This window comes from Micromonospora sp. NPDC047521 (genome assembly GCF_055587305.1).
Map to the genome: position 1 here is coordinate 283,283 of NZ_JBVJGN010000005.1, position 114,868 is coordinate 398,150.

A 114,868-nucleotide genomic window follows, 5' to 3' on the forward strand; every position below is an offset into this window, starting at 1 on the left:
TGGGCCTGCGCCCGTCGGGCGAGCCGTGGACGATGGCCGACCTGGCGGTGTCGCTCGGCGCGCCAGCGGTGGTGGTCGCCCGCGCCGGCCTGGGCACGCTCAACCACACCGCGCTGACCCTGGAGGCGCTGGACCGGCGGGCGGTGCCGGCGGGCGTGGTGATCGGCGCCTGGCCGGCCACGCCGGAGCTGGTGCACTGGACGAACCTCACCGACCTGGTGCCGAACCTGCTCGGCGCGGTGCCCGACGGCGCCGGCGCCATGGACCCGGGCGTGTTCCGGCGGTCGGCGCCGGGCTGGCTCACCCCGGCCCTGCACGGGGTGCTCGACGACTGGCGGACCTGGGCCGAGGAGAGCAGCTGAACACCTGACTTTCGTCGGTGTCCGGGCAGGTCGGGCGTGGGTAGCCTGACCGCCGTGAGGATTCTGGACCGCCCGGCGCCCGGTGCGCCGCGGCGGGTGTCCCGGTGGCGGCGTCCACTGCTGGACGTGCTGCTCTGGGCGGTGGTCGCCGCCCCGATAGCCGGCGCCAGGTTGAGCCCGCCGTCCCCGCCGTGGGACGTCGCGATGCTTGTCGGTTCGCTGTCGGTGCTGGCGGTGGCCGTGGTGTCGGCGCGGCGCTGGCCGCTTGTCGGACTGCTGCTGGCGGTGCTCGGCTCGTTGGTGGACGGCAACTTCGTCTTCGCGATCCCGGTGTTCAGCTATCTGACCGGCCGCCGCAGCGCTGGCGCGACGCCGGCCGCGGTGGTCTTCGGTGTGATCGCGGTCGGCGGCACGGTGCTGAACCTGGGGCTGCTCGGCACCGGCGCGGCCACCTGGTTCCTGCTGGCCTCGGTGCTGCTGTTCGCAGGCGTGTTCCCCTGGCTGGTGGGCCGGTACCGTCGCCAGCAGCGGGAGCTGACCGACGCCGCCCGCCGCCACGTCGAGGCGTCGACCCGCGAGCGGCGGGGCGCCGCCGAGCGGATCCGGTTGCGGGAGCGGGCCCGCATCGCCGAGGAGATGCACGACTCGCTGGGCCACGACCTCAGCCTGATCGCGTTGCGGGCCGCCGCCCTGGAGCTGGCCGACGACCTGCCGCCGGCGCACCGGGCGGCGGTGGGTGAGCTGCGGGCCAGTGTGGCGGCGGCGACCGAGCGGCTGCACGACATCATCGGGGTGCTGCGCGAGGAGGGCCGCCCGGCCGGCGTCGCGCCGGTGGGGGAGACAGTCGTCGACCTGGTCGACGGGGCGCGGGAGGCCGGGATGGCGGTCCGGTTGGATGTCGAGGCCGGCGCCGCCGAGCCGCCCGGGATGACCGGGGCCGCCGCGCACCGGGTGGTCCGGGAGGCGCTCACCAACGCGGCCCGGTACGCCCCGGGCGCCCCGGTCACCGTCACCCTCGCCCCCGAAGGGGACGGGATCGAGGTGCGGGTACGCAACGGGCCGTCGCCCGCCGACCGGCCGCCCGTACCGGCGTCCTCGGGCAGCGGGCTGCTCGCCCTCGCCGAGCGGGTACGGCTGGCCGGCGGCGTGCTGGACACCGGCCCGTGCCCCGACGGTGGTTTCCAGGTGCGGGCCCGGCTGCCCCTGCCCGCCGACCCGTCCACAGGCGTGCCGGCCGGAGGGTGGTCCGCGGCTCCCCTCGACCCGGACGCGGGTGACGACGACGGTGGGGTCGAGCGGCGGCTCGGTGAGGCCCGCCGCCGGGTCCGGCGCAGCCTGGTGACCGCGCTCGCCGCCCCGGCCGGTCTGGCGCTGGTGCTGTCGCTCGTCTACTACCCGTTCGCCACGGCCGGCACGGTGCTGAGCGAGTCGGTGTACGACCGGATGCGGCCCGGGACCCCGCGCGCCGACCTGCCCGGATTGCCCCGCCGACAGCTCACCGGGCCGCTCGGGACGTCGGAGCCGGGCTGCGAGTACTACACCGACGGCAATTTCCCGCTCGCCGCGCCGACGTGGCGGCTCTGCTTCACCGACGGCCGGCTGGCCAGCAAGGAGCGGATCACGCAGTGATCACCGAAACGAGCGGACAGGTGCGGGTGGTCCTCGCCGACGACGAGGCGATGATCCGGGCGGGTGTCCGGGCCATCCTCGCCACCGATCCCGGCATCGAGGTGGTCGCCGAGGCCGGCGACGGGCACACGGCGGTGGAGCTGGTCCGTGCGCACCGGCCCCGGGTGGCGTTGCTGGACATCCGGATGCCGAGGATGGACGGGCTGGCCGCCGCCGCCGAGATCCGCCGGGTCGTGCCGGAGACCGCGACGATCATGCTGACCACGTTCGGCGAGGACGACCACGTGGCCCGGGCGCTCGGGCACGGCGCCAACGGGTTCCTGCTCAAGGCCGGCGACCCGCGTGAGCTGATCGCCGGCGTGCACGCGGTCGCCGACGGTGGGGCGTACCTGTCGCCGCGGGTGGCCCGGCGGGTGATCGAGCTGGGCGCGGGGCGGTTGGCCCGTCGACCGGCCGCGCGGGACCGGACCGCCGGGTTGACCGAGCGGGAACGGGAGGTGCTGGCGCTGGTCGGGGCGGGGCTGTCCAACGCGGAGATCGCCCGCCGGCTGCATCTGGTGGAGGGCACCGTGAAGAGCTACCTGACAAGCATCTTCACCCGGCTGGACGTGCGGAACCGGGTGCAGGCGGCGATCCTCGCGTACGAGGCGGGGCTGGTCGACGGCTGAGCGGGGGCTGGTCCGGCCCCCGCTCAGCGACTCAGGCGTCGCGCCGGCGCAGCGCGGCACGGCCCAGCAGCAGCGCCGCCGCGGCCCAGCCGGCGAGCAGGAGCAGCCCGACCGCGCCGGGGTACGGGTCGGTGTCGCCGGCCAGGAAGTGCCCGCCGGCCATCCCGGGGAACACGTCGGCGATCCGGTTGAGCACGGCGATGTCCGGCTCCTGCAGGGACAGCGGCACGATCATCAGCGTGGCGAGGAGCACGATGATCGTGAGCACCGCGCTGCGCAGCGCCGCACCGAGACCCAACGCGAGGACGCCGACAAGCGCCAGGTAGGTCGCCACCGCCACGATGTCGCCGATCGTGTCGGCGGCCGGCGCGGTGCCCCACTCGCCGAGGACCGGCCGGGCGACCACTGTGCCGACACCGCCCAGCAGCAGCCCGAGCACGAAGGTCACCGCACCGGCGACCACGGCCTTGGCCAGCAGTACGCGACCGCGCGACGGGGTGCACTGCAGGGTGGTCCGGATGGTGCCGCTGGTGAACTCGGCGGTGACCGCCAGCAGGCCCAGCGCCAGCACCGCGTACTGGGTCAGCTCGACCGCGTCGATCACCACACTGCCGACGGTGACGACACCCGCGTTGTCGGTGAGGTCGTCGTTGGTGTTGCCGTTGGCGACGTAGATGGCCAGCTGCCCGGCGCTCGCCGCCATCAGCAGCAGCCCGGCCAGGACGGTCCACCAGGTGCTCCGGACCGAGGAGAGCTTGGTCCACTCGGCGGCCACCGCGCCGCGCAGAGAGCCGTTCATCGGGTGCCACCTCCGGTCGGGCCGCCCGCGTACTCGACGCTGTCGGCGGTCAGCTCCATGAACGCCTGCTCCAGCGAGGCGCCGTGCGCGCTCAGCTCGTGCAGTCGTACCCCCAGCTCGTGTGCCAGGTCGCCGACGCGGTCGGCGGTGGTGCCGGTGACGGTCAGCTCGTCCGGGCCGGCCGGCTCGACGGTGGCCCCGGCGGCGGTGAGGTGCGCGGCCAGGGTGGCCAGGCCGTCCGGGTGCGGGCTGCGGACGCGGACCGCCACCCCGCTGCCCGCGATCACCTCGGCGACCGGGGCGTCGGCGAGCAGCCGGCCCCGGCCGATCACCACGAGCTGGTCGGCGGTGAGCTGCATCTCGCTCATCAAATGGCTGGAGACGAAGACGGTACGTCCCTCGTCGGCCAGCGAGCGGGTGAGCTGACGGACCCAGCGCACCCCGTCCGGGTCGAGGCCGTTGACCGGCTCGTCGAACATCAGCACCGGCGGGTCGCCGAGCAGCGCGCCGGCGATGCCGAGCCGTTGGCCCATGCCGAGCGACAGGGTCCGGCCGGGTTTCCCGGCGGCCGGTCCGTCCAGCCCGACGATGTCCAGCACCTCGTCGACCCGCCCGGCCGGGATCCCGTTGCTGCGGGCCATGGCCAGCAGGTGCGCCCGTCCGGACCGGGCCGGGTGGATGGCGCGGGCGTCGAGAAGCGCGCCCACCTCGCGCAGCGGCCGGCGCAGCTCCCGGTACGGCCGTCCGCCGACGAGGGCCTGCCCGGCGGTGGGCCGGTCCAGTCCGAGGATCATCCGCATGGTGGTGGACTTGCCGGCGCCGTTGGGGCCGAGGAACCCGGTGACCCGGCCGGGTGCGACGTCGACGGTCAGGGCGTCGACAGCGACTGTCGCACCGAACCGTTTCGTCAACCCACGTAATGTGATCATGCGGTGACGGTAGGCGTGCGGGAGGTCGTCCCACCGCGCCCGAACGGCACCACCCGACCCTTACTTTGGTCAGGTCAGCGGCAGGTAGTCCTCCAGCAGCGCCGGCGTGAGCCCGGCCCGGTGGATCGCCTTCAACGCTCCCAGCAGGTCATCCATGAGTGCCGGCCGGAAGTGCATGAGCAGCACGTCGCCGGGGCGTACGACCTTCTCCGGGGTCTGGTAGCGCACCTTCCCCTCGTGGACGGTCTCGGACCAGTGGAAGACCGCCCTCATGCCGCAGTCGTGCGCCGCCCGCAGGGTGCTGGCGTCGCGGTTGCCGAACGGCGGGCGGAACAGGGTGGGTCGCCTGCCGAACAGGGTCTCCAACCGGTCCGCCGCCCCGCAGATCTCCTGCCTCTGGAAGGCGTACGACCGGCCGGCCAGCGAGGTGTGCGTGATCGTGTGGTTCTCGACGACCCCACCGGCCGCCTCGATCTGCCGGAAGTAGTCGGTGTGCTCCTGCGCCGCAGGCGAGTTGAGGAACATCGTGACCGGGATGCGCGCCTCCCGGATGAAGTCGATCACGGCGGGTGGTCGGGCCAGCCCGCCGTCGTCGATGGTGATGAAGGCGACAGGCTGCTCGGTCGGCAGTCGGTGCCAGAACGGGGCCGGCCCGGTCGCCGGCAGCGGCACCGGCTGCGGTGGCGGCGCGGGCGGGAACGTCGGCACCTGGGACACGTACCAGGCCAGGCTCCCCGGTGTGGGCTTTGCCGTGGGCGACGGCGAGGCCGACGGCGTCGGGGCGGACGGGGTCGGCAGCGGGGTCGTGGCGATCCGGCGCGCGTGGAACGTCGGCCCGGCTGTGCAGGCACTCAGCGCCAACAGAGCCAGAAGCGTTGTTACGACACGGATCCGACGGGAAGGGGTGGCGGACACGCCCGGAAACATACCGAGTGGAGATCAGCCCGGGGGCCGCCGCACCACGAAGGCGTCAGGCATCCGGAAGGTGAGATTGTCCGGACACCAGGGCGGGCGGACGACCCGGATCCCGTCCAGCAGCGGCGCGGCCTCGGCCACCACGACTGCCGCCTCCATCCGGGCCAGCACGTCACCGACGCAGCGGTGCGCGCCCGCCCCGAACGCCAGGTGCCGGCGCGATCCGCGCTGGCCGGGGCGGAACTCGTCGGGCGACTCGACGACCGCCGGATCGCGCCCGGCGCGGCCCAGCCACAGCACGAGGCTGGTGCCCGCCGGCACGTCCGTCCCGCCAAGCGTGCCGTCCACCGCCGCCACCCGCCGCCACGTGACGATCGGCGGTTCCAGCCGCAGGCCCTCCTCCACCACGTCGGCGACCGCGACCTCGCCGGTCCGCAGCCCGTCCCGTACCGCCGGTTCGCCGGCGAGCCGGTGCAGCAGCAGGGTGAGGAACTGCGAGGTCGTCTCCTGCCCGGCGACCAGCAGGAAGAAGAGCGCACCTACCACCACGTCCGGTGGATGCCCGGCGGCGCGCAGGTCGCCGGCAAGCCCACCGCCGGTGGCCGCGAAGTCGCGCAGGACGCCGTGGAACCTGCCCACCTCGTCGGCGAGCGCCACCTGCCGGTCGGCGTCCAGCGGCGCCCAGAACAACTCCAGCGCGGCCCGGGCGAACTCCTTGACCGCACCGACCGGCGCGTCCGGCAGCTCCACCAGCCGGGCCAGCACCAGCAGCGGCAGGTCGGCGGCGAGATCGGCGTACAGGTCGACGGGCCGGCCGGCGTCGAGCGTGGCGCCGAGCCGGGCGACCCGGTCCCGCACCAGCGCGGTGAGCCACTGCCGCTGCGCGGCGACCCGCGCGGGATGCAGCGCGTCCGCCACGATCGCCCGGATCGCCGGATGGCTGGCGCCCGAGTTGTTCGCGAGGGTCGGCGGCAGCCGGAACCGGTGCCCGGCGAGCATCCGCAGCGCCGTCACAGGCATCGGCGTCACCGCGTCCAGCGCGTTGTCCGGCCGGTAGCTGAGCGGATCCGCGAGGACCTGCCGGACCAGCGCGTGCCTGGTGACGACCAGATGGCGTACGCCGACGTGGTCGGTCACCTCGACGACGTCCGGCCCGGGTGCCTCGACCGCGGACTCCCAGCTCCGGAACAGCACGCCGACACGCTAGCGGGCGGCTCCCGGCAGCCCGGCGCGCAACTGCCAGACGGTGGTGCGCTTCACCCGCACGCTCTCCAGCGCCTCCGGCACCGGCACGTCGTAGTGGGCCAACTCGTCGAAGCGGTCCCGGGGCAGGAACGCCCGACCGGGGTCACCGACAAGCGCCGGCGCACCGCCCCGGGCGGCGCGCAGCAGGAACCGCAGCACCCGACGGGCCATCGCGTCGCTGTAGAAGACGTCACCGGCGAGCACCACCTCGGCGTCCCCGGCGTCGCCGTCGAGGATGTCGCCGAACTCGGCGTCGACGCGTACCCCGTTGGCCTCGGCGTTGAGCGCGACGGCCGCGACGGCCAGCTCGTCCACCTCGACGGCCCGCACGGACGCGGCGCCGGCCCGGGCGGCGGCGATGGCCACCAGGCCGGAGCCGGAGGCCAGGTCGAGCACCCGGCGGCCGGCGACCACCTGCGGGTGGTCGGTCACGTAGCGGGCGAGGGCCTGCCCGCCGGCCCAGGCGAACGCCCAGAACGGGGGCGGACGGTCGGTGCTGAACTCGCCCTCGGTCAGCTCCCAGAGCCCGATCGGCTCGTCCGCCTGGTGCAGCCGCACCTCGGGAACGAACGGGACCGGGGCCAGCCGCGCGTGCAGCCGGACGAAGGTGCTGGAGAGCTCGGACACCTGCCCGATTGTTCCAGCGACCCGCCGCCCGGCGTGTCGCGGGGGAGTGGTGACCGGTTCACCACCGTCGGTGAAAACCCACCCCGTGCTTGCCGCCCGGTGCGAACACACCCGTCTGGTCGGGGCACCGGCCCGCTCCTAGCGTTGCCAGGTGGAGACGACCGAACGGAGGCGGCGGTGGTGACGGTGTGGCGGAACGCGCTGAGGGCCGGGGTGGTGCTGGCCGGCCTGACCGGGGCGTTGCTGACCCTGGCCGCACCGGCACAGGCGGCCTTCGCGACCGAGATGAGTGGCCTGCCGGCCCGGTTCACGGCCGGCGACCAGGTACGCACGATCTCCGCCGTGGTCTCGCAGACGGACCGGCGCGCCGGCTGCGCGAAGGTGCGCTGGTCGATGGTGCTCACCGTGCGGGGCATCCGACTCGACCAGGTGAAGATGGACCGGGTGGAGGAGAACGGCGACTTCCCGTTGGAGATCCGGACCGAGGGAGACGTGGCCCGGCTGACCGACCGGCAGCTCGACCCGGGCACCCTCTGCCCGGGCCGCACGGTCACGGCCCGCTACCGGGTGGCCTTCGACGAGGACGTCACCCAGGGGCGGATCACCCTCGCCGCCGAGGCGTACGACGCGAACCTGCGGCTGCTGGCCCGGCAGACCGCCACCCGTTCGGTGGTGGGGGTGGGCGCCACAGCCACCGCTTCGCCAAAGCCGAGCGCGACGCCGACGTCGAGCGAGCCGACTGGCGAGCCGGAGGAGGCGGCGAGCACGCCTGCCGACGAGCCCGTCGCGGACCAGCCGGTCGATGCCGCACCGCCCGCTGCCGGCCGTCCGGTCTCGCAGGCCGGCGGGTTCGGCCTGGTGCACGCCGCGTTCCTGCTCGGCGGCCTGCTGCTCTCGCTCGGGGTGGGGCTGCTGCTGCGACTGCGCCACCTGACCCGGGCCGCTGCCAGCGAGGCCGAGGAGCCGCCTGTGGACCGGCTCTGGGAACGGCCGGCACCCGCCGGCCGCTGGTGACCGCCCGCCGCTGACGATCGGGTACGCCGGCGGCGGGCCGCCAGCCGTGGGGGCCGGCGGATCGCCGCCGGCCCCCACGGTGTCACCTGGTGAACGCCTGGAACTCGGCGATCCGGACCTGGTTGCGCGCCGGGCTGGCGGTCGCGCAGTCGGTCGTCGTGGCCGGGTCGTCGTCCTGCTCACCCGCGTAGTTCGGGCCGCCTGTGCACTGGCTGGCCAGCACCTCCAGCCGCAGGTGGGTGGCGACGGTGCTGGGCACCGTGAACGTCCGCAGGTTGATGTCCCGGCTGTACGCCCGGTACGCCCCGCCGGGGAACGCGTCGGCAGCACTCGTGTAGATCCGCTGCCAGCGCGACGGGTCCGCGCAGTCGGTGGTCCGGGCGTTGCACGCGGACACCGCGAACGAGCGCAGCGCGCTCAGCGCGTTCTGACTGCCGGCGTCGACGTCCCCGGCCACCGCGGGACGCAGCATCGCGCTGACGTTCACCCGCTTGACGGTCTGCGGCACGCCGCCCGGCAGCGCCACGGTGACCTGCCGCCCGGCCACCCCGTCCACCGAGGCCCAGTTCGTGGCCTCGGTGTCGTCGGCGATCCGGTCCAGGTTGACCCCGTCGCCGCTGATCGTGGCCCCGGACGTGGTGGACGCGAGGTTGCGGCTCAGCGACAGGTCGACAATTCCGCTCCGCCCGGCGTCGGCGACCACGCTGAGTCGCTGGTGCCCGAAGCCGGGCGCCACCGCCAGCAGGTCGTACGTGCCGGCGACCATCTCCACCGTGTCCGGGATCGGGGTCGCCGGGTCGGTGTCCGCGATCGGCGTCGCCCGGGCCTCGTACGCCCCGACGTACACCCGGATCGGCGCGTCGGCGCTGTCGCCGCGCGGGCGCAGGGTGAGCGTCGCGTTGCCGCCGCGCGGTGACGCGAAGCTCGGCGTCGGGTCGGTGTCGGCGGCGCCGTTGGTGACGGCGTCGCGGCCCATCCCGGAGCGGGCGAACTCCGCCCAGATCAGGTCCTGGTTCGCCCCGCCGAAGCGCAGCAGGTCGGCGGTGAGCATGTTGTCCCGCATGTCGAGCATGCTGACCTGGCTGGCCGCCTGGAGCAGGAACGAGTCGAAGACCAGCTGCGACCAGCGCCGGTTGCCGGGGCACCTGTCGGCGGCGACCTTGCCCTGCGCGCACTCCGCCTGCCGCTGGGGCGTGCCGAGGCCGTACCGCTTGACGAGTGCGGAGCGGACCCGGAAGTTGGTGGCGCCCCAGATCTCCCCGTCGGCGTGCACCGCCGGGCCTCCGGTGTTGTAGCCGATGTCCGAGTAGTTCAGCGGACTGCGGCTCAGGTCGTAGTTGCGGATGCCGCTGACCAGGTTGCCTGTCACGTAGCCGCCGGTGACGAAGGGCGTCTCGCCGGGCGCGCGCAGGCCGTTCTGGTAGAGGTACTCGGCGGCGAGCAGATCGCCCCAGGACTCGCCCATCGCCCCGCCCTGGTGGCCGCCGATCCCGCTGTCCGGGCCGGCGATCATCCGGTTGGTGATCGCGTGGGTGTACTCGTGGCCGATCACCGTCATGTCGTAGTCGCCGTCGACGCACGGCGGGTACGGTCCGCCCGCCTGCGGCTGCCACAGGTACATGTTGGTGGTCGGCGGCAGCCCGTCGCGCGGGGTGCCCTGGTTGGCGTTGTTCCGGTTGCCGGTCAACGCGCCCTGCTGGGCGCGGCCCTGCTCGGCGTCACCGCCCAGACCGGCCGGGGTGAGGTTGACCGCCTGGAGGTTCCACGCCGACTCGGTGAAGCCGAGCTGGTACGCCCAGTCGTGCATCCGGTTGTGCATGGCGAAGAGGTTGGCGATCGACGCGTCCGCGTCGTTGCGCTGCGCGGAGGTGAACACCTCCGGGTTGCACTTCGCCTGGTGCCACTGGTCCGTGAACGGGTACTCGTAGCGGCGCTCCGGACTGGTGGGCGCCGGGACGACAGGGGTGTTGTTGCCCCAGGACAGCACCGTGTTGGCCGAGTTGCCGCGCGAGGTGAAGGTGGGCGTGCCGGTGGCCGCGTCGACGTCCCACGGCTGGCCGGTGGCCGGGTCACGGAAGGCGGCCTGGCAACCGGGTGCCGGGTCGCCGCACCAGCGCACCCGGGGGTCCTGCCCGGGGCCGAGGTCGCGGGGCGGGGTGGCCGGGAAGACCGCCCAACTCGGGTTGTCGGAGTCGAAGTCGACGAGGTCCTCGCGGACGAGCACCTTCCCGGTGATGCCGTCCACGTAGGTGGTGAACGCGGCCGGGTGGTCGCTGTCGGCGCCGATGAGTGTCACCTCGTACGCGGACCGGGGGCCGTCCACCGGGGTGGGTACCGCAACGGCCCGCACGGTGTGGCTGGCGACCGCGCCGGCGTCGAGTCCCGCGTCGGCGAGCGCGGCGGCGTACGCCTGCTCGGCGGTGCGGGTGGCCGGCGCCGGCGTGCCGGTGTCACGCGCCAGCGAGGAGCTGACCGAGAGCACCGACCCGCCGGCGACGGCGACTGTGACGAGCCCGTCCGGCCCGGCGGGCAGGTCGCCGAAGCGTTGCCGGAGGGTGACCACGGCGCCGCTGCCGATGGGGCGTACCAGCACCCGTTCCATGGCGGCGACGGTGGGGGCGTCCATGCCGTAAAGGTCGCGGTTGGCGGTCAGGTAGGCGCGGGCGGCGGCCTCCGGGTCGGTGGGCAGCCCGGTGGCGAGGGGGGTGCGGCCGGGGCCGAGCGCCTGCGGGGTGCCGAGGCGGTTCCACCGCACGTCGGGGTCCGCGGCGCGGGCCAGGCCGCGCTGGCGGGCGTCGGGTGCCGCCGTACCGGTGCGGTTGTCGACGTCGGCGGGTTGGTGGCCCTCGGCGAACGGGCCGGACCTGCTCTCGGCGGACGGTGGGTTCGCGCTGGGGGCCGCGGTGCTCACGCCGGTGGGGAGCAACGCGGCGGCCGTGGCCGTCGTCGCCAGGATGGCGATGAGCCGGCGTCGACGCCGGCTCATCGGGGGTGACCACTCCGGTTGTGGCACGGGACCTCCTCGTGGGAGCGGGATGGCCGGCGGCTGCCGACCGACGCTGCGCGGTGACGCATGCGCATCTGTGGATATCAGTCGGCCGGGGGCGGGGCAAGGTCCGGAGCCTGTGCAATGTCGTCGGCCCGCCATTCGGCCGGCGGCCGGTCGCCGGAGCGGGTCAGTCCAGCTCGGTCGGGTCGAGGCCCAGTTCCCGGGCGGTGACCAGCCGGACCCATTCGCCGAACTGCCGGCGGGAGATCACCCGGTCGTGCACGGCGAGCTGCACGGCCAGGCCGTCCATCACCGCGCTGATCCGCCAGGCCGCCCCGTCCGGGTCGGCGCACTGGAAGGTGCCGTCGGCCACGCCGGCGGCGATGACCGCGGCCAGGTCCTGTCGCCAGCGCAGGTCGAGCCGGCGGGAGACCTTCTCCAGCTCAGGGGTACGCAGCGACTCGGACCAGCCGTCGATCCACATCGACCAGGAGGTGGCCCGCCCGGCCGGTGTGTAGAGCTTGAGGATTCGGCGGAGCTTTGTCAGCGGTGGGGCCGAGGACCGGGTCACCACGTCCAGTCGGGCGAGATCCTGCTCGACCGCGTACGCGAAGGCTTGTGAGAGCAACCGCTCCTTGGTGGCGAAGTGGTAGAAAACCAGTGCCTGACTCACGCCGGCGGCCTGCGCCACATCCGCCGTTCGGGTATTGGCCAGCCCGCGCTCCACGATCACGTCACAGGCGGTGCGCAGCAGGGCATCCAGGCGGATCTCGGCCGCACGTCTCGTCACGACCGTTACCGTAGCCCATCCGAGTGAACACGAACAGTTACCACCGCACCCTGATCCGCGCTGCGACAGTCGGAAGCCGGACACTTGCTCAGGCCCTCTTCGGTCGTTCTCCAAGGAGTGTCCGTCGAGGTCCGCCGGCACGAGCTGATGCGCGCGTACACCCTTCTCGCGACCTGCGACACGATGATGACGATGATTGCCTGATGGTTTCGGAGGGTGACCGTCCGCAACGAATTGCGGCATCAGGCCAGCCCCCTAGGAAGCCCCGCGGGATGTCGCTGGTCCCACCCGCGCCGAGGGTGAGACGCGCCGAGGCGACCCCGAGTTGGCAGTCGTTCACCGGCTCGGCTAAAGTTTTCATCCGTCACCCGGGAACGTCCGGGGGCGTGCGGACGTAGCGCAGCTGGTAGCGCATCACCTTGCCAAGGTGAGGGTCGCGGGTTCGAATCCCGTCGTCCGCTCGGAGCTGCCGCCACGCATGACGGGGGCAACCTCGGTGGGGTGGCCGAGAGGCGAGGCAACGGCCTGCAAAGCCGTCTACGCGGGTTCAAATCCCGTCCCCACCTCGGCAACAAGCACGGGCGATTGGCGCAGTGGGAGCGCGCTTCCTTGACACGGAAGAGGTCACTGGTTCAAACCCAGTATCGCCCACCACAGAGAACGGCTCGTCACCGAAAGCCCGGTGACGAGCCGTTCTGCTTATCCCTGGGCTCATCCGACGCTGAGCCGGTAACCGATCCCGCGAACGGTGTGCACGTGCAGGGTGTCGTCGGCGGCGCGCAGTTTGCGGCGTAACCGCTTGACGGCCGAGTGCAGGATCGACGTGTCGCCGAGGTACGCGCAGCCCCGGACCGACTCGCAGAGCCTCTCGTACGTCCAGACTCCGAGCGGTGCGGTGGCGAGTTGGGTGAGCAGGCGACGCTCGAGTCGGGTCAGGGCCAGCGGTTGTCCACGCCACGTCACCAGATGGCCGAGCGGGTCGATCGTGAGGTCACCGAGACTGGTCCGGCCGGCGGTGACGGCGGGAGCGGCTGCGGCGGGAGTGGGAACGGCTGCGGAGGTGGAGAGCCGCGCCGGCCGGCTGCTGGCCAGCGGGCCGATCATCGCCTGCAACTCCGCTAGGTCGGTGCAGATCACCAGGGTGCCGAGGCCGTTCAGGCGCCGCACCATCCGCTCGCGCACCGACACGTCGGCGGTCACGCAGAATACGAGGGACACATCGTCGATCACTGTTGTACCTCCCCAGGGCCAGTGAAAGACAGCGCTGTCTGAACGCTTGATTCGCGGCGCGCCAAGAACCTTCCGGACTTATGACCCTCTCAACCCCTGAGTAGGCAGCGATCGAGTCCAGCTGATGCGGAGTCGGCGGTCGCGGCGCCCTGGCGGCCTGGGCTCTGGTGGGACCGAGCCGGTTCCCCCGGCCGATCAATCGTTGCGCTCGCCATCAGGTGGCTGGTCAGGTACCGCCAACTCACCTGATTGCAAGCGAACTTCCGGGCACGGACGGGGCGTATTGGATGGGCCGGAACCGACCTGACCGGGGCGACAGGTCTCGACAAGTATCAACCCAAGACTCGTCTGCGGAACAGAAGGTTAGGGTTCGAATCCCTTCGGGCGCGCATAGCACCAGGTGAGCCTGGTTGGACAACGCTCAATGCTCCGGACGCTGAACCGGCTCTCCTTCCGCCCGGGATCGTGCCTGCGGAGGCGTCAGGAACTCCCGGCCGTTCGTTCGCGTGACCGAGGGTCCCGGGCGTCGGTCGAGACCCGGGACCCTCGGATTGTTCGATACCGCTGAGGATTCGCTCCGCCCGGGGTCAGGGCTGCTGCGAGACAGTCGCGCAGTTGGAGACCTCGGGCATGCCGTTCAGGCGGTCGCTAAGCCAGGTGACCGCGGTGCCCTGGTCGACGAGCAGGGAGTCGACGTGGTTCAGCATCGGGCTGGGGCCATCGATGCCCGAGATCGGGGCGTAGACGACGTTGCCGCCGCGCAGGCACCAGTCGAGGGCCAGCTGGCGGGCCTGCGCGTGCTGGACGAGGTTGTCGTGCACGCCGGTGGCGACACGCACGATCCCGGCCGGCTTCTGCGTTCCGATCCGCTGCTGCTCGAAGGGCACCCGGAACTGGGGGTCGGCCGCGAATATCGCCGAGATGGACTGCCCGGTCTTCGTCCAGGCCGTGCTGCGCTGGTAGGAGTAGGTGAACATCGCGTCCCACAGGCACCTGGTGGAGAGGTCCTTGAGGACCGCCCTGCCGATGAAGCTGAGGTGCTTATCCAGCAGGGCCTGGAAGGACGGGTCGGACTGCACGAACCCGTTCAAGTTCCAGCCGATGGCACCGACCAGTTCGGTGCCATCGATACCCGCCCCGACCGCAGCGAGGTCGGCCGGTGCCGCGCCCACATAGCTCGCGCGCACGGGGACGTCCGGCGCGTAGGTCGGCTGGAGCTCGAGTGCCGCGCCGACCGCCCCGCCGCCCTGGCTGAACCCGTACAGACCGGTCGGTGAGTCGACGGTGACGGACGCACCGGGCAGGGATCGTGCAGCCCGCGCGGCGTCGAGCACCGCGTGACCCTCGTCGAGCCGGTTGACGTAGGTGTGCACCCGATCCGTGGTTCCCAGGCCGATGTAATCGGTGACGGCGACCGCGATGCCCTTGCTCAGCAGCCGGTACATCGACAGATTTTCGACCCCGATCGAGAGGGTGCTGTCACCAAAGGCGACCACGTTCTGCAGTCCCAGGGAGGCGGAACACTGATCGCCCTGACCCATCGTTCCCGGCGCGACGACGACCAACGGGCGCGGGCCGCTGCCCGACCACCTCGCCGATGGCTCGATGTACGCACCGGTCACGGCGGCGGGCTGGCCGTTCGAGTCGGTGGTCTTGTACATGATCCGGGTTGCCCGTCCCGGAAGGGGTCTGCCGTCCAGGCCCGGTAGCGACAGCGACAGCGGCAGCGGTTCGCTGCGTACCAGAGCCCCGTTCTCGGCGGGCAACTGGGCGGGCGGGGAGTAGAACGCGGGAATCGTGATGCCCCGGGACACGGTGTTGGCACTCGCTGCGGCTCCTGGGAGCGCTGCCAGACCGAGTCCGACCACGGCGGCGAGTGCCGCAGTGCGGGCGAGAGTGCGTGCGGACATGCGGTGGACCTCCATTGATGAGGGTGATTGACATGACCGCAGGGGTGCTTCGACGTCCGAGACGCTAAACCCTGCGGGTGAGACGGGAGGTGGCGGGCAGGCGCGCGCTTTCTCGGCGCGGGTCAACGCAACTGCACGCCAATGTTTCCGTCATGTGACCATTGGTCACATGACCAGTGGTCACATTAGCCCTCTCCGGTAGGGGCGACAAGACCCGTCGATCGCTCTCGTTCGATGCGTGTCAAGGATCTTGGACAGTGATTCGGGTTGCTGATCAGGCTGCTGGTCGCTGTTGCCGGTGGCTCGGTAAGGACTTCGGCGGGGGTGCGGTAGCCCAGCCGGGAGTGCAGGCGTTGCCGGTTGTAGAACACTTCGATGTACTCGGCCACGGCCAACGGTGGCTGTCTCCGCACGGGCGCGGGCCTGCCACGCGGAGAACGTCGAGCGGGGCACGGCCAGCAGCCGGCACATGAACACGATCGGGTAGGTGGCCTTCTCCGCCTCAATCACCGCGCAGCGCGCCGCTACGGGTGCGTCCGGGCTAAGAAGGCAGCGGCTTTTACGGGAACTCGTTCTCCATCCGCAGCCGGCGGACCTCGTCTTCCCACTCTTGCACGCGGGCGTGATCCGCAGGCGACAGTGCAGGCTCGGGTGCCGGGTTCGCCCGCCGCCACGCGTTGACCCAGCTGCCAAAGGTCCGTCGTGGATAGCAAGATCGCGGGCGACCTCCGCAACCGGACGGCCGGTTTCGATCACCAACTGCACCGCCTCAGCCTTGACCTGCGGACTGAGCCACGACGCTGCTCGGACATAGGCCTCTCAGAAGAGAACCCCTGTCCAAAATCCTTGATACACCTCAGTCGCGACCCGGAGATACGGGTGGGACGTCGCGTCGCGTCCGGATGGTGCACGCGGGATCGGTGCCGGGACGAGGGCCGCCGTCAGCGGTGCTCGGCCAAGGAAACGGCCGTTCGTAGGAGCGCGAGCTGGCCCGCCACGACGCCGGTGAAGTTAGGGTCGCGCGCACGTGAGCGAATCGCGGCGCGCCAGGCCTCGTGTGCCGGGCGATGCTCAGAAGTCGGCGGGGCTCCCCGGCGCTGTCTCTTCGATCGCTCCATGGTCGGCGACTACTGTGCAAGAGGCGTTCGACGAGCTGGCAGCGGCGGCGAGTCCAATGGTGTCGAGGACGTAGCCGTCACGTGTGCGCCCGTTCGGCTCAGCTCGATGGCCACCGCACGACCGATCCACGACCCGGCTCCGGGCAAGACGGCGACCGTGTCATCGAAGGTACTCACTGCCGGACGGGTACGCGGCTGTTGAGGAACGCGATCTGGTCGGCGACCACGCCCTCGAAGTGAGGGTCGACGTAAGGATCGAAATGGCCGCAGGGATAGGTCTTGAACTCCGAGTCCGGGATTCTCCCGGCGACCCAGCGTGACGCCTTCGTCGGGGTGAGTTCGTCTCGCTCCCCAGCCTGAATCAGTGTCGGGGCGGTGATGCGGTGCGCGCGCAGGCCGGGAGAGTAGCGCGGCATGTGCAGCAGGATGCGGGCTGCGACGCGGTTGCGAGGTAGGAAGCTGTCGACATCCAGGCCCTCGGCGAGTCGTCGCAGGATTCCCGTGCCGTCGTCCTCGAGCATGACGGCGAGGGTGCCGGTGTCTCCGATCGACGGTAGGTAGTAGGGCGAGCGACCGGTGAGCTGCCGTGTCAGGTCCTTGACGGCCGCGACTCCGAGGCGGGTGACGTGGCGGGCTCCCATCGCGATCGTGGCGTGCGGTCCGGAGACGTGGGGGACCTGGGCGATGACTGCGGCGAGGTCGTGGTCGCCGGCCGCGGTGTGCAGGACGTGCCCGCCACTGAGCGAGGAGCCCCAGGCGATGACCCGTCCGGTGTCGACCCCGGGCAGCGCGCGTGCGTAGGCGATGGCTGCCCGCCAGTCTTGCTGTTGGCGGGACAGGCTCAGCAGTTCGCGGGGCCGGCCAGTGCTGTCACCGAAGTGCCGGTAGTCGAAGACGAGGACGGCGTACCCGGCTTCGGCGAAGCGCTGCGCGTAGGCGTCAAGCCGCAGTGTCCGGATCGCGCCGAAGCCATGCGCCATCACGATGACCGGTGGCCGTTCAACGTTCTCGGGCCGGTAAAGCCAGGCGGCGCAAAGTTCTCGGCCTACCGAGAACGTGACATCCGATCGTCGAGCGTCGGCAGGTGTGGTGGGCTCCGGGTTCATCGGATCTCACCAACCAGCGGAAGCCGTTTCTCGGCGCCTCCGCGGGCTCGTTTTGAGCCCCGGGCTCGCTCGACCCGCAAGGTTCGCATGTAGTCGTCGAAGTCCACCTGGATGGTGTGTCGCTTGCTGCGGACGTAGCGTTTCGCGAGTGAGGCGCGGTAGTGGTTGATCTCGGTCTCCATTTCGGGGGTGCCCGGGAGGGCGTAGAGGCCTTGCAGGTGGTCGGCGAGGATCTCGGACTGGCGTTCGGCGATCGGCATGATCGCGCCGAGGGGCTGGATCAGTCCGACGAAGTACAGGTGTTGCGTGGTGGTGGAGAACATCCTCTTGTAGAGGCGGATGTCGTTGCTGTCGCCGGGGTCCAGGAACGCCGGATCGAAGAACGGGAAGCTCAGCTTGTACCCAGTGCAGTAGACGACGAGGTCCGCTTCGACCCGGCTGCCGTCGGTGAACAGGACAGCATCGCGTTCGAACCGCTCGATGGTGGGCTTCGGGGTGATCTCGCCGTGGGCCAGGCGGTCTAGGATCCGGCTCGACATCGTGGGGTGGGCCTGGGCGAACTTGTGGTCGGGTGCCGGCAGTCCGTACCGGTTCATGGGGCCGGTTGCCGCCTTGAAGAGAAGCCGCGCCAACGGCCAGCGAACGGCGCCGGGGATCCACTCCTTGCCGGCGATCTGGTCGTAAGGCCGGCCGAAGACGTATTTGGGGATGATGTGCACTCCACTGCGGGCTGCCAGGTAGGTTGCTCGTGCGTGGTAGCTGGCGTCGACGGCGATGTCCATGGCGCTGTTGCCCATCCCGAGGACGACGACCCGTTTGCCGGCGAGCTGGGTCTCGCTGGAGTAGCTGTGCGAGTGGATCTGTTCGATGCTCGTCGTGTCGGAGCCGGGAAAGGCGGGTTCGGGCCAGCGCGGGTCCCAATGGTGTCCGTTGGCTACGCAGACGGCGTCGTAGTAGCGACGCTCACCCGTGGTAAGGGTGACCTCGAAGCCGCCGCCGGCCAACGGCTCGACGTGGCTCACCCCGGTGCCGAACACGATCCGGTCACGGAAGCTGAAGTGGTCGACGTAGGCGTCGAAGTAGGCCGCGATCTGGTCGTGGCGGGCGAAGTCCGGCAGATGGTCGAGCATCGGGAAGTCGCTGAACTGCATGCGTTCCCTGGACGTGTTGATGTGCAACGAACGGTACGCGGCAGAGACACCGTTCTTGTTGCCCCACACCCAGTTCCCGCCGACACGGTCGGAGAGCTCGTAGCAGTCGAAGGCGATGCCGCGCTCGTGCAGCACCTTCGCGGTGGCGATCCCCGAGGAACCGGCGCCGATGATGCACGTACGGACCGGAACGGACGACATCGTCGAGCCTCCACACGATTGTGACCGGTGGTCATATGACTGGTGGTCACTGTAAGGTCCCGTCCTGTGGCGCGCAACGCTCCCCCAACACCGTCCTCTGGCCGGCGGCCTGCCCTGGAGGTGATCCGACGCGCCCCGGTCGACGCCGAGAACCGCCCGCCGTTGCTGTTCGTGCACGGCCTCGGCCACGGCGCCTGGTGCTGGGAACACTGGCTCGACGCCGCCGTGGATGCCGGTTACCCCGCCGCCGCCGTGTCATTGCGGGGCCACGCCGCAAGCGGCGGGTCGCTGCGATGGGCGACGCTTGGCTCCTACGTCGACGACGTGGTCCGGGTCGCGGCGACGTTCCCGCGCCGGGTCGTCCTGATCGGCCATTCGATGGGAGGGCTGGTGGTGCAGCGGGCGCTCGCCCGTTACGCGGCCCGGGCAGCCGTGCTGGTCGCGCCGGTCCCGGCTCGGCCAGCCGTCGGGTCCCTCGTCAGCATCGCCCGGCGCCATCCCGTTGACGCGCTGCGTCTGATGCTGGGGGCAAGCCTGCCCCTGCGCCCCGACTACCTCTTCACCGGCCTCTCCACCGCCGACGCGACACGCAACTCAGCGCGGTGCGGTCCGGAATCGTCTCTGGCCCAGTATCAACTGCTGTTCCATCGACCGTCGCCGCTCCCGCGCGGCAAGCCGCCCGTGCTGGTCCTCGCCACCCCGGACGACCGCCTCGTCCCCCTCGGCGGCATCCGGGCAACGGCCCGTCGCTACCACGCCGAAGTGCAGGAGTTCCCCGGCATGGGCCACGACCTGATGCTCGACGCGGGCTGGGAGCGGCCCGCGGAGGCGATGCTCACCTGGCTTCGGCGAGCGCCGGCCCCGTACTGATCGGGTGAGCCTGGTCGGAGGTCCCGTAGGCCGCCTCCAGCGGCGCAAGCAGCCGCTCGATGGAGGCCTGCCGTTCGGCGAGGTCTGACGAGGCGAGATCGAGTACGGGATCCAGCCCCGGGTGATGCGGGGCGAGGGCAAGGTGTGGCAGCAGCAGGAGCAGCCACGCCTGGATCGCGTCCAGGTCGGCGTCGGCCCGCAGTTCGCCGCGCTCATGGGCCAACTCCAGCAACGGCGTGAGGACCTCGACGTAGTGCCGGTTAGCGACTGCCCGGACCGCGACCCGGGCGGTGCCCTCCGGTTCGAGGTTGACCGCGGCGGTGAAGGCGAGGTCGAGAGGGTGGTCATCGAAGTAGGCGACCCAGACCCGGGCCCACTCACGGAAGGCCGCGAAGAAGCCTGTATCCCACGGCAGGTGGGGGATCTGCTCCTCCATCGCAGCCCGGATTCGCTGGCTTGCCAGCTCCGAGAGGTAGGCGTAGAGGTCGACCTTGTCGTGGAAGTACTGGAAAAGGCTGCCCTTCGATACGCCGGCGTTGCGGGCAACGACGTTCAGGCTGCCCGCCGAGAACCCGTGCTCGGCGAACTCCGCCTCGGCCGCCGCGAGCACTGCAGCGCGACGAGACTCGGGAAGCCGTTCCCACGTCGCCGTCGGCATAGTCGAGTCCTCTCTGCGCACCGGTCATGTCTTGAGGAGCATCCCATCCGAGCACCGGCCACCGGTGGGATCCATGCTGAGCGCGACGGACGAGAGCCCCGAACGTTGCCGCTACATCAAGACTATCTAGCGCCCCCCTAGGAAACACCACTGGAGGCACGCCTCATGGGTGCGGTTGTGTCGCCGTGCTTGCGCTGGAAGCCGACACGCAGATCGCTTGGATCACACGCAAGGGCCTCCCACTGCTGGACGAACTGGCGATGGAGTCTGACGACGGATTCGGCTCGTGTCGACCTTCACCTAGCGTGCCTGGTTGAACGCCACGGCGTTGTCGGTGTTGGTCGAGATCGGCCAACACCTCAGTTCGACGAGCGGTGAGCACCATGCAGGCCTGTGGCAAATCGAGGCCTTGGCCAGGAGAACGGAATGGGACCACGTAAGGCGTCGGCAAGGGCGGCATTGACTCTCTTGGCCTGACCGCCGCACTACTTTCGGCACGAGCGTGCGCCGGACCGACCCAGCCTGCATCACGCGACGTAACGGCCATCAGTCGGCCGCTGCACGCGCTCGGCGGCATGAGCGCGCACTCGATCTTGGCCATCGCTACGTAGTCGTCGAAGGCGCCGCAGCGCAGGCGCCCTTCCCCCCGCTGAAGTCCTCGATGAAGCTCAGTGCTGGGCATCCCGGCGGTCCCGAGCAGGCCCTCCTACAGTGGGTGCTTGTGCTTTACGGCAGATCTGCGGAGAATAGGGCGCTCGACGAGGTGATCGCGCGGGCCCGCGACGGCTCCGGCGGCGCGGTGGTGTTGCGGGGCGAGGCCGGCGTGGGCAAGACCGCCCTTCTCGATGCGGCGGCCGCGCGAGGCGGTGCGATGCGTGTGCTACGGACCACCGGCGTCGAGCCCGAGTCCGACCTCGCGTTCGCGGCGCTGCACCAGGTGCTGTGGCCGGTGACCGGCTCGCTCGACGCGCTGCCCGAACCGCAACGTGACGCTGTGAGCGCGGCCCTGGGGCTTGCCACGGGCAGTGTCGGGGACCGGTTCCTGCTGGGCGCAGGCGTGCTCTCGCTGCTGGCTGAGGCCGCCGCGCCGGACGGGCTGATCTGCGTGGTCGACGACTTCCAGTGGGTCGACCGGGCCTCGGCCGACGCGCTGCTGTTCGCCGCCAGGCGGCTGAGGACGGAACGGATCGCGATGTTGTTCGCCGTGCGCGGGGACGTTCCGGTCAAGGGCGTGCCGCTGACAGTGGACCTGCGCGGCCTGCCCGAGTCCGCAGCGGCCGAGCTGCTGGCGTCCCGCCACGGTGTGCTGCCACGGCAGACCCGCATCACCGGGCGGGAGTGTCGCGGGCTACGCGCCGAGCGGGGTCCCCGCGCCGTCCGGCACGCTCCCCAGCGGCGAACACCGCCACCGGCCACGATCGGGTGCACGCTCATCGGCATGAGAGTGGATTGGGCTCGTCGCTGGTCGGGCGGGTTGCTCGTTGGCATAGGTATGCCGGGAACGAAGCGTCGTACGCCGCTGGTGGTGGTGAAGGAGCCCAGGACGGCGCCTATGTCGGAGGAGAACCGGCAGCAGGCGGTCGTCGCGCTCGCCGTCATGATCGGCGAGTGGTGGTCGGGTGACCAGGGCCGGAGCGCCGTTGCCGATGGGTTGGACCAGGACGGCGGCGCTACGGCTGGTGGCGGTCGCTGAAACGGTCAGGATGTGCGGTGCCGGACGGCCCGTAGCGTGACGACTGGCCCCTGAGCTGTGGGTATGCGGTTCTTATTCCGCCAACTATGGTCCACCAACCTGGCCGCCGGGCACCGCTCGGCTCTGCCAGTAGCCGGTTACCCGCCAGCGCGGAGTACCTCGCTCAGCCGGTCGCGTCGCCGCAACGCCGACTCGACAGGTACGACAGTGGCGGCCGCCGCGAGCAACGCCACGCTCACCACGCCGAGCAGCCACCACGGCAGGACCGCCGCCGGGTCGACGGCCTGGCCGGTGAGCAGCCGCAGGTCGAGTGGGCCGAGCGTCAGCCGTGCGAGAAGGGCCCCGAGCAGCGGGCCGCACACCGCGGCTACCACGACCGGCGGCAGCAGCTCTCCGGCGGCGACCCAGCGGGCGTCGCGTGGCCGCAGGCCGAGGGTCCGCAGCCGGGTCAGGGTCTGCCACCGCTCCGACGCGCCCGCGGCGGCCGCGAGCGCGAGACCGAGCAACCCCAGCGCCAGCAGCACCGCGGCGGCCGTCCACGCCAGCCGGAGGAGCCCTGCGGTCAACGGAGCCACCCGCTGCGCCCGCAGGACGTCCGGGCGCAGGACGACGTCGGCCGCGACGCCGCTGTTCGACACGGCCCGCGCCGCGCCGGGACCGGTCACCCAGACGGTGTTCGGAACGGCGGGCAGCCCGGCGTCGGCGAGGGCCGCGGCGTCCACGATGACGACGTCACCGGCGCCCCCGACGGAGGGCGCGGCACCGACCGCGACGAGGCGGATCGCCGGACCGCCGTCGCGGGGAAGCTGCAACCGCGTGCCGGGCCGCACATCGCCGTCGCTCGACCGGACCAGCGCCGGGACGTCCCCGGGGCCGGGTGCCGTGAGCCGGACCAGCGCCGGCGCGTCGGGCAGCGGGGTGGTTGCCAGCAGGCGCCCGAACGCGGCGGCGTCCACGATGACCAGGCGTGGGGTGGACAGTGTCGAATCGGTGAAGACGCGCGCCGAGTCCGTCACCTGCGCGACGACGACCTGCTCCACCCCGGGCGCGGCGGCGATGCGCTCGGCGAGTGCGGGCGTGGCGGCCTCGGCGTCGGCGCCCACGTCGAGGCGGGCGTCGGCGCCGACGGCGCTCCACGCGCCGTCGGCCAGGCCCCGGGTGACCGTGGCGCCGAGGATGAGCGCGAACGACGCGAGCGCCGTGGTGCTCACCAGAACCAGCAGCGGCAGCGCCCGCCCGGCCGTGGTCGCCGCCCGAGCGGCACCGAACACGGCAAGCGGGCGGCGCGAGCGCAGAGCCTGCCGGAGCGCGAACCGCGTCCCGAGGGGCAGCAGCCGGAGCAGGACGAGCGCGCCGACGAGCACGCCCAGAGCGGGTGCGCTGATCGGCAGGGTCTGGTCGCCGGTCAGCTCACCGGTGTCACCGCCGGAGGCGGCGGGCAGGAGCCCGCGCTGGCGCAGTGTGACGAGGGCGGCGACCGCGGCGACGAGGACCGCGGCCTCCACGGCGGCGCGGCGCAGCTGGCCGGTCGCCCGGACCCAGCGCCGGGCGGCCGGGTTGGCGGGTTGCCGCCGGTCGCGGCTGGCGCGGGCGGCGGCGAGGGTGCCGATCGCCGGCCCGGCGACGACACCGGCCAGGATCACGGGAACGACCCAGGACCAGGAGACGCCCGGAGCAACCGCGCGGGCGAGCGCGAGCCCGACGGCGGCGGCCGACAGGGACACCACTGTGGACTCGGCGATCAGTTCGGCGCCGAGGTCGGGTAGCGCCGCCCCACGCTGCCGGGCGGCGCTCAGCGCCGGGGTGCGGCGGCGCACCAGCAGGTCGGCGGCGAGCAGCAGGACCAGCACCGTGGCGGTGAGGACCCCGGCGAGCAGGACAGCGGCCTGTGCGGACACGGCGCTGATCCGCGTACGGGCGGTGCGCAGGGTGGTGTCGAGCTGCGACTCCCACTTCAGGGACTCGTCGCGGGCGCCTGACGAGCCGGAGGCCGCCTTGAGTTTGACCACCTGACCGGCGAGCGTCGCGGTGGTGTCCCAGGTGAGCGCGTCGGCTTCGGGGGCGAAGTGGACCGTGCGTCGCAGTTGGTCCTCGTCCACGGCGAGCCGGGCGTCCGGTAACGACTCGCGCGACAGCAGGCCGGCGAACCGGGTGACGCCCACGCCGTCGGCGCCGGGCACGGGGCGCAGGAGCGCCGGAGCCAGGAGCCAGGCGGGATCGCCGCTGTCCGCGGGTCGGTAGATCCCGCTGATCCGGACGTCCCTGTCGCGACCCCGGCCGTCCCTGACCGGGATCCGATCGCCGGGGCCGAGGTGGAGCGCGGCCGCGTCCGCCTCGCAGAGGCCCACCTGCACCGGCCAGGGCGGTCCGTCGTAGGGGGTCTCCAGGTACTCGTCGGGGACGGCGGAGCCGGGCGCGCTGCCGGCCACCCAGGTCACGTCCGGGCCGCCGGCGTCACCGGCCAGGTAGGTGAACTGGAAGGTACGCGGCACGTCGCCGTCGGTGATGCTCAGGATCGGGCCGTTGACGACGGCGATGGGCGGAAGCAGTGCGGCGTCCAGGTCGGGCCCGAGCGCGTCTGTCGCCCGGGCGCGGAAGTCGTCGACGTCCTCGGCGAGGCGGGCTGTCCGTACCCGCCCGCCGGTCGGGCCGTCGTCCCGTTCCCAGTCGGCGTGTGCGAGGACGTTCGAGTCGTGGCCGGCGCGGCGGACCTCGTCCCGGACCGCGTCGTCGGCGGCGGCGCGCAGCAGCGCCGGCACGGCACCGGCGAGCAGCGCGACGGCCGCGATGACGGCGGCGGTGAGCAGCAGCGGTCCGGCGTCGGTCCGGCCCCGGCCGCGGATGCTGGGCCAGTGCGGCGTCGGCCACCGGCGGGCCAGCCACCGCTTCACGGCGCCACCCGCAGGTGCGCGGCGTCGGCCCGGCGGACCTGGACGGTGACCACGACGGCGACCGCCAGCAGGCATCCGGCCAGCAGGGCGGCGAGCAGTGCGGCCTCGGCCGGCCACGGCCACTGTGGCTGGGCGGCCGGAACGGGTGCGGCGCCGGTGTCGGAGCGTACGAGCAGGGGAGCGACGACGTGGGTGGCGAGCGCGCCGACGGCCGCGCCCGCCGCGAGCAGGGGCAGCAGGACGCCGGCGTGCTGGCCGAGCAGCACGGCCCGGATGTCGCGTCGGGACATTCCCAGGCCGCGCAGCCGCGCCACCTCGACGGCGCGGACCTGGAGATCGCAGGTGACGTGCAGGACGACGCCGGCGAGCAGGAGCAGGGCCGCGGCCGGGACGATGAGCCGGAGCGCGCCCGGCAGCCCGGCGCGCAGCGGGCCGCCGGTGAGGCGGGCGGTCTCCGCCTCGCGGGTCGTGACGGTGCCCAGGTGCAGGGCGGCGGCCCGTTCGGCGGCACCGGGACCGGCGGGGTGGCCGACCCACCAGGCGTCGACCGGGAACGACAGATCGCCGGTGACGACGCGTGCGCGGGACAGCGTGTCCAGGTCGGCCAGGATGGCGACGGCGCCGGGGGCGGACGGTACGGTCGGCACGACCTGGGTGACGACGATCGGGACGGGCGTGATGCCGATCGTGACACTGAGCTTGCTGCCGCTGTCGGCGCCGACCTCGTCGGCGAAGCGGGCGGAGACGGCGACGGGCACCGGTCCGGGGTCCGGGAAGGCGCTGGCGACGAGGGTTCGGGCGGCGTCGTCGGCGCCGCCGAGCTCGACTGTCGCGGCCATCCGCAGCGCGGTTCCCGTCGGCGTGGCGGACACCGTGACGGCCGGGTCGCTCACCCTGCTCGGGACCGGTGGCGCGGACGTGGCGGTCCAGTGCGATCCGTCAGTGGCCCTCTCCGCCGACCCGGCGGGCGGCACGGTGAGCGTGACGGCTACGGCCACCGGGCCGCCGACCGCGTCGGTGGTGACCGGCAGAGCGACGGCGACGAGGCGCAGCCCGTCGGCCGTCGCGCAGGTGGGCAGGTGGACCTCCCGGCCGTCGAGCGGTACGGGGGGACCGGTGCAGGACGTGCGGAGGCCGGCGGCGTCCTGCAACAGCAGCCGGGGCGTCACGGTCAGCGGGGTGTCGCCGGCCGCGGTTCCGCTCAGGACGAGTGGGGCGCCGGCCGGAACGGCGAGGCCGGTGACCCGGGTGCGTGGCGCCAGCGTGGCGGCGACGTCGGCCCATCCTCGGTCGCTGTCCACCCGCCCGCGCAGCAGCGCGTCGGCGCGGGTGGTGTCGACGGCGACCAGGCGCGGCGCGTCGCCTGCGGTGCCGAGCCACTGACCGACTGTGGTACCACGGTCGAGGGCCGGGCTCACCGCCCCGCCGGTGGCCGCGTCGACCAGCGCGCCGTCTCCGGCCACCGGCGCCGTGCCGAGGGTGAGTGCGAGGTCGGTGCCGACGGCGAGCGCGGCCTGGTCGCGCTGCGACTGGTGCCACGTGGTGTCGAAGGCGAGGCCGAAGGTCGCGGACGCGCAGGCCAGCCCGACCAGCAGCCCGGCGGCGACCGCCTGGGGTCGGCGGGCGGCCTCGGCGACCGCCAGCGGGAGCGCCAGCCCGCGGGCGCGGTACGCCAGCCGGTCGACGCCGCGCAGGGCGGGCAGTACCACCCGGAGCGCCAGGGCGGCGCCTGCGGTGAGCAGCAGCGCCGGCGCGAGCACCCGGACCGCGTCGGCGCGGGGGCTGGCGGCGGTGGGCTGCGCGTACAGCTGCCACCACCCGGCGGCGGCGAACACCGCTAGCAGCAGGTCGGCGCCGGAGCGGGCCAGCAGTTCGCGGCGGGTGCCCCGGTCGCCGGCTGCCGGGACGGGCCGGATCGCCAGGACTGTGAGAACGGCGGCGAGCACCAGCGCGCCACCGGCGACCGCGAGGACCTGGGCGCCGACGATGGCAGGCCGGACGGTCAGGCCGGCGTCGTCAAGTGGTGGCAGACGGGTCAGGCCGGCGTGCACTGCCGACGAGGCAGGTGTCGCGAGCGCGGCGGCGACGGCGGCGACGATTCCGGCCTCGAGTGTCGCGGTGGCGGCGAGTTGGCGACGGCTGGTGCCCACGGCGGACCGCAGGGCGGTCTCGTCGGCGCGTATGCCCGCTGTCAGCCGGCCGGCGAGGACGAGTGCCGTCGCGGTCAGGGCACCGCCGAGGACGGCGATGGCGAGCACGACGGCGGCGGTGACGTGTCGCTGGTCGTCGGCGGACCGCAGGGTCAGCGGCAGGTCGGAGGCGACACGGGCGAGCGTGACACGGTCGCCGAGGGTGCCGGCCAGCCGGCGGTCGGCGTCGCGGAAGCCTCCGGCCATCGCCTCCAGGTCACTGCGGTTGGCGTGGGACAGGTCCGGATGGGCGCTGATCTCCATCCGGTCGACTGTGGCTCCGGTGGTGACCAGGTCGGCGAGGTCCACGAGGAACGGGCCGTAGGCGTTCACCGGCTGCAGGAAGCGGCCGTCCCGGTAGCCGGTGGCGGAGCCGGCCGCGGCGAGCGGGTCGCGCTCCCAGCCGCGTCCCGGCAGCGGGCGTACGACACCGACGACTGTCACGTCGATGGCCGGGACGGGCGGGTGGGCCAACTCGGCGCCGAGGCGCACCCGCTGGCCGGGGGTGAGGCCGAGCAGGTGGGCGGTGGACTCCAGCAGCACCGCGTCGCCGGGGTGCTGCGGCCAGCGCCCGGTGAGCAGCTCGGCGCGGGCCGGCAGGTCGTCCATCCCGGACAGGTACGCCTGGGCCCCGACCGTGGTGCCCGGGGCGAGGGTGGGCGGCAGCGCCCGCAACACCGTCGAGGCCCGCGCGGTCGTCGTCACCGGGAACGGTGCGAACGCGGAGGCCACGACGGAACGGGTGTCGGCGGCGACGGACGGGACGTCCGGGCCCTCGACGGTTCCGGTGTAGACGGTCGCGTCGACGGCGGCGGGGGCGGCGCGGGCCATGGCGACCTCCAGTGCCCGCTCGGCGGTGCGGGTGACCAGCAGGGTGCAGGTCCCGAGCACTGTCGCGCCTATCGTGACGACACCGAGGAGGGCTGCCAGCAACGGCCACTGCGCGCGGGCACGCCGGCTGACCAGCCTCAGCATCGTCGGGTCACCTGGCGTCCGGTGCGGGCTCGCACGGCTGCCCGGCCGCCTGGTCGTCGAGGTGCCCGTCGTGCAGGCGGATCACCCGGTCGGCCAGGGCCATCATCACCGCGTCGTGCGTCGACACCAGGACGGTGACGCCTTCGGACTCCGCTATCCCGCGCAGCAGGGCCATCACCGACAGGCCTGTCTCGGCGTCCAGTTGCCCGGTGGGTTCGTCGGCGAGCAGGAGCCGGGGCGAGGCGGCCAGCGCGCGGGCGATCGCCACCCGCTGCTGCTGGCCGCCGGACAGCTCGGCCGGCCGCTGCCGGGCGTGGTCGGCCAGGCCGACCAGGTCCAGCAGCAGCTCGACCCGCCGTTCGCGCTCGGCCGGGGCGACGCGGGCCAGCCGCAGCGGCGCGGCGACGTTCTCCGTTGCCGACAGCACCGGGATCAACCCGAAGCTCTGAAAGACGTACGACACCTTCTCGCGTCGCAGCCGGGACAGGCCGTCCTCGTCGAGCGCCGTGACGTCGGTGCCGTCGATGTGCACGGTGCCGGCGTCCGGGCGGTCCAGGCCGCCGATGACGTTGAGCAGGGTGGTCTTGCCCGAACCGGACCTGCCGACGAGCGCCACCATGGAACCGGCGGCCACGTCGAACGACACGCCGCGCAGGGCGTGGACGACTGTCGGCCCGGTGCGGAAGCGCCTGTGTACGCCGCGCACGCGCAGCAGGGGCTCGCCGCTCATTCGCCGCTTCGCGAGTCGGAGCGGATCGTGATGTGGTCGGATTCCAGGGCCAGCCGGACCCGTCGGGTCAGTGACAGCGCCTCGCGGAACTCGCGGGGCACCTGGACCCGCCCGGCCCGGTCCATCACGGCGTACTCCTCGGCTGTCATGTGCGTGTCGCCCTCCGCGTCGGTGGTGGCGCGGCGCAGCATCTCGCTGCTGGTGCGACCGTCCCGGATCGCGACGGTCCGTTCGACCTGGCCGCTGACCTCCGGGTCGTGGGTCACCACGACGACTGTGACGCCGTACCGCCTGTTGACGTCCCGCAGCACACCGAAGACCTCCGCGGACGTGGCGGCGTCCAGCTCACCTGTCGGCTCGTCGGCGAGCAGGACCTGCGGCTGGTTGGCCAGTGCCACGGCGATCGCGACCCGCATCTGCTGCCCGCCGGAGAGTTGCCCGGGGCGGCGGTCGGCGCAGTCGGCGACGCCGAGGCTCTCCAGCAGCTCGGCCGCGCGCTCCCGGCGTTCCTTCTTCGCGGTACGGGCCGCCGTCATCGGCAGGTCCACCATCTCCCGCGCGGTCAGGTAGGGGATCAGGTTGCTCGCCGTCTGCTGCCGTACGAACCCGACGGTGTGCCGCCGGTAGTCCACCCGGTCCGCGCGGGACATCGCCAGCAGGTTCCACCTGTCGACCCGGACCCGCCCGGCGGTGGGGGCGTCGATGCCGGCCAGGATGGAGAGCAGCGTCGACTTGCCCGACCCGGAGGCGCCGACGACGGCGACCATCTCACCGCTCTGCACGGCCAGGTCCAGTCCCTGCAGTGCCTGTACCTCGACCGACCCGGTCTGGTAGATCCGCACCAGGTTCTCGCAGACGATGAGCGAGTCCCGGCCGAACTCGGGTGCCCGCGCGGACGGCCGCGGCAGGGACAGCGGGTTGCTGGACATTCCCAGCAGTTTCGCAATCGGCGGCTTCGTTGACCATGCCCCGGGGCGGCTTTTCTGGGTAACGCGCGCTGCCGGTGCGCCTCACCAGCGCGAACGTGGTCGGGCCAGCCGCCCGGACGTCGCCTACGCGGTGGCGGACAGCAGTGCCTCCGCGAGGTCGGTGCGGGCGCTGAGCAGGGTCCGGCCCCGGCGGTGGGTCACCACCAGGCCTGCCGCGCGCAGCGCCGTGAGGTGCTGGGAGACCCCGGCGGGTGACATCCCGCTGCGTCGGGCCAGCTCGGTGTTGCTGACCGGCCCGGTCAGCTCGGTGAGCAGCCGGGCCCGTCCGCGACCGAGCACGACGGCCAGTGCGTCCGGGACGCCGTTCGAGGGCTCCCACAGGGTGCCGAGCCCGCGGGCGGGGTAGGCGAGCTGGGGCGCGTCGCCGGCGGACACGCTCGCCACCGACGGCCAGACGAAGACCGACGGGACCAGCACCAGGCCGGGGCCGTCCGCGACGTCCGGGGCGAGGCAGTGCCGCTGCGCGACGACAAGCGTGTCGTCCTCCCACCGGACCTGCCGGTGCAGGTCGTTCAGGAGCACCGCCGCGCCGTCCTCGGCGACTAGGCGGGCGCGGGCGGTGACGTCGGCGTCGAGCAGCAGCCGCAGCCGTGGCCAGTGCGGTGCCAGGGCGATCCGCCAGTACGCCTCGATCTCCTCGCACAGCTGGCGCAGCCCGGCCGGCGGATCGGCGTACAGGGTGGCGAGCGCCGGTGGCCGGTCGTCCGGATACAGGTCCAGGTGGGCGCGGACGGTGTCGGCCGGGGTGGCGCGCAGGGCGTCCAGTTCGGCGGTCAGGTCGGGGTTGAGGCCGGCGGGAGGCGGGGTGAGGAAGTCGGCCAGGTAACCGGGCGGGGCCGGTACGAGCTGCCAGAGCAGTGCGCCGTCCGCCTCGATCAGACCCGCCTCGATCAGGGGTCGACGCACCCGCCGTACCCAGGGCAGGTGGACCGCGTGGTCCCCGGGGTCGCGCAGCACCCGGACGCTCGCGACGACCTCCCAGAGGCAGGAGACGGCGAACCGGATGCGGGCGACGGCGCCCGCCGACATGCTGATGGCGACCACGGCACCCCCGGTGGATTCAGCTGGGACTGAAACATTACCGGCGGCGTCGGTCCCGCCCGAGACTTGCCGGGTGAGCGAACACCACACCCGAGCTGCCCTCTTCCGATCCCTGCACATCCCCGGCACCCCGCTGGTCCTGGTCAACGCCTGGGACGCCGCGAGCGCCCGCATCGTGGCGGCCGCCGGCGTCCGCGCGGTGGCCACCACCAGCGCCGGCGTCGCCTGGAGCCTCGGCGCGGCCGACGGCGACGTCCTCGGCCGCGACGCGGCCGTCGACCTGATCGGCCGGATCACCGCCTCCGTGTCGCTGCCGGTCACCGCGGACATCGAGTCCGGGTACGGGGCGACACCGGCGGAGGTAGGCGTGACCACCCGCGCGGTGCTCGACGCCGGTGCCGTAGGCGTGAACGTCGAGGACGCCCGACGTGCGGCCGGCCCGCCGTTGCGCGACGTACCCGACCAGTGCGCGCGGATCGCGGCGGTGCGGGGCGCTGCCGACGCGGCGGGACTGCCGCTCTTCGTCAACGCCCGGATCGACACGTTCCTCGCCGGTGCCGGGGACGTCGACGAGACGGTGGCGCGGGCCAACGCCTACCTCGCCGCCGGCGCGGACGGCATCTTCGTGCCCGGGGTGGTCGCCCCGGAGACCATCAGCGCACTGGTGGAGGCGGTGCCGGCGCCGCTGAACGTGCTCGCCGGGCCTGGTGCGCCCACGGTGGGGGAGCTGGCCCGGTCGGGCGTGGCGCGGGTGAGCCTCGGCTCGTCGGTGGCGGAGGCCGCGTACACGGTGGCCCGCCGGGCGGCCGACGAGACCCTCGGCGCGGGCACGTACGGCGCGCTGGCGGACGCCCTCGACTACGGCACGCTCAATTCGCTGATGGGATGAGCTGCGCCGTCACCCGGCGCAAAACGGGGTGCGACGAGCCGGCCGCCTCGGGGGGAGGTGGCCGGCTCGGCAGGCGGAAGCCTCACAGCGGCGGGGCGATGTCCCGCCGCTCCTCGACCCGGCGGTACTCGACCGGCTGCTCGGTGCTGGTGACCACCGCGTTGCGGCGACGACCCCAGATCAGCGTGGTCATGATCAGGCCGAGCACACCGGCCCCCATCAGGATCCAGCCGACCACGTCGAGGTTGATGCCGCCGACGCTGGCGTCGAGCGCGAAGGTGAGGATCGCGCCTAGGGCGATCAGAAAGATGCTGGTGCCGATACCCACGACAGCCTCCTTAGGGGGATGTGGTGTGCTGTCGAGGTCCTTCAGTACCCCATCGTCAGGCAGCGCAACCGCCACCGCCGCAGGGTGCCGCGCCCGCCGATCTTGGCATCGGGTAGAGTCTCACCAGTCGCCGGCGCTCGCCGGGGGCGTGCGGACGTAGCGCAGCTGGTAGCGCATCACCTTGCCAAGGTGAGGGTCGCGGGTTCGAATCCCGTCGTCCGCTCTCGATCCGCCAGCTGGTTCCGGCGGAGACCACGGGCGATTGGCGCAGTGGGAGCGCGCTTCCTTGACACGGAAGAGGTCACTGGTTCAAACCCAGTATCGCCCACCATCCCTGAACGACCCGGTGGCCGTTCCGGCCGGCCGCTGCGACGCCCTGACCGCTGGTAGGTTCCGGCGGTGAGTGAGCGACTGCCCGGCGGCGGCGTCGAGCTGTCACCCGACGAGATCGAAGCCCTCCCCAGCAGATGGTCGTCCTGCTGGACACCGACAGAGGTCGCGCAGCGGTTGGCGGGGATCGAGACGCCCTGGTACGTGGCCGCGGGCTGGGCACTGGACCTGTTCCGCGGCGGGCAGACGCGCCCGCACGGGGACATCGAGATCGCGATTCCCGCCGGAAACTTCTCCCAGGTTGTCGATCGCTTCCCCGGATACGTCTTCGACGCGGCAGGCAGCGGCCGGATCTGGGAGGACGCCGCACCGGAGGTGCTGGCCGCCGTTCACCAGACCTGGCTGCGGGATCCGGCCACCGGCAACTACCTGCTGGACGTGTTCCGCGAGCCGCACGACGGCGACATCTGGATCTGCCGACGCGATGGTGGGATCCGGTTCCCCTACCGCGACATCATCCACCACACCCGGGACGGCATCCCGTATCTGGCGCCCGAACTGGTCCTGCTGTTCAAGGCCAGACACGTACGGCGCAAGGACCAGGCAGATTTCGACGCCACCGTCCCCCATCTGAGGTCGACTCAGCGCAGTAGCCTGGCCGATCTGCTCGCCCGCGCGCATCCGGGGCATCCCTGGCTCGCGGACCTCTGACGATGGTTCTGCCCAGGGCAGATCCGCTGCTGGTGAACCGGGGTGCCGCCCGCCGTGGGGAGCGGGAAGGGTGGACCGCATGCGACTGCTGATGATGGGTGGGACGGGTTTCGTGGGCGGCGCGACGGTCGCCGAGGCGGTCCGCCGGGGCTGGTCGGTGACCGTGTTCAACCGTGGTCTGCACGGTGCGGTGCCGGCCGGCGTACACCGGTTGCGGGGTGACCGGACCGCGCCGGACGGCCTCGCGGCGCTGGCGGGCGGCGAGTGGGATCTGGTGGTCGACACCTGGGACGGCGCCCCGCGGGCGGTGCGGGACGCGGCAGGCGCACTGGCTGGGAGGGTCGGGCACTACACCTACATCTCCAGCGGCTCGGTGTACGCCCCACCCGTGCCGGCGCACGTCGGCGAGGCGGCGCCCACTGTGGACGGCTCCGCCGACGCCGCCGACGGGGACTACGCGCGGTGCAAGGCGGGCGGTGAGCTGGCCGCGACGGAGGTCCACGGCGAGCGGACGTTGCTGGTCCGCGCCGGGCTGATCCTCGGCCCGGGGGAGGACATCGGCCGCCTGCCGTGGTGGTTGCAGCGGGTCGCGCGCGGCGGCGACGTGCTCGCACCCGGCCCGGCGGACCTGCCGGTGCAGTACATCGACGTGCGGGACCTCGCCGGGTGGACGCTCGACCGGGCCGCCGAGGGCGTCGGCGGCGCGTTCAACGTCATCAGCCGCTCCGGGCACAGCACGATGGGGGAGCTGCTGGCGTCGGCCGTCGCGGTGACCGGCTCCGACGCCCGGCTGCGGTGGACCGACCCGGAGCCGATCCTGGCCGCCGGCGTCGTGCCGTGGAACGACCTGCCGATCTGGGTTCCACCAGGTCACGAGTTCCGGTGGTTGCAGGAGCGCGGCGTGGAGAAGGCGTACGCGGCGGGGCTGACCTGCCGCCCGGTGGCCGACACGGTCGCCGACACCTGGCGGTGGCTGCGGTCGGTCGGGTCGGTGCCGCCGCGCGCCGGACGTCCGGCGCGGGTGGCGGTGGGCCTGGACGCGCAGCGGGAGGCGGCGCTGCTCGCCTGAGCGTTGTCGCCGGTGTGCCGGGGTCAGGCCGGCACCACCGGCAGCTCCAACACCTCGTCGACCGAGCGGCGTGGGGTGGGCCGGCCCGGCTGGCCGTACCCGATCCGCAGCACCATCTGCGGGGTGCCGAACCGGCCCAGCGCCAGCCGCAACTGGTCCCGGGCGGCGGGCACCTCGATCGGTTGGGAGAGCATCGACACGCTGAGCCCGGCGTCGGTGGCGGTGAGCAGCAGCCGTTGCAGCGCCTGCCCGGCGACGACCTGGTCCACGGCGGTGTTGCCCATCGACCCGAGCACGCCCACCAGCGGCTCCGGTTCGAAGTCCCGCCCGGGCGCCCGGTCGCGGCCACCGAAGCCGCGCGTCGGCAGCAGGTCCTGCGGTTCGCCCTGCGGGCCACCAGCCGAGGCGGGTACGCCGTCCGGCGCGGGCTCCCGGCGCAGCCACTCCTCGCGTTCGGCCCGGTAGGCCGGGTCGCGCTCCAGCACCCGGTGCGCGCTGTGGGCGATCTCGCCGAACGCCGTGACCGCGCTGACCCCGACCAGCAGCTCCAGCCAGCAGTCCTCGGCACGGGCCGCCTCGCCGAGCCGCCACCGCGCGTCGGCCGGCACCGGGTCCGGCCAGAACGGCATCCGGTTGCTGAACCGGCGGGGGATGGCCGCGTACAGGCTCTGCTCGGTGGGGGTGGGCCGACGCGGAACGTCCGGCACCAGCCGTGCCAGCAGGTCCGGCTCGGCCGGGTCGGGACGCAGTCGTACCCGGGCCGGGAGACCTGCCACGGCCAGCGCGACGCGCAGGTTGAACAGGGCCGCACCGCAGGCGATCCGGACCCCCCACCCGTTCGGGTCGGTCGCCGGCAGCCGGCGGGTCTGGTCGGCCAGCACCTCGATCCCACCGTCGCGCAGGCGCAGCCGCCACGGCTGGGTGTTGTGCAACGACGGCGCCCGGACCGCGTCCACGGCGGCGGCGCGCAGGTGGGCCGGGCTGTAGCCGACGTCCATGGCGGTGCTCCTCTCGGTCCGGCCGGTCGCCGAGACGTGCGGCCGACGCACCCCCACGGTCCGCCCTACGGGCGGGTGACGAGCAGGGCCGGACGTCCCGACCAGCCGGGTCCGACCGCCCGCGAACTCCGGCCCGTCCTGATCGGGACCTTCGGCCCGTGCGGTGGGGCGCGGCAACGGGGTAGAAACGAGGGATGATCCGCGTCTTCCTCCTCGACGACCATGAGGTCGTCCGCCGTGGCCTGGCCGACCTGCTGCAGAGCAGCGGCGACATCGAGGTGGTCGGCGAGTCCGGCTCCGCGCAGGAGGCGGCCCGCCGCATCCCCGCACTGCGGCCCGACGTGGCGATCCTCGACGCCCGACTGCCCGACGGCAACGGCATCGACGTGTGCCGCGACGTCCGGGCCGTCGACTCGTCCATCAAGGGCCTCATCCTCACCTCGTACGAGGACGACGAGGCGCTGTTCGCCGCGATCATGGCGGGTGCCGCCGGGTACGTGCTCAAGCAGATCCGCGGCACCGACCTGGTCGACGCGGTGCGCCGGGTGGCGGCCGGGCAGTCGCTGCTCGACCCGGCGATCACCACCCGGGTGCTGGAGCGCATCCGCAACGGTGTCGAGCAGCCGCGCGAGCTGAAGTCCCTCACCGAGCAGGAGCGGCGGATCCTGGAGTACGTGGCGGAGGGGCTGACCAACCGGGAGATCGCCGGGAAGATGTTCCTGGCCGAGAAGACGGTGAAGAACTACGTGTCGAGCGTGCTGGCCAAGCTGGGCCTGGAACGCCGTACGCAGGCCGCCGTCCTGGCGACCCGCCTGCTCGGCAAGACTCCCTGACCCGACCCGGTCAGTCGCGCAGCGGAACTGTCCAGCACAGCTCGGTGCCGTGCGGCTCGACCCGGCCGACGGTGAAGGTGCCCCCGTGGCCCTCGGCGCGTTCCCGCAGGTTGACCAGGCCGCCCCGGGCGGTGGCCGGGTCGCAGCCCACCCCGTCGTCGGTGACCGTCAGGCTGACCTGCCCGCCGTCGACCCGGACGGCGACGGTGACCCGGCTGGCCTGCGCGTGGCGGACCGCGTTCGACAATGCCTCGCGCAGCACGGCGGTGAGGTCCGGGCGGATGGCGTCCGGGACGGCGCTGTCCACCGGGCCGGTCAGCTCCAGGTGCGGCCTGAAGCCCAGCGACTCGGCGGCCAGCTCGACCGCCTCGCGGATCTCGGTTCGCAGCGCGGCGGTCATCGGTGTGCGCAGCTCGAAGATGGTCCGCCTGATGTCGCGGATGGTGGCGTCCAGGTCGTCGACGGCCGCGTTGATCCGTTTGGCGACCTCGGGTCGGGTCATCATCGGCGCGGCGCTCTGCAGTTGCAGGCCGGTGGCGAAGAGCCGCTGGATCACCACGTCGTGCAGGTCGCGGGCGATCCGCTCGCGGTCCTCCAGGACCACCAGCAACTCCCGTTCCTCCTGACCGCGCGCCCGCTCCATGGCCAGCGCCGCCTGCCCGGCGAAGCTGCCCAGCAGGGCCATCTCGTCGTCGCTGGCGCCGCCGCCGCGCTCCGGCGGGTGCGCGACGACGAGCACGCCGTGCAGCGTCTCCGCGGTGGCCAGCGGTGAGATCACCGCCGGGCCGGTGTGCAGCAGCGCCGGCCACGGCGCGGCGTGGCCGAGGTCGTCCACCTGATCGTGGCGGCCCGCGGCGATGGCCCTCCCGAAGCTGGTGTCGGCCGCCGGCAGGACCGTGCCGACCAACCCGCGGGCCTGCTCGTCGACACCGTCGACCACCTCGACTGTGAACTGCTCGGCGTCGGTGTCGTAGAGCAGCACCAGCGCCAGCTCCGCCTCGGCCACCTCGCGGGCGCGCCGCGCCACCAGGGCCAGAGCGTCGGTACGGCGCACCTCACCGAGCAGCACCGAGGTGATCTCGGCGGTCGCGGCGAGCCAGCGTTCCCGTCGGTGCGCCAGCGCGTACAGGCGGGCGTTCTCGATGGCCACGCCGGCGGCGGCGGCGAGCGCGACGACGATCTCCTCGTCGTCCTCGGTGAACTGCGCGCCGCCCTGCTTCTCGGCCAGGTAGAGGTTGCCGAACACCTGGTCCCGGATGCGCACCGGCACGCCCAGGAAGCTGTGCATCGGCGGGTGGTTCGCCGGGAAGCCGTAGGAACGGGGGTGCTGGGTGATGTCCGGCATCCGCAGCGGCCGGGGCTCGTCGATGAGCAGGCCCAGCACGCCCCGCCCGTGCGGCAGGTCACCGATCCGCGCGTGCTGCTCGGCTGTGATGCCGTGCACGATGAAGTCGTGCAGCAGCCGGTCCGGGCCGATCACCCCGAGCGCGCCGTACCGGGCGCCCACCAGCTCCGAGGCGGACTGCACGATCCGTTGCAGGGTGGTACGCAGATCCAGGTTGGTGCCTATGCCGACCACCGCGTCGAGCAGGGCACGCAGCCGCTCCCGACTGGTGACCACCTCACCGACCCGGTCCAGCATCTCCTGGAGCAGTTCGTCGAGGCGTACCCGGGACAGGGGGCTCAACCCCAGCGACGGGGTCACCGGCGATTCGTGGCGGGGATGCGAAGGGCTGCTCGTCACCCGGCGATGGTAGCGCCGTGAATTTTCCGGCCGGCCTCCTCAGCCCGGCTCACCGCGGACCGCTGAGGTGTCGACCACCTGCTCGGTGGTCAGTCGCGGGGTGTGCGGCGGGCCGGCGTGTGCCGGGTCGGCGATCCCCAGGCGCAGCACCAGGTACGGGTAGCTGAGCCCCGCGAGCAGCTGACGCAGCGTCTGCCGGGTGCCCGGCACCTCCACCACGGCGCTGAGCGGCACCACCGACACACCGAGGCGGGTGGCGGTCAGCCAACCGGCGGAGAGCGCCTCGCCGGCACGCAGCCAGCTGTCCGGTTCGTCCTCGTCGCCGTGTAGCAGCGCGTACACTGCGGCGCGGTCGTGGCCCGGACCCATCGGCAGGCTGCCGGGGCGGCCGAAGTCGCGGGCCGGCACCGTGGTCTGCGGGAGCTGCTCGGGCAGCACCTCCGCCGGCAGCCCGGTGCCGGTGCCGGCCCGGCCCGTCCAGTACGCCAGTTCGGCACGCAACTCCGGGTCTTCGGACTCGACCGTGTCGGCGTGCCCGGCCGTGGCGGCCAGCTCCAGCACCTGGTCGCGGTCGAGGATCTGCATCCGGCAGCCCTCGGCGGTGACCGCCCGGCTGATCTGCGTGATCGCGTCGGTCGGCACCGGCTCGTCGCTCACCGGCCGCCGGTCGGTGTGCCGGACCTGCATGCACTGCACCATGTGCATGGCGTCCGGGTCGGCGTCGGTGCGGCTCAGGTCGGTCAGCCGGGCCAGCAGCTCGCGGTCGCCCGGGTCGGGCAGCCGCTCCACGACGGCGCGCCACCCCTGGGCGGCAAGCGCCACCCGGGCGTGGTGCAGGGCGGCGCCGCAGCTGATCGCGAGGAGCCGACCCTCCGGATCGGTGGCGGCCAGCTTGCGGTCGGCGACCGAGCGCAGCTCCAACGCGTCGGGCAGCACTCGCCACCGCCACGGCTGCGTGTTGTGCACCGAGGGGGCGTGGCCGGCGGTGGCGGCGGCCTCCGCCAGCGCGGTGGTCAGCTGGCTCTCCTGACTCATGGTCACGACCTTTCCGTCTCTGCTCATCGTGCCTCACGACACGATGCCGTGCGGGACTTGCCGCACCATCCTGTGCCATCGGGCGTCAACCCGCAGGGGTCGCAGGTCCCGACCCGGTCGGGACGTTGCGCCTGCCCACCCGGCCGCCGAAACAGCGGTGTGGGGCCACCGCCCGGCCCCGGGCTGCGACGATGCGCAGGTGGGGGCGGTGGAGTCGACCGAGTGTGTGCCGGAGCGGCCGGTCCGGGTCCGCCTCCGGCGGTGGTGGGCGTGGGCGCCGCTGGTCGCGCTCGGGATCGCGGTGCTGGCCGGCGCGGCACTGCGGATCGCCGACCGGCCGGACGCGGCCGACCTGATCTGGGCGGCCGTCACGGTGGCCGCGCTGCTGCCCGCCGCCTGGTCGATGCTGCGGGCGCTCTGGCACCGGCAGTTCGGGGTGGACGTGATCGCCGTACTGGCCCTGGCCGGCGCGCTCGCGGTTGGTGAGTACCTGGCCGGCGCGGTGATCGCGGTGATGCTGGCCACCGGCCGGTCCCTGGAGTCGTACGCCCAGCGCCGCGCCACCCGTGACCTGCGGGCGTTGCTGGCGCGCGCCCCGCGTACCGCCCGTCGGCGTGGCCCCGGCGGCGCGATCGAGGTGGTGCCGTTGGACCAGGTGGCGGCGGCGGACCGGCTGCTCGTCGGGCCGGGTGACGTGGTGCCGGTCGACGGGACGGTCGACGAGGCGGTCACCCTCGACGAGTCGGTGGTGACCGGGGAGTCACGCCTCATCCAGCGCGCCGCCGGGGAGTCGGTGGCCAGCGGCGTGGTAAACGCCGGCGCCGGGTTCGGGATGCGGGCGACGAAGAACGCGGCGCAGAGCACGTACGCGGGGATCGTGCGACTGGCCGAGGAGGCGACCGCCCACAAGGCGCCGATGGTGCGGTTGGCCGACCGGTACGCCGCCGCCTTCGTCCCGTTCACGCTGGTCCTGGCCGGGTTGGCGTGGCTGCTCTCCGGTGACGTGGTGCGGGCGGTGGCGGTGCTGGTGGTGGCCACCCCCTGTCCGCTGCTGCTGGCCACCCCGATCGCGATCGTCTCCGGGCTGTCCCGGGTGGCCCGGCGTGGGGTGCTGGTCCGCGACGGTGGCTCGCTGGAGCTGCTGGGCCGGGCCCGCACGCTGCTGGTGGACAAGACCGGCACGCTCACCGCCGGCCACCCCCGTGCCGCGGAGACGGTCGTCGCGCCGGGGAGCGACCGGGACGAGGTGCTGCGGCTGGCGGCGTCGGTGGAGCAGTTGTCACCGCACGTGCTGGCCGCCGCGCTGGTCCGGCAGGCCCGCGAGCGGGGGTTGGCGCTTACCGAGCCGACCGACGTGACCGAGGAACCGGGCCGGGGGGTCAGCGGCCGGGTCGACGGGCGGCTGATCCGGGTCGGGCAGCTCGCCGGCGAGTCGCCGGTGTGGGCGGACCGGGCGCGCGCCCGCACCGAGTTGGCCGGCTGGTCGGCGGTGTGGGTGAGCGACGACGACGGGCCGATCGGGGCGATCCTGCTGGAGGATCCGGTCCGCCCCGACGCCCGCCGGACCGTGCGCCGGCTGCGTGCGGCGGGGCTGCGACGGATCGTGCTGGTCACCGGTGACCGCCCCTCCACCGCCGCGCAGGTCGCCGCGACTGTAGGCGTGGACGACGTGCTGGCCCGCTGCACGCCAGGGGAGAAGGTGGCCCGGGTCCGGGCGGAGGCCGAGCGCGCGGTCACCGTCATGGTGGGCGACGGGGTGAACGACGCCCCGGCGCTCGCCGAGGCCCACGTGGGCGTGGCCATGGGCGCGACAGGCGCGACCGCCTCGGCGGACGTGGCCGACGCGGTGCTCACGGTGGACCGGCTGGACCGGCTCGCCGACGCGGTGGAGATCGCCAGGTACGCCCGTCGCATCGCCGTGCAGAGCGCCACAGTCGGCATGGGGCTGGCCGTGCTGGCGATGGTCGCGGCGGCGGCCGGTCGACTGCCCCCGGTGGTCGGCGCGTTCCTCCAGGAGGGCATCGACGTGCTTGTCATCCTCAACGCGTTGCGGGCGCTGCGGGGCGGACTGCGCCGAGGCGACATCGCGCCGCGTACGCGCGAGCTGGTCGCCCGGTTCGACGCGGAGCACGAGCCGGTCCGGGGTGTGCTGGCCGGGCTGCGCGACACCGCCGACCTGGTCGCCACGGACCCGGCCTCGCCGAGGTGCCTGCCGGCGCTGCGCGAGACGCACCACCTGTTGACCGAGCAGGTGCTGCCGCACGAGGCCGCCGAGGAACGGCAGCTCTATCCGGCGCTGGCCGAGCCGCTGGGCAGCGACGAGGCGACCTCGACGATGAGCCGGGCGCACGTGGAGATCCGCCGCCAGGTCGACCTGCTCGGCGCCCAGCTCGCGCAGAGCGCCGACGGTCGGTTGCGCCCGGACCAGGTGCCCGACCTGCTGGCCACCCTGTACGGCCTGGACGCCGTGCTGCGCCTGCACCTGGTCCAGGAAGAGGAGGAGTTCTTCTCCCTGGACCCGTCCGAGCCGGCGGCCGAGCGGCGGTGAACCGCGAGCCCTGGCCGGTCTCAGCGTTCCCGGACCACCGCCACCGGGCAGTGGGCGTGCTGGATCAGCTGCTGGCTGACCGAGCCGAGCAACATGCCGGCCAGCCCGCCCCGGCCCCGGGTGCCGACCACCACCAGCCGCGCGTCGCGGCTCGCCTCGATCATCATCGCCGCCGGGCTGCCCGGCACCAGGTCGACAGTGACGTCCAGGCCGGCGAACGTGCGCCGCCACGGCTCCACCAACTCCTCGATCGCGGCCCGCTCGTCGGGCACCCCGGCCGCCCCGCCGGGGCCCGGCGTCCAGGCGTGCAGCACGCGCAGCGGAACCTGCCGTTGCGCGGCCCGCTCCGCCGCGAAACCCAGCGCCACCTGCGACGGCTCCGAGCCGTCCACGCCCACCGCCACCGGGCCCGCCGACGCGCCGCTCGGGACGTCACCGTCGCGGACCACGACGACCGGGCAGCGCGCGTGCGCGGCGACCGCCACCGCCGTCGACCCGGCCAGCAGGCCACCGAAACCGCCGTGGCCCCGGCTGCCGAGCACCAGGATCCCGGCCTCGGCGGAGCGCTCCTGCAACACAAGGGCCGGCGGCCCGTCGTACACCTGGCCGGTGATCGTCAGCCCGGGGTTCGCGGCCGTGGCGTCCGCCGCTGCCCTGCGGACCAGGTCCTCGACCTGCCGCCGGGCGGTGTCGTCAGGCCAGACGCCGGGCGCCACGCCCGGGCCCACCCAGCCGGCCACCGTCAGCCACTCGAACACGTACGCCAGTCGCACCGGCTGCCCACTGCGCCGAGCCTCGTCCAGCGCCCAGTCCAGGGCCCTCGACGCGTCGGTGGAGCCGTCGTAGCCAACCAGGATCTCCGCGTCACGCACGTCGTCCTCCTTCAGCGGTTCGTCGGGTCGGTCTCGCGGACCCAGCGCCACTCCGCGACCTGGGGGTCGTCCTCGCCGTACCGGCGGGTGTAGTCGCGGGCGGCCTGCCGGGCGTCGACCATCTCCTGCCGCAGGTGCGCGGCGCGCGCGCCCAGCCCGGGCACCCGGTCGATGACGTCGATGACCAGGTGGAAGCGGTCCAGGTCGTTGAGCATCACCATGTCGAACGGGGTGGTGGTGGTGCCCTCCTCCTTGTAGCCGCGTACGTGCAGGTTCTCGTGGTTGGTACGGCGGTAGGTGAGCCGGTGGATCAGCCACGGGTAGCCGTGGTAGGCGAAGATGATCGGCCGGTCCGCGGTGAAGATGGTGTCGAACTCCTTGTCGGGCAGCCCGTGCGGATGCTCGGTGTCCGGTTGGAGCCGCATCAGGTCGACCACGTTCACCAGCCGCACCTTCAACTCCGGCAGGTGCCGGCGCAGCAGTTCCACGGCAGCGAGGGTCTCCAGGGTGGGCACGTCGCCGCAGCAGGCGAGCACCACGTCCGGTTCGGTGCCCGCGTCGCTGCTGGCCCACTCCCAGATGCCCAGGCCGCGCCGGGTGTGCTGGATGGCCTCGGTCATCGTCAGCCAGTTCGGCGCCGGCTGCTTACCGGCCACCACCACGTTGATGTAGTGCCTGCTGCGCAGGCAGTGGTCCATCGTGGCGAGCAAGGTGTTCGCGTCCGGCGGCAGGTAGACCCTGACCACCTCGGCCTTCTTGTTGACCACGTGGTCGATGAAGCCGGGGTCCTGGTGCGAGAAGCCGTTGTGGTCCTGGCGCCAGACGTGGCTGGACAGCAGGTAGTTCAGCGAGGAGATCGGCTGCCGCCACGGGATGGCCCGGGTCACCTTCAGCCACTTGGCGTGCTGGTTGAGCATCGAGTCGACGATGTGGATGAACGCCTCGTAGCTGGTGAACACGCCGTGCCGACCGGTCAGCAGGTAGCCCTCCAGCCAGCCCTGGCACAGGTGCTCGGAGAGCACCTCCATCACCCGGCCGTCGGGGGAGAGGTGGTCGTCGCCGGGCACCGTCTCGGCCACCCAGGCCCGGTCGGTCACCTCGAAGGCGGCACCCAACCGGTTGGAGGCGACCTCGTCGGGGCCGAACAGCCGGAACGTCTCCGGGTTGGCGGCGATGACGTCGCGGATCCACGGGCCGAGCACCCCCGTCGCGCCGGCCATCGGCTGGCCCGGCTCGGGGACCTCCACGCCGTAGTCACGGAAGTCGGGCAGGGTCAGGTCGCGCAGCACCACTCCGCCGTTGGTGACCGGGTTGGCGCTCATCCGCCGATCGCCGCGCGGCGGCAGCGTACGCAACTCGTCCACCGGCGCGCCGGTGGCGTCGAACAGCTCCTCGGGCCGGTAGCTGCGCAGCCACTGCTCCAGCTCGGCCAGGTGCCCCGGGTTGTCGCGAACCTCCGACAGCGGCACCTGGTGGGCCCGGTAGGTGCCCTCCACCTGCTTGCCGTCGACCTCGCCGGGGCCGGTCCAGCCCTTCGGCGTCCGCAGGATGATCATCGGCCAGCGGGGGCGTTCGACGACGCCCCCGGTACGCGCCCGGCTCTGGATCGCCGCGATCTCGTCAAGCGCCCGGTCCATCGTCGCGGCGAGGGTGCGGTGCACCTCGGCCGGGTCGTCGCCGGCCACCACGTACGGCTGGTAGCCCGACCCGTGCATCAGGTCGAGCAGGTCGGTCTCGGGGATCCGGGACAGCACGGTCGGATTCGCGATCTTGTAGCCGTTGAGGTGCAGGATGGGCAGCACCGCGCCGTCGCGGGCCGGATTGAGGAACACGTTGGAGAGCCAGCTGCCGGCCAGCGGACCGGTCTCCGCCTCGCCGTCACCGATGACGCACGCCACCACGAGGTCCGGGTGGTCGAACGCGGCGCCGTACGCGTGACTCAACGCGTACCCCAGCTCGCCGCCCTCGTGGATCGAACCCGGCACGTCTGCCGCGACGTGGCTGGGGATGCCGCCGGGGAACGAGAACTGCCGGAACAGCCGGGCCATCCCTGTCTCGTCGCGCGCCACGTCGTGGTAGCGCTCCGACCAGGTGCCCTCCAGCCAGGTGTTGGCCACGATGGCCGGGCCGCCGTGCCCGGGGCCGGTGACAAGCATGGCGTTCAGGTCGCGCGCCACGATCACCCGGTTGAGGTGGGCGTAGATCAGGTTGAGCCCGGGGCTGGTGCCCCAGTGGCCGAGCAGCCGCGGCTTGATGTCGTCAGGGGTCAGCGGGTCGCGCAGCAGGGGATTGCCCAGCAGGTAGATCTGCCCCACGCTGAGGTAGTTCGCGGCGCGCCAGTAGGCGTCCAACCGGCGCAGCTCGTCGTCGGTGAGGGCGCCGTGCACGTCGAGAGCGGTGTCCATGATGCTGCCTCTCGCGGGTCGGATGGGGCGTCCGGCTTCCAGCTTCGCGGCTGGCGGCGCCCCGGATCAGGGCCATTGGTCCCGCGTCGGGCGGGCGGCGGGCCCGGCGAGCGGCTTCGTGGCGAGGCCTCGCACGACGACCACCGGGGCCGGGGAGTGGTAGAGCAGGGACTGGGCGACGGCGCCCAACATGGCTCGACCTGGTTCGTCACCCCGGGCCGCGACCACGGCCACCTGCGCCGAGCGGGACGTCTCGACGAGCACCTCGCCGGGATCGCCGCGCTCGACACGGCACTCGGTCACCACCCCTGGGCGGTCGGCGGTGTGCCGGGCCAGCGCCTCGGTGAGCTGCTCGGTGACCGCGTCGGTGTCCTCGTCGTACTCCGCCACCCGCAGGGCCAGGAGTCGTGCGCCGCGCTGGGCCGCGCACTCCAGGGCCCAGCGCAGGGCGAGGTGGGAGCTGGGTGAGCCGTCCACGCCGACAAGCACGGGGCCCTGCGGCGGTGGCTCGCTGCGGACCGCCAGCAGTGGGCAGCCGGCCCGCGCCGCCAACTGCACCGCGGGCGTCTCGGCCGGTACGCACTTACCGCTGCCGGCCATGCCGCTGTCGCCGACCGCCAGCAGGAAGGCCGCCTCCGAGCGCCGGATGAGGGTCATCAGCATGGCGCTCTCGACGATCTCGCCGCGTACGGTGAGCCCCGGTTCGGTCCGGTGGGCGAGTTGGGCGGCCTGTGCGATCAGCTGCTCGGCCCGGTCCCGGGGCGCGGCGACGGTGTCGGCGGCGAAGGCCGCGTGCCAGTCGAAGGTGTGCAGCAGGCGCAGTGCCCGGCCGTGCCCGGCGGCCTCCAGGGCCGCCTGCTGGACGACCGGGAGATCGCGCTCCGAGCCGAGGCCGACGATCACCTCCGCATCGGCGGATGCGGTCATCCGACATCACCTCCCGGGCGTCGCGCCCGGCACGACCACGCTGTCCCTCACCGAGGGTAGTCGGGCGGGTGCGGAAGCGGGGTCGGTTCACCCACGCCTCGTCAACCGGGGTTGACATGAGTGGCGCTGTCAACGTATGTTGACGGCATGAGTCAGGCGACGGAACTCGCGGCGGCAGCCGGCAGCACCGACCCCCGGGTCGGGCTGCGCGCCGTCCGCGCGCTGCGCCGGCTGCTCGAGCGGCTCGAGGTGGTCCAGGTGGACAACGCCCGTCGACAGGGCTGGTCCTGGCAGGACATCGCCGACGCGCTCGAGGTCAGCCGGCAGGCGGTGCACAAGAAGCACGCCGGACGACCGGCGGTCAACTCATCCTGGGAGGCGTGATGTTCGAACGGTTCACCGACCGGGCGCGCGACGTGGTGCGGCGGGCGCTGGAGGAGGCACGGGCCGAGGGGCAACGACCGGTCGGCACCGAGCACCTGCTGCTCGCCCTGCTCGCCGACGAGGCCGGGCTGGCCAGCCGCGTACTGACCGACGCCGGCGTGCGCGCCGACGACCTTCGCGAGCGGGTACGCCGGCACACCGCCAGCGGCGGCGCCGGCCTCGGCGACGCCGACGCGGCAGCCCTGCGGGAGATCGGCATCGACCTGGCCGCGATAGTGGCCCGCATCGAGGAGTCCTTCGGCCCGGACGCGCTGCGCGAGGCCGTACCCGCGCCGCGCCGCCGCTGGAGGCGCAGGAGGTACCTGGGCGGGCCGTTCTCACCCCGGTCCAAGAAGGTCCTGGAGCTGTCCCTGCGGGAGGCGCTGCGCCTGCGCCACAAGCACATCGGCACCGAGCACATCCTGCTGGGCGTGCTCCGCGAGGGCCACGGGCTGGGCGCGCAGGTGCTCACCGAATCCGGCGTCGACCTCGACGATCTGCGCCAGCGGGTGGAGAACGCCCTGCGGACCGCCGCCTGACGGGCCGGCACGCGTTGAAACCTGTCTGTGGCACTTCCGACGCCTGGCGTTCACGGGCTCGCTGAAGCCGTCCGGGTGCTGCACACTGGCGCCGTGGATCCTGGACAGGACAGACGACCCTCGGGTGGCGACGGCGGGCTGCGCTCCGCCGTGGTGGTCAACCCGGTGAAGGTCGACGATCTCGACGAGCTGCGACGCACCGTCGACGACGCACTGGCCGCCGCCGGCTGGCCAGCGCCGCAGTGGTACGAGACGACGGTCGACGACCCGGGCCGCGGCCAGACCGAGCAGGCCGTCAAGGCCGGGGTCGACCTGGTCTTCGCCTGCGGTGGCGACGGCACCGTGATGTCCTGCGTCAGCGCGCTCGTCGGCACCGACGTGGCCCTCGCCGTGCTGCCGCAGGGCACCGGCAACCTGCTCGCCGCCAACCTGGGCCTCTCCACCGACCTGGCCGCAGGCCTCCAGGTCGCCGTCGAGCGGGGCCGTCGGCTGCTCGACGTGGGCGCCGTCGAGGATCAGTACTTCACCGTGATGGCCGGCATGGGCTTCGACGCCCAGATGCTCGAAGCCACGAACGAGACCACCAAGGCCCGCATCGGCTGGCCCGCGTACGTGGTGGGCGCGGCCCGGCACCTGCGCGACAGGCCGATGCGGGTGCAGATCCGCATCGACGACCGGCCACCGCTACGCCGCCGGGCCCGCTCGGTCCTGATCGCCAACGTCGGCCGGCTCCAGGGCGGCGTACGGCTGCTCACCGAGGCCGAGCCGGACGACGGCTGGCTCGACGTCGCGGTGCTCACCCCGCGCAGCCTGCGGCACTGGCTCGCACTGGGCTGGGCGGTCATCCGCCGCAGCGGCCGGGTGCCGCAGATGGAGGTGTTCCGGGGCCGGCGCGTGGTGGTCACCAGCAACCGGGCGCAGCCCCGGGAGCTCGACGGCGACCTCATCTCCCCGGGCCGGGAACTGCGGGCGGACATCCGGCCCGAGTCGCTCTGGCTCTGCGTCCCGCAGCCCGAGGACGCCCCCGACCTGGCCGTCGACGCACAGGGCGCCGGGGAGCGGGGCGAGCAGCTGATCGAGGAAGCGCGCCGTGAGTAGCACCCGGATCGTGCCGGAGACCCGGCTGATGGCCGACGCGGAGCTGTCCGCCGACGACGCCTGGCACACACTGCGCCGGCAGGGCGGCTGGCACCTGCTGCGGGACGCATTCATCCGGTTCCGCTACGGCGACGGGTTCAGCCACTCGCGGGCCTTCGCGCTGCAACTCTGCCTGGCCGTCGTGCCGTTCCTGATCGCCCTCACCGGGCTGGTCAGCGAGCTGGGCGTCGCGGAGGGCGGTCAGGTGGTCGCCGACACCGTCCTGGCGCTCACCCCCGGTCAGAGCGCCCAGGTGGTCGGCGAGCTGCTCGGCGAGGGCGAGCGCGTCGAGGACGCCGGCGAGGTGGCGCTCACCCTCGGTCTGCTCACCGGCCTGATCGCGCTTACCACCACGATGGCCCAGATCGAGCGGGGCGCCAACCGCATCTACGGCGTCGAACGGGACCGCCCCGCCCTGTGGAAGTACGTGCGCGCCGCCGTCCTGGCCGTCACCGCGGGCCTGCCCGCGCTCGCCGGGTTCCTCATCCTGGTCGGTGGCGGCGCGATGGGTGACTCGGTGCGCGAGCACTACGAGTGGGGCGAGGTCGCGCACGGCATCTGGGACGCCGTCCGCTTCCCGCTGAGCCTCGGGCTGACCGTGCTCGCGGTGGCCGTGCTGTTCCGGCACGCGCCGCGTCGCCGGCAACCCGGCCTGTCCTGGCTGCTCTTCGGCGCCGGGATCGCCACCGCCCTGTGGTGGATGGCCAGCCTGCTGCTGGCCGCGTACGTGCGGTTCAGTGACGGCTTCGGGCAGACCTACGGCGCGTTGACAGGCATGATGGCGCTGCTGCTCTGGGCCAATCTGACCGGGATGGCCCTCTTCGGCGGGCTGTCGTTCGCCGCCCAGTTGGAGGCGCTGCGCATCGGCGTGCAGGAGCCCGCCCAACCGGACCTGTGGGAGCCCGACACCGACCGCGGCGAGCTGCTCGACACCGGGGACATGTCCGCCCTGTAGCGGCCCCCGCGTGTACGCACGACGCGGATCGGGTAAAGCGCCTCGCCAGAGACGACAAGGGAGGTGCGGGGTGACCGCGGTCAAAGAGGTGGCGCGGCGTCCGATCGGTCATTTCGCCGAACGGAGCGTCGCCGGCCTGGCGGCCGTCACCGGCGCCGGGGTGGCCTTCGGGCTGCTGTTGCTGCTCGTGCGGGTGCGCTGGAGCCCGTTGCAGGACGCGGACCACGCCGTCGCCGAGTGGTTCAACGGGCTCGTCGCCCCGCACCACGCACTCGTCACAGTGCTCCAGGCGGTGACCGACCTGGGCGGCCGGCCGATTCTCATCTGGCTGGTCACCATCGCGGTGGTCGGTCTGCTGATCCGGCGGCAGCCCCGACTGGCCGTCTACCTGATCATCACAGGGGTCGGCGGTCTGATCCTCGACCCGTCACTCAAGACGCTCGTCGGCCGGCTCCGCCCGATCGTGGACGTGCCGGTCGCCAGCGCCCCGGGCAACAGCTTCCCCAGCGGGCACGCGCTCGGCTCGTTCGTCGCGTACGGGGCGCTGCTGCTGGTGTTCCTGCCGGCGATGGCGCCGCGCTGGCGCAAGCCGGCGATCGTCGGCGTCGGCGTGCTGGTGGCACTGATCGGCCTGACCCGGATCGCGCTGGGCGTGCACTTCGTCTCCGACGTGTTCGGCGGCTGGCTGCTCGGCGCGGCGTGGCTGGGCGTCACCGCGTACGCCTTCCGGCTCTGGCGGCGCGAGCGGGGCCGGCCGGTGCCGCCGCTGAGCGAGGGTCTGGAGCCGGAGGCCGGGCACGACATCGCCCCCGCCCCGGCCGAGGAGCACGTGCTGGCCCATCCGCGCTCGGCGGTGGCCGAGCTGCTGGTCGGCTGGGTCCTCGTGTTCGGCGCGCTGTACGGCTTCGGCACGTACGTCAGCTACCACGCCAAGGGCACCTTCTTCGACACGCTGGACACGGAGGTGCCGCGCTGGTTCGCCGAGCGGCACACCGAGATGCTCACCGACGTGAGCTGGTGGTGGAGCAAGTTCGGCGACACCCACGCGATCCTGCTCATCTCGCTGGTGTTCTGCCCGCTGGTGCTCGCGGTGTGGCGGCGCTGGCGGCCGGTGCTGTTCGTGGCGCTGGCGATGATCGGCGAGCTGACCCTCTTCCTCGCCTCGGCGCGGGCGGTCGACCGTCCGCGTCCGCCTGTGGAGAACCTGGACGGGCAGATGCCCACCTCGTCGTTCCCGTCCGGGCACATCGCGGCGACGATCTGCGTCTGGCTGGCCATCACCCTCATCGTGTTCCCCCGTACCGACCGCTGGTGGCGGTGGATCTTCGTGGCGCTGGCCGTGATCATGCCGGTCGGCGTGGCCACCTCGCGGATGTACCGGGGCATGCACCACCCGACCGACTTCATGGGTGCGATCCTGCTCTCCGCGCTCTGGATCGGGCTGCTCTACCTGGTCGTCCGCCCGAACGCCGACCTGAAGGAAGGCAACCAGCCGGCCATCGAGTCGGAGGACGTGCACACCCTCGACGACGAGCTGGCGCGGGCCGGCCGGGCCGACTGAGCGCGGCGCCGTGCTGCGCGTGATGACCTGGAACATCCGCACCGGCGGGCGGGACCGCGGTGGTCCCGACCGGTTGGATCAGGTGGTCCGGGTCGTCACCGAGCAGGCGCCGGACGTGCTGGCCCTGGAGGAGCTGCGCGGCTTCGACCGCGACGGGCTGATGGCCACTGTGGCGGGCCGGGTGGGGATGACGCCCCACCTGGCCCGGTCCTGCTTCGGGCAGCCGGTGGCGGTGCTGGTCCGGCCGCCGTACCGGGTCGTCGACGCGGGCCCGGTGCGCCGCCCGTTCCACCACGCCGCCGCCCGCGTCGTGGTGGCCACCTCCGCCGGCCCGCTCAGCGTGGTGGGCGCCCACCTCTACCCGTACTCCGGTGGGCGCCGGCGGATGGAGGTCGACTGGCTGGTCTCGGCAGTGCGACGCGCGCCCGGACCCCTGACGCTGGTCACCGGCGATCTCAACTCGCTCGACCCGACCGTCGACCACACCGCACGGCTGGCCGGGATGCCCGCGATGTACCGGCGGCGGCACCTGCGACGGGCTGGCGGGACCGTGGACACCCGTGCCATCGCCCGGTTGCTGGCCGCCGGGCTTGTCGATCTCTGGCCCGCGTCCGCCCCCGGGGCGCCGGAGGCCGAGGGGCTCACCGTGCCCACCCGGTTCGGCGGGGCCGAGTTCGCCGGAATGCGCCTTGACTACCTGTTCGGCAGCCCCGCGCTTGCCGAACGCGTCAGCGACTGTCGGGTGATCCGTGGCGGTGCGGCCGACACGGCCTCGGACCACTATCCGCTGCTTGCCGACCTGGACCTCGACAACGCTCCACACTGAACGGCCAGGACCGTGAGCCGTGGCACGGGACCGTTATCGTGCCCACCGTGACCGACCGACCCACCGACCACCCGCCGCTGCCCGGTCGTCCGGGCTCTCCCACCACGGCACGTACGGCCGGGCACGGGGGAGAGCCGGCCGCCGTCGCGCTTCCGCTCGTCGCGGCGGTCGCGCGCGGTGTGGCGCTGGTCGTGGTGCTGCCGGTACGCCTGCTCTGGGAGCTGATCGAGGCTGCCGGGCGGCTGGTGCACCGGCACCTGCTCACCCCGGCCGGCCGGTTCCTGTGCCGCTGGCTGCTGGCGCCGCTGGTCTGGTGCGTCCGCCACCTGCTGTGGCTTTCGCTGGTGTGGGCGGCCCGCACGCTGATCCGGGTTCCGCTGGTGTGGTCGGGGCGGGGCCTCGCGTGGCTGGCCCGCGTGCTGATCTGGGCTCCGCTGGTCGCCCTCGGCGGCCTGCTGGCGGTGGTGGGGACGGCGGTGGGGCGTGCTGCCCACTGGCTGTTCTGGAGGCCGTTGGTGTGGCTGGGCGCGGTGCTCGCACCCGTCGGCCAGGTCCTCTGGCGGGGTGTGGAGCTGCTCGGCGGTGCGCTGGCCTGGCTGGCCAGCGGGATCTGGTGGTGGGGGGTTCGTGGCCTCGGTCGCCTGCTCGCCGCCGCCGTCCTCGGCGCGTGGCGGACGGCCGGACGGGTGTTGCGGCTGCTCTACCGCCTGCTGCTGCGCCCGCTGCTGCTCGGAGCCCGGTGGGTCTGGTCGGTGACGGTGGTGCCGGTGGCGCGCGGCGTCGGGGCGGCCTGGCGGGCCACCGTCGCGCCGGTGGCCCGCTGGATCCGCCGGTCGGTGTTCGACCCGGCCCGGTTGGCCTCCCGTGAGGTGCTCACCGCACTGGGTTTGCGCCGCTGAGGCGGTCGGGCCTCAGAGCACCAGGTTGAGCAGGACTGTCAGCACCACCGAGGCGACGATCGAGAAGAGGATCATCAGGAGGCAGCCGAGTCCGCCGCCGAGCGGGCGGATCTCCGTGTTTCCGAAGCGCATGGGTTCACCTTTTCGTCAGGGTGGAGCTGAGGAGGTGGCGGATCGCCTCGGCGACCGCCGTCGGGGCAGTGGTTGCCACGTTGTGCGCGGCGCGGGGGACGACAACCAGGTCGCCGTCGACCAGCCGGGCCGCCTCGTCCCGCCAGCCGGCCGGTGCGATCGGGTCACGACGTCCGGCGACGACGAGGGTCGGCGCGGTGACCCGGACCAGATCAGCCTCGATGGCGTTGTGGGCCGAGTGCGACAGGGTGGCGAAGACCCGCCAGGGCCTGGCGTTCCACACGTCCCGCACCAGGATCGGCGCCTGCAACGGCGCCTCCCGCGCCGTGTCCACCAACCATCTGCCGAACAGCCCTCGACGGGACCGGGCAGCCGGGTCGCTGGTCGGCCCGGCCAGGACCAGCGCGCGTACCGCGTCCGGGTGGGTGGCGGCGAGCGAGGCGGCCACCTCCGCACCGAACGAGTGCCCGAGCAGGCACACCGGCGGCAGCCGGTACGCGGCCAGCCAGGTGGCCAGGTGCTCGGCGTGCCGGCGCACGTTGTACGCGCCCCGGGGGCGCTCGGACAGCCCGAAGCCGGGCAGGTCCGGCACGTACACCTGATGGGTGGCGGCGAGCGCGACGGCAAGCGGGGTCAGGTAGCGGTGGGAGACTGCGAGCCCGTGCACCAGGACCACAGGTGGCGCCCCGGTGCCTGGGTCCTCGCTTCGCCGGGTGTGGGTGCGCAGGCCGTCGACGAGCCGCGATTCGCTGACCAGACCGGCGGCCGGCCGGGGCGCGGCCATCGCGAGGCGCAGCTCGGTCCTCCCGAACCGGCCGGCGGGGGTGGACCTCACAGTTGCCGCAGCCGGGGCAGCAGTTGCTCCTGCGCCCAGTCCAGGAACATCGGCTGGGTCTCCCCGCCGACCTGGATGATCGCCACGTGGGTGAAGCCGGCGTCGACGAACTTGCGGAACGCCTCGACGTGCGCGTCGATGTCCGGGCCGCAGGGGACGCCCTGGGCGACGTCGTCCTCCCTGACGAACTGGGTGGCGGCGGCGAAGGAATCCGGCCCGGGCAGGTCGGCGTTGACCTTCCAGCCCAGCCCGAACCAGCGGAACTGGTCGTGCACGATCTTGCGGCACTCCGCCTCGTCCGGCCCGTAGCAGATGGCCACCTGCCCGTAGCGGGGCTGGCCGGCGCCGCCGGCGTCGTCGTACATCTCGATGATGTGCCGGTCGGGTTCGGTGGCGATGATGCCGTTGCCGTACTCGGCGGCAAGCGTCGCGGACTGCCGACCGGACGCGGCGACGGCCATCGGCACCGGACGCTCGGGGCGGTCCCAGACGTACGCGTCGGGCACGTCGAAGTGGTTGCCGGAGAAGGTGAGCGTCTCGCCGTTGAGCAGCGGCCGGATGATCTGCAACGCCTCCTCGAACATCTCGTGCCGCTGCTGCACGTGCGGCCAACCGCCGACCACGTGCTCGTTGAGGTTCTCGCCCGCGCCCAGGCCGAGGGTGAAGCGTCCGTCCGAGAGGGCGCCGATCGTGCTTGCCTTCTGCGCGACCACTGCCGGGTGGTAGCGGCGGATCGGACAGGTCACGAAGGACATCAGCTCCGCGCGGGAGGTGGCGTGGGCGACCGCGCCGAGCACCGACCAGGCGTACGGGGAGTGGCCCTGGGAGTCCAGCCAGGGGTAGTAGTGGTCGGACATCACCAGCTGGTCGAAGCCGGCGGCCTCGGCCCGGATCGCGTGGTCGACCAACTGCTTGGGACCGGCCTGTTCGCCCATCAGGGTGTAGCCGACGCTGACCATCCTGGTTTCCCCTTCCACCGACGTATCGTTCCCGGGATACCCAGGTCGGCAGCCCTCAACCCTCCCGTCCGGTTCGCGGGCGGTGGTGCGTGGCGGGATTAACCGGTTAAGATTCGGTGTCGCGCGCATCCTGTGGTGGGGATGTTCGCCCCGTGACGGCCTGCGCTCGCGTGGGCCGTCACGGCTGTGCGGGGTCGGCTGCGGCCACTGAACCGGTTGCGCCCGCCGATCCATCGTCCTACGCTGATGCCTGCGCCGCCGGGAGCCGAGCGGTGGCTGCCGGGCTGCAGCCGCCTTCCCTGTCACGTCCCACCCCTGTCGGGCACCGGGGGTCCTGCCTGAGGAAGGCCATGAAGACTCGACTCTCCGCCGCCGGCGCCGCGCTGCTGGCGCTGCTCGTCGCGGTGCTGGCGTTCGGCCAGCCGGCCCGCGCCGCCGCCGGTTTCACAGTCGCCAACGGCAAGTTGTACGACGCCAACGGCACCGAATTCATCATGCGCGGGGTCAACCACGCGCACACCTGGTACCCGCAGCAGACCAGCTCGTTCGCCGACGTGAAGGCGCTCGGCGCGAACACCGTGCGGGTGGTGCTCTCCAGCGGCGACAGGTGGACCCGCAACACCAACGCGGACGTCGCGAACGTCATCTCGCTGTGCAAGGCCAACCGGTTGATCTGCGTGCTCGAGGTGCATGACACCACCGGGTACGGCGAGCAGAGCGGCGCGATCACCCTCGCCCGAGCGGTCGACTACTGGATCAGCCTGGCCGACGTCCTCGCCGGCCAGGAGAAGTACGTCATCGTCAACATCGGCAACGAGCCGTACGGCAACCAGAACTACGGCTCCTGGGCCACCGACAACGCGGCCGCGATCAAGCGGTTGCGCACCGCCGGCCTGACCCACACGATCATGGTGGACGCGCCGAACTGGGGGCAGGACTGGCCGTTCACCATGCGCGACAACGCGGCATCGGTCTTCGCCGCCGACCCGGCCCGCAACACGGTCTTCTCCATCCACATGTACGGGGTGTTCGACACCGCGGCGGAGATCAGCGACTACCTGGGTCGGTTCCGGGCCGCCGGGCTGCCCATCGTGGTCGGTGAGTTCGGATTCAACCACTCCGACGGCGACCCCGACGAGGACACCATCCTCGCCTACAGTCAGGCCAACGGGATCGGCTGGTTGGGCTGGTCGTGGAGCGGCAACGGCGGTGGCGTCGAATACCTCGACCTGTCCACGTCCTTCAACCCGGCCAACCTGACCAGCTGGGGTCAGCGGCTCTTCAACGGCGCCAACGGCATCCGGCAGACCGCCCGGGAGGCAAGCGTCTACGCCAGCATCCCCCCGCCGACCACCCCGCCGCCGACGACGCCCCCACCGACCACCCCGCCGCCGACCACGCCCCCGCCCAACGGTGGCTGCACCGCGACGTACACGATCACCAACTCCTGGCAGGGTGGCTTCCAGGGTGAGGTACGGGTGACCGCCGGCGCGAGGGCGATCACCGGCTGGACCGCCGGGTGGACCTTCGCCAACGGGCAGAGCGTCACCCAGTCCTGGAACGTGGCCCTGACCAGCAGCGGCACCACGGTGACCGCGCGCAACGTGGACTACAACGGACGGCTGGCCGCCGGTGCCAGCACCAGCTTCGGCTTCATCGGCGGTTGGACAGGCACGAACGCCGCGCCTGTCGTGAGCTGCACGGCGAGCTGAACGACGGGCTGGTGGCCGAGCCCCACGCCGGGCCCGGCCACCACGCCCGTTCTGGTCAGTGCTCGCCGACCAGGTTCACGATCACCACTCCCGCGATGATCAGAGCGATGCCTGCGAGCTTCACCGGCCCGACCGACTCGCCGAGGAACACCGCCCCGATCGCCACGATGGCGGCGGTTCCCAGACCCGACCAGAGCGCGTACGCCACACCCACAGGTATTTCCTTGACCGCCTGGGCCAGCAGCAGGAACGCCACGCCGTAGCCGGCGAGGCAACCCACAGTCGGCCACAGTCGGCTGAACCCGGCAGTGCTCTTGATCAGGCTGGTCGCCAGTACCTCGGCGGCGATGGCGATCCCCAGCAGCACGTACGCCATGCGCCCTCAGCCCCTCGTGGTCGGTGACACGTCGCTGCCCAGGCTAGCGCCGGCACCCGTACCGCCCGCCGTCGACAAGGGGCGGCGCGAAGCACACGCGCCTCCGGACCGCTCAGTCGACGGTGTCGACCTCCAGGACCAGGCTCTGCTCCGGGTGCAACGCGGGCATCTGCACCCCCACCCGGGCCAGCGCCGCGCCGCTGAGCGTGACGCCCGTCGCCAGCCAGATCGGCGCGGACCTGTTCATTGTCGCCGGGGCCGGGACACCGTCCGCCGGCCGTACCCGGTAACGCCGCTCGGGGTCGAGGCCGGGCAGTCGTACCGCGCCCGGGACCTGCGCCACCGAGGTGGCCAGCCGCGCCACCGCATACACCGCCCGGGTCTTGTCGCCCGCGACCACGCCGTGCGCCCAGACGGCCGGGTCCGGGTGGTCGACCCGGACCACCCGGCCGGCGTGCAGCAGCGGGCGCAGCCGCTTGTGCAGCGCCACCCAGGCGGCCAGCTCGGCCTGCTCGGCGGCGCTGATCGACGCGATGTCCCACTCGATGCCGTGGTGGCCGAACAGTGCGGTGGCCGCCCGGAAGCCCAGGTCGTGCACGCGGTGGGTGGTGTGCGAGCGTTCCGGGCCGACGTGGGTGCCGATCAGCTCCGGTGGCAGCAGCAGCCCGGTCCAGCGCTGGATGGCGAGCCGTTCTAGGGCGTCGTTGCAGTCGCTGGCCCAGACCCGGTCGGTGCGGGCCAGGATGGCCAGGTCCACCCGGGCGCCGCCGGACGAGCAGCTCTCGATCTCCACGCCGGGGTGCCGTCGGCGCAACTCGTCGAGGAGCCGGTAGACCGCAAGCGTCTGCCCGTGCACGCCGGGTCGGCCATGGTGCCCGGCCTCGGTGAGGTCCCGGTTCTGGTCCCACTTGAGGTAGCTGATTCCGGGATGGGCGTTGAGCAGTGCGTCGAGCCGTTCCAGCAGGTGGTCGTACGCCTCGGGGCGGCCCAGGTCGAGCACCTGCTGGTTGCGCCAGGCCGGCGGCAGCCGCCCCGGTACGGCCAGCAGCCAGTCACGGTGCGCGCGGTACAGGTCCGAGTCCGGGTTGACCATCTCCGGCTCCACCCAGAGACCGAACTGCAGGCCCCGACCGGTCACGTGGTCGATGAGCGGTTGCAGGCCGTCGGGCCAGACGTCCTCGTCGACGTACCAGTCGCCGAGCCCTGCCGTGTCGTCGCGCCGGCCGCGGAACCAGCCGTCGTCGAGCACGAACCGCTCCACCCCGATCTGCGCCGCCCGGTCGGCGAGCGCCCGCAGCCGGTCCAGGTCGTGGTCGAAGTAGACGGCCTCCCAGACGTTCAGCGTGACCGGGCGCGGGGAGCGCGGGTGCCCGGCCCGGGCCCGCAGGTGGGAATGGAGTACGTCGCTGAGCCCGTCCAGCCCGGCATCGGACCAGATGGCGTAGAGCAGGGGAGTGTCGTACGACTCGCCGGGGCCGAGCCGGATCTCGCCGGGGGCCAGCAGTTCGCCGCCGCCGACTGTCGACTCGCCCGTGGGACGGCGCTCGGCGAACGTGACGTGGTCACCGCTCCACGCGGTGTGCACCGCCCACACCTCGCCGTGGCCGAAGTCGAACCCGGCGGTGCCAGCCACCAGCAGCAGGGTGGCGTCGTGCCCGGTACGGCCGTGCCGGCCCTCGCGGACCCAGGCGCCGTGCTGCCACGGGTGCCGCTGCGGAGACCGTTCCCGGCACCAGCGGCCGGTCAGGTCGAGCAGCTCGGTGGCGACCGCCGGCACCGGCAGCACGGGCGTCAGCTCCCGCAGCTCGTACGCGCCTTCGCCGTCGTTGCGCAGCCGGTGGCGGAGGGTCAGCAGGCCGCGCTGGTCAAGCGTCAGCTCGATGGTCAGGGACAGTCCGGCGGCCGCGTCCGACGCGCGCACGACCACCCGCGCCGGGGCGTCGGCGGGCTGGTCCACGTCGACACTGTCCAAGCGGAACGCCGTGGACCAGTCCCGCCCGCCACGGTGCCCGGCCAGACCAGGCCTGCCGCTCCAGCCGGCGCTCGCCTCCGGCAGCAGGGACAGCACGGCGGGCTCGTCGAAGCTGCTCGGCACCACAGGCGGTACCGTCGCGTCGGTGAGCTGGCGCAGGCCCTCGTCGTCGAGGTCGCCCACGTCGCCACCCCAGTGCACGACCCGGGGCAGCCCCGGGCCGCGCGCGTCGAGCACCAGGCTGGTCCGCGCGCGGCGCAGGTGCAGGATCGTCATCCCTTCGAGGCTCCCAAGGTCAGGCCCCGGACGAAGTGCCGCTGGAGCATAAAGAAGATCACCAGGGTGGGGATCGCGACGAGCACGCTGCCCGCCGAGACCAGGTTGTTGTCGGTGAAGAACTCGCCGCGCAGGTTGTTGAGCGAGCTGGTCACCGGGAACTTGTCGCCGGTACGCATCAGGACCGTGGCCCAGAAGAACTCGTTGTAGATCCAGGTCACCTCCAGGGTGGCCAGCGCGGCCAGGGCCGGCCGGCACAGCGGCATGGTGATCTGCCAGTACTGCCGCCAGATGCTCGCGCCGTCGACCATCGCCGCCTCGTACAGGTCGTGGGGGAGCGCCTTCATGTAGTTGCTGAGCACGAAGACGCAGAACCCGCACTGGAAGGCGACGTTGATCAGGATCAGGCCCCAGTAGCTGTCGTAGAGCAGCTCCGAGTCGCTCATGAACTCCGGCAGCGGCACCTCGGTGAACAGCCGGAACAGGGGGATGAGCAGCGCCTGCTGGGGCAGCAGGTTGGCCGCGGTGAAGATGCCGAGCAGGACCAGGTTGAGTTTCCAGCTGAACCGGGCGATGACGAACGCCACGCAGGAGGCGAGGAAGAGCGTCAGCAGCACCGCGGGCACCGTGATGTACACCGAGTTGAGGAAGTGCTTGCCGAACTCCGCCGTCCGCCAGGCGGTGACGTAGTTGTCGAAGGTCCAGCCGCCGAACGAGACGTAGCCGTTGACTGCCGTGTACTCGTACGAGCGCAGCGAGGTCAGCACCGCCCAGGCGATCGGGAAGAGCCAGACCAGCGCGACGACGATGAGGAAGCCGTGCAGTAGCAGCCGCAGCGGGGTCGGCCTGCGACGACGGACCGGGATGTCGGTGCTCATTGCCGGTTCTCCCTCATCACTGTCGCCAGGTAGATGGTGATGAAGACCAGCGAGACGACAAGCATGATCGTGGCCAGTGCCGAGCCGAACCCGATCCGGCTCGCCTCACCCACCACGTTCTGGGTGACCAGCGCGGAGATCAGCTCCAACCCGTTGCGGCCCTTGTTGACCACCCAGACCAGGTCGAACGCGCGCAGCGACTCGATCACCGTCACCACCAGCACGATGATGTTGATCGGCCGCATCACCGGGAAGACGACCCGGAAGAACGTCCGTCTCTCCGAGGCGCCGTCGACCGCGGCGGCCTCCCGCAGCGACGGGTCGACGCCCTTGAGCCCGGCCAGGTAGAGCAGCATGATGTAGCCGACGTGCCGCCACCCGGAGGCGATCATGACCGCCCAGATGTTGACGTTCGAGTCGCCGTACCAGTCGATGTTGCTGCCGAAGACGGCGTTGATCAGCCCCTGGTCGCGGGAGTAGAGCAGCTGCCAGACGAAGCCGATGAGCGCCAGCGAGAGCACCACCGGCAGGTAGAGCGCGGTCTGGTAGAAGCGGCTCCCCCGCAACTCCTTGTCCAGCAGCACGGCCAGGAACATGCCGAACGGGGTGGCGACCACGAACAGCACCGCCAGCCAGAGCAGGTTGTGCTGGATCGCCGGCACGAACGGCGGGTAGATGTTCACCACGTCGCTGTAGTTGCGCGCGCCGACGAACTCGATTTCGTTGAGTGGGCCGATGCCGTCCCAGTTGGTGCCGGAGAGCAGCACGGTGGCCGCCGCCGGCAGCCAGACGAATCCGGTGACGAGCAGCAGCGGGACGAGCACCATCAGCGTGATGACCACGCGGTCGGTGCGGGACAGGAGCCGTAGCCGCCGGCGACGACCACCCGTGGAGGTGGTCGCGGCCGGCGGCGGCACGGCGCGATCCGCTTGGATCAGGGGCAGGTCGGACACGATGTCCTCCCCCTTCCGCCGTCAGTCGGTGAAGATCGACTTCTTCTGGTTCTCGATGGACGAGGTGAGCCCGCCGATGTCCTTGGGGTCCTTGATGAACTGCTGGATCGCCGGAATGATCACCGTGGAGGCGAAGTCCGGTCGGGTGTCCCGGTCGAGGAACTGGGCGATCTCGGTGGCCGACCCGACCAGCTCCGCGGCCTTCTTCTGCAGGGCGGTGTAGCCGCTGACGTCCGCGCCGGTGTTGGCGACCAGGGTGGCCGGGTCGTTCTTGACGGTGATGTCCGCCGCGTCCTTGCCACCGAAGTACTCAAGCAGCTTGCGGGCGTTGTCCTCGTTCTTGGGCTTGCGGGCCATCATGTAGCCGTCGATCGGCGCGTCGAGCGCCTTGGCGCCGATCGAGGGGTCGATCTCGGGGAAGGTGAAGAAGTCGAGGTCGTCCTGCTCCTCGTTGGTGAACTGCTGACCGACGAAGAGGCCGAGCAGGTACATGCCGCTCTTCTTCTGCTGCAACGACTGGGCGGCCTCCTGCCAGGTGCGTCCGAGGCTGTCCGGCTGGTGCAGGGGGAGCAGACCGGCCCAGGTGTCGAACACCTTCTTGACCTTGTCGGAGGTCCAGGCCTCCTTGCCGGCCATCAGGTCGATGTGGAACTGGTAGCCGTTGATCCGCAGGTTGAGGATGTCGAAGGTGCCCATCGCCGGCCAGCCGTCCTTGTCGGCGAAGGCGATAGGGGTCAGGCCGTCCCTCTTCATCTGCGTGCCGAGCGCGGTGAACTGGTCCAGGGTCGTGGGCACCTGGTAGCCGTACTGCTTCCAGACCGACTTGCGGTAGAAGACGGCCCACGGGTAGTACGACGCCGGGACGAAGTACTGCTTGCCGTCGTCGCCTGTGGATGCCTTCTTGAACGCGTCGGAGTAGCCGGACAGCTTGCTCCACACGTCGCTGATGTCGCTGGCCAGCCCCTTCTGCGCGAAGAAGCGCATCCGGTAGCCGGCGAACCAGGTGAACACGTCGTCCGGCTTGCCCTGGAGGTAGTTGTTGATGTTCTCCTGGAACGTGTTGTGGTCGACCGTGTTCACCGCGACCTGGACACCGGACGAGGTCTTGAAGCCGTCGGTGACCTTGACGAGGACGTCCTTGGGCTTCGGGTCGGACTGGTTGGACCCGAGCGACACGTCCTTGCTGGACCCGCCGGAACCGGAGTCGTCGCCGCAGCCGGCGAGCAGGCCGGTGCCGAGCAGCGCGCCCGTGCCGGCCGCGCCGGCCAGCAACGATCGTCGGTTGATGCCGGCGACTGAGGGCGGTACGAGCCGAGCCAGGTACTCGGCTTGGGATCGGGGACGGGACATCTGTGCCTCCTGCGGATGAAGAGGTGCTAGTCCAAGGGCCATCAGAGGTGGTGACTGCGGAGCCGCCGTCGTGATGACACATCGGGATCCACCGAGAATCCACATTGGCGAACACGAACGGCCATTGGGGCCTCAAGTTACCCTTCCGCAGGGCGCTGTCAAGAGGGCTGTTCGCCTCTGATAACCCAGCCGTGACGCGGCCATTACGTGGTAAACGTTGAAAAGAAAATCGATGTTGGAACCTGTTGACTTGCGTGGATCGCCGGGTGCACCCTCAGCTGTCATGCGGCGATGGCAGGGCGACGGCATCTATTTCGGCGGCGACTACAACCCTGAGCAGTGGCCCGAGGAGACCTGGTCCGAGGACGTCGAGCTGATGCGCCGAGCCGGGGTCAACCTGGTCTCGGTCGGCATCTTCTCCTGGGCGCTGCTGGAGCCCGACCCGGGCCGGTTCGAGTTCGGCTGGCTGGACCGCGTCCTGGACCTGCTGCACGACGGCGGCATCCAGGTCGACCTGGCCACCGCCACCGCCAGCCCGCCACCCTGGCTGGCCCGCGCGCACCCGGAGACCCTGCCCCGCCGGGCTGACGGCGCGATCCTCTGGCCGGGCGGCCGGCAGGCGTACTGCCCCAGCTCGCAGGTGTTCCGCGAGCGGTCACTGGAGCTCGTACGCGCGGTCGCCAGCCGGTACGCCGCGCATCCCGCCGTGGTGATGTGGCACGTCTCCAACGAGCTGGGCTGCCACAACGTGCACTGCTACTGCGACGTCAGCGCCGAGGCGTTCCGAGGCTGGCTGCGCGAGCGCTACGGCGACCTGGACCGGCTCAACGACGCCTGGGGCACTGCCTTCTGGAGTCAGCGCTACGGCGACTGGGCCGAGATCAACCCGCCGCGCACCGCGCCGACCTTCGCCAACCCCACGCAGCAGTTGGACTTCCTGCGCTTCTCCTCCGACGAGCAGCGCGCCCAACTGCGCGCCGAACGCGCGCTGCTCAGGACGCTGGTCCAGCAGCCGGTCACGACCAACTTCATGATCGGCATGGACGTCAAGCACATGGACTACCACTCCTGGGCGCCCGACGTGGACCTCGTCTCCAACGACCACTACCTGACCGCCGCCGACCCCTTGGCGCACCTCGGGTTGGCGCTCGCCGCCGACCACACGCGGGGCGTCGCCGGGGGTGACCCGTGGCTGCTGATGGAGCACTCCACGAGTGCCGTCAACTGGCAGCCGCGCAACGTGGCCAAGCTTCCCGGGCAGATGCGCCGCAACAGTCTCGCGCACGTCGCCCGCGGCGCGGACGGTGTGCTGTTCTTCCAATGGCGGGCCTCCCGGGCCGGGGCGGAGAAGTTCCACTCCGCCCTGGTGCCGCACGCCGGCCCGGACACGAAGGTGTTCCGTGAGGTGTGCCAGCTCGGCGCGGACCTGAAGGCGATCGCCGAGGTACGCGGCAGCCGGGTGGACGCCGACGTGGCGATCCTGTTCGACTGGGAGGCGGGGTGGGCTGTCGAGTTGGATTCGCACCCCAGCGTCGACGTCACCTACACCGACGGGCTCGACGCCCTGTACGGCGCGCTGTGGCGGGCCGGCGTGACCGCCGACGTCGTGCACCCGTCGGCCGATCTCAGCGGCTACCGGCTGGTCCTGGTGCCCACCCTCTACCTGGTCCGCGACGCCGATGTCGAGGCACTGCACAGGTACGTCGAGGCCGGCGGCACGGTCGCGGTCACCTACTTCAGTGGCATCGTCGACGAGAACGACCACATCCGGCTGGGCGGCTACCCGGGCGCGTTCCGTGACCTGCTCGGCGTACGCACCGAGGAGTTCTTCCCACTGCGCGCGGGCGAACAGGTGCGCCTCGACGACGGCAGCACCGCCGACGTGTGGACCGAATGGGTGCACCCCGACGGCGCCGAGGTGCTGTCGTCGTACACCGACGGGCCCCTGCCGGGCGTGCCGGCGCTGACCCGGCACCGGGTCGGCGACGGCGCCGCGTGGTACGTCGCCACCCGGCTGGACGAGCCGGCCACCGACCGGCTGGTCGCCCGGCTCCTCGACGAGGCCGGCGTCCGCCCGGCGGTGCCGGCGCCAACCGGCGTGGAGGTGGTACGACGGCGCGACGGTGAACGGACCTGGCTGTTCGTCCTCAACCACACAGGGGCGCAGGTCCGGCTCCCGGTGGCCGGCGTCGAGTTGTTGACCGGCGAGCGGTGTGCCGGTGAGCTGACGGTGCCCGCCGGGGAGGTGGCGGTCGTCCGTGAGGATCGGGCCTGATCCGCACGACGGCCACGGCGCGAAGGAGGTTCCCCACATGCTCGCCCAGCAGCGGCAGACCGCCATCCTCGATCTGATCCGCCAGCGCGGCGGGGTGCGGGTGAGTCAGCTCGTCAGCCGGTTCGGCGTGTCCGACATGACGATCCGGCGCGACCTGGAGGTGCTCGCCGAGCGCGGCCTGGTCGACAAGGTGCACGGCGGCGCCACGCTCGCCGGTCCGGGATCGGCCGAGGAGCCCGGCTTCGCCGCGAAGTCGATCCGCCAGCAGGAGGAGAAGCGGGCCATCGCCGAACGGGCGGCGACGCTGGTGGAGCCGGGAATGGCCATCGCGCTGTCCGCCGGCACCACCACCGCCGCGCTGGCCACGCTGCTCTCCGATGTACGCGGGCTGACCGTCGTGACCAACTCGATCCCGGTGGCCGACGCGCTCTACCAGAACCCGCGCGCCGACCAGACAGTCGTGCTGACCGGTGGGATCCGCACCCCGTCGGACGCGTTGACCGGGCCGGTTGCCGAGGCGGCCATCAGCGCCCTCAACGTCGACCTGCTGTTCCTGGGTGTGCACGGGCTCAGCCCCCGTACCGGCTTCACCACGCCCAACCTGCTGGAGGCCGGCGTCAACAGGTGCCTCATCGGCGCCGCCCGCCGGCTCGTGGTGCTCGCCGACCACACCAAGTGGGAGACCATCGGCATCGCCACCATCGCCCCGCTGGAGGCCGCCGACGTACTGATCACCGACCGTGGGCTTCCGACCGAGGCGCGGACCGCGATCGGCGAGCAGGTCGGCGAACTGGTAGTCGTGGAGCCCTGACGCCACTCAGCCCGGCCGCCCGGCTCGCCGCCGCTTGGCGAGGTACGGCAACGTGAACAGGTACAGCCCGGTGAACAGGAGCAGGGCAAGGGGGAGCAGCGGCACGTAGGACACCCAGACGATGGGATCGTCCTGTGCCAGCGCGACGAAGGTGACGACGACGGTCACCGTGAAGGCGATGGCCAGCCAGCGGTGAACCTGCCGTACCCAGGTGTTCCTGCCCATGACAACCTCCTGCGAATCCAGATCCTGGCGATCTGCCGGTCGGAACGTCGATGGCGGTGACGCTAGTTGCGGTTCGCTGGGCGGGGCTTCTCGATTCCTGACCGGTCCGGTAGACCGGTCGGGGTCGCCGGGTCGCCGGGTCGCCCGGTCGCCGGGTCGCCGGGTCGCCGTCGAGCCCGGGCCAAGATCCGAACAAGAACACGGAAACTGGCCCTTCGAGCGTCGCGGAGGCAGGAGTTTCCCGGAAGTTGTGCGGATCTTGACCGGGCGCGCGGGCTCAGAGGTCATCGGCGGGCCGGCAGGATGCGGGGTGGTCGGCCGGCAGCCCGCACCGCCGGCGATCGGGCATGATCCGGTCGCAGAACACCCAGTGTCGTACGTGCTGCGCGTCCTCGACCGAGACGGTGGTGCCGCCGACGTCGACCTGCGGCGTCGAGGCCAACGAACGGGCCAGCGTCCGCGCCAGGTCCAATGCCCCGGCCAGGTCGGCGACCGCCACCGGCAGGTGGATCACATGCCGGGCTCTCCCGGTGTACGCCTCGACGGCGAACCTCGGCAGCGGCGTGAAGAGCCCGCTGTACTGGTGCTCCCATCCCGGGCTCACGGCTGACGCCGCTCGGACCAGGCACTGTGCCAGTCGCGCAGCGCCCGCTTCACCCGGGCGTTCTCCTCGCTGAGCCGGGCCACGTCGTGGTGCAACGTCGCCAGGTCGAGCGCGACCCGGTGCAGGAACCGTCGTACCTCCCGGGGGTCCAACCCGCGCCGGCCGAAGCCGACGACGGTGAACTGCCGGTCGCGGACCTGGCTCGGGTGCAGCCGGGCCAACCGGGCGGCGCCGTGGAACGTGCCGTCGTAGAGCGTGCCTCGGGTCATTCATCACCTCACGCGTCGTCGACCGATGGGCGGGTCAGGGTCGCAAGGCGCCCTTTGCCGTGGTACTTATTCGTCAAGTCGGTTCGGAGCCGGGATTCGCACATCCCGACGCTCCAGTTGAGACCCGACGAGAGCCGGTATGCGACTGCCACTCGCGAGGCCGTCTCTCGTCACCTTCTCGGCTGTTGGCACAGCCGCGGTTGTCGTGTTTGCACCGGGCGTCCCCGGGGACCGGCGATCACCCTCACCCGAAGGCCACGTTTCCAGTCGCTCGGAGCTGGAGCAATGGTTCCTACGCGGGCGTCGCCAGTGAATTGAGAGGTGGACCATGCCGCACAAGCCGTTCATCCGGACCCTCCGTGCGCAGTGGCTCGGTCAGCAACTGCGGACCCTCCGGGAGGAACGGGGGATGACCTTGAAGTTGGTCGCCGAGCATCTGCAACGGGACATGTCCGCCCTTGGTCGTTACGAACGCGCGGACTGGCCGATCCGCAAGGGCGATGTGATCGCGCTGCTGGATCTCTACGGCTTTCATCACGCGGCCGAGCGGGCCCGCCTGCTGGCGCTCGCCGAGGAGGTCTGGCGCACCGACCGGTGGGACGAGGACTACGGCGACGTCGTGGACGCCTCCTTCATCGAATATCCCTGGCTCGAAGGTCGCGCGGAGCAGGTCTGCTGCTTCCACCTCACCCTGGTACCGGGGCTCCTTCAGACCCGGGAGTACGCCGAGGCCGTGATTCGCAATGCTGCAGAACCGGAGGTTTCCGAGGCGACGATCAACCGCTGGGTCGAGCTTCGGATGACCCGCCAAGGAGTTCTGCGGCGACGCCGCCCGCTCATGATTTCCACGGTGATCGACGAAGCTGCGCTGCGCAGGATGGTCGGTGGGCCGGAGGTGTGGCGTCGGCAACTACACCACCTCGCGCAGTCCCAGCGGCTGGGCAATGTGGCAATCCGAGTCATGCCGTTCGGCATGGCCCTGCACCAAGGGCTCGACGGTACGTTCTGGATATTCCGTCTGCCGGAGCCGTATCCTGCGGTTGCCTACGTGGAGTCTTTGGGAGGGCGGCTCTACCTTGAGTCGCCGAAGGCTGAGCGCTTCGTACGCGCTTACGGTCGTCTGCTGGATTCTGCGCTTGACGAGAGCGAGTCAACGAAGTTGATCACGAGAATCGCGGAGGATTTGTGATGAGCGAGAGTGTGTCCGACGTTGCTTGGCACATCAGTAGCAGGAGCGACAGCAACGGCGGTAGCTGCGTTGAGGCGGGACCCGTCCTCGACGGCTCCGGTCGCGTGGCGGTACGGGACAGCAAGGACCGTGCGGGGGCGACCCTCGTCTACCCCGCCGACGGGTGGACGGCGTTCGTCCTCGGCGTCAAGGACGGTGCGTTCAGCTAGGAGTCGAGCAACGCCCCGGCGCCCCGGTCGAACGTCTGGTCTCGTCTGATTCGTTTGCGACATCAACTCCAAAGGCTCTCCACCCATGCCACCCGACCCGCCACGAGACCCGCCGTGGAACGGGGCGCTTCACAGCCATCTCACAGGGGTCCTGGATAGGGTGCCGGTCGAGTCAACGTCCGACTCCAGCCTGGAGCGGTCGGCGTCGCACAGGAGTTCCGATGGTCTTCAAGAAGATGTTGAGCGCGTTCGGCGTGGGTGGTCCCAGTGTGGACACCGTGCTGACCAACCCCAACACCCGGCCCGGCCTGACCCTCGACGGGCAGGTGAACCTCGTCGGTGGTGACGCCCCGGCGGCCATCGAGCAGGTGGTGATCGGTCTGGTCACCCGGGTCGAGGTCGAGGGGCACGACGCCGAATACTCGGGCACCCTCGAGTTCCACCGGATGGCCGTCAGTGGCGCGTTCGAGCTCGCCCCGAAGCAGCAGCTGTCGATCCCGTTCCAGATGCCGGTGCCGTGGGAAACCCCGATCACCGACGTGTACGGCCAGCGCCTGCACGGCATGACGATGGGCCTGCGTACCGAGCTGGCCGTGGCGCGCGCGGTCGACAAGAGCGACCTGGACCACGTGGCGGTGCACCCGCTGCCGGTGCACGAGCGGATCCTGGAGGCGTTCCAGCGGCTCGGCTTCCGGTTCAAGCACGCCGACCTGGAGCGCGGTCACATCCGCGGCGTGCAGCAGACGCTGCCGTTCTACCAGGAGATCGAGTTCTTCGCCGCCCCGCAGTACGCGAGCACCATCAGGGAGGTCGAGCTGACCTTCGTGACCAGCCAGCGTGGCGTCGAGGTGATCCTGGAGTGCGACAAGCGCGGCGGTTTCCTCAGCGCCGGGCACGACGCCTTCGGCCGCTTCCAGGTGTCGCACGCCGACGTCGACCGCGTCGACTGGGCACAGGTCGTCGACGGCTGGCTGCGCGAAACGACCTCCCGCTACGGCAACCTGCTCTCGCAGTACGGCCCGAGCCACGGGCGCGGTCACGGACACGGCCGTGGCCCCGGTATGGGTGGCATGGTGGCCGGCGCGGCGCTCGGCGTCGCCGGCGGCATGATCGCCGGCGAGATGATCGAGGACGCCTTCGAGGGCGACTTCGGCGACTTCGGTGGCGACGAGTAGTTCCGTCCACACACGGCAGTGGCCTCCGGGAGATTCTCCCGGAGGCCACTGTGCGCCGTGATCCGGTCAGTGCCGGGTCTTGCGCTCTTCGCCGCTGCGCCAGGCGCTGCCGGCCTTGGCCAGACCACGGCTACCGAGGTAGCCCAGCGTCAGCAGGGTGATCAGGAACCAGGCGTTGTCGGCCCGGAAGATGTCCACCCCGGCAGAGTTCTGCCCAACGACCTGCGACGCGCCCAGTACGGCGGCCACCGCGATCAGGTAGATCCAGAACTCGGTGGTCTTGAACGCCTGCTTGGTCTCCGTACCGGGTGCCCGCATGTCGTTCCGATGCCCGTCGTGCATGACCGGCATCTGCTGCGTGTCCCGCATGGCAGCGGGGTTCTGCGGGTCGTTCATCGGCCGGTTCATCGGCCGGGTGGAAGCAGCCTGCGTGCTCATCTGGTCCTCCTCAGGATGCGATGAGTCGTACCTGCCTTCCCTCGCCCCGCTACCGCGTTTCGGTCACGGCGCGGTTCGTGTTCACGGCGGGGACGCCCCCCGACTACCCGAGGCCGGTGAGCAGGTAACACCGACCGCCGGCGGAAATTCCGGCCGGCGGTCGGGTCGGCGCACGTCAGCGCAGGCCGTTGCGGACGGCCACGCTCACCAGCAGGTCCGGGTCGTCGGTGATGATGCCGTCGACACCGAGGTCGATGACCCGCTGCATGACAGTCGCGTCGTCGACGGTGTACGGAATCACCTTCAGGTCGTACCGCTTCTGAAGGGTCCGTACGTCCGGTCCGTGGAAGTACGCCGGGTTCTCCCGCAGGTACCAGTCGGCCGAGGCGACAGTGCCCTGCTTCGGGTCGTGCACCTGCCAGTTGGCGGACACCGTGCCCGCCCCCGCGGCGCGGGTCAGCCTGCCCAGGTCCCGGTACTTCCACCAGTCCAGCCCACCGGTCCACGGGCTCTTCACCGACGGGTCGCCGTACACGGCCTCCAGCGAGCACTCGTCGGCGACTGTGGCGCACTCGGTCGGGCCGTACTGCCAGACCAGGCCGACCGTGCCGATCCGCTTGTCGAGCTGCTTGGCGTACGTGATGGTGCGCCAGTCGAACGACTGGATGGTGGCCCGGCTGGTGAAGCCGGCCCGCTGGATGGCGTCGACGAGCTTGCGGGTGAAGCTGCGGTACGGCTCGGTGTCGTTCACCACCGGGCTGATCTTCGTCTCGATGTTCATCCCGACGTCGGTACGGCCACTCGCCTTCACCAGGGCGAAAACCTCGTCCAGGGTCGGGATCCGGGCACCGGGCGCGGGCACCTGGGCGGGCAGCTCGGGCAGCGTCCTCGTGCCGCAGTCGACGGTCTTGAGCTGCGCCAGGGTCAGCTCGTGCACTCCCTTGCCCACGTACGGGAACATCGGGTCGCCGCGGCGTACCGGGGCGGTGTCGACGCAGTGCGACCGGTTGACCGTGCGGTCGTGCAGCACGACGAGCGTGCCGTCGGCGGTGACGCCGGTGTCCAGTTCGAGGGTGGAGATGGCCCGGTTGGACAGCGCGTTGGCGAACGCCGGCAGGGTGTTCTCCGGCCGGGTGGCCCGTCCGCCCCGGTGCGCCTGGATGTCGAACGGCGCCGCGTACGCCTTGGGCAGCCGGTAGCCGCGCTGCGCCAGCACGCCGCGCAGCCGGTCCGGGTAGTCGGTGATGATGCCGTCCACGCCGTCGTCGATCAGCTTGGTCATGGTCGGCACGTCGTCGACTGTCCACGGGATCACCTTGATCCCGTAGCGGTGGGCCCGGGCGACCATGTCCTTGGTGACGTACGGCTGGTAGCCCGGGTCGGTGACAGTGCCGTTCTGCGGCATGCCGTGCACAGGTGAGAAGGCGCTCGCGCCGAAGCTGCGGATCGCCCTGATCGGGTCGCCGCCGAAGTCGTCGATGTCCAGTCCGCCCAGCCACGGCGAGGCGCCCGGCTGACCGGTCTGGAGGAAGTCGTAGTTGGTGAGGGCGACAAGCGGGAGCTTCGGTTCGACCTGGCGCATGCGCATCAGCGCGCCCCAGTCGAAGCTCTGGATGGTGACCTGCCTGAGCAGCCCGGCCGCGCGGATCTCGGCCGCGGTGACCCGCACGAACTGCTCGCGGGGCGCGGTCTCGGTCGGTGCGCCGGCCTCCACCTTGGTCTCGACGTTGAGCGTCACGTCGTTCGCCCGGTAGCGGTTCACCAGGGCGAACACCTCACGCAGCAGCGGCATCCGGGCACCCGGCACGGCGAGCTGGCCGGGCTTGTCCGGCAGCGTCTTCGCACCACAGTCGAGAGCGCGCACCTGGGCCACGGTGAGCGTGTTGACGTACTTCCCGACGTACGGGAACTCCGGGTCGCCGGGCGTCACAGGGGCGGTGTCGACGCACTTGGCGCCGCTGATCCTGCGGTCGTGGGTGACGACCGCCTGACCGTCCTCGGTGATCTGCACGTCCAGTTCGAGGGTGCTCACCCCGAGTTGGAGGGCGTTGCCGAACGAGGCGAGGGTGTTCTCCACCCGCAACCCGAGGCCGCCGCGGTGGGCCTGCACGTCGAATGTCCGGTCCGGTCGCGGTTTCGCCTGGGCGGGCACCGCGAGCCCGGTCGTCACCGTCGCGGCCACCAGGGCCGCGACGGCGGTACGGCGTACTGTGCGCACGCTGTCTTCCCCTCCTGCCGGCGGGCGTCTCCCCCCGGTCGCCGGACAGCATGGACATCTCGGACTGCGGGCAGACGGCCAGTGGACGGCGCGACGGTGAACCGTCGTGGACGACCTCCGGTCGCGCCGGTTTGCCCGGCCGGTGGCCGGGCACGCAGTCAGTTCCACAGCTTCTGCGAGGTGATGATCGTGCGTGAGGACGACATGCGGCAGGACGCCGCCCGCCAGGCCGAGGATCGGATCGCCGGAGGCGTGTACGGCAAGGGAGCTGTCGAAGAGGTGACGCTGCCCCGCACGGACGTGGAACGGGTCATCCAGGAGGAGGACCCGTACGATCCGGCGCACCAGCCGATCGACCCGACCGTGCTGCGCGACGGTGGTCCCGTCGCCGGGCAGGGTGCGGTCACCACCACCGGTGGCACCGCCGGGCCGGCGAGCGTACGTCGGGTGGCCCGGCAGCCCGAGCGGCACCCGGGCACTGTCGCACCGACCACGACCGGCGATGCCACCACAGGCGGTCTGAGCACCCCGACGGGTGGTGGCACCAGCGACCAGTCCACGTCGGCGACCGGCCCGGCCAAGTCCACCCAGGACAAAACCCGCGACTGACGACCAGGCGCCAACTTACCGACGCGTGATCATGAGGTTGACGTGGCTGTCAGAGACCACAGGCCACGTCAACCTCATGATCAACTGGGGTCGGGCTGGGGGCGCAGGACGCCGAGGCGTTGGGTGGCGCGGGTGAGCGCGACGTACAGGTCGCTGCGCCCGCGGGGCGACTCGGCGACCATCCGGTCGGGGTCGACCACGAGCACCGAGTCGAACTCCAGCCCCTTGGCCTGCGCGACGGTCAGGACGACGACAGCGCTCTCCAGCTCCGGGTGCTCGCCCACGGCAGCCTCGGGCAGCGCCGCGGTAAGCGCGGCGCCCAGCTCGTCCACCCGGCTGGCCGGCACGATCACGCCCAGCCGGCCCTCGGCCAGCCCGGCCGCCTCCCGCGTGGCCGCCGCCACCAGCTCCGCCGACAACTGCCCGTCGGGCACCGCCCGGTCCCACGGGGGTACGCCGCTCTCCCGCACCGAGCGCGGCGGCCGCAGCCCCGGGTCGATCTCGGCCAGGACGTCGGCGGCTACCGCCATGATCTCGGCGGGTGTGCGGTAGCTGACGGTCAGCTCGGTCAGCCGCCACCGCTGCGCCACGTACGGCGCGAGCGCCTCGGCCCAGGACGGCGTGCCGGTGAGCGCGCCGGTCTGCGCGACGTCCCCGACGATGGTCATCGACCGGCTGGGGCAGCGGCGCATCAGCAGTCGCCACGCCATCGGCGACAACTCCTGCGCCTCGTCGATGATCACGTGGCCGAACGCCCACTTCCGGTCGGCGGCGGCACGCTGCGCGGTGGTCAGCCGGTCGGCCTCCTCCTGCCGTTCCAGCAGCCGGTCGGCGTCGATCAGGTCGGTGACGCCGAGGATCTCGCCACCCTCGGCCTCGTCCTCGACGTCGATCGAGCGGGAACCCCTGGCGATCTCCAGCACGCCCTCGGCGTACTCGCGTTCCATCCGGCGGATGCGGTCCCGCCGGGCGGCGGCGGCCCGCTCGTCCTCGCCGAGCAGTTCGGCGGCCTCGTCCAGCAACGGCACGTCGGCGGGCGTCCAGCCACCCGGCTCGCGGTGCAGCGACGCCCGTTCCTCGTCGGTGAACATCGGCGTGGCGGCGGCGATCCGGTCCGGGTCGGCGTACAGGTCGGCGAGCAGGCGCTGCGGGGTGAGCACCGGCCAGAGCCGGTCGAGGGTGGCCTTGACCTCCGGCTCGTCGTTCAGCTCCCGGCGGATCTCGGCCCGGTCGGCCTCGTCGAGCAGGTTGTCCCCGCCCAGCGGGTCGGCGCCGATCCGTTCGGCCACCTGCTCGGCGAGCGCGTGCACGATCTCCACGTCGAACAGCGCCCGGGCCAGGTTGTGCGGGCGCTCGGTGCGACGTACCCGGTCCCGGGCGGCCCGTACGGTCTCCGGGTCGAGGATCAGCGCCTCGCGCTCGACCTCGATCTCCAGCGGCTCGTCCGGCACCCACTGCCGGTCCCGTACGGCGAGCGCCAGCACCTCGGCGAGCACCGCCCGGCCCTTGAGCGCGGCGGTCTCGGCAGGTTCGGTCCGTTGCGCGCTCACCCCGGGGAACAGGTCGCCCTGGGTGCGCAGCAGCACGCCGGTCTCGGCGAGAGTCGGCAGCACCTGGGAGATGTAGCGCAGGAAGGTCGCGTTCGGGCCGACCAGCAGCACGCCCCGGCTGGAGAGTTCCCGTCGGTGCGTGTAGAGCAGGTACGCCGCCCGGTGCAGCGCGACGGCTGTCTTGCCGGTGCCCGGGCCGCCCTGCACCACCATGACGCCCGGCAGTTCGGCGCGGATGATCCGGTCCTGCTCGGCCTGGATGGTCTCCACGATGTCGCGCATCCGGCCGGTGCGTCCGGCGTTCAGCGCGGCCAGCAGCGACGCCTCGCCGGTCAGCTCCTCGTGCGCGCCGGGGGAGGCGGTGTCGATGTCGAGCACCTCGTCGTTGAGCCCGGTGACCTTGCGCTGGCGCGTACGCAGATGACGGCGGCGGCGTACGCCCTGCGGGTTGGCGGCGGTGGCGAGGTAGAACGGGCGGGCGGCGGGTGCCCGCCAGTCCATCAGCAGCGGGTCGTAGTCGCCGCTGGTGTCGAAGATGCCGATTCGGCCGATGTAGCGGCGCGAGTCGTCGTCGCCGTCGAGCCTGCCGAAACAGAGACCGTTCTCCACTGCGGAGAACTGCTCGACCTGGTCGGCGTACATGGCCACCGAGCTGTCGCGCTGGGAGCGGTCCTGAAGGGTGCCGCCGGTGCTGCGCAGCGCATCGGTGAGCCGGTCGGCGGCCTGCTCACGGAGCCCGTCGAGCCGGTCGTAGAGCATCGAGACGTACTCCTGCTCGCGGCCGATCTCGTCGTCGAGCGGCAATTCACCGGAACCGCCGGAGTGCCTTGACAAGCCGTCTCCTAAAGATTAGAATCTTTTGCAGGAACGGCTTTGAGCCGTTCTTTTTTTTGTGCCCTCGAATTGTCGAAGATAGCGCGTTCCGTCGGCTCCCATCAAGCCGCACGGCCCGGCGTGATCCGCACAACGAAGCGCCGGGCCGACCAGTGGTCGACCCGGCACGTGCCCGAGGAGAGATCAGCCGCGAGCGGCCTGGTAGAGCCGTTCCGGCGTGACCGCTCCGGCCAGCACCCGGCCGTCGTCGGTCAGCAGCACACTGAACAGCTTGCTGGTGAGCAGTCGACCGCTGCCCCAGTCGCCGCTGACCGCCGGCAACCCGCCCAGCAGCTTCGACACGTCGACGTCAGGCGCGGCGCCGGCTGGCGGCACGGCCGGCTTGGCGTCGGCCGGCTTGCCGCCGACCGCATCGTCGAGCTTCGCGACCAGAACGGTCGTCCAGCCGGAGCCGACGGCCCGTACACCTGGGTCACCCGTCGGCGCGGCGTGCTCGGGCCGGCCGCCGGCGGCCGGCCGCTCGGCGGCCTCCTCCTTCACGGTCACCCCGGGCGGCGGGTTGAACGTGAACTGGTCCGCGTCGGGACGCCGGTAGTCGACCTGGGTGAACGCCACCTCGAAGGCCGGCTGGTCACTGCCCTTCGCCAGCACCTCGAAGCGCAGCGGAACGTGCTGCTCGGCGTCGATGGCGATACGCAGCTGGTGCACGAGCGAGTCGCGGTCGCGCGGCTGGAGCACCAGCTCGTACGCATCGTGGCCGGCCACGGTGGCCGCCCGGCCGACGCTTACCTCGGTGCTGGGGTCGATGGCGCCCAGTGCCAGGTCGGCCGCCTCCTGCGGGGTGGCCGGCAGACTCGGCGTGGCCTGCGGGGCGGCCTTCTCGGCGGTGCCGTCGCCCAGGGTGCGGTGGCTGGCGGTGTTGGTGCGGCTCTGCCAGGTCCACAGGTCCCGGCCGTTGCGGATCACATCCTGCTCGCCGAGGGTGTCCAGCAGCGCAACCCGCTGCTGCTCCGGCCCCGAGTACCAGACCCGCAGCGTGTGCGTACCGGTCAGCAGGGTGGTCACGTCGTTGCCGGGCACCAGGCCGAGAAGGGGCGGCAGGCCGAGGTCGGCGCGTTGCACGACGGTGCCGGACAACCCCTCCAGCCGGGAGGTCTGAAGATCGACGAGGAGTTGGGCGGCGGTACGGGGTGGCAGGCTCGGTTCGGCCTCGGCGGCCAACGTGCCGACGGCCGCGCCACCGCCGATGACGGCGACGGCGGCGGTCGCGGGGACCAGCCAGCGCAGGACGGGACGGCTTCTCAGGACGGACATGGTGGGCACCTCCTGCGCACCATCCTGCCCGGTCCCGCCTGTGAACGGGCTGAGGACGCCGATCCGCCGCCGTTGACCCGGGTGGCACCCTTGGACTGTGCGGTTGCTGGTGGTGGAGGACGAGGCCCGGTTGGCGGCCGCCCTGCAGCGCGGTCTGCAGGCGGAGGGGTTCGCGGTGGACGTGGCGGCGACCGGCCCGGCCGGCCTGGACGCGGCCCGGCACGGCGGGTACGACGCGATGATCCTCGACGTGATGCTGCCGGGGCTGTCCGGCTACGAGCTGGTCCGGCGGTTGCGCGCGGAGCAGCACTGGCTGCCGGTGCTGATGCTCTCGGCCAAGGACGGCGAGTACGACCAGGCCGACGGCCTGGACTGCGGGGCGGACGACTATCTGACCAAGCCCTTCTCGTACGTCGTGCTGCTGGCCCGTCTGCGGGCGTTGCTGCGCCGGGGAGCGCCGGAACGTCCGGCCGTGCTCACGGTCGGCGACCTGAGGCTGGACCCGGCCCGCCGGCGGGTCACCCGGGCGGACGCCGAGGTGACGCTCACCGCACGGGAGTACGCATTGCTGGACTACCTGATGCGCCGGCCCGGCCAGGTCGTCTCCAAGATCGAGTTGTTGGACCATGTCTGGGACGCCAGCGTCCAGACCGCGCCGAACGCCGTCGAGGTCTACGTCGGCTACCTGCGCCGCAAGCTCGGCCGGGACCGGCTGGAGACCGTGCGGGGCGCCGGCTACCGGCTGGCCACGTGACAGGGGTCGGCCGGCCGTGGCGGAGCCGGCTGCCGGCGCTGGGGCTGCGGGGGCGGCTCATGGCGATCGGCGTGTTCGGCCTCACCGTCGGTTTGGCGCTCGGCGGGGTGGTGCTGCTCGGTGCGCTCGGGTTCGTGCTGCAACGCACCGTGGACACCGAGGCGTTCCGGACCGCGGACGCCGTCGCGCTGCTCGCCGCCGAGGACGCGCTGCCCGATCCGCTGCCGGTGGCCGGTGGGCAGGTCCGCGTCCAGGTCATCGACGCGCAGGGGCGGATCCGGGCCGCCTCCATCGACGCGGACCGGCTGGTGCCGATGGTCCGGCCGCAGCGACTGGACCCGGGACGGCGGCAACGGCTGGAGGTGCCGGCGGAGCGGGTCGGGCTCGCCGGCCCGGTGCGGGTGGTCACCGTGCCCGCCGGTACGGCCGCCGATCCGCTGACCGTGCTTGTCGCCCGGTCGATGGCCGACGTGCGGCACAGCACGCACGTGGTCCGGACCATCCTGCTGGTGGCGTTCCCGCTGCTGGTGGCGGTGCTCGCCGCGGTGGCGTGGCGGGTGGTGGGCGCGACGCTGCGGCCGGTCGAGGCGCTGCGCCGGGGCGCCGAGGAGATCACCGGACGCGCCGGGACAGGCCGGCTGCCGGTGCCCGCCTCGGCCGACGAGATCCACCGGCTGGCGGTCACCCTCAACGGCATGCTTGACCGGTTGGAGTCGGCCCGGGTCCGGCAGCGGGCGTTCGTCTCCGACGCCGCGCACGAGCTGCGCAGCCCGCTGACGAACATCCGCACCGAGCTGGAGGTCGCCCAGCGGCTCGCCGACCGGACCGACTGGACGGCGGTGACCGGCAACCTGCTCGCCGACACCGAAAGGCTGAGCCGGCTGGTCGACGACCTGCTGCTGCTGGCCCGCCTGGACGAGGCGCCGCAGGCGCGCGGCAGCGGCCCGGTGGAGCTGGGCGGGCTGCTGACCGAGGTCGCCGCGCGGTATCCGTCGCCGCCCGTGTCCGTGGCCCCGGCGACCGGGCCAATGTGGACTACCGGGAACGCCGACGAGCTGCGCCGTGTACTGGCGAACCTGGTCGACAACGCGGTCCGGCACGCGCGCGGCAGCGTGCTGCTCGCGGCCGAGGCCGATGCCGAGGTCGGGACCGGGGGAGTGACGTACCACCTGGTGACGGTGACCGACGACGGCCCCGGCATTCCGGTGGCCGACCGGGAGCGGGTCTTCGGCCGGTTCACGAGGCTCGACGACGGCCGGGCCCGCGACGACGGCGGCGCCGGCCTCGGCCTGGCCATCGTGCGGGAGCTGGTACGACGTGCCGGCGGCAGCATCGCCCTGACCGACGCCGACGGCCAGCCGTCGGGTCTGCGGGTGTGCCTCCTGCTGCCCGCGCTGCCGGCCGAGGAGGGCGCCGACGGGCGCTGACCGTCGCGGTGCTCAGCGCCGGCGGGTGCAGACCTGCTCGGAGCTGGCCACCGTGTCGGTGGACCAGACGACGGCCACCGTGAAGCAGTAGTCGTTGGTGCGGTTGAGGGCGTAGATGACGTAGCTGCTGGTGCCGGCCGGCAGTGTCGCGAAGACGTTGCGCTCCTGGCCGGCACGGCCGCCGGCGATGACCACCGGACCCTCGCCGCCCGGCGGGTAGGTCCAGCGCAGGGTGATGCTGTCCCGCGTGTCGCCCAGGGTCACCGCGCTCGGCGGACTGCCGGGTGGGGCCGCGGCGGGCGCGGCCTCGGCCGAGGTCGGCGCGGCGCCCGGCGCCGGCGCGGTCGTCGCCGGTGGGCCGGCGGTGGGGGAGCCGCTGGCCGGTGGCGGGGTCGGGTCGTCGTCGCCGTCGACGCGCGCCACCCCGGCGATCACCGCTGCGGCCCCGAGCAGCACCACGACCACGCCGGCCACCAGCACCGGCACCAGGCGGTTGCGCGGCGCCGGCGGAGCCCGGTGCACGGGTACCGGAAGCAGTCGTGACGGCGTGTACGGCTCCAGCGGCGCGTACGGGTCGCCCGGCGGCCGGCGCAGCCGGTACACCCCGGACTGCTCCTCCGTCGCGCCGGCCAGCCCCACGACCGACGGGGGGACCGGCGTCTCGGTGACGTGGGGGACGGGCTCCTCGACCGGCTCGGGCGGCCAGGCGGCGCTGCCACCCGGCTCGTCGGCCGGTGCCCGGGGGGTCGGAACGGCCCCGCCGGTCGCGGTCGCCCCGGCCTGGTGCGGCGGGTGGTAGCCGGCCTCGACCGGCCCGTCGTCGAGAGGTGGGACGCGGGCGGCGGGCACCGTCGGGGAGCCCTCGGCAGCGGACGTCTCGTCGGCGCAGACATGATCCGGATTCGCCGCCGCCCGCGCCAGAGCCGCCACCTGCGCCGCCAACGGGTCGTCGGCCGCGAGGTGCTGCCGGCACAGCTCGCGGGCCAGCGCCAGATTGTCGTGGGCCTCGGTGAACTGTCCACAGTCGCGCTGCATCGCGCCGAGCCGGGCCAGCATCTTGATGCCGCTGGGGTGGCCGTCGCCGTACACCTCGCGGTGCAGCTCCCAGGCGTCCTGGAGCCGGTCCCGTGCCACGGTGCACTGGCCACGCGCGTACTCGACGGTGGCCAGGTCGGCGTGCGCGGCGAGCACCCGCAGCGACTCCGGGCCGTCCTGCGCGGTCAGCTCGATGATGACTTCCTGGTAGAGCCGGGCGGCCCGGGAGTGGCTGCCGACCCGGTGCAGCACCGCGGCCAGCGTCGCCGCGGCGGCCACTGTGCGCGGGTCGGAGCGGCCGTGCAGCCGGGTGGTGGCCGCGTACGCGAAGGCGGCCCACCCCCGGGCGGAGTGCGGTTCGCCGAGGGCGACCAGGACCCGCGCCTGGAGGCTGGCGGCCTCGGCCAGCTCGGCTGTGGCGTTGGCCGGGCGGGGGTCGGCGTCGGTGAGCGCGTCGGAGAGCAGCCGCTGCGCGCCCACCAGATCACCTGAGGACACGAGGTGGTGCGCCTGATCAGTGAGGTCGCCGAAGCCGGAGGGCACGCCCCATCGTGCTCAACCGACGACGGTAAGTACAAGACCCACGGCGGTGTCGATCGGTCAGGATCCTGTCAGGTGCTCGGCCAACGTCTCGCTGATGCGGCGTAGCTGGTCGACCTGGGCCGGGCTCAACGCGTCGAACAGGTGCCGGCGTACCCCCTCGACGTGGCCGGGTGCGGCGGCCGCGAGGGTGGCGAAACCGTCGTCGGTGAGCACCGCGACCTGCCCGCGCCGGTCGGTGGGGCAGTCCTCGCGACGTACCCAGCCGGCGGCCTCCAGCCGGGCCACCGCGTGCGAGAGTCGGCTGCGCGACGAGCCTGCCGCCTCGGCCAGGTCGCTCATCCGGAGTTGGCGGCCGGGGGCCTCGGAGAGCCGGACCAGGATCTCGTAGTAGGCGTGCGGCATTCCCGCGTCGCGTTGCAGTTCACGGTCGAGCGTGTCCATCAGCGCCCGGGAGGCGGTGAGGTACGCCCGCCAGGTGCGCTGCTCGTCGGGGTTCAACCAGCGGGTCATGACGACCATCATACCCGCGATAGTTGAGCGCTCAACTAAATGGCGTTACTCTGGGGTCATGGGTATCCACCGGCTCAACCACGCGGTCCTGTACGTCAGCGATCTCGCCCGCAGCGTCGCCTTCTACCGGGACGTGCTGGGCTTCCGTCAGGTGGCGATGACCCCGGACGGCTTCCGGGGCGCCACCTTCCTCCAGGCCCCCGACTCGACGAACGACCACGACCTCGGCCTGTTCGAGATCGGCGCGGGCGCCGGGCGCTCGACCGCCGGCCGGGCCACCGTCGGCCTCTACCACCTGGCCTGGGAGGTCGACACCCTCGACGAGCTGGCCGCCACCGCCGAGCGGCTCGCCGCCGCGGGCGCGCTGGTCGGCACCTCCGACCACGGCACCACCAAGAGCCTCTACGGCAGGGATCCGGACGGCCTGGAGTTCGAGGTGGTCTGGCTGATCCCGGCCGACCTGCTCGACGACGCCGCGCTCGCCGCCCGCAAGCAGATCGGCCGGCTCGACCTGGACGCCGAGCGGCGGCGCTACGGCGGCCAGACCCGCGGCGGGGTGGGGATCTCCGTCCCGGCCTGACCCGCCATGCGGTAGAACGGACCGATGCCTACCGACCGGACCACCGACTTCCTCCGCGAGCTGCTGGTCCGCCAGTTGACGACCTGGCTGCCCACGGCCCTGCAACGCTCCCGGCGAGCAACTGTCGCGCTGGCCGGCGTCGACGGGGGCGGCGCGGAGGCCGCGCTGCGGGTGGTCGCCGGCCACGCCGCGCAGGTACGCGGCCGTCAGGTGACCGTGCTGGTGCTGGCCGACAGCGCCGCCGACCTGCCGGCCCGACTCGGACCGGTCGAGGCGGACCTGCCCGCCGAGGTGACAGTGCACCTGCTGCCGGGCGCCCCGGACCGGCTGCCGGTCGCGGTGAAGGCGGCAGGCGCGGCCGGCTCGCCGCTGTTCACTGTCGTGGCCGTGCCCGGCGCGGTGAGCGCCGACGTGCTCACCGCCGCCGCCAACGGGCGTACCGGCGAGGTCCTGCTGCACGCGGGCAGCAGTGCCCGCGACGCGCTCGTCGCGACCGGATTCCCGCTGGTCGCCGAGGTGGCGCCGGTGCTGCCCGACGACGGGGCGGCGGGTGTGGTCGCGTTCGGCAGTCGCTCGGACCGCAGCCTGGAGGCCGTACGCGACGCTCTGTGGGCGGTCGGCGCAGACCTCGACGTGCGCTACCGCGACCCGGCCGACCCGACGGGCGCGACAGTCGACGTGGCAGGCGATCCCGACCTCGAACCGCTGGCCCGCGCTCTACTGGCCGAGCTGCGCCGGCGCGGCCCCCGAACGGTAAGCGAACTGCGCCGGCACACCCTCACCGCGACCGTCTACCGCGCTACCGACGCCAACCGCGCCCTGGAAAACCTGATCAACGCAGGCGACGCCGCCCGCGACCGCCCCACCGGCCGCCTGGCCGGAGACGAAACCATCACCCCAACTCCCTGATCCCCGCCTCGCGCCCTCGCGTCCCGGGTCCGTCGATCCTGGGCGTAACGGCGACCGAAACTGCGAGATCGGCGGGAGGGGAGCGGGGCGGGGCCGGCCCCGCAGACGCCGAGCGGGGCGCCGGTGGATCACCGGCACCCCGCTCGACCCCCGGGACGCTACGACCGGGACTTGTCCTGCTTCCAGGACAGCGGACCCGGCAGGTCGACCCGGTGAGCCCGTGCCTTGGAGTTCCAGGACCAGCGCCCGATCTTGATGCTCCAGGAGGAGAAACCGTTCTCGGTGAAGTTCAGGATGATCGGACCGTACTTCTTGCGCTTGCGAAACATGAGGCCCATCGGAGGACTCCCCTCGTCACCGTTCCCTGCCGTGTCGAGATCGAACATTCCCGAACCGGCGAATTCCGAAACCCCCGCGCCGTCCCGGGTGGACGATGGCCCGGCGCGGTGCCGCAATCTCTAGTCAACAGATAGGTGTTGCGCGAAGGTAAACGCTGCTGGGAGCGGTTCGTAACATCGGCAGCGATACAAGTCTCACCTTCTGGAAGAGCGTTGACCTGTCGATCCCGCCGCCGGCAGCATGAGGTCATGTCGCAGCGGGACGAGCTCCTTCTCACCGCTCGCGTGCACGTCGACCTGGTCCGGCACGCGAGCGCGCTCTGTTGAGCTGACCGGTCCATCCGGCTCGGCCGCAATCGCCGCCCTCACACCGCTCGCCCGCTCATCGCGGAGCGGCGTGCCTCCACGCCCCCACATCCGGGCGTACCCGTTCCCATCGTGGACAGATCAGGAGACACCCCATGTCCCCACCCCGTCGTACCCTCCTGCACGCCCTCGCCGCCGCCACCACGTTGACCCTGCTCGCCGGCGCTGCCGGCTGCGGCGGCGACGCCCGGGCCGGCGGCGGGCAGGCCACCGAGCTGCGCTACCAGGGCTCCGTCGGCCAGGTCACCCTCCCCGAACTCGCCGCCGACCTCGGCTACCTCGGCGACGTCCGGCTCAAGTGGATCGGCAACGTGACAGGTGGCCCGCAGGACATCCAGGCCACCGCAACCGGGCAGAGCGACTTCGGTGGCGCGTTCAACGGCGCGATCGTCAAGCTCGCCGCCGCCAACGCACCGATCACCGCAGTCGTCAGCTACTACGGCTCCGACGCGCAGACCTTCCAGGGCTACTACGTGCTCGACGACAGCCCGATCCGCGGCCCTCGCGACCTGATCGGTCACAAGGTCGGCATGAACACCCTCGGCGCGCACGCCGAGGCGGTCCTCAAGACCTGGCTCGCCCGCGGCGGGCTCACCCCCGCCGAGATCAAGCAGGTCGAGCTGGTCGCCCTGCCACCTGTCAACACCGAACAGTCGCTGCGGCAGAAACAGATCGACGTCGCGGTGCTCGGCGGAGTCATCCGGGACAAGGCCGTCGCCGGCGGTGGGCTGCGCACCATCGTCACCGACTACGAGCTGCTCGGCGCGTTCAGCGGCGGCACCTACGTCTTCCGCGACGACTTCATCAAACGCAACCCGGAGACCGTGAAGGCGTTCGTCACAGGGGTCGGCAAAGCCATCGAGTGGGCCCGCACGCAGCCCCGGGAGACGGTGGTCGCCCGGATGCGCGACATCATCGCGGGGCGAGGCCGCAACGAGGACCCGTCGCTCGTCGCGTACTGGAAGAGCAGCGGCGTCGCCGGCCGTGGCGGGGTGATCGTCGAACAGGAGTTCGGCACCTGGATCGACTGGCTAGCCGCCGAGGGTGAACTCAGGGGCGACCGCCCGAAACCGACGGACATCTTCACCAACCGGTTCAACCCGTTCGTGGACGGGGGCGGCGCGTGAGCACCGACAAGATCCTCTTCGACCGGGTGAGCAAGACCTTTCCGGTCCGCGCCACCCGACGCGGCGGCGCCGGCGCGGTCACCGCGCTGGACCAGGTGACCCTCGGCGTACGCCCCGGCGAGTTCCTGGTCGTCGTCGGCCCCAGCGGCTGCGGCAAGTCCACCCTGCTCGACCTGCTCGGTGGGCTCACCCGGCCGACCGGCGGGCAGGTGCTCGTCGACGGTCGGCCCGTCACCGGCCCCGGCCTCGACCGGGGCATCGTCTTCCAGCAGTACGCGCTGCTGCCCTGGCGCACCGCCGCCGGCAACGTCGCGTTCGGGCTGGAGGCCAAGGGGGTGCCCCGCGCCGAACGCGCCGCCCTGATCGAGCACCACCTCGACCTGGTGGGTCTGCGCGGGTTCGCCGACCGTTACCCGCACGAGCTGTCCGGCGGGATGAAGCAGCGGGTCGCCATCGCCCGCAGCCTCGCGTACGACCCGGACGTGCTGCTCATGGACGAGCCGTTCGCCGCCCTGGACGCGCAGACCCGCGACTCGTTGCAGGACGAGCTGGTGCGCATCTGGGCGCGTACCGGCAAGACGATCGTGTTCATCACCCACGGCATCGACGAGGCCGTGTACCTGGGTCAGCGGGTGGCGGTCCTGACGTCCCGACCCGGACGGCTCAAGCAGGTCATCGACGTCGACCTCGGCGACCGGGACGCGGCCGAGGACGTGCGCTCCACCGACGCGTTCCGCCACCACCGCCATCAGATCTGGACCCTGCTGCGGGACGAGGTGCGGGCCGCCCAGGCGGCCGAGGGCACCGGTGTCCGCGTCACCGAGGAGGCCCGCGTTGGTTGACATCGCCGAACGTCCCACCCGGCTGGTGGCCGCACCCGCCGTGCCGGACCGTGTCGTCCCCGGGCGGGCCGGTCGACTGCTCGGCGTCGGGGCGAGGGTGCTGCACCGTACCGTCGCCATCGCCGCGCTGGCCGCGATCTGGGAGGGCGCGCCCCGGCTGGGGCTCGTCGACCGGGTCTTCCTGCCCCCGCTGTCCGAGGTCCTGGTGGCCTGGTGGGAGCTGCTGCGTACCGGGCAGCTCGCCGAGCACGTCGGCGCGAGCCTGACCCGGTCGCTGACCGGGCTCGGCCTGGCGGTGCTCACGGCGATACCGCTCGGGCTGCTGATCGGCTGGTACCGGCCCCTCGCCGAGCTGCTCAGCCCGCTGCTGGAGGTGTTCCGCAACACCGCCGCGCTGGCCCTGCTGCCGGTCTTCGTGCTCATCCTCGGCCTGGGCGAGACCTCCAAGATCGCGCTGGTGCTGTACGCGTGCTCCTGGCCGATCCTGCTGAACACCATCGCCGGCGTGAAGGGCGTCGACCCGCTGCTGATCCGTTCGGCCCGCTCGATGGGCCTGGACCACCTGCGGCTGTTCCAGAAGGTGATCCTGCCGGCCGCGGTGCCGACCATCTTCACCGGCGTACGGCTGGCCGGGGCGTACTCGATCCTGGTGCTCGTCGCGGCCGAGATGGTCGGCGCGAAGGCCGGCCTCGGTTACCTCGTGAACTACGCGCAGTACAACTTCGCGATCTCCGACATGTACTCGGGAATCATCACGATCTCCGCCATCGGCTTGGTCGTCAACCAGCTCCTCGTCGCCCTCGAACGTCGCTTCTCCACGTGGCGCGTCGACGTCTCCGCCGGATAGGACACTCTCATGCCTCGAACCCTGCACCTCAACGCGTTCCTGATGGGCGTCGGCCACCACGAGGCGGCCTGGCGTCACCCCCGCACCGACCCGCGCCGGGTCACCGACGTGCGGCACTTCCAGGAACTGGCCCGCATCGCCGAACGCGGCACCCTCGACTCGCTGTTCCTCGCCGACGGGCTGTCGGTCGGGCCGAACCCCCGGCACAACATCCAGGCCGTCTTCGAGCCACTGACCCTGCTCGCCTCGCTCGCCGCGGTGACCGAACACATAGGTCTCATCGCGACGGTCTCCACCACGTACAACGAGCCGTTCCACGTCGCCCGCAAGTTCGCCTCGCTCGACCACCTCAGCGGCGGACGCGCCGGCTGGAACATCGTCACCTCCGCCCAGGAACGCGAGGCGGTCAACTTCAACCGGGACAGCCACCCCGAGCACGCCGACCGCTACCGGCGGGCCGCCGAGTTCGTCGACGTGGCGATCAAGCTCTGGGACAGCTGGGAGGACGACGCACTGGTCTTCGACACCGCCGCCGGCGTGTTCGCCGACACCGAGCGGGTGCACGAGGTGGCCCACCGTGGGCCGGAGTTCCAGATCCGGGGCCCGCTGAACATCCCCCGCGGCCCACAGGGCCGGCCGCTGCTGGTGCAGGCCGGCTCCTCGCCGGACGGGATCGCCTTCGCCGCCCGCTACGCCGAGGCGGTCTTCACCGCCCAGCAGACCCTCGCCGACGGGCAGGGGTTCTACGCCGAGCTGCGCCGGCAGGTCACCGCCGCCGGCCGCGACCCGGACCTCGTGAAGGTCCTGCCCGGCATCGCGCCGGTGATCGGCGGCACCGAGGCAGAGGCACTGGCGCTCGCGGCCGAGCTGGAGGAGCTGATCGTCCCCGAGTACGCCCTCGCCCAGCTCTCCGGGATGCTCGGCCTCGACCTCACCGGCCTGCCACTGGACGGGCCGCTGCCGGAGCTGCCAGACTCCGACACCGTGCAGGCGCACCAGAGTCGATACCAGCTCGTCACCGAGCTGGCGCGCCGGGAACAGCTCACCATCAGGCAGTTGATCGGCCGGCTCGGCGGCGGTCGGGGCCACCGGGTCGTCGCCGGCACCCCTGAACAGATCGCCGACCAGATCGAGGTGTGGTTCACCCAGGGCGCCGCCGACGGCTTCAACATCATGCCGCCGCACCTGCCCGGCGGCCTGGCCGACTTCGTCGACCACGTGGTGCCGGTGCTGCGGGCCCGAGGGCTGTTCCGCAGCGAGTACACCGGGCGGACCCTGCGCGAGCACTACGGGCTGCCCCGACCGGCAAGCACGTACGCCGCGCCGAGCCTGGTGCCGGCATGACCACCGTGGAGCGTCCGACGGCGGACGCCGCCGAGCTGCGCCCCGTCGACCGGGACCTGTTCCGCGTGCTGCTGCGCCGGCAGGCCACGAGCGTCACGGTGGTCACCGCCGTGGCGCGGGCAACCGACCCGGCCTGCCTGGGCGGGATCGGAGCGCCGCTGCGGGCCGGGTTCACCGCCACGTCGTTCACCTCGGTGTCACTGGACCCGCCGCTCGTCTCGTTCTGCCTCGGGGTGGCGTCGTCGAGCTGGCCGGTGCTGGCCCGCGCCGAGCACGTCGCGGTGCACCTGCTGGCCCACGGGCAGCGGGACGCAGCCACCATCTTTGCCACCAGCGGCATCGACCGCTTCGCCGCGTACCCGGACTGGACGCCGGGACCGTTCGGGGTGCCGCTGCTCGGCGGGGTGCTGGCCCGGCTGCTCTGCCGGGTGGTGCACCGGGTCCCGGCCGGTGACCACACGCTGGTGATCGCCGAACCGCTGGCGCTCGGCGACGGCGGCGACGGCGCGCCTCTCGTGCACCACTCGGGCGGTTACACCACGGCGGTGCCAGCGTGAGCGCACCGACCACGTCCGAGCTGCTCGCGCTGGACCGGGCCGCGCAGGATCTGCTGTTCCGAGAGGCCCGTACGGCCGAGGCGTTCACCGACGAGCCGGTCACCGACGAGCAGGTCGCGGCGATCCACGACCTGATCCGGTACGGGCCGACCGCGTACAACGGTCAGCCACTGCGGGTGCTGCTGCTGCGCTCGCCGGAGTCCCGGGCCCGGCTGCTGCCGTACCTGTCAAGCGGCAACCGGGCCAAGACGGCGGCCGCTCCGCTGACCGCGATCCTCGCCGCCGACGTGGACTTCCACGATCGGCTGCCTGAGCTGTATCCGCACCGCCCACAGGCCCGCGAGTGGCTCGCGGACCGGGCGGCGCGCGTCGAGCAGGCCCGCTTCAGCGCGACCCTGCAGATCGGCTACCTGATCGTCGGCGTCCGCGCGGCCGGTCTCGCCGCCGGTCCGATGGCGGGCTTCGACGTCGCGGGTGTGCGGCGGGAGTTCTTCCCCGACGGTCGGCACGAGGTGCTGCTCCTGCTCAACCTCGGGCACCCCGGCTCGCACACCGGGCCGGCGCGTCTGCCCCGGCTGGACACCGCTGAGGTGGTCCGCACCCTCGACGACTGAGTGAGGAACGGGATCGCCCCCGGTGCCGGCGTAGCGCCAGCACCGGGGGCGGAGGGGTTGCGGGTCAGGCTCCCTTGACCCAGTCGAGGGTGAAGCGGGCGAAGAAGATGCCTCCGGTGCCGCCGACCTCGTACAGGTCGCCGATCGTGCCGTCGTTCAGCACGGCCATCGTTGAGTAACCAGCGGCGCCCGGCTTGACCAGCGCCCGGGCCGGCCAACTGGCGCCGTCATCGGTGGACAGCCGGACGGTGAGGTCGTTGCGGGCGGACGGGGCCGCGTTGTTGCTGAACAGGGCGGTACGGGTGCGTACCGGAGCGCCGTTCGTACCCACCTCGGACGGGCGCAGGTAGGACACCTCGTCGGCGTTGCACAGCGGGTCGGTCAGCAAGGTGCTCGCGGTGGCCGCACCGAACGTCACGCCGCCGTCGGTGGACGTCGAGTAGAACCGGCTACGGGTGCTGTTGTGCCGCATGTTCTGCACGATCGCCCCGGTGCCGCGCTCGATGGCCTTGCTCTCGTTGATGTTCCCGCCGGCGGGTCCACCCCGTCGCCACGTCACGCCGTGGTCGTCGCTGTAGACGTTGGCGGTCTGGGTGAGACCCGCCGCGTCCCGGTAGACGAACGGCTGGATCAGGCGTCCGGTACTGGTCTGGATGCCGTGCCCGGAGGAGAAGAACGCCTGCTGCCAGGTCGGCAGCTTGATCGTCGGGTTCAGCTCGACCGGGGCGCTCCAGGTGGCGCCGTTGTCCCGGCTGGTGATGTATTGCAGGTGCAGGCTGTTCGGGTCGTCGGCGGTGTTCAGGCCGGTGGCACCGGACCAGAAGCTGATGCCCGGCTTGGGGGAGTAGGTGTAGAAGCAGTAGACGACGCCGGTGTTGCGGTCCACCAGCAGGCTCGGGTCGCCCGATCCCTCGCTCGTGGTGGCGGGGGCGTGGATGATCCGCGGCTGGTCGAAGGTGCGTCCGCCGTCGGTGCTGCGGGTCATCGCGATCTGGATGTTGTTGGTGCCGCCACCCAGGTCGTACTGGCCGTTGACCCGGGCGTCCGCGACCGCGATGACGGTGCCGTTGTTGGTCACGGCCATGCCCGGGATGCGGACCGAGGCGACAGTGCCGTCGTAGCGACCGTTGGGGCCGTTGAGGTTGCGAATGACGGACTGGGTGCTGATGACCGTGGTGGCGTTCATCTGCGGGGTGCCGGCGGCCAGGCCGCACCCGGCGGTGCCGCGCAGTGTGGTGTCGAAACCGGAGGCGGTGACCCGCAGGGTGTACGCGGTGCCGGCGCCGACGGTCCAGTAGTGCATGAAGTTGCCGCCGGCGGCGATGGTGCGGACCCACGGGGATCCGGTGCGCCCGGCCCAGGCCACTGTGAAGTCCCGGGCGGTCGTGGTGCGGTTCTCCAGCGCGAGTTGGAGCCGCCCAGCGGTGCAGTCGTAGCTGGCCACCGCGGACATGCCGGTGCCGCAGTGGAAGATGCCTGCCGACGTGTCGTCCAGGCCCGTCGGGGTGGTCGTGCGCAGGGTGTACGCGGTGCCCGCCGGGAGGGTCCAGTACAGCTCGTTGCTGCTACTGCCGGCGGCGACCGTCCGGGTCCAGGGGGAGTTGGTGCGGCCCGGCCAGGTGACGGTGAAGGTCTGCGCGGTGGTGCTGCCGTTGGTGAGCCGCAGGTTGAGCCGGCCGGTCGTGCAGTCGGCGCTGGCGGTGGCGCTCACACCGGCGGGGGCGGCGTGCGCTGGTGTGGCGGGCAGGATCGCGGCCACGCCGAGGACGGCGGCCAGGACCGCTGTCACACGGCGCGGTAGTGCTCGGACAGGAGACACGGGGGATGTCCTTCCGGGACGGAGGGTCGGGCAGGGGAAACCCAGGGCATAAGACGTCGGATATCTGATGTCGAGACGGTAAAGGGCGACGCGCGGGTCGTCAATAGATCGACGAGCGAGCGTGGCCAAACGCCCTCCGGTCCGCAGTGGACCTACCCGTCAGCCGACAACTCTGATCAAAGATGCAAAGTTGCCTCAGATATTTACATCATGTTGCGTGGTCTGGCAGGCTCGACACACATCGACCGTTGTCATCGCGTCGGCATCCGGCCCGCCCCCGGCCGTGAGCGCCGCCGGCGTGCCGACGATGCCTGTCCGAAGGAGACACCATGCAACGGCGTCAACTCCTCACCCTGGGCGTGCTCAGTCCGTTCGCGGCGATGCTGGCATCGGGCGGCCCGGCCAGTGCCGCCGCCGCGCAGACCTTCGGGTTCTCCGCCGATGGCAGCAACTTCCTGCTCGACGGCCAGCCGTTCCAGATCCGCAGCGGCGAGATGCACCCGGCCCGCATCCCTGTGCAGTACTGGCGTCACCGGATCCAGATGGCCAAGGCCATGGGCATGAACACGATCGCCATCTACGTGATGTGGAACCACGTCGAGGAGCGGCCCGGTGTCTTCGACTTCACCACCGACCGACGCGACATCGCCGGCTTCATCAGGCTGTGCCAGGCCGAAGGCATGTACGTGCTGCTGCGCCCCGGCCCCTACGTCTGCGGCGAATGGGACCTCGGCGGCCTACCGCCGTACCTGCTGCGTAACCCGACCATCAGGCTGCGTGTCCGCACCGCCGCCGACCCGAACTACATGGCTGCCGTCACGCGCTACGTCAACGCTCTCGCCGCTCTGGTCAAGCCGCTCATGGTCGGCAACGGGGGACCGATCCTGATGGTCCAGATCGAGAACGAGTACGGGTCGTACGGCAACGACGTCGTCTACCTCGAGGAGCTACGGCAACTGTGGCTGCGGGCCGGGATCACCGGACCCTTCTACACCGAGGACGGCCTCGGCCAGGTGCAGGGCAACCGGACGGTCGTCACCGGCGGTGCGATCGCTCTCAGCGGCGGTGACGCGGCGGCAATCGCGGCGGCCCGACAGTCGTTCCCGACGGTTCCGGCCATGTCCGGCGAGCTCTACCCGGGCTGGTTGACCCACTGGGGCGACGGCGGCTTCGCCGGCTCGAACACCGACATCTCCGGCCAGTTGCGGGGGCTGATGGCCGGCCGGCTGTCGTTCAACCTCTACATGATCCACGGTGGCACGAACTTCGGTTACTCCGCGGGCGCGAACGCCGCCGACAACGGGTCGGGCTACCAGGCGGACATCACCACCTACGACTACGGCGCGCCGATCGACGAACAGGGCGGCCCGTCGCGGCTGTATCCGACCTACCGCGAGATCATCGGCACCGCCCTCGGGGTGACGCTGCCGGCCGTACCCGCGCCGATCCCCACCATCGTGCGGACCGGCAGCCAGGCCGTCCTGCCGGCGCCGTACGCCTCGCTGTGGGACAACCTGCCGGCCGCGCTGCCGACGCAGACGAATCCACAACCGATGGAAATGTACGGCCAGAACTCCGGCTTCATGCTCTACCGCCGCGTCCTGCCCGGCTACACCAGGGGCACGCTGGACATCAGGTCGGTACGCGACTACGCGACGGTGTTCCTCGACGGCGTCTACCAGGGTGGGCTGTCCCGCAGCAGCCTTCCGGCGGCCTACACGACGCCGCTCGGGGTGACGGTGCAGGACGCTCCGTTGCCGTTGAGGACCTCGGCGAGTGGCAGCCCCACGCTCGACATCCTCGTGGAGGGCATGGGCCGGACGAACTTCGGCCAGGCTCTGGTGGACCGCAAGGGCATCACGGAGCGGGTGTCGCTTGTCGACGCGGGCGCCCTGACTGGCACGCTGACCAACTGGCAGACCCATCTGCTGCCCATCGACGAGGCGTTCGTGGCCGGGCTCCGGCCGGTCATCGGCAACAGCTCGCGGCCCGGCATCTTCTTCAAGGCCACGGTGAACCTCACCCAGACCGGCGACACGTACCTCGACATGTCCCGGTGGACCAAGGGCGTGGTCTGGGTCAACGGGCGCAACCTCGGCCGCTACTGGAAGGTGGGGCCGCAGCAGAGGCTCTACTGCCCGGCGCCGTGGCTGCGGGTCGGCGCCAACGAGATCGTGGTCTTCGACCTGCACCAGGTGCAGGCGCAGCCGATCACCTTCGAAGCCACCCTGAGCGGCCAGTCGGGCGCCGTGCGCCACACGGTTGTCAACCGGGCCAGCGGCAAGGCCCTCGACGTGCCGGACCTGTCCCGGGTCACCGGCACGCAGCTGATCCAGTGGACCCCCAACGGCGGAGCCAACCAGGCGTGGCTGATGGCCGGCGCGGTGGGCGGCGTCACCACCATGACGAGCGTCAGCTCGAATCTGCTCGCGGACGTCGAGGGCGGCTCCACGGCGGAGGGGGCGCGGGTCATCCAGTGGACCGCGACCGGCGGGGGCAACCAGCAGTGGCGGGTCGTCACCGCGTCCGGTGAGTTCGTGAAGCTCGTGAACGTGCAGACCGGCAAGGTCCTCGCGGTGGCCGGCGGTGCGACGACGAACGGGGCCGCGATCGTGCAGCAGAGCGACACGGGCAGCGCCTCCCAGCACTGGCGGCTCACGCCGGCCTGACGACGGCGGGGCGACATGATGCCGGCCCGGCCACCGGTCGGGCCGGGACGGTACGGGTCGGTGGGCGACCAGTCGCGGTGCGGCGGCCGCGCGGGATCGCCCACCGGCCCTCGTCGTTCCCGTGGGCTGTCTCCTCGGTCGTGGTGCGGTACGGACGTTGCATCAGAGATGCAAAGATGGCCGTATGGGCGGGCCGAGCGACCGGAGTGCGACGTGAACCAGCGCGAGCGGTGGCACCGGCTCCTGGAGATGGTCGCGGTCGAGGGCCAGCTCGAGATCGAGTCCACCGCCCGTGAGCTGGGCGTCAGCACGGCGACCATCCGACGTGACTTCGACGAGCTCGCCACCCAGCAGTTGGTGACGCGCACCCGGGGCGGAGTGGTGGTCACAAACGTGTCCTACGACCTGCCGCTGCGCTACAAGGCGGTGCGGCAGGCCTCGGAGAAACAGCGCATCGCCGCCGCCGCCGTCGCGCTGATCCCACCGCGCAGCACCGTGGGGCTCAACGGTGGCACCACGACGACCGAGGTGGGGAGGGCGCTCGCGCTGCGTACCGACCCGGACGGGCAGCTGCCGGAGGTCACTGTGGTGACCAACGCGTTGAACATCGCCAACGAGCTGATCGTGCGACCACACATCCGGGTGGTGCTCACCGGCGGGACGGCCCGCCCGCAGTCGTACGAGCTGGTGGGCCGGATCGCCGAGACGATGCTCGCGTCGGTGGCGCTGGACGTGGTCGTGCTCGGGGTGGACGCGATCGACCACCAGCACGGCGCCAGCGCGCACAACGACGGCGAGGCGGCGATCAACCACGTCATGGTGACCAGCGCCGCGCGGACGATCGTGGTGGCCGATGCCTCGAAACTGGGCCGGCGGAGCTTCAACCGGATCTGCCCGCTCGGCAACATCGACACCCTGATCACCGATAAGTCGGCGGACCCGGAGAAGGTCGGCCTCATCGAGCAGGCCGGGGTCAAGGTGCTCCAGGTCTGACGGGCGCTGCGCTCGGCAAAGATGGAACCCGATGCAAAATTTCGGGCTGATTCTTGCATCTTGAGTCAAGCGGGTGCAGCATCCCATCTTATCGGCCTTCGTGAATGTCTGGGCCGCATCGTCCCTCACCAACCGGGAGAAACGATGATCTGGTCACCGCTGCCCGCCCCTCGCCGCCGTACCACCGTCCGGGCCGCCATCGTGGTCCTCGCCCTGCTCGCCGCGATGCTGCACGCCGTACCCGCCCGCGCGGCCACACCGGGGCGCGCCACCGGCATCACCCGAGCCGGGAACACGTACACCATCACCACCAGCACGGCCGCCCGCATCCGGCTCACGCTGGCGCGCGCCGACATCTTCCGCGTCTGGGCCGCACCCAACGGCACGTTCACCGAACCGGCCGCGAACGAGATCACCGTACGCACCGATTTCGGCAGCGTCGCCAGCACGGTGACCGACGACGGCAGCTCCTTCCGCATCGCCACCGCGGCGGTTGTCATCCGGATCAACAAGGACCCCTTGACGATGCAGGTCCAGCGCCCGGACGGGCGGCCGGTCTGGCGGGAGTCGCAACCGCTCGACTGGTCCGCCGGCCGTACGACGCAGCGCCTGGCGCGCGACGCGGACGAGCAGTTCTACGGCACCGGCCTGCGCCTGGGGGAGTGGGCGCTGCGCGACAAGACGGTGCCGGTCGCCGTGGACAACAGGTGGCGGGAGAACACGAACGCCAGTCCGGCGCCCTTCTACCTGTCCACGAACGGCTACGGCGTCCTGCGCAACACGTGGGCGCCCGGCTCGTACGGCTTCACCGCACCGGTCACCACCACCCACAACGAGGAACGTTTCGACGCGTACTACTTCGTGGGCGATTCGCTCAAGGCCGTGCTCGGCGCGTACACCGACGTGACGGGCAAGCCGTTCCTGAGCCCGATGTGGGGCCTCGAACTCGGCAACGCCGACTGCTTCAACGCGTCCAACCCGGCCTACCAGGGCGACCACAACCGGGCCGGGCACCAGCGGACTCCCGACGTGTTGTCGTACGCCCGGGAGGCCCGGGCCAAGGACATGCCGTCGGGGTGGTTCCTGCCCAACGACGGGTACGGCTGCGGCTACGCCGACCTGGGGGCGACAGTCGCCAGTGCCAAGGCGCTCGGATTCCAGACCGGCCTGTGGACCTCCACCGGCCTGTCGTCGATCGACTACGAGGTGGGCACCGCCGGCACCCGTGGCGTGAAGACCGACGTCGCCTGGGTCGGCGGCGGCTACCAGAACGCGTTCCGTGGTGTCCAGCAGGCGGTCGACGGCATCGAGCGGAACTCCGACGCCCGCCGCTACGTGTGGACCGTCGACGGCTGGGCCGGCACCCAGCGCAACGCCGTCGTCTGGACCGGTGACACGTACGGCAGTTGGGACGACATGCGGTGGACCGTGCCTGCCGTCGCGGGCGCCGGGTTGTCAGGCCTCAACTACGCAACCGGCGACGTGGACGGGATCTTCGGTGGCAGCCCGAACACCTACGTGCGGGACCTGCAGTGGAAGTCGTTCACACCGGCGTTCATGACGATGTCCGGCTGGGGTGCGACCAATCCGGCGCCCGGCTACCAGGACAAGCAGCCCTGGCGCTACGCCGAGCCGTACCTGTCGATCAACCGCCGTTACCTGCAACTCAAGATGCGGCTGATGCCGTACCACTACACGATGAGCCGGGTGGCAAGCGTGACAGGCGTGCCGGCGACGCGGGCACTGGTGCTGGAGTACCCGAACGACCCGGTCGCCCGGGGCAACGCCACGTCTGGTGAGTTCATGGCGGGCGACGCGTTCCTGGTGGCGCCTGTGGTCTCCGACACCGAGTTGCGCGACGGCATCTACCTGCCGGCCGGCACCTGGACCGACTACTGGACCGGGCGGGTGTACCAGGGGCCGCTCACGCTGAACGGGTACGCCGCACCGCTCGATCGGCTGCCCCTGTTCGTCAAGGGTGGCTCCATCGTGCCGATGTGGCCGCAGATGAACTACACGGGCGAGAAGCCGGTCTCCACGCTCACCTACGACCTGTATCCGCGCGGCGCGTCGAGTTTCACGCTCTACGAGGACGACGGCATCACCCGCGCCTACCGGGACGGCGCCTACGCCACCCAGCAGGTACGGATGGCGGCGCCGGCGTCCGGCACCGGAACTGTCACCGTGGACGTGGGCGCGTCCACAGGTGCGTACGCAGGCAAGCCGTCGTCGCGCTCCTACGAGTTCAGCGTGCACCTGTCGGCCGCCGCGCAGGCGGTCACGGTCGCCGGCCAGACGCTGCCGAGGTTGAGCACGCGCTCCGCGTACGACTCGGCGAGCAGCGGTTGGTTCTACGCGGACGGGATCCTGTGGATCAAGGCCGGTGCGAGGAGCACCGCGTTCCAGACCCGGATCGACGGCGCCGTGCTGCCGGTCCCCGGCACGAGCACGACGCCGCCACCGATCCCGAACGACAACTGGCGGCTCGTCTACGCCGACAGCGCGGAGACGAGCGCGGAGAACGGCGCGGCCACCAACGCCTTCGACGATGATCCGGCCACGTTCTGGCACACCGCCTGGTCGTCGACCGCCGCCCCCCTGCCGCACGAGATCCAGATCGACCTGGGCGCCACGTACCAGGTGGACGGGCTGCGGTACCTGCCACGGCAGGACGGGGGAGTGAACGGCCGCATCGGCCGCTACGAGGTCTACGTCTCGGACAGCCCGAGCAACTGGGGCACGGCCGTGGCGTCGGGGACCTTCGTCGACACGTCGACGCAGAAGGTGGTGCCGTTCGGCGCCGCCCGCAACGGCCGGTACGTGCGGCTGCGGGCGTTGACCGAGGCCGGCGCCCGGGGGCCCTGGACGACGGTGGCCGACCTGACGATCACCGGAAGGGCGTTGGCGTCGGGGGGCTGAGCCCGAACGGCCGTGGTCCGTCGGACGGGGCGGCGCCCTGTCCGACGGACCACGAGCCGGAACTACGTGCCGACTAGGACAGCGACCACTGCTGGCGGGCCGCACCGTTGGCGGTCCGCTGGACGACGTCCGCGCCGTTGTCCGTGATCGTTCCGTCGAGATCGAGGACGCGACCGCTGTTGCGGTTCGTGATGGTGAAGTGGGTGCCACCCGCGTGATGCGCCACTGCTGGTTGGCCGCGCCGGTGTACGTCCACTGGATCACGTCGGCGCCGTCCGCTGTCGAGCTGCCGGCCACGTCGAGGGCGCGGCCACTACGGCGGTTGACGATGCGGTGGTACCCGTTGCCGAGGGGGACTATCGACCACCTCTGGTGCTGGCCGCCGTTGTCGGCCCACTGGACGGCATCGCCGCCGTCACCTGGCGCGGCGACCGCGACCTCCATGACCTTCCCGCTGGCCCGGTTCGTGAGCGTGTAGCTCGCGTTCGGGTCGAACGAGCCGCTCAGTGCGTCGAGTTCCTTCAGGCTGAACCGGACGGTCATGATGTACGGATAGCTCGTGTCGGCCGGGTCGAAGTATCCGTACGACGTGAGCACGAACGTGCCGTCGGGAAGCACCACGTTGCCCGCGTAGCCCGTGTCGCCGCTCTTGACCGAGGGCGTGAAGTCCTCCAACAGCCGCACCCGGTACTGCCCCTCGCGGGAGTTGACCAGATCGTCGTAGGTCCCGACCCAGGCCACCCAGTCGCCGGCCACCCACGCGCCGGTGTTGCTCACGCTGTTGCGGATGATGTCGCGGAAGGTGATGACGAGCCGACCGGAGGCCGGGTCGTACGTCGCGGCGTGTCGTTCGCCCATGAGGGCGCCCTGCATCTCGCGCGGCTCGGTCCAGGTGTTTCCCTCGTCGTTCGAGAACGCGACCATGGCGTTGGTGCGCTTGTGCTGTGCCCGGGCGAGCAGCGCGAGCTGGCGACCGTCCGGCGAGCGGATGATCTCGATCTCGCAGAGGCCTGCGTACTTCTCGATGGTGTTGTGCGCGGCGAGGAGCCGGGTCGGCGTGCTCCAGACGGCGTTGCCGGCGGCGTCGAAGGTCAGGTAGGTCTTCCAGTTGTTGTATCCGCCGTCGTGGAAGACGCCCAGGTAGCGGAAGTCCCAAGACCCGTCGGCCTTCCTGAGGCGGACCAGGGTGGCGTGGGCGACGAAACCGGCGAAGCCGGCGTCGGCGAAGTGGTGGGTGAACTCCGACCAGGACCGGCCGCTGTCGTCGGAGTACGCGGTCTTGAACCCGCCCGGGCTCGCCGGAAGACCGCTGACCAGCAGCAGTCGGGTCGTACCGTTCGGCTTGACCACCTTGTAGAGGGTGGGCGTCTCCTTGCTGGTGGCCCAGCTCGCCGGCGTGGGGAGCCGACCCGTCCAGGTGCGGCCGCCGTCGTCGCTGCGCTTCAGGATGATCTGACCGGTGCCGTGGCCCATGGGGTAGACGGCGAACATCGTGCGCCCGTCGTCGAGCAGGACGGAATCCGGGTGCCCGAGGTACTGCCCGGCCTGGCGGTCGGTGAGCACCTGACGGCGCGTGTCGTCCTTGAGGTCCAGGAACGGGATCGTGTAGTCGATGCGCATGCTGAGGTCGTTGATCTCGCCCGCCGACAGCGCGGTGCCGTACACGCGCACGTAGTCCAGGTCACCGCTGTAGTGCCACTGGGCTCCCTGTGCGTCGACGTTGCGGCCGATCCACATGCCGTCGAGGTCACGGACGTTCGCGAAGAACCTGGTGGAGGGATGCGTGGCGCGCACCGATCCGTCGACGTAGAGGCGGGTGCCCTCGGTGCCGACGGTCAGGATGGCGGTGTGCCAGACGCCGTCGTTGTAGGGGCCGCCGGTGGACGTCACCTGGGTGGCGTACGCCCCGTTCTCCCGGTTCTCGAAGTAGACCGATCCGCCGTTGAGGGAGAACGACAGGTTGCTGGACTCGTCGGCGGTGTGCGACGCGCTGAAGAAGGTCTTCGCGACGGCGGGACTCGTGGACCGGAACCGGACCGCGATCGCCCCCTGGGTCAGGTTCGCCACGCTGGCCACGTCGCCGGACCTGTCGACGAAGGTGCTACTGCCGTTGAAGGCCTGATTGACCGCGTAGTTCAGCGTCATGGTGGCCGCGGCGTGCCCGGCGGAGGCCGGCATCAGCAGGCTCAGCAGGAGCACCAGCGCGGCTGTCGCGGCGGTGCCGGCGCGGGCCGCCGGACGGCGTCCCGCCTCCGGTCGGACGTTCATCGGGTGATGGCCCATTGCTGTTCGGTACCTCCGCGGTAGGTCGACTGGACGACTGCGGCGCCGTCACCGGTCGCGGCACTGGCCACGGTGAGCGCCTTGCCGGAACCCAGGTTGATGATCTTGTATTGCGTTCCGACCGGAATGACGCTCCACAGCTGGTTCGCGCCGCCGTGGCTCGTCCACTGGACGACGCTCGCTCCCTCGGCGGTGGATGAGCCGGACACGTCCAGCACCTTGCCGCTGCTGCGGTTGACGATGCGGTGGTAGCCGCCGCCAGCCTCGACGAGAGTCCACCGTTGGTGCGCCGCACCGTTGCTCGACCACTGGATGGCGTTCGCGCCGTCTCCGCTGCTCGCCGGCACCTCGAGCACCTTGGTGCTGTTGCGGTTGACGACCCGGTACTCGGTCGACGGGTCGAAGGCCGCGGCCGGGGTCGCCGCCCGGGACACCTCAACCTTGTCCGCGGTGACCGCGGTGCCGGACGAACTGGCGTTCCTGCTGTTCAACACCCGCACCCGCAGGACGTGCGAGCCCTGCGCCAGCGGTCCACTGGTGAAGACCATCGCCTGGTCCACACGCGTGGGGGAGTACAGGTCGACCACCGTCTCCGGGCCGCCGTCGATCGAGACGCCGGCCCGCCCGTGGTTCGCCGCCCGGGCGGCGAAGAGCTTGATCTTGTTTCCGGTGAACCGGACCTGGTACGCGCTGTCGAGCGTGCTGCTGTAGTGGTCGTCGCCCTGGAACTGCCGGGCGCCGTTGGTCCCGTACTGCCAGGTGCCCGAGTAGCTGAACTGGTTGTCGCCGGTTCCCGTGGTGTTGTCGTTGACCTGGACCACGCTCGGTACGCCAGGGGCGTTCCCGATCGCGTCCACCCGGGTGAAGAACGCCTCAACGGTGCTCGATCGCGGGCCGCCCCACAGACGCTCGGCGAGGACCTCGGTCGGCCGCTTCGCGTACTGGTCGAACCACTCGTCCGTCTGGTGCTCCACAGCGTCCGACCAGCGGGCCATCTGGTAGCCGTTGACCTTGGCGTTCTGGTCCGGCGTCCAGCTCTCGTAGACGTTCTTCGTGTTGACGTGGAGATTGAGCCCGGGAGTCACGTACAACGTGCTCTCCGGTACGCCGACCACCGTGTAGCCCAGGTTGTAGAAGTAGCTCAACGACCCGGTGTACGGCGTGAGGACGATGCTGGTCGACGGCTTGATGCTGGTCTGCTGTCCGTTCGTCTCCCACCAGTTCCACAGCTGGGTCGTCTTGCCGTACGACCGCACCTTGTCGTTCATCAGGTTCATGAACTCGGTGAAGACGTCACCGGTGTACGGGAAGCCCCGCGCCTGTGCGTAGCTGACCAGCTCGGGGCAGCTGTTCTTGGCGGCGTCGTTCTGGTACTCGTCGCCGCCGATGTGAAAGTAGGGACCGTCGAAGAGCGGCACGAACTCCGACAGCAGGTTCATGGCGAACGTTCGCGCGGAGTCCTTTGTCAGGTTGAGCGTCCAGCCGCCGTTCGATCCACCGGGCCAGGGCGCGTTGTCCATCGACGGGCAGGAGAACCGCATCGACGGGTCGTACGTCGTCATCGCGGTCGCGTGCCCGGGCAGGTCGATCTCGGGAACGATCGTGATGTGGTACCGCTTGGCGACGTCCTGCATCCGGCGCAGGTCGGCCTTGCTGTAGGACTGGGCGGAGGCCAGACCGGGGTACCTGTCGCTGCGCAGACGGAACCCGTTCCACTCGGTGAAGTGCATGCGCAGCGTGTTCAGACGCAGCCACGCCATGCGGCGCAGCAGGTTCTCCAGGTAGTCCATCTCGTAGAAGTGCCTGCCGACGTCGAGCATCACCCCGCGCTCGCGGTACTGCGGATAGTCGCGAATGGTTCCCGCCGGCACGGTGGTGGCCGTCGCGCTCTGCTTGAGCATGTGCAGGAGGGCCTGGGTCCCGTAGTACACACCGGCCGCGGCGTTTCCACGGACCACGACCTGCGAACCGATGGTCATCAGGTAGCCCTGATCACCGATGCCGGCATCGCTTGTGGCGAGGCTGAGCAGGATGTCACCGGTGCCCGGCGTCGCCGACGAGATGACGGGTACGTCGACTCCGCTCATCGCGCCGAGGTCGACGCGTAACGACGTCGCCGCCGTCGACAACTGGGTGGTGTGTGCCGGGTCCACCAGGATCCGGGACGCTGTGGTCAGCGTCCAGGTCCCCGTCCCGCCGGTCCATTCCCGGACGCTCGGCGCGACCTGGGGTGCCGGGTTGGCCGCGCGCGCCGCCGACGGGACCTGGAGCCCCATGCCCGCCAGCAGCGCGGCGAGTGCGAGAAGAAGTCGTTTCTTGTGGGTGGAGAACACTGTCGGGTACCTCCGGTCGGGAAACGCTCAGAGCGGCAGGAGATCCTTGACGTTTCCCTGGAGCACGGGCAGGCCGCCGCTGTTGGCCTGCGTGCCCACCAGGTGCACCGGAGCCGTGCCGGTGCAGCTGACGGTGAGATTCGACAGGGTGCAGCCGGACAGCATCCAGCGGGTGCCCACAAGGTTCGTGGCGCGGATGTCGCTGTACCAGAGGGTGTTGCCGGTGAAGATCGGCGGCAGGACGCCGTCGACGACCACACCGGTGCCCGGATTGCGAGCGACGCCGCCGATCGGAAAGGACAGCGCTGTGCTCCACCGCACGGGTACGCCGCCGTTGCAGTGGTTGATGGTGTTGCCGGTCAGGCTGCCGTGCCCCCAGTTGTCACTGGTGAGCGTCCCGTACGGGCTGGTCTGGGCGTACGAGTAGTAGGCGCCGTAGCAGCCGACGACGACGTTGTCGTTGACGGTCCAGTTTCCCGACGAGTTCCAGATCGCGAGTCGGCAGGACGTGAAGCTGTTCGCGGTCAGCTGCGAGTATTCGCTGCGGTCGGCCAGGGAGACACCGAAGTAGCAGCGGTGAAAGGCGTTGCCGCCCACCTTGAGCCGGTAGCCGAAGTAGTCGTCCGCCGCCGATCCGGTCACCGTCAGGCCGGCGCCGCGCCAGTTCGTGAAGTCGCAGTCCAGGATCCGTACGCCGGTGCTGCGGCTGATCCGGACGCCGACGTGCGCGAACTGCGGCGCCGAGTCGACCGGGCTGGTCTGGCGTCCGAGGAAGTGGACGCCGCTGATGGTCACGTTGCTGCGACCCGCTACGGACAGCGCGCCGGTCTGGTCGTTGGCGACGGTGACAGTCGCGCCGTTGCCGACGATGAGGCAGCGGTCGGGCAGGGCGACGGTCGCCGACAGGGTGTACGTGGCGCCGGGTGCGAGCTGCACCTGAGGTGTGCGGGCGAGGACGTCGTTCCAGTCGTCGGAGACACCGAGGACCGGCAGGGACGTCGATGCGATCGCGGCGTCGGCCCGGCCGGGCGGTACGACGGCGGCGAGGGCGCCGACGGCACCCGCCACGGTGACCGCTCGGCGGGGGATTCGTGTGGTCATGGTGGCCCTTCGGACAGCAGCTGCGAATGTCCTACGTCAGATGTCGGACGAACTTACGAGTGTTATCGACGTCCGTCAAGGTGTCAGCCGTGCCGTCGTGAAGACCGGGTCGCGGATCGGTCGACGGGGCCGGGCACCGCGCCGACGCGCTTGCAACTTTCTGCAACCAGCAGGCCGGATCGGCAATGAGCTCCCGCTGCCGTCGTCGGTCGACGGCACGTCCGGCTTTTCGTCCGCATGGAGGGGATCGAGCGTGGTGGGTGGGCCTTGACGCCGGCAGGGTCAGATCCTAGGGTCTGCAACATCGTGATTGATTCTGTGGCCATCGTGTCATGAAAGATCATGAGTGCTCGTGCAGCCGGCACCCTTCGGAAGGGGCGGATCACCCGGATGACCGCAGACGGTGCCCCGCAGACCCGCGACAGCGGTGACCTGATCCTCTCGGTGTCGCTCAATCCGGCCCTGGACATCACCTATGCCGTGCCCGAGCTGGTGCCCGACACGTCGCACCGGGTGACGAGCGTGGTCTCCCGGGCCGGAGGCAAGGGCCTCAACGTCGCACGGGTCCTGCGTCAACTGGGCGCCGAGACCATCGTCCTCGGCCTGCTCGGCGGCGCCGCGGGCGAGCACATCGAGGCCGAACTGGCGACAGCCGGCATACCGGCGCAGTTCGTCCATCTCGGGGGTGAGACCCGCCGCACGGTGACAGTCCTCGCGCAGGGCACGGCGACGGTCCTCAACGAACCCGGCCCGCACGTCACGCCGGCGCAGTGGGCGGCGTTCCGGGACATGTTCGCGGAGCGCGTCCGCGTGGCGCGGGTGGTGGTGCTGTCCGGCAGCCGGCCGCCGGGCGTGCCCGACACCGCGTACGCCGATCTCGTCACCATCGCCCGGGCCGGTGGCGCGGAGGCCATCGTGGACGCCGAAGGGCCGGCGCTCAGACACGCGCTGGCCGCCGCGCCGACGCTCGCGAAACCGAACGCCCACGAGGCGGCGGAGCTGCTCGGCCGCCCGGTACGCACCCGCGACGACGCCGTGGCGGTGGCACACCTGCTCGTCCGGCTCGGTGCCAGCGCCGGTGTCGTCTCCCGTGGCGCGGACGGGTTCGTGGCGGTCACCGGCGAAACGGTCCACGCCGCCCGCGCGCCCGAACGGATCGCCGGCAACCCGACAGGCGCCGGCGACGCCCTCGCCGCCGTGCTCGCGTACGGGCTCGTCACCCGCGCGCCGTGGCCTGACGTCCTCGCCCGAGGGGCGGCCGTCGCGGCGGCGGCCGTGGCCTGCCCGTGGGCGGGCGGGTACGACGACGGCATGGCTTCCCGGCTGCTCGCCGGAACCACAGTGGAAAGCCTGGAAGAGCACCACACCGACAGAGAGCAGGAACCGTGTCGCACGTCGCCTCCGAGATAGCCACCCAACCCGAGACGTGGCGTCGCGCCGCGGACCTGGTCACTCGACCCGAGGTGGCGCGGGCCCTGCCCAAGCCCGGCGAACGGGTAGCCGTCGTCGGCTGTGGCACGTCGTACTTCATGGCGCAGAGTTTCGCGGCGCTGCGGGAGTCGGCGGGCCAGGGGGAGACCGACGCCTTCGCCGCCTCGGAGTTCCCCGCCGGCCGGCGGTACGACCGCGTTGTCGCCATCACCCGCTCCGGCACCACCACCGAGGTGATCGCGCTCCTCGAACAGTTGCCGCCCGGCAGCCGCTCGACCGTGCTCACGACGGACGCCGACCGGCCGGTGACCCGGCTGGTGAGCGACTGCGTCGTCCTGGACTTCGCCGACGAGGAGTCGGTGGTGCAGACCCGCTTCGCCACCACCGCGCTTGCCCTCTGGCGCGCCGGTCTCGGGCAGGACCTGACCGAGCCGATCGCCCAGGCGCGGGCCCAACTCGGCACGCCACTCGACCCGGCCCTGGCCGGCCGGGACCAGTTCACCTTCCTCGGCACCGGCTGGACCGTGGGCCTCGCGCACGAGGCCGCCCTCAAGCTGCGCGAGGCGGCGCAGGTGTGGGCCGAGTCGTACCCGGCGATGGAGTTCCGGCACGGGCCGATAAGCGTGGTGGGCGACCGGTCCGTGGTCTGGATCTTCGGGCCGGTGGTGCCCGGCCTCCTCGACGATCTGGCCGCCACGGGCGCGACAGTGGTGCACGAGGACGTCGACGCGATGGCGCACCTCACCACCGCGCAGCGGCTCGCGGTCGAGCTGGCGACGCGTCGCGGCCTGGACCCGGACCACCCCCGGCTGCTCACCCGGGCCGTCATCCTTACCGCGCCGGCCGTCTGAGGAGCGCCGGATGACCCTCGTTCCCACGGCCGACCTGGTGGCGGCGGCCCGGGCCGCCGGCACCGGCGTGCTGGCGTTCAACGTGATCACCATCGAGTACGCCCAGGCGATCGTCGCCGCCGCGCAGCGTGCCCGCCGGCCCGCGATCCTGCAGATCAGCCAGAACGCGGCGCGCTACCACTCCGGGGTGTCCGCCATCGCCGCGGCGACGGCGGAAGTCGCGTGGAAGTCCAGCGCCGACCTGTCGCTGCATCTGGACCACGTCGACGACATCAGCCTGCTGGAGCAGGCACCCGACGCCGGCTTCAGTTCGGTGATGGTCGACGCGTCCGCGCTCGCGTACGCCGCGAACGTGTCCACCACCCGCAAGGCGACCGACTGGGCGCACGAGCACCGGCTGTGGGTGGAGGCGGAACTCGGCTACGTCGGCGGTAAACCGGACGCCCCGGCGAGCGCCCACGCCGCAGGTGTCCGCACCGACCCGTCCGAGGCCGCCCGGTACGTCGCCGAGACCGGCGTCGACGCCCTGGCCGTGGCGGTGGGCAGCTCCCACGCGATGGCCGACCGGACCGCCTCGCTGGATCTCGACCTGGTGGCCGCGATCCGAGACGCCGTACCCGTGCCCCTGGTCCTGCACGGCTCCTCGGGGGTGCCGCTGGAGCAGATCCGCGCCGCCGTCGCCCACGGCATGGTGAAGATCAACGTCGGTACGGCCCTCAACGTGGCGTTCACCGACGCGGTCCGGGACGCCCTGCCGCGGTCCCGCGATCCGCGCCGGTACCTGGCAGCGGGACGCGACGCGGTGACGAGGGCGGTCGAGCAGCTGCTCACGCTCCTGCCGGCGGTGCCGTAACCGGAGACCCGCACCGGCGGGGCGCGCTGGGCCTATGCCGTCGGCAGGGCCGGCAGAGGCTCGGGCACGTTGAGCCGCAGGGCCGCCGCGACGGCACCCAGGGCGCCACCCTCGTCGCCGAACTGGGCCGTCACCACGTCCAGGCGGCGGGGATGTCGGGGGATCGCCAGCTGGCTGATAGCTGCCCGGACCGGATCGAGCACCACGTCGCCGGCATGGGCGACGGTGCCGCCGATGGCGACCTTGCCCGGGTCCAACTGCACCACCATGCCGGACAGGACGCGGCCGAGCAGTAGCGCGGCGTGCCGCATCACGTCCACGACCGGCGGGTCGCCGGCACGTGCCCGCGCCACCAGATCGGACGGGTCCGCGACTGTCACACCACGGCCGGCGCACTGCTCGATGAGCGCCGACGGGCGGATCAGCAGCTCCAGGCAGCCGCGGCCGCCGCACGGGCAGAGGTCGCCATCGGGATCGACGCTGACGTGGCCGATCTCCCCGGCGGCGCCGTTCGCGCCGCGGGCGAGCCGGCCGTCCACGATGAGCCCGCCGCCCACACCGTCGCTCCACCGGACGTAGATGGCGTCCCGTACGTCACGGGTCGCGCCCCAGGTGCCTTCCGCGAGGGCGGCCAGCCGGGAGTTGTTGTCGGTGACGACGGCGACCCCGTACCGGTCCCGGATCCGCGCGCTCACCTGCTTCGCGGCCACCGACGGGCTGCCGCCGCCGGCCGGTCGACCCCGACCGGCCACCAGGCCGGGCAGGCCGAGGCCGATCGCCTCCAGCGCACGCAGGTCGATGTCGTGTTCCTGCACGAGGTCGTCGATCAGCTTGATCGCCGCGTTGGCGCGTCGGGCCGGCCCCGCCGTCAGCGCGACGGCGCGGCTGCCCCGGGCCAGGATGTCGTGGCCCAGGGTGGCGACGATGACGGTGATCGTCGCCCGGCCGAGGTCGATTCCGACGATGCGGCCGGCGGACGGGTTGAGGCTGACGGTCGTTGACGGCCGGCCCCGGCCCCGGTGCCCGGACAGCGCCGGCTCGCGCTCGACGACCACACCGCGGGCGATGAGGTCGCCGATGATGTCGAACAGCGTGGTGCGCGACAGCCCGGTCAGCCGGATGAGTTCGGCCCGGCTGAGCGGGCCGGCGCTGCGGAGCTGGGCCAGCAGGGCCTCGGTGTGCGCCAGCCGCACGCGTTGCATGGCATCCGGGCGTTCGATCACGGCACCATCATGACCGATACCTGCTTTCACCCGTCGTTCCCGCAGCGTACGGGCCGGTAACCACCAACCGTCGCCGCCGCCTCGCCAGGTGGCGGCGACGGCCGGTGGTCAGGCGGCCCGGACGGTGACTGTCAGTGCCGCCTGGACGGGGGCCAGTCCGGCCGCGCGCACCGACAGCGTTCCGGTGTACGTTCCCGCCGTACCGAACGCGCGCCGGGACACCAGTGTGAACGCGCTGTTGATCTGCATCGCCGGGATGCTCGGCTCGCGCGTGGCGGTAGGCGTCAGCGCCTCCACCCGTCCGTCACTCCAGGTGACCGTGGCGGCCAGGTCGGTGGAACGCAGCCCCGGGGCGGTGACCGTCCAGGTGGCTCCGGCAGGTGCGCCGACGGCCACGGTGCCCGATCGACCGATCGCCTGCTGGCGCCACGGCACGTCGGCGGTGGGGAAGAAGTTGACGCCCTCGACTGTCAACCGGCCCCCGGCCACGGACAGGCGGGTGGTGAAGTCGGCGTAACTGCGCTGCGCCTGCGGCGTCCATCCCACCTCGGCCGTGGCGATGAGGCGCGGGAAACTGTAGTACTGCGCCTGGCCGACCCGGCGGATGAACTCGCCCCAGAGGGCCGACTCGACCCCGAGCACACTGGTCTCGGCGATGTTCGGGATGAAGGTGCCCGGGTCCCAGTTGTAGTGCCGGTCCAGTCCGCACGGCCCGCCGCAGGCCCAGGTGCCGCCGAGCGGCTGGCGGGAGTCCTGCTTCTGCGGCACGTACGTGTGGGGGGCGGGGGAGAGGACGACAGTGGCACCGCGACCGGTCACCGCGTTGGCCACTGCGGTCCGGTCGCCGTTCCAGTACTGCACGACCGCCTTGTTGGCCGGCAGCGCCGTGCCCGCGTACTCGTTCCAGCCGACCACCGTCTTGCCGAGCGAGGCGACGGTCGCGGTGAAGGCGTCGACCATGGTGGTGTAGTTCGCGTGGCTGGTGACGTGCGCCTCGTCGCCACCGATGTGCAGGTAGGGCCCCGGGGTCATGGCGGCGATCTGGGTCAGGACCCGCGTGACGAACTCGTACGTCGTGGGGCTGGCGGAGTCGAACGTCGAGTAGCCGACGTTGCCGGTGCCGTTGGCCGGTGCGGTCTGCTGGCCGGGCGCCGGCTTGGGCTGGGCGCCCGCCGTGTTCAGCTGGGGGATGGCGTGCAGCGCCGCGTTGGTGTGGCCCGGCATGTCGATCTCCGGTACGACGGTCATGCCGTTCAGGCCCGCGTAGCGCACGATCTCGGCATAGTCGGCCCTGGTGTAGAAGCCTGTGACACCCAGCTCGGTGCCCATCAACTGGCCGCTGTCGTTGTACGTCATGGCGGTGCGTCCGCTGACCGAGGTGAGCAGGCCGTAGTCGATGCCCGCCGGATTGCTCGCCGGGTTGTCGATGGCGATCCGCCAGCCCTGGTCGTCGGTCAGGTGCAGGTGCAGGCGGTTGATCTTGTATTGGGCCGCGCTGTCGATGTACGCCTTGATCTCGTTCATCGGGTAGAAGCTGCGGGCGACGTCGAGCATCATCCCGCGGTGGGCGAAGCGGGGGTAGTCGGAGATCGTCACGGCCGGCACCGTCCAGGTGGCGCCGACGACGGTGTCCGACTCCACCCACTGCGGCAGGAGTTGACGCAGCGTCTGCACCCCGTTGAGTGCGCCGTTCGCCGTGTCGGCACTGATCTGGACCTTCCCGGTGGTGACGCTGAGCCGGTACCCCTCGGCGGCCTGCCCGGCGGGACCCTTGCCGGCGCCGACCTCGACGACGATGGGCGCGGGCGCGCTGCTCTGGCTGACCACCGGCAGGGCGTACCCGGTGGCCGGGCGCAGGAGGCCGGCGAGGTAGGTCGCCGGTGCGGTCGCCTGCTGCCCGACCGCGACGATTGGCGTGTTCCGGTTCACTGTGTACGGCGTGCCGCCGTTCTCCACGAGCGACACCGGCTTGGGCAGCAGACCCAGTGAGGGAGCCGGGGCCGGCGCGGTGGCGTTCCAGATCTCGAACTCGGAGATCGAGTAGCCGTAGCCCGCCCACCGTCTGTGCCCCTGCATCCGTACGTGGGACACCGGCTGCGACGAGTTCACCGCTATGACGTCCGTCCGGGGGCAGGTGTCGCGCTGGAGGCGGGCGACGTCGGTCCAGGTGGTGCCGTCCGCCGAGGTCTGCAGGGTGAAGTCACGGGCGCAGGCGTTGGGCCAGGTGAGCACGACGTGGTCGACAGTGGCGGGGGATGCCAGGCGTACCTGCACCCAGTTGTCGTCCTGGTATGTCGACGACCACCTGGTGCCGCGGTCGCCGTCGTTGACGTGCGCGGCGACGAAGTCGGCGCGGTCGAGTTCGACGCTCGACGCGGTGGCGGTGCCGGTCCGGGCCAGGTTCACGGGCGCGGCAGCGGCCACGGCCGGCGTGCCGGACGTGACAGGTGCGGCGAGCGTCGCGGCGAGGACCACTGCGGCGTGTGCCGCGAGCAGTCGGCGTCTCGGTCGGGTGGCATTGCGGGAGCGCGGAATCGACATGGGACTCCTTCGTCCGTCGTCCGGGTCGCCGGGCGACTGGGGTGGCTCGGTACGCCGAAGTCTCGTCATCACCTTCAATTTAGTCAATGGCCAACACATTAATCGGCGCGATGCGGGGAGGCGGTGGGCGCGGGTCGGCGGTGCCGCCGACCCTGGGTCTTTTTAGTCCGAAGGGTTGACAGGATTAGCCGCGTCACCAAGGATTCGCTTACCTTGAGCGCCGCCCACCGGAAAGGGGGGCGCCACACGTCCGACCTGGGCTACGGAGGGCCACCGTGCCGACAGACGTTCAACAGCCCCGGACCCGCGGGCCGGGCACCACCCGCGCGGCGTCGCCGCCCCGTCGCGCAGTGCCACTGCCGGTCTGGAACGTGATCGCCGTGGTGCTCGGCCTCGCCATCTGGACCGTGCTCGCCCGGGCCGGCGTCTCGGGCCTGCCCGGGCCACGGGCCGTAGCCGTACGCGCCGGCGAACTGGCGATGGACGGCACCCTGCTCGACGACAGCCTCGCCAGCCTGCGCCGGGTGCTCATCGGCTTCGCGCTCGGTAGCGCCCTCGCGGTGCCCGTCGGCTTCCTCATGGGCTGGTACGGGACGGCCCGCGGCCTGATCGAGCCCTACGTGCAGTTCTTCCGCACGATCCCGCCCCTGGCCGTCATCCCGCTGGCCATCCTGCTCATGGGCATCGGGGAGACCCCGAAGATCTTCGTCATCTTCCTCGCCGCGTTCCTGTCCTGCGTCGTGTCGACGTTCCAGGGTGTGGTGAGCGTCGACACCACCCTGATCAACGCCGCCCGGGTGCTCGGAGCCAACGACGCCGTGGTGTTCCGCCGGGTCGTCGTCCCCGCCTCCACGCCGTTCATCCTGGTCGGCATGCGCGTCGGCCTCGGCGCGGCGTGGGCCACCCTGGTGGCCGCCGAGTTGATCGCCGCGCAGGAGGGCCTCGGCTACCGCATGCAGCAGGCGCAGATCTACTACGACCTGCCGAGCATCTTCGTCGGCCTGATCACCATCGGCGTGCTCGGCCTGATCATGGACCGGCTCCTGCTCGCCGCCGAGAAGCGCCTCACCGGATGGCAGGAACGCCGATGACCGAGAAGATCTCCTTCCGCTCCACCACCCGCACCTTCGAGGTGGGCGGCAAACCCTTCCACGCGCTGCGCAACGTCGACCTGGACATCGCCGACCGCGAGTTCGTCACAGTGGTCGGCCCGTCCGGCTGCGGCAAGTCGACACTGCTGAACATCGCGGCCGGCCTGGTCGAACCCACCGCCGGTGAGGTGCTCGTCGACTCGCAGCCGGTGCGCGGGCCCGGCCCGGAACGCGGCGTCATCTTCCAGCAGTACGCGCTGTTCCCCTGGCTGACCGTGCGCCAGAACGTCGAGTTCGGCCTCCAGATCGCCAAGGTCGGGCGGGCCGAGCGGCGACGAAGGGCGCAGCACTTCATCGACCTGGTGGGCCTCACCGACTTCGCGGACGCGCTGCCCCGAATGCTGTCCGGCGGTATGCGGCAGCGGTGCGCCATCGCCCGCGCGTACGCCGTCGACCCCGGCGTCCTGCTCATGGACGAACCCTTCGGTGCCCTGGACGCCCTCACCCGTGTGCAGATGCAGGACCAGTTGCTGGCCACCTGGGGCTCCGAGCGACGCACCGTCATGTTCATCACCCACGACGTCGACGAGGCCGTCTACCTCGCCAACCGGGTAGTCGTCATGGCCGCCCGACCGGGCCGTGTGCACGAGGTCATCGACGTCGACCTGCCGTACCCGCGCACCGAGGCCGTCCGCCTCTCACCAGAGTTCTCCCGGATCCGCAATCGGGTCTGGCGCGCCGTCTACCACCAGACCCCTCAGGAAGGTGCATCCCAATGAGCACTCTCTCCCGCCGCGCCCTGCTGGCCGGCATCGCCGGCCTCGGCACCGCCGCGGCCCTCGCCGCCTGCGGCGACGACGACGATTCCGGATCCGGCGGTTCCGGCGGCGAACCGGTGAAGCTCGGCTACATCGCCGACTTCACAGGCGCGAGCCTCATGGCGATCGCCGACGACAAGAAGCTGTGGGCCCGCCACGGCCTCAAGCCGGACCTGAAGGTCTTCACCAACGGGCCCCTGCAGGTGCAGGCCCTCGGCGCGGGCGACCTCGACTTCGGCTACCTGGGCCCGGGCGCCCTGTGGCTGCCGGCGTCCGGCAAGGCCCGGGTCGTCGCCATCAACTCGCTCGGCTTCGCCGACCGGGTCATCGCCCAACCGGGCATCACCTCCATTGCCGCGCTCAAGGGCAAGAAGGTGGGCGTGCCCGAGGGCACCTCCGGCGACATGATCGTGCGGCTGGCCCTGAAGCGCGCCGGGCTCTCCATCGACGACGTCCAGAAGGTCGCCATGGACCCGAGCACCGTCGTCACCGCGTTCGGGTCGGGCCAGATCGACGCGGCAGGCATCTGGTATCCGCTCATCGGCACCATCAAGAAGCGGGTGCCGAACCTGACGGAGCTGGCCAAGAACGACGACTTCTACCCGGCCGTCAGCTTCCCGTCCGCCTACGTCGGGCGCAACGACGTGGTGACCGGCAAGCCGGAACTGGTGAAGAAGGTGCTCGCGGTGCTGCGTGCCGCCAACGACGAGCGGGCGGCAAACGTGGACCGGGCGGTCGAGGTCACCGCGAAGTTCCTCAAGTCGGCTCCGGTGGACCAACTGCGCGCCGAGGCCACAAACGCCCGGTTCCTGCCGTCGGCCGAACTCGCCGCCAAGTCCACCGACGGCACCGTCGCGGGCTGGCTCACCGGCCTCAACGGCCTCTTCAAGGACCTGGGCAAGCTGCCGGACGTGGTCGACCCGGGCACCTACTACGACGCCGCCGCGTACGCGTCCTGAGCGTGAGAAGGGATCAACAGGTGCGGCCCAACATCGTCTTCATCATGGCCGACGACCACGCCGCGCACGCGGTGGGCGCCTACGGAAGCAAGATCAACGAGACGCCGCACATCGACCGCATCGCGGCCGGCGGCGCGCTGCTGGAGAACTGCTTCTGCACCAACTCGCTGTGCGCGCCCAGCCGCGCGACAATCCTCACCGGCACCTACAACCACGTCAACGGCGTGCAGACGTTGTCCACCGAGTTCGACAACCGGCAGCTTGTCTTCCCGGAACTGCTGCGCCGCGCCGGCTACCAGACGGCACTGGTCGGCAAGTGGCATCTCGGGCACGGTCCGGAGCACGACCCCCGCGGGTTCGACTACTGGGAGGTCGTACCCGGCCAGGGCCGCTACCGCGATCCTGTCTTCATCGCCATGGACGGCACCGAACACGTCCGTCCCGGCTACTGCACCAACATCATCACCGACCTGGCCGTCGACTGGCTCGACAAGCGCGACCGGGAACGGCCCTTCTGCCTGCTGGTGCACCACAAGGCGCCACACCGCAACTGGGAACCCGACGAGAAGCACCGCGACATGTACGTCGAGGACGTGGCCGTACCGGGCTCGTTCGACGACGACCACTCCGGGCACGCCGCCGCCGCCCGAGCCGCCCGGATGCGGGTGGACCGGGACCTGACCGCCAACGACATCAAGGAGATGCTGCCGCCGCACCTGGACCCCGACGAGGCAGCGCTCTGGACCTACCAGCGCTACATCAAGGACTACCTGCGGTGCGTCGCCAGCGTCGACGACAACGTCGGCCGCCTGCTCGACTACCTCGACGAGCATGGCCTGACCGATGACACCATCGTCGTCTACACGTCCGACCAGGGCTTCTTCCTCGGCGACCACGGCTGGTACGACAAGCGGTTCATGTACGAGGAGTCGCTGCGGATGCCGTTCCTGATCCGCTACCCGGCGGAGATCCCGGCCGGCTCCACCACCAACGCGCTTGCCATGAACGTCGACTTCGCCCAGACATTCCTCGACTACGCCGACGTGCCGGCCGACCCCCGCATGCAGGGACGCTCACTGCGACCACTCCTGCGCGGAGAGGACGTCGACGGCTGGCGGCAGTCGGTGTACTACCGCTACTGGGAGCACGACGACGACGAGCACCACGTGTGGGCCCACTACGGCGTACGCACCCACGACCACAAGCTCGTCTACTACTACGCGGACGGTCTCGGCCTGCCCGGCACCTCGGCTACCACCCAGGAGCCGGAGTGGGAGCTGTTCGACCTGCGGGCCGACCCGTGGGAGATGCGCAGCGTCTACGACGACCCGGCGTACGCGCCGATCCGGGCGGCGCTCACCGACGAACTGGCCCGGGTCCAGCAGGAGTGCGGCGACACCCCGTGGCAGCCCTCGACGCCGGTTCACGGGTGACGGACGGGTCGGCCCGCCCGGGCGAGCCGACGAAACCAGCCGACCGTCGCTGGCCGCGCCGCGTCTACGGGGTGGGCACCGAGCCGGACCCGCGGTTCTCCCTCGCCAACGAGCGCACGTTCCTCGCGTGGCTGCGAACCGCGCTGGGTCTCATGGTGGCCGCCGCGGCGGTGAAGGCCTTCGGCACGGAAGGCTCACAGTGGGCGGCGGTCGTGCTGGCGGTGCTCGCCGTCGGGGTGGCCGCCGAGGCGTTCCCCCGGTGGAGCCGCAACGAACGGGCACTGCGGCTCCAGCTGCCGCTGCCGTCCACCCCCGTCGTCGCCGTGTCGGCGGTGGGGGTGGTCGTGGCCGGCGTGACCATCGCCGTCGTGGTGCTGATCTGATGTCGTGGCGCTGAGGTGACCGAGCCACCGCGTCTCGCCGACCGGGGGGCGCAGGCCGAACGCACCCTGCTGGCGTGGCTGCGGACGGCGCTGGCGACGGCGGCCGTACTGCTCGCCGTCGGCCGGGAGCTGCTGCCCACTCGTCCGTTCGCCGCGGCGATCGTGCTGGCCTGCGCACCGCTCGCCGTCGCGGTGGCCGCGTTGGCTCGACGCCGGTACCGCACCGTCCGGCTGCCCACCGGGCTCGGGCGCTCCGACGGCGCCGCACTGCTGGCCGCTGCCGGAACGCTGGTGGCGGTCGGCGGTGTGGCGATTCTCGCCCACGTCCTCGCCCGCTGAGGGCGACAGGTGCTGCCGTCCCGGGGCGGTGATAGGGGCGCCCCGGGACGGCGAGGGCGTCAGGCCGCCGAGCCGTACAGGTTGATCTCGGCGGCGGAGGCGTACCCGGCGCCGTTGGCGGCGCGGGTGGTGCGCAGGCGTACGTGCCGGGCCGTGGTGGGCGCGAAGACCGCCGACTTCAGGGCGCTGCCGGAGCCGAAGGTGCCGGCGGCGACCTGGGTCCAGGTGGTGCCGTCGGTACTGGTCTGGATCTGGTAGTCGGCGATGGTGCCGTTGGTGCCACCGTCCTGGCGGGGCAGGTAGTCGAGTCTGTCGATACGGAAGGTGCCGCCCAGGTCGACGGTGATCTGGTGCGGCATGGCGGCGACGCCGCCGACGTAGCGGGTGTGCCAGATGGTGGCGGGGTTGCCGTCGATGGCGTTCGCGGCGACGCCGTTCTCGCCGACGGTCTCCACGCTGTCCGCCGTCGCGGTCCAGCCGGTACGGGGCAGTTGGGGGCTGCTGCCGCCGCCGATCGCCTCGTCGGTCGGCGTGGCCTGGAAGACGGCCACCTCGAACGGCGCCAGCGTGATGGTCACCGGTGCCGCCGGACCCGACACGAAGCCGGAGCGGCGCCCGTCGCGCTCGGTGAACCTGTACCGCTGATGGGTCCCGGCGGGCAGCTCGAAGACCGTCTGCGGGTTGACAGTGAAGGTCTGCGCGGCAGCCGACGGGTTGCGCAGCATCAGCATCCCCTTTGACGCGCCGGCCGTGGAGTTCCAGGCGGCCGTGCCGTAGACGGAGCCCGCGGCCGGGTCACCGCCGACCCAGTGCACGTCGCTGAGCAACCCCTGGTTGGCGCGGGCCCACCTGGCGTTGGCCGCCACGGTGTCCCAGAACCAGGCCGCGCCCGGCCTGTTCGCGTCGACGAGCGTGTTGCGTACATACAGCTCCTGAAGACTCAGACCGAGCGCGAAGTAGGCGCGGATGTCCTGCGACACCTCGGCCTGGACGCTGGCCTTGGTCAGGTCGTAGTCGGCGGTGAACTGCGGTGTGCGGTCGGAGAAGATGATCCCGTGGTTCATCAGGCCCGGGATCGGGAACAGCGGGTTCTGCGTGGCGTTGTTGCGGAACGTCTCCGAGTCGCGGTAGTTGACGTAGCGCTGCTGGGCGCTGCCGGCCCCGACCAGGCCCGCGTCGTGCCCGTCGCGCCAGATCGAGTCGGTGTACCACAGCCAGTACGGCGAGCCCCAGGTGCCGACGGTGGCGTTGACGAACACGTCCTTCTGGTGCGCCCGCAGATCCCCGGTCAGCCCGAGCAGGGCCTCGTAGTCGGCGATGTAGTTGGCGTTCGGGCCGGACTGGTAGAGCCCGCCGCCGATGCCGTCGAACTTGAAGCCGCGTACCCCCTGGTTGTCCATCATGTCGAAGGCGACCGACCGGAACCTGTCGTAGTAGCGGCTGCCGCTGAGCTTGAACTGGCCGCCGCTGTGGGTCTCCAACCGCTGGTCGGCCGGTTTGCTCGCGTTGATGGCCTGGCGGGTGCCGGCGCTGGTGCCGTACCCGCCGAACGGTGACATCCACACCGACATCGACGCGCCGTACTGTGCGGCGGCGGCCTTCTGCGGTGCGAAGCCGGTGGGGAACTGGGTCGGGTCGAACGACCACACGTTGAGATTCGTCTCGTCGACCTGCGGCGTCCGAAGGTAGTCCCAGCCGTCGTCGACCCAGAAGCTGTCGATGGTGGCGCCCCGGTTGCGCAGCTGGGTGCCGAACAGGTTGATGGCCCGGGTCAGCTCCGCGCTGTTGATCACCTCGCCGGGAGGCTTGAGGTCCAGCCAGCTCTGGTAGTGCAGGAACGTCCGACGGTCGTGGGCCCGCTCGCGTTGCAGGTAGTACTGGAACGAGCGGCGCAGCTGCCCGGCGGGGGAGACACCTGTCGAGGCGGTGTACACCCACGAGGTGCCGGCGGTGAGGTCACCGGCGCGGGGCACCGCGATGTCGACGGCGGACCCGTTCACTGTCGCCTTCGCCATCGGGTTCTCGATGCCGACGAACACCGTCTCGCTGCCGGCCGCGCCGTACACCACAGGACTGCCGTCGTCGCTGCCGAGCACCCGCGCGTTCGTCAGGCCGAGTTCCACGA

At 71.8% G+C, this 114,868-nt stretch carries 96 protein-coding genes, 5 tRNA genes and 2 pseudogenes (2 of these 103 cut by a window edge); 53 read left to right on the top strand and 50 right to left on the bottom strand.

The features are described 5' to 3' along the window. The 3 genes in view from bioD to ACZ6N8_RS14455 are tightly spaced (at most 54 nt apart) and all read left to right on the top strand, a layout consistent with a single transcriptional unit that may run on beyond the window. A protein-coding gene (gene bioD / locus ACZ6N8_RS14445) for a dethiobiotin synthase (protein ID WP_364375032.1) crosses the window boundary here: on the top strand, positions 1-362 show its 3' portion. Its footprint begins 343 nt before the window's first position; the window shows 362 of its 705 coding nt (coding positions 344-705); the start codon falls outside the window, past its left edge; the stop codon is at positions 360-362. A gap of 54 nt (positions 363-416) precedes the next feature. After that, positions 417-1,991 carry a histidine kinase gene (locus ACZ6N8_RS14450; protein WP_466010188.1) on the top strand — a complete coding sequence of 525 codons (1,575 nt, stop codon included), beginning with the start codon at positions 417-419 and terminating at the stop codon, positions 1,989-1,991. Then, positions 1,988-2,659, top strand: coding sequence for a response regulator (locus tag ACZ6N8_RS14455; protein ID WP_466010190.1), 672 nt, complete (start codon positions 1,988-1,990; stop codon positions 2,657-2,659). Before ACZ6N8_RS14450 ends, ACZ6N8_RS14455 begins: the two co-directional genes overlap by 4 nt. 31 nt (positions 2,660-2,690) lie before the next feature. On the opposite strand, the gene ACZ6N8_RS14460 is transcribed toward ACZ6N8_RS14455, so the two are convergent. The 5 genes from ACZ6N8_RS14460 to ACZ6N8_RS14480 all read right to left on the bottom strand — a co-directional run bounded on the left by ACZ6N8_RS14460 (position 2,691) and on the right by ACZ6N8_RS14480 (position 7,174). Beyond that, a complete protein-coding gene (locus ACZ6N8_RS14460) occupies positions 2,691-3,458 on the bottom strand; it encodes an ABC transporter permease (RefSeq protein WP_466010191.1) in 768 nt (255 codons plus the stop codon). Then, the gene (locus tag ACZ6N8_RS14465; protein ID WP_466010193.1) at positions 3,455-4,387 is read right to left on the bottom strand and encodes an ABC transporter ATP-binding protein; all 933 of its coding nucleotides are present in this window, start codon (positions 4,385-4,387) and stop codon (positions 3,455-3,457) included. Before ACZ6N8_RS14465 ends, ACZ6N8_RS14460 begins: the two co-directional genes overlap by 4 nt. Before the next feature lie 69 nt (positions 4,388-4,456). Beyond that, positions 4,457-5,302 carry a polysaccharide deacetylase family protein gene (locus tag ACZ6N8_RS14470; RefSeq protein WP_466010195.1) on the bottom strand — a complete coding sequence of 282 codons (846 nt, stop codon included), beginning with the start codon at positions 5,300-5,302 and terminating at the stop codon, positions 4,457-4,459. Between the two features lie 24 nt (positions 5,303-5,326). Further along, positions 5,327-6,496 carry a cytochrome P450 gene (locus ACZ6N8_RS14475; protein WP_466010197.1) on the bottom strand — a complete coding sequence of 390 codons (1,170 nt, stop codon included), beginning with the start codon at positions 6,494-6,496 and terminating at the stop codon, positions 5,327-5,329. 9 nt (positions 6,497-6,505) lie between these two features. Next, the gene (locus tag ACZ6N8_RS14480) at positions 6,506-7,174 is read right to left on the bottom strand and encodes a class I SAM-dependent methyltransferase (RefSeq protein ID WP_466010199.1); all 669 of its coding nucleotides are present in this window, start codon (positions 7,172-7,174) and stop codon (positions 6,506-6,508) included. A 177-nt stretch (positions 7,175-7,351) separates the two neighbouring features. Between ACZ6N8_RS14480 and ACZ6N8_RS14485 the strand changes: the two genes are divergently transcribed. Further along, complete coding sequence (locus tag ACZ6N8_RS14485) at positions 7,352-8,188, top strand: hypothetical protein (protein WP_466010201.1); 837 nt, start codon at positions 7,352-7,354, stop codon at positions 8,186-8,188. Positions 8,189-8,270: 82 nt separating this feature from the next. Here ACZ6N8_RS14485 and ACZ6N8_RS14490 read toward each other — a convergent pair whose 3' ends face one another. Both ACZ6N8_RS14490 and ACZ6N8_RS14495 read right to left on the bottom strand, forming a co-directional pair. Beyond that, complete coding sequence (locus ACZ6N8_RS14490) at positions 8,271-11,201, bottom strand: M36 family metallopeptidase (protein WP_466010203.1); 2,931 nt, start codon at positions 11,199-11,201, stop codon at positions 8,271-8,273. Positions 11,202-11,364: 163 nt separating this feature from the next. Then, positions 11,365-11,967, bottom strand: coding sequence for a TetR/AcrR family transcriptional regulator (locus ACZ6N8_RS14495; protein ID WP_377598857.1), 603 nt, complete (start codon positions 11,965-11,967; stop codon positions 11,365-11,367). 388 nt (positions 11,968-12,355) lie between these two features. Between ACZ6N8_RS14495 and ACZ6N8_RS14500 the strand changes: the two genes are divergently transcribed. The 3 genes from ACZ6N8_RS14500 (at position 12,356) to ACZ6N8_RS14510 (ending at position 12,621) form a co-directional block, all read left to right on the top strand. After that, positions 12,356-12,428: transfer RNA gene (locus tag ACZ6N8_RS14500), tRNA-Gly, on the top strand. A 34-nt stretch (positions 12,429-12,462) separates the two neighbouring features. Continuing rightward, positions 12,463-12,533: transfer RNA gene (locus tag ACZ6N8_RS14505), tRNA-Cys, on the top strand. A gap of 13 nt (positions 12,534-12,546) precedes the next feature. Continuing rightward, positions 12,547-12,621: transfer RNA gene (locus tag ACZ6N8_RS14510), tRNA-Val, on the top strand. A 57-nt stretch (positions 12,622-12,678) separates the two neighbouring features. Here the strand turns inward: ACZ6N8_RS14510 and ACZ6N8_RS14515 are convergent. The 4 genes from ACZ6N8_RS14515 to ACZ6N8_RS14530 form a co-directional block, all read right to left on the bottom strand. Then, positions 12,679-13,155, bottom strand: a complete 477-nt coding sequence (locus ACZ6N8_RS14515; RefSeq protein ID WP_466010375.1) for a winged helix-turn-helix domain-containing protein — start codon at positions 13,153-13,155, stop codon at positions 12,679-12,681. A gap of 629 nt (positions 13,156-13,784) precedes the next feature. Continuing rightward, the gene (locus tag ACZ6N8_RS14520; protein ID WP_466010206.1) at positions 13,785-14,963 is read right to left on the bottom strand and encodes a lipase family protein; all 1,179 of its coding nucleotides are present in this window, start codon (positions 14,961-14,963) and stop codon (positions 13,785-13,787) included. A 1,435-nt stretch (positions 14,964-16,398) separates the two neighbouring features. After that, complete coding sequence (locus tag ACZ6N8_RS14525; protein WP_466010208.1) at positions 16,399-17,331, bottom strand: alpha/beta hydrolase; 933 nt, start codon at positions 17,329-17,331, stop codon at positions 16,399-16,401. Then, positions 17,328-18,683, bottom strand: coding sequence for a flavin-containing monooxygenase (locus tag ACZ6N8_RS14530; RefSeq protein WP_466010209.1), 1,356 nt, complete (start codon positions 18,681-18,683; stop codon positions 17,328-17,330). The genes ACZ6N8_RS14525 and ACZ6N8_RS14530 overlap by 4 nt, the downstream gene beginning before the upstream one ends. A gap of 120 nt (positions 18,684-18,803) precedes the next feature. Here ACZ6N8_RS14530 and ACZ6N8_RS14535 point away from each other — a divergent pair, with 120 nt between their 5' ends. Beyond that, the gene (locus tag ACZ6N8_RS14535) at positions 18,804-19,553 is read left to right on the top strand and encodes an alpha/beta fold hydrolase (RefSeq protein WP_179782788.1); all 750 of its coding nucleotides are present in this window, start codon (positions 18,804-18,806) and stop codon (positions 19,551-19,553) included. Here the strand turns inward: ACZ6N8_RS14535 and ACZ6N8_RS14540 are convergent. Then, positions 19,519-20,211 (bottom strand): TetR/AcrR family transcriptional regulator, encoded by a 693-nt coding sequence (locus ACZ6N8_RS14540; protein ID WP_466010212.1) that lies wholly within the window; start codon positions 20,209-20,211, stop codon positions 19,519-19,521. The two genes, ACZ6N8_RS14535 and ACZ6N8_RS14540, sit on opposite strands and share 35 nt — an antisense overlap. Positions 20,212-20,713: 502 nt before the next feature. Between ACZ6N8_RS14540 and ACZ6N8_RS14545 the strand changes: the two genes are divergently transcribed. Further along, positions 20,714-21,904 (top strand): AAA family ATPase, encoded by a 1,191-nt coding sequence (locus tag ACZ6N8_RS14545; RefSeq protein ID WP_466010214.1) that lies wholly within the window; start codon positions 20,714-20,716, stop codon positions 21,902-21,904. Positions 21,905-22,041: 137 nt separating this feature from the next. Here ACZ6N8_RS14545 and ACZ6N8_RS14550 read toward each other — a convergent pair whose 3' ends face one another. The 5 genes from ACZ6N8_RS14550 to ACZ6N8_RS14570 form a co-directional block, all read right to left on the bottom strand. Then, on the bottom strand, positions 22,042-24,795 hold the full coding sequence (locus tag ACZ6N8_RS14550; protein ID WP_466010216.1) for an FtsX-like permease family protein: 2,754 nt from the start codon (positions 24,793-24,795) through the stop codon (positions 22,042-22,044). After that, positions 24,792-27,959, bottom strand: coding sequence for an FtsX-like permease family protein (locus ACZ6N8_RS14555; RefSeq protein WP_466010218.1), 3,168 nt, complete (start codon positions 27,957-27,959; stop codon positions 24,792-24,794). The genes ACZ6N8_RS14550 and ACZ6N8_RS14555 overlap by 4 nt, the downstream gene beginning before the upstream one ends. Positions 27,960-27,966: 7 nt before the next feature. Then, entirely contained in the window at positions 27,967-28,689 is a 723-nt protein-coding gene (locus ACZ6N8_RS14560) for an ABC transporter ATP-binding protein (protein WP_466010220.1), read from the bottom strand. Beyond that, entirely contained in the window at positions 28,686-29,618 is a 933-nt protein-coding gene (locus ACZ6N8_RS14565; RefSeq protein ID WP_466010222.1) for an ABC transporter ATP-binding protein, read from the bottom strand. The genes ACZ6N8_RS14560 and ACZ6N8_RS14565 overlap by 4 nt, the downstream gene beginning before the upstream one ends. A 123-nt stretch (positions 29,619-29,741) precedes the next feature. Further along, positions 29,742-30,722 carry an ArsR/SmtB family transcription factor gene (locus ACZ6N8_RS14570; protein WP_466010224.1) on the bottom strand — a complete coding sequence of 327 codons (981 nt, stop codon included), beginning with the start codon at positions 30,720-30,722 and terminating at the stop codon, positions 29,742-29,744. 70 nt (positions 30,723-30,792) lie between these two features. On the opposite strand from ACZ6N8_RS14570, the gene ACZ6N8_RS14575 reads away from it, so the two are divergent. After that, entirely contained in the window at positions 30,793-31,608 is an 816-nt protein-coding gene (locus ACZ6N8_RS14575) for an isocitrate lyase/PEP mutase family protein (RefSeq protein WP_466010226.1), read from the top strand. Positions 31,609-31,690: 82 nt separating this feature from the next. Here the strand turns inward: ACZ6N8_RS14575 and ACZ6N8_RS14580 are convergent, their stop codons facing one another. Further along, positions 31,691-31,936 (bottom strand): DUF6458 family protein, encoded by a 246-nt coding sequence (locus ACZ6N8_RS14580; RefSeq protein WP_387113256.1) that lies wholly within the window; start codon positions 31,934-31,936, stop codon positions 31,691-31,693. A 150-nt stretch (positions 31,937-32,086) separates the two neighbouring features. On the opposite strand from ACZ6N8_RS14580, the gene ACZ6N8_RS14585 reads away from it, so the two are divergent. From ACZ6N8_RS14585 to ACZ6N8_RS14600, 4 genes are all read left to right on the top strand, one after another. Further along, positions 32,087-32,159: transfer RNA gene (locus ACZ6N8_RS14585), tRNA-Gly, on the top strand. 33 nt (positions 32,160-32,192) lie between these two features. Then, a tRNA-Val gene (locus ACZ6N8_RS14590) sits at positions 32,193-32,267 on the top strand. A gap of 68 nt (positions 32,268-32,335) precedes the next feature. Beyond that, complete coding sequence (locus ACZ6N8_RS14595; RefSeq protein ID WP_466010227.1) at positions 32,336-32,977, top strand: nucleotidyltransferase domain-containing protein; 642 nt, start codon at positions 32,336-32,338, stop codon at positions 32,975-32,977. A gap of 79 nt (positions 32,978-33,056) precedes the next feature. Continuing rightward, complete coding sequence (locus tag ACZ6N8_RS14600; RefSeq protein ID WP_466010229.1) at positions 33,057-34,046, top strand: NAD-dependent epimerase/dehydratase family protein; 990 nt, start codon at positions 33,057-33,059, stop codon at positions 34,044-34,046. A 23-nt stretch (positions 34,047-34,069) separates the two neighbouring features. Here the strand turns inward: ACZ6N8_RS14600 and ACZ6N8_RS14605 are convergent, their stop codons facing one another. Next, positions 34,070-35,044 (bottom strand): Acg family FMN-binding oxidoreductase, encoded by a 975-nt coding sequence (locus tag ACZ6N8_RS14605; protein WP_466010231.1) that lies wholly within the window; start codon positions 35,042-35,044, stop codon positions 34,070-34,072. A gap of 194 nt (positions 35,045-35,238) precedes the next feature. On the opposite strand from ACZ6N8_RS14605, the gene ACZ6N8_RS14610 reads away from it, so the two are divergent. Continuing rightward, entirely contained in the window at positions 35,239-35,877 is a 639-nt protein-coding gene (locus tag ACZ6N8_RS14610) for a response regulator (RefSeq protein WP_285793775.1), read from the top strand. A 10-nt stretch (positions 35,878-35,887) separates the two neighbouring features. On the opposite strand, the gene ACZ6N8_RS14615 is transcribed toward ACZ6N8_RS14610, so the two are convergent. After that, positions 35,888-37,564: a sensor histidine kinase gene (locus tag ACZ6N8_RS14615; protein WP_466010376.1), complete on the bottom strand. Its 1,677-nt coding sequence runs from the start codon at positions 37,562-37,564 to the stop codon at positions 35,888-35,890. Positions 37,565-37,660: 96 nt separating this feature from the next. Continuing rightward, a complete protein-coding gene (locus ACZ6N8_RS14620; RefSeq protein ID WP_466010233.1) occupies positions 37,661-38,656 on the bottom strand; it encodes an Acg family FMN-binding oxidoreductase in 996 nt (331 codons plus the stop codon). A gap of 208 nt (positions 38,657-38,864) precedes the next feature. Here ACZ6N8_RS14620 and ACZ6N8_RS14625 point away from each other — a divergent pair, with 208 nt between their 5' ends. Further along, on the top strand, positions 38,865-41,204 hold the full coding sequence (locus ACZ6N8_RS14625; protein WP_466010235.1) for a heavy metal translocating P-type ATPase: 2,340 nt from the start codon (positions 38,865-38,867) through the stop codon (positions 41,202-41,204). 20 nt (positions 41,205-41,224) lie between these two features. On the opposite strand, the gene ACZ6N8_RS14630 is transcribed toward ACZ6N8_RS14625, so the two are convergent. From ACZ6N8_RS14630 to ACZ6N8_RS14640, 3 genes are all read right to left on the bottom strand, one after another. After that, the gene (locus ACZ6N8_RS14630; RefSeq protein WP_466010237.1) at positions 41,225-42,127 is read right to left on the bottom strand and encodes a universal stress protein; all 903 of its coding nucleotides are present in this window, start codon (positions 42,125-42,127) and stop codon (positions 41,225-41,227) included. Next, the gene (locus ACZ6N8_RS14635) at positions 42,088-44,481 is read right to left on the bottom strand and encodes a phosphoketolase family protein (RefSeq protein WP_466010239.1); all 2,394 of its coding nucleotides are present in this window, start codon (positions 44,479-44,481) and stop codon (positions 42,088-42,090) included. Before ACZ6N8_RS14635 ends, ACZ6N8_RS14630 begins: the two co-directional genes overlap by 40 nt. A 66-nt stretch (positions 44,482-44,547) precedes the next feature. After that, complete coding sequence (locus tag ACZ6N8_RS14640) at positions 44,548-45,408, bottom strand: universal stress protein (RefSeq protein ID WP_466010241.1); 861 nt, start codon at positions 45,406-45,408, stop codon at positions 44,548-44,550. A gap of 147 nt (positions 45,409-45,555) precedes the next feature. Here ACZ6N8_RS14640 and ACZ6N8_RS14645 point away from each other — a divergent pair, with 147 nt between their 5' ends. The 7 genes from ACZ6N8_RS14645 to ACZ6N8_RS14675 all read left to right on the top strand — a co-directional run bounded on the left by ACZ6N8_RS14645 (position 45,556) and on the right by ACZ6N8_RS14675 (position 51,748). Further along, a complete protein-coding gene (locus tag ACZ6N8_RS14645; protein WP_272616519.1) occupies positions 45,556-45,792 on the top strand; it encodes a helix-turn-helix domain-containing protein in 237 nt (78 codons plus the stop codon). Further along, positions 45,792-46,370, top strand: coding sequence for a Clp protease N-terminal domain-containing protein (locus ACZ6N8_RS14650; RefSeq protein WP_400311646.1), 579 nt, complete (start codon positions 45,792-45,794; stop codon positions 46,368-46,370). The genes ACZ6N8_RS14645 and ACZ6N8_RS14650 overlap by 1 nt, the downstream gene beginning before the upstream one ends. A 93-nt stretch (positions 46,371-46,463) precedes the next feature. Further along, complete coding sequence (locus ACZ6N8_RS14655) at positions 46,464-47,468, top strand: diacylglycerol/lipid kinase family protein (RefSeq protein WP_357988504.1); 1,005 nt, start codon at positions 46,464-46,466, stop codon at positions 47,466-47,468. Then, positions 47,461-48,462, top strand: a complete 1,002-nt coding sequence (locus ACZ6N8_RS14660) for a YihY/virulence factor BrkB family protein (protein WP_466010244.1) — start codon at positions 47,461-47,463, stop codon at positions 48,460-48,462. The genes ACZ6N8_RS14655 and ACZ6N8_RS14660 overlap by 8 nt, the downstream gene beginning before the upstream one ends. Before the next feature lie 70 nt (positions 48,463-48,532). Then, positions 48,533-50,023 (top strand): phosphatase PAP2 family protein, encoded by a 1,491-nt coding sequence (locus ACZ6N8_RS14665; RefSeq protein ID WP_466010246.1) that lies wholly within the window; start codon positions 48,533-48,535, stop codon positions 50,021-50,023. Between the two features lie 10 nt (positions 50,024-50,033). Continuing rightward, positions 50,034-50,849 carry an endonuclease/exonuclease/phosphatase family protein gene (locus ACZ6N8_RS14670; protein WP_466010248.1) on the top strand — a complete coding sequence of 272 codons (816 nt, stop codon included), beginning with the start codon at positions 50,034-50,036 and terminating at the stop codon, positions 50,847-50,849. A 47-nt stretch (positions 50,850-50,896) separates the two neighbouring features. Beyond that, positions 50,897-51,748 (top strand): hypothetical protein, encoded by an 852-nt coding sequence (locus tag ACZ6N8_RS14675; protein ID WP_466010250.1) that lies wholly within the window; start codon positions 50,897-50,899, stop codon positions 51,746-51,748. Between the two features lie 136 nt (positions 51,749-51,884). Here ACZ6N8_RS14675 and ACZ6N8_RS14680 read toward each other — a convergent pair whose 3' ends face one another. Together ACZ6N8_RS14680 and ACZ6N8_RS14685 are read right to left on the bottom strand one after the other, a co-directional pair. Then, a complete protein-coding gene (locus tag ACZ6N8_RS14680) occupies positions 51,885-52,715 on the bottom strand; it encodes an alpha/beta fold hydrolase (RefSeq protein ID WP_466010251.1) in 831 nt (276 codons plus the stop codon). After that, on the bottom strand, positions 52,712-53,674 hold the full coding sequence (locus ACZ6N8_RS14685; protein ID WP_466010378.1) for a TIGR03557 family F420-dependent LLM class oxidoreductase: 963 nt from the start codon (positions 53,672-53,674) through the stop codon (positions 52,712-52,714). Before ACZ6N8_RS14685 ends, ACZ6N8_RS14680 begins: the two co-directional genes overlap by 4 nt. Positions 53,675-54,024: 350 nt before the next feature. On the opposite strand from ACZ6N8_RS14685, the gene ACZ6N8_RS14690 reads away from it, so the two are divergent. Beyond that, entirely contained in the window at positions 54,025-55,386 is a 1,362-nt protein-coding gene (locus ACZ6N8_RS14690) for a cellulase family glycosylhydrolase (protein ID WP_466010252.1), read from the top strand. A 55-nt stretch (positions 55,387-55,441) separates the two neighbouring features. Here ACZ6N8_RS14690 and ACZ6N8_RS14695 read toward each other — a convergent pair whose 3' ends face one another. The 5 genes from ACZ6N8_RS14695 to ACZ6N8_RS14715 all read right to left on the bottom strand — a co-directional run bounded on the left by ACZ6N8_RS14695 (position 55,442) and on the right by ACZ6N8_RS14715 (position 61,191). Further along, positions 55,442-55,762 carry a DMT family transporter gene (locus ACZ6N8_RS14695; protein WP_466010253.1) on the bottom strand — a complete coding sequence of 107 codons (321 nt, stop codon included), beginning with the start codon at positions 55,760-55,762 and terminating at the stop codon, positions 55,442-55,444. 112 nt (positions 55,763-55,874) lie between these two features. Continuing rightward, positions 55,875-58,010 carry an alpha-galactosidase gene (locus tag ACZ6N8_RS14700; protein ID WP_466010255.1) on the bottom strand — a complete coding sequence of 712 codons (2,136 nt, stop codon included), beginning with the start codon at positions 58,008-58,010 and terminating at the stop codon, positions 55,875-55,877. Beyond that, a complete protein-coding gene (locus tag ACZ6N8_RS14705) occupies positions 58,007-58,888 on the bottom strand; it encodes a carbohydrate ABC transporter permease (RefSeq protein ID WP_466010256.1) in 882 nt (293 codons plus the stop codon). The genes ACZ6N8_RS14700 and ACZ6N8_RS14705 overlap by 4 nt, the downstream gene beginning before the upstream one ends. Beyond that, positions 58,885-59,841 (bottom strand): carbohydrate ABC transporter permease, encoded by a 957-nt coding sequence (locus ACZ6N8_RS14710; RefSeq protein ID WP_466010258.1) that lies wholly within the window; start codon positions 59,839-59,841, stop codon positions 58,885-58,887. Before ACZ6N8_RS14710 ends, ACZ6N8_RS14705 begins: the two co-directional genes overlap by 4 nt. Before the next feature lie 21 nt (positions 59,842-59,862). Next, positions 59,863-61,191 (bottom strand): ABC transporter substrate-binding protein, encoded by a 1,329-nt coding sequence (locus ACZ6N8_RS14715; protein ID WP_466010259.1) that lies wholly within the window; start codon positions 61,189-61,191, stop codon positions 59,863-59,865. 283 nt (positions 61,192-61,474) lie between these two features. Here ACZ6N8_RS14715 and ACZ6N8_RS14720 point away from each other — a divergent pair, with 283 nt between their 5' ends. Beyond that, positions 61,475-63,466 (top strand): beta-galactosidase, encoded by a 1,992-nt coding sequence (locus ACZ6N8_RS14720; RefSeq protein WP_466010261.1) that lies wholly within the window; start codon positions 61,475-61,477, stop codon positions 63,464-63,466. A gap of 37 nt (positions 63,467-63,503) precedes the next feature. Beyond that, a complete protein-coding gene (locus ACZ6N8_RS14725) occupies positions 63,504-64,277 on the top strand; it encodes a DeoR/GlpR family DNA-binding transcription regulator (RefSeq protein ID WP_466010379.1) in 774 nt (257 codons plus the stop codon). Between the two features lie 6 nt (positions 64,278-64,283). Here the strand turns inward: ACZ6N8_RS14725 and ACZ6N8_RS14730 are convergent, their stop codons facing one another. The 3 genes from ACZ6N8_RS14730 to ACZ6N8_RS14740 all read right to left on the bottom strand — a co-directional run bounded on the left by ACZ6N8_RS14730 (position 64,284) and on the right by ACZ6N8_RS14740 (position 65,375). Next, positions 64,284-64,502 (bottom strand): hypothetical protein, encoded by a 219-nt coding sequence (locus ACZ6N8_RS14730; protein WP_466010263.1) that lies wholly within the window; start codon positions 64,500-64,502, stop codon positions 64,284-64,286. 277 nt (positions 64,503-64,779) lie between these two features. Next, a complete protein-coding gene (locus tag ACZ6N8_RS14735; protein WP_466010381.1) occupies positions 64,780-65,016 on the bottom strand; it encodes a hypothetical protein in 237 nt (78 codons plus the stop codon). A gap of 86 nt (positions 65,017-65,102) precedes the next feature. Further along, the gene (locus ACZ6N8_RS14740; protein WP_466010265.1) at positions 65,103-65,375 is read right to left on the bottom strand and encodes a DivIVA domain-containing protein; all 273 of its coding nucleotides are present in this window, start codon (positions 65,373-65,375) and stop codon (positions 65,103-65,105) included. A gap of 328 nt (positions 65,376-65,703) precedes the next feature. On the opposite strand from ACZ6N8_RS14740, the gene ACZ6N8_RS14745 reads away from it, so the two are divergent. The 3 genes from ACZ6N8_RS14745 to ACZ6N8_RS14755 all read left to right on the top strand — a co-directional run bounded on the left by ACZ6N8_RS14745 (position 65,704) and on the right by ACZ6N8_RS14755 (position 67,948). After that, positions 65,704-66,564, top strand: a complete 861-nt coding sequence (locus ACZ6N8_RS14745) for a helix-turn-helix domain-containing protein (RefSeq protein ID WP_466010267.1) — start codon at positions 65,704-65,706, stop codon at positions 66,562-66,564. Next, the gene (locus tag ACZ6N8_RS14750) at positions 66,564-66,773 is read left to right on the top strand and encodes a DUF397 domain-containing protein (RefSeq protein WP_357988555.1); all 210 of its coding nucleotides are present in this window, start codon (positions 66,564-66,566) and stop codon (positions 66,771-66,773) included. The genes ACZ6N8_RS14745 and ACZ6N8_RS14750 overlap by 1 nt, the downstream gene beginning before the upstream one ends. 221 nt (positions 66,774-66,994) lie before the next feature. Beyond that, positions 66,995-67,948 (top strand): sporulation protein, encoded by a 954-nt coding sequence (locus ACZ6N8_RS14755; protein ID WP_357988558.1) that lies wholly within the window; start codon positions 66,995-66,997, stop codon positions 67,946-67,948. A 66-nt stretch (positions 67,949-68,014) separates the two neighbouring features. Here ACZ6N8_RS14755 and ACZ6N8_RS14760 read toward each other — a convergent pair whose 3' ends face one another. Continuing rightward, positions 68,015-68,299, bottom strand: a complete 285-nt coding sequence (locus tag ACZ6N8_RS14760) for a hypothetical protein (protein ID WP_377598861.1) — start codon at positions 68,297-68,299, stop codon at positions 68,015-68,017. Between the two features lie 262 nt (positions 68,300-68,561). Then, positions 68,562-70,604 (bottom strand): glycerophosphodiester phosphodiesterase family protein, encoded by a 2,043-nt coding sequence (locus tag ACZ6N8_RS14765; RefSeq protein ID WP_466010269.1) that lies wholly within the window; start codon positions 70,602-70,604, stop codon positions 68,562-68,564. Positions 70,605-70,793: 189 nt separating this feature from the next. Between ACZ6N8_RS14765 and ACZ6N8_RS14770 the strand changes: the two genes are divergently transcribed. Then, complete coding sequence (locus ACZ6N8_RS14770; RefSeq protein ID WP_364374729.1) at positions 70,794-71,213, top strand: hypothetical protein; 420 nt, start codon at positions 70,794-70,796, stop codon at positions 71,211-71,213. An 80-nt stretch (positions 71,214-71,293) separates the two neighbouring features. On the opposite strand, the gene ACZ6N8_RS14775 is transcribed toward ACZ6N8_RS14770, so the two are convergent. Together ACZ6N8_RS14775 and ACZ6N8_RS14780 are read right to left on the bottom strand one after the other, a co-directional pair. Beyond that, complete coding sequence (locus ACZ6N8_RS14775; RefSeq protein ID WP_466010383.1) at positions 71,294-73,522, bottom strand: HelD family protein; 2,229 nt, start codon at positions 73,520-73,522, stop codon at positions 71,294-71,296. A gap of 258 nt (positions 73,523-73,780) precedes the next feature. Beyond that, positions 73,781-74,911, bottom strand: coding sequence for a LolA family protein (locus tag ACZ6N8_RS14780; protein ID WP_466010271.1), 1,131 nt, complete (start codon positions 74,909-74,911; stop codon positions 73,781-73,783). Positions 74,912-75,008: 97 nt separating this feature from the next. Between ACZ6N8_RS14780 and ACZ6N8_RS14785 the strand changes: the two genes are divergently transcribed. Both ACZ6N8_RS14785 and ACZ6N8_RS14790 read left to right on the top strand, forming a co-directional pair. Further along, a complete protein-coding gene (locus tag ACZ6N8_RS14785; RefSeq protein ID WP_357988570.1) occupies positions 75,009-75,665 on the top strand; it encodes a response regulator transcription factor in 657 nt (218 codons plus the stop codon). A gap of 59 nt (positions 75,666-75,724) precedes the next feature. Continuing rightward, the gene (locus ACZ6N8_RS14790; RefSeq protein ID WP_466010385.1) at positions 75,725-77,092 is read left to right on the top strand and encodes a sensor histidine kinase; all 1,368 of its coding nucleotides are present in this window, start codon (positions 75,725-75,727) and stop codon (positions 77,090-77,092) included. A gap of 12 nt (positions 77,093-77,104) precedes the next feature. On the opposite strand, the gene ACZ6N8_RS14795 is transcribed toward ACZ6N8_RS14790, so the two are convergent. Together ACZ6N8_RS14795 and ACZ6N8_RS14800 are read right to left on the bottom strand one after the other, a co-directional pair. Continuing rightward, on the bottom strand, positions 77,105-78,670 hold the full coding sequence (locus tag ACZ6N8_RS14795; protein ID WP_466010273.1) for a tetratricopeptide repeat protein: 1,566 nt from the start codon (positions 78,668-78,670) through the stop codon (positions 77,105-77,107). A gap of 57 nt (positions 78,671-78,727) precedes the next feature. After that, a complete protein-coding gene (locus ACZ6N8_RS14800; RefSeq protein WP_364374719.1) occupies positions 78,728-79,189 on the bottom strand; it encodes a MarR family winged helix-turn-helix transcriptional regulator in 462 nt (153 codons plus the stop codon). 49 nt (positions 79,190-79,238) lie between these two features. Between ACZ6N8_RS14800 and ACZ6N8_RS14805 the strand changes: the two genes are divergently transcribed. Both ACZ6N8_RS14805 and ACZ6N8_RS14810 read left to right on the top strand, forming a co-directional pair. Further along, positions 79,239-79,760, top strand: coding sequence for a VOC family protein (locus tag ACZ6N8_RS14805; protein ID WP_466010275.1), 522 nt, complete (start codon positions 79,239-79,241; stop codon positions 79,758-79,760). Between the two features lie 24 nt (positions 79,761-79,784). After that, on the top strand, positions 79,785-80,669 hold the full coding sequence (locus ACZ6N8_RS14810; RefSeq protein WP_466010277.1) for a hypothetical protein: 885 nt from the start codon (positions 79,785-79,787) through the stop codon (positions 80,667-80,669). 158 nt (positions 80,670-80,827) lie between these two features. Here the strand turns inward: ACZ6N8_RS14810 and ACZ6N8_RS14815 are convergent, their stop codons facing one another. Continuing rightward, positions 80,828-81,007 (bottom strand): DUF4236 domain-containing protein, encoded by a 180-nt coding sequence (locus tag ACZ6N8_RS14815; RefSeq protein WP_030333600.1) that lies wholly within the window; start codon positions 81,005-81,007, stop codon positions 80,828-80,830. 249 nt (positions 81,008-81,256) lie between these two features. Here ACZ6N8_RS14815 and ACZ6N8_RS14820 point away from each other — a divergent pair, with 249 nt between their 5' ends. The 7 genes from ACZ6N8_RS14820 (at position 81,257) to ACZ6N8_RS14850 (ending at position 86,704) form a co-directional block, all read left to right on the top strand. Then, positions 81,257-81,334 (top strand): putative leader peptide, encoded by a 78-nt coding sequence (locus ACZ6N8_RS14820; protein ID WP_349881247.1) that lies wholly within the window; start codon positions 81,257-81,259, stop codon positions 81,332-81,334. Positions 81,335-81,468: 134 nt separating this feature from the next. Continuing rightward, positions 81,469-82,500, top strand: coding sequence for an ABC transporter substrate-binding protein (locus ACZ6N8_RS14825; protein WP_466010278.1), 1,032 nt, complete (start codon positions 81,469-81,471; stop codon positions 82,498-82,500). After that, entirely contained in the window at positions 82,497-83,342 is an 846-nt protein-coding gene (locus ACZ6N8_RS14830) for an ABC transporter ATP-binding protein (RefSeq protein ID WP_466010280.1), read from the top strand. Before ACZ6N8_RS14825 ends, ACZ6N8_RS14830 begins: the two co-directional genes overlap by 4 nt. Further along, entirely contained in the window at positions 83,335-84,189 is an 855-nt protein-coding gene (locus ACZ6N8_RS14835) for an ABC transporter permease (protein ID WP_466010281.1), read from the top strand. The genes ACZ6N8_RS14830 and ACZ6N8_RS14835 overlap by 8 nt, the downstream gene beginning before the upstream one ends. A gap of 9 nt (positions 84,190-84,198) precedes the next feature. Beyond that, complete coding sequence (locus ACZ6N8_RS14840; protein ID WP_466010283.1) at positions 84,199-85,533, top strand: LLM class flavin-dependent oxidoreductase; 1,335 nt, start codon at positions 84,199-84,201, stop codon at positions 85,531-85,533. Further along, positions 85,530-86,090 (top strand): flavin reductase family protein, encoded by a 561-nt coding sequence (locus tag ACZ6N8_RS14845; protein ID WP_466010285.1) that lies wholly within the window; start codon positions 85,530-85,532, stop codon positions 86,088-86,090. Before ACZ6N8_RS14840 ends, ACZ6N8_RS14845 begins: the two co-directional genes overlap by 4 nt. Then, entirely contained in the window at positions 86,087-86,704 is a 618-nt protein-coding gene (locus tag ACZ6N8_RS14850; RefSeq protein WP_466010287.1) for a malonic semialdehyde reductase, read from the top strand. The genes ACZ6N8_RS14845 and ACZ6N8_RS14850 overlap by 4 nt, the downstream gene beginning before the upstream one ends. A 64-nt stretch (positions 86,705-86,768) precedes the next feature. Here the strand turns inward: ACZ6N8_RS14850 and ACZ6N8_RS14855 are convergent, their stop codons facing one another. Then, positions 86,769-88,523 carry an exo-alpha-sialidase gene (locus ACZ6N8_RS14855; protein WP_466010289.1) on the bottom strand — a complete coding sequence of 585 codons (1,755 nt, stop codon included), beginning with the start codon at positions 88,521-88,523 and terminating at the stop codon, positions 86,769-86,771. A 329-nt stretch (positions 88,524-88,852) separates the two neighbouring features. On the opposite strand from ACZ6N8_RS14855, the gene ACZ6N8_RS14860 reads away from it, so the two are divergent. The 3 genes from ACZ6N8_RS14860 to ACZ6N8_RS14870 all read left to right on the top strand — a co-directional run bounded on the left by ACZ6N8_RS14860 (position 88,853) and on the right by ACZ6N8_RS14870 (position 95,104). Continuing rightward, complete coding sequence (locus ACZ6N8_RS14860; RefSeq protein WP_466010290.1) at positions 88,853-91,192, top strand: beta-galactosidase; 2,340 nt, start codon at positions 88,853-88,855, stop codon at positions 91,190-91,192. Between the two features lie 213 nt (positions 91,193-91,405). Further along, positions 91,406-92,185: a DeoR/GlpR family DNA-binding transcription regulator gene (locus ACZ6N8_RS14865; protein WP_466010292.1), complete on the top strand. Its 780-nt coding sequence runs from the start codon at positions 91,406-91,408 to the stop codon at positions 92,183-92,185. Between the two features lie 144 nt (positions 92,186-92,329). Further along, on the top strand, positions 92,330-95,104 hold the full coding sequence (locus tag ACZ6N8_RS14870; RefSeq protein WP_466010294.1) for a discoidin domain-containing protein: 2,775 nt from the start codon (positions 92,330-92,332) through the stop codon (positions 95,102-95,104). Positions 95,105-95,177: 73 nt separating this feature from the next. On the opposite strand, the gene ACZ6N8_RS14875 is transcribed toward ACZ6N8_RS14870, so the two are convergent. The 5 genes and pseudogenes from ACZ6N8_RS14875 to ACZ6N8_RS14895 all read right to left on the bottom strand — a co-directional run bounded on the left by ACZ6N8_RS14875 (position 95,178) and on the right by ACZ6N8_RS14895 (position 100,821). After that, positions 95,178-95,360 carry an RICIN domain-containing protein gene (locus tag ACZ6N8_RS14875; RefSeq protein WP_466010296.1) on the bottom strand — a complete coding sequence of 61 codons (183 nt, stop codon included), beginning with the start codon at positions 95,358-95,360 and terminating at the stop codon, positions 95,178-95,180. 8 nt (positions 95,361-95,368) lie between these two features. Further along, positions 95,369-96,454: pseudogene (locus ACZ6N8_RS14880) on the bottom strand (RICIN domain-containing protein); the annotation flags it as partial. A 336-nt stretch (positions 96,455-96,790) separates the two neighbouring features. Beyond that, positions 96,791-97,387 (bottom strand): annotated as a pseudogene (locus ACZ6N8_RS14885) (LamG domain-containing protein); the annotation flags it as partial. Further along, complete coding sequence (locus tag ACZ6N8_RS14890) at positions 97,369-99,720, bottom strand: family 20 glycosylhydrolase (RefSeq protein WP_466010298.1); 2,352 nt, start codon at positions 99,718-99,720, stop codon at positions 97,369-97,371. The gene ACZ6N8_RS14890 and the pseudogene ACZ6N8_RS14885, both read right to left, overlap by 19 nt. 27 nt (positions 99,721-99,747) lie before the next feature. Continuing rightward, positions 99,748-100,821 (bottom strand): right-handed parallel beta-helix repeat-containing protein, encoded by a 1,074-nt coding sequence (locus ACZ6N8_RS14895; RefSeq protein ID WP_466010300.1) that lies wholly within the window; start codon positions 100,819-100,821, stop codon positions 99,748-99,750. A gap of 390 nt (positions 100,822-101,211) precedes the next feature. Here ACZ6N8_RS14895 and ACZ6N8_RS14900 point away from each other — a divergent pair, with 390 nt between their 5' ends. The 3 genes from ACZ6N8_RS14900 to ACZ6N8_RS14910 are packed head-to-tail and all read left to right on the top strand — an operon-like array spanning position 101,212 to position 103,956. Continuing rightward, entirely contained in the window at positions 101,212-102,231 is a 1,020-nt protein-coding gene (locus tag ACZ6N8_RS14900) for a 1-phosphofructokinase family hexose kinase (protein ID WP_466010302.1), read from the top strand. Beyond that, positions 102,207-103,103: an SIS domain-containing protein gene (locus tag ACZ6N8_RS14905; protein ID WP_466010304.1), complete on the top strand. Its 897-nt coding sequence runs from the start codon at positions 102,207-102,209 to the stop codon at positions 103,101-103,103. The genes ACZ6N8_RS14900 and ACZ6N8_RS14905 overlap by 25 nt, the downstream gene beginning before the upstream one ends. A 10-nt stretch (positions 103,104-103,113) precedes the next feature. Further along, entirely contained in the window at positions 103,114-103,956 is an 843-nt protein-coding gene (locus tag ACZ6N8_RS14910; protein ID WP_466010305.1) for a class II fructose-bisphosphate aldolase, read from the top strand. 32 nt (positions 103,957-103,988) lie between these two features. Here the strand turns inward: ACZ6N8_RS14910 and ACZ6N8_RS14915 are convergent, their stop codons facing one another. After that, positions 103,989-105,179, bottom strand: coding sequence for an ROK family transcriptional regulator (locus ACZ6N8_RS14915; protein ID WP_466010307.1), 1,191 nt, complete (start codon positions 105,177-105,179; stop codon positions 103,989-103,991). Positions 105,180-105,287: 108 nt separating this feature from the next. Further along, a complete protein-coding gene (locus ACZ6N8_RS14920) occupies positions 105,288-107,720 on the bottom strand; it encodes a family 20 glycosylhydrolase (protein WP_466010309.1) in 2,433 nt (810 codons plus the stop codon). Between the two features lie 275 nt (positions 107,721-107,995). On the opposite strand from ACZ6N8_RS14920, the gene ACZ6N8_RS14925 reads away from it, so the two are divergent. From ACZ6N8_RS14925 to ACZ6N8_RS14950, 6 genes are read left to right on the top strand one after another with little or no spacing between them, the layout of a single operon-like run. Next, the gene (locus ACZ6N8_RS14925; protein WP_466010311.1) at positions 107,996-108,811 is read left to right on the top strand and encodes an ABC transporter permease; all 816 of its coding nucleotides are present in this window, start codon (positions 107,996-107,998) and stop codon (positions 108,809-108,811) included. Next, the gene (locus ACZ6N8_RS14930) at positions 108,808-109,590 is read left to right on the top strand and encodes an ABC transporter ATP-binding protein (protein ID WP_466010313.1); all 783 of its coding nucleotides are present in this window, start codon (positions 108,808-108,810) and stop codon (positions 109,588-109,590) included. Before ACZ6N8_RS14925 ends, ACZ6N8_RS14930 begins: the two co-directional genes overlap by 4 nt. Continuing rightward, on the top strand, positions 109,587-110,588 hold the full coding sequence (locus tag ACZ6N8_RS14935) for an aliphatic sulfonate ABC transporter substrate-binding protein (RefSeq protein ID WP_466010315.1): 1,002 nt from the start codon (positions 109,587-109,589) through the stop codon (positions 110,586-110,588). Before ACZ6N8_RS14930 ends, ACZ6N8_RS14935 begins: the two co-directional genes overlap by 4 nt. Before the next feature lie 20 nt (positions 110,589-110,608). Next, positions 110,609-112,021, top strand: coding sequence for a sulfatase family protein (locus tag ACZ6N8_RS14940; RefSeq protein WP_466010317.1), 1,413 nt, complete (start codon positions 110,609-110,611; stop codon positions 112,019-112,021). Beyond that, positions 112,018-112,404 (top strand): YidH family protein, encoded by a 387-nt coding sequence (locus ACZ6N8_RS14945; RefSeq protein WP_466010318.1) that lies wholly within the window; start codon positions 112,018-112,020, stop codon positions 112,402-112,404. Before ACZ6N8_RS14940 ends, ACZ6N8_RS14945 begins: the two co-directional genes overlap by 4 nt. Positions 112,405-112,419: 15 nt before the next feature. Next, positions 112,420-112,743, top strand: a complete 324-nt coding sequence (locus ACZ6N8_RS14950) for a DUF202 domain-containing protein (protein WP_466010319.1) — start codon at positions 112,420-112,422, stop codon at positions 112,741-112,743. Between the two features lie 59 nt (positions 112,744-112,802). Here ACZ6N8_RS14950 and ACZ6N8_RS14955 read toward each other — a convergent pair whose 3' ends face one another. Further along, on the bottom strand, positions 112,803-114,868 hold the 3' portion of the coding sequence (locus ACZ6N8_RS14955) for a discoidin domain-containing protein (protein ID WP_466010321.1). Its footprint extends 616 nt past the window's final position; only the last 2,066 of its 2,682 coding nucleotides appear in the window; its start codon lies beyond the right edge, outside the window — the gene reads right to left on this strand; it ends in the stop codon at positions 112,803-112,805.

What these genes read in the sequence shown, in the direction of transcription:
- ACZ6N8_RS14695 (WP_466010253.1), bottom strand. Translation starts at nt 55,762, where the DNA reads ATGGCGTACGTGCTGCTGGGGATCGCCATCGCCGCCGAGGTACTGGCG.
- ACZ6N8_RS14790 (WP_466010385.1), top strand. Translation starts at nt 75,725, where the DNA reads ATGGCGATCGGCGTGTTCGGCCTCACCGTCGGTTTGGCGCTCGGCGGG.
- ACZ6N8_RS14610 (WP_285793775.1), top strand. Translation starts at nt 35,239, where the DNA reads ATGATCCGCGTCTTCCTCCTCGACGACCATGAGGTCGTCCGCCGTGGC.
- ACZ6N8_RS14565 (WP_466010222.1), bottom strand. Translation starts at nt 29,618, where the DNA reads ATGTCCAGCAACCCGCTGTCCCTGCCGCGGCCGTCCGCGCGGGCACCC.
- ACZ6N8_RS14755 (WP_357988558.1), top strand. Translation starts at nt 66,995, where the DNA reads ATGGTCTTCAAGAAGATGTTGAGCGCGTTCGGCGTGGGTGGTCCCAGT.
- ACZ6N8_RS14465 (WP_466010193.1), bottom strand. Translation starts at nt 4,387, where the DNA reads ATGATCACATTACGTGGGTTGACGAAACGGTTCGGTGCGACAGTCGCT.
- ACZ6N8_RS14935 (WP_466010315.1), top strand. Translation starts at nt 109,587, where the DNA reads ATGAGCACTCTCTCCCGCCGCGCCCTGCTGGCCGGCATCGCCGGCCTC.
- ACZ6N8_RS14600 (WP_466010229.1), top strand. Translation starts at nt 33,057, where the DNA reads ATGCGACTGCTGATGATGGGTGGGACGGGTTTCGTGGGCGGCGCGACG.
- ACZ6N8_RS14460 (WP_466010191.1), bottom strand. Translation starts at nt 3,458, where the DNA reads ATGAACGGCTCTCTGCGCGGCGCGGTGGCCGCCGAGTGGACCAAGCTC.
- ACZ6N8_RS14760 (WP_377598861.1), bottom strand. Translation starts at nt 68,299, where the DNA reads ATGCCGGTCATGCACGACGGGCATCGGAACGACATGCGGGCACCCGGT.
- ACZ6N8_RS14725 (WP_466010379.1), top strand. Translation starts at nt 63,504, where the DNA reads ATGCTCGCCCAGCAGCGGCAGACCGCCATCCTCGATCTGATCCGCCAG.
- ACZ6N8_RS14530 (WP_466010209.1), bottom strand. Translation starts at nt 18,683, where the DNA reads ATGTCGTCCGTTCCGGTCCGTACGTGCATCATCGGCGCCGGTTCCTCG.
- ACZ6N8_RS14640 (WP_466010241.1), bottom strand. Translation starts at nt 45,408, where the DNA reads ATGACCGCATCCGCCGATGCGGAGGTGATCGTCGGCCTCGGCTCGGAG.
- ACZ6N8_RS14815 (WP_030333600.1), bottom strand. Translation starts at nt 81,007, where the DNA reads ATGGGCCTCATGTTTCGCAAGCGCAAGAAGTACGGTCCGATCATCCTG.
- ACZ6N8_RS14745 (WP_466010267.1), top strand. Translation starts at nt 65,704, where the DNA reads ATGCCGCACAAGCCGTTCATCCGGACCCTCCGTGCGCAGTGGCTCGGT.
- ACZ6N8_RS14740 (WP_466010265.1), bottom strand. Translation starts at nt 65,375, where the DNA reads ATGACCCGAGGCACGCTCTACGACGGCACGTTCCACGGCGCCGCCCGG.
- ACZ6N8_RS14845 (WP_466010285.1), top strand. Translation starts at nt 85,530, where the DNA reads ATGACCACCGTGGAGCGTCCGACGGCGGACGCCGCCGAGCTGCGCCCC.
- ACZ6N8_RS14840 (WP_466010283.1), top strand. Translation starts at nt 84,199, where the DNA reads ATGCCTCGAACCCTGCACCTCAACGCGTTCCTGATGGGCGTCGGCCAC.
- ACZ6N8_RS14910 (WP_466010305.1), top strand. Translation starts at nt 103,114, where the DNA reads ATGACCCTCGTTCCCACGGCCGACCTGGTGGCGGCGGCCCGGGCCGCC.
- ACZ6N8_RS14800 (WP_364374719.1), bottom strand. Translation starts at nt 79,189, where the DNA reads ATGGTCGTCATGACCCGCTGGTTGAACCCCGACGAGCAGCGCACCTGG.
- ACZ6N8_RS14820 (WP_349881247.1), top strand. Translation starts at nt 81,257, where the DNA reads ATGTCGCAGCGGGACGAGCTCCTTCTCACCGCTCGCGTGCACGTCGAC.
- ACZ6N8_RS14920 (WP_466010309.1), bottom strand. Translation starts at nt 107,720, where the DNA reads ATGTCGATTCCGCGCTCCCGCAATGCCACCCGACCGAGACGCCGACTG.
- ACZ6N8_RS14810 (WP_466010277.1), top strand. Translation starts at nt 79,785, where the DNA reads ATGCCTACCGACCGGACCACCGACTTCCTCCGCGAGCTGCTGGTCCGC.
- ACZ6N8_RS14715 (WP_466010259.1), bottom strand. Translation starts at nt 61,191, where the DNA reads ATGTCCCGTCCCCGATCCCAAGCCGAGTACCTGGCTCGGCTCGTACCG.
- ACZ6N8_RS14775 (WP_466010383.1), bottom strand. Translation starts at nt 73,522, where the DNA reads ATGCTCTACGACCGGCTCGACGGGCTCCGTGAGCAGGCCGCCGACCGG.
- ACZ6N8_RS14525 (WP_466010208.1), bottom strand. Translation starts at nt 17,331, where the DNA reads ATGAACCCGGAGCCCACCACACCTGCCGACGCTCGACGATCGGATGTC.
- ACZ6N8_RS14705 (WP_466010256.1), bottom strand. Translation starts at nt 58,888, where the DNA reads ATGAGCACCGACATCCCGGTCCGTCGTCGCAGGCCGACCCCGCTGCGG.
- ACZ6N8_RS14635 (WP_466010239.1), bottom strand. Translation starts at nt 44,481, where the DNA reads ATGGACACCGCTCTCGACGTGCACGGCGCCCTCACCGACGACGAGCTG.
- ACZ6N8_RS14930 (WP_466010313.1), top strand. Translation starts at nt 108,808, where the DNA reads ATGACCGAGAAGATCTCCTTCCGCTCCACCACCCGCACCTTCGAGGTG.
- ACZ6N8_RS14620 (WP_466010233.1), bottom strand. Translation starts at nt 38,656, where the DNA reads ATGAGTCAGGAGAGCCAGCTGACCACCGCGCTGGCGGAGGCCGCCGCC.
- ACZ6N8_RS14895 (WP_466010300.1), bottom strand. Translation starts at nt 100,821, where the DNA reads ATGACCACACGAATCCCCCGCCGAGCGGTCACCGTGGCGGGTGCCGTC.
- ACZ6N8_RS14690 (WP_466010252.1), top strand. Translation starts at nt 54,025, where the DNA reads ATGAAGACTCGACTCTCCGCCGCCGGCGCCGCGCTGCTGGCGCTGCTC.
- ACZ6N8_RS14870 (WP_466010294.1), top strand. Translation starts at nt 92,330, where the DNA reads ATGATCTGGTCACCGCTGCCCGCCCCTCGCCGCCGTACCACCGTCCGG.
- ACZ6N8_RS14540 (WP_466010212.1), bottom strand. Translation starts at nt 20,211, where the DNA reads ATGCCGACGGCGACGTGGGAACGGCTTCCCGAGTCTCGTCGCGCTGCA.
- ACZ6N8_RS14685 (WP_466010378.1), bottom strand. Translation starts at nt 53,674, where the DNA reads ATGGTCAGCGTCGGCTACACCCTGATGGGCGAACAGGCCGGTCCCAAG.
- ACZ6N8_RS14560 (WP_466010220.1), bottom strand. Translation starts at nt 28,689, where the DNA reads ATGAGCGGCGAGCCCCTGCTGCGCGTGCGCGGCGTACACAGGCGCTTC.
- ACZ6N8_RS14730 (WP_466010263.1), bottom strand. Translation starts at nt 64,502, where the DNA reads ATGGGCAGGAACACCTGGGTACGGCAGGTTCACCGCTGGCTGGCCATC.
- ACZ6N8_RS14650 (WP_400311646.1), top strand. Translation starts at nt 45,792, where the DNA reads ATGTTCGAACGGTTCACCGACCGGGCGCGCGACGTGGTGCGGCGGGCG.
- ACZ6N8_RS14700 (WP_466010255.1), bottom strand. Translation starts at nt 58,010, where the DNA reads ATGACGATCCTGCACCTGCGCCGCGCGCGGACCAGCCTGGTGCTCGAC.
- ACZ6N8_RS14720 (WP_466010261.1), top strand. Translation starts at nt 61,475, where the DNA reads ATGCGGCGATGGCAGGGCGACGGCATCTATTTCGGCGGCGACTACAAC.
- ACZ6N8_RS14780 (WP_466010271.1), bottom strand. Translation starts at nt 74,911, where the DNA reads ATGTCCGTCCTGAGAAGCCGTCCCGTCCTGCGCTGGCTGGTCCCCGCG.
- ACZ6N8_RS14605 (WP_466010231.1), bottom strand. Translation starts at nt 35,044, where the DNA reads ATGGACGTCGGCTACAGCCCGGCCCACCTGCGCGCCGCCGCCGTGGAC.
- ACZ6N8_RS14860 (WP_466010290.1), top strand. Translation starts at nt 88,853, where the DNA reads ATGCAACGGCGTCAACTCCTCACCCTGGGCGTGCTCAGTCCGTTCGCG.
- ACZ6N8_RS14900 (WP_466010302.1), top strand. Translation starts at nt 101,212, where the DNA reads ATGACCGCAGACGGTGCCCCGCAGACCCGCGACAGCGGTGACCTGATC.
- ACZ6N8_RS14825 (WP_466010278.1), top strand. Translation starts at nt 81,469, where the DNA reads ATGTCCCCACCCCGTCGTACCCTCCTGCACGCCCTCGCCGCCGCCACC.
- ACZ6N8_RS14645 (WP_272616519.1), top strand. Translation starts at nt 45,556, where the DNA reads ATGAGTCAGGCGACGGAACTCGCGGCGGCAGCCGGCAGCACCGACCCC.
- ACZ6N8_RS14750 (WP_357988555.1), top strand. Translation starts at nt 66,564, where the DNA reads ATGAGCGAGAGTGTGTCCGACGTTGCTTGGCACATCAGTAGCAGGAGC.
- ACZ6N8_RS14805 (WP_466010275.1), top strand. Translation starts at nt 79,239, where the DNA reads ATGGGTATCCACCGGCTCAACCACGCGGTCCTGTACGTCAGCGATCTC.
- ACZ6N8_RS14555 (WP_466010218.1), bottom strand. Translation starts at nt 27,959, where the DNA reads ATGCTGAGGCTGGTCAGCCGGCGTGCCCGCGCGCAGTGGCCGTTGCTG.